This is a genomic window from Pseudopedobacter beijingensis, from assembly GCF_042678145.1.
Taxonomy (GTDB): domain Bacteria; phylum Bacteroidota; class Bacteroidia; order Sphingobacteriales; family Sphingobacteriaceae; genus Pseudopedobacter; species Pseudopedobacter beijingensis.
In genome coordinates this window covers 173,015-288,357 of sequence record NZ_JBHUDG010000003.1, presented here as the reverse complement: position 1 = coordinate 288,357, position 115,343 = coordinate 173,015, and the positions used below count along the sequence as shown (strand labels likewise).

83 protein-coding genes and 1 tRNA gene (2 of these 84 running past the window's edge) are annotated in these 115,343 nt (G+C 36.4%); 51 read left to right on the top strand and 33 right to left on the bottom strand.

Going from position 1 to position 115,343, the window contains the following annotated elements; all coding sequences use genetic code 11:
* A protein-coding gene (locus tag ACFSAH_RS03090) for a Calx-beta domain-containing protein (RefSeq protein WP_379661229.1) crosses the window boundary here: on the top strand, positions 1-1,667 show its end. It extends 16,063 nt beyond the left edge of the window; only the last 1,667 of its 17,730 coding nucleotides appear in the window; its start codon lies beyond the left edge, outside the window; the stop codon is at positions 1,665-1,667.
* A gap of 310 nt (positions 1,668-1,977) precedes the next feature.
* On the opposite strand, the gene ACFSAH_RS03085 is transcribed toward ACFSAH_RS03090, so the two are convergent.
* From ACFSAH_RS03085 to ACFSAH_RS03060, 6 genes are all read right to left on the bottom strand, one after another.
* Positions 1,978-2,787: a CPBP family intramembrane glutamic endopeptidase gene (locus ACFSAH_RS03085; RefSeq protein ID WP_379661228.1), complete on the bottom strand. Its 810-nt coding sequence runs from the start codon at positions 2,785-2,787 to the stop codon at positions 1,978-1,980.
* A gap of 396 nt (positions 2,788-3,183) precedes the next feature.
* Entirely contained in the window at positions 3,184-3,306 is a 123-nt protein-coding gene (locus ACFSAH_RS03080) for a hypothetical protein (RefSeq protein ID WP_379661227.1), read from the bottom strand.
* Positions 3,307-3,434: 128 nt separating this feature from the next.
* A complete protein-coding gene (locus ACFSAH_RS03075; protein WP_379661226.1) occupies positions 3,435-4,232 on the bottom strand; it encodes a helix-turn-helix domain-containing protein in 798 nt (265 codons plus the stop codon).
* A gap of 20 nt (positions 4,233-4,252) precedes the next feature.
* The gene (locus ACFSAH_RS03070) at positions 4,253-5,239 is read right to left on the bottom strand and encodes an aldo/keto reductase (RefSeq protein ID WP_379661225.1); all 987 of its coding nucleotides are present in this window, start codon (positions 5,237-5,239) and stop codon (positions 4,253-4,255) included.
* Positions 5,240-5,242: 3 nt separating this feature from the next.
* The gene (locus tag ACFSAH_RS03065; RefSeq protein WP_379661224.1) at positions 5,243-5,890 is read right to left on the bottom strand and encodes an NAD(P)H-dependent oxidoreductase; all 648 of its coding nucleotides are present in this window, start codon (positions 5,888-5,890) and stop codon (positions 5,243-5,245) included.
* Between the two features lie 281 nt (positions 5,891-6,171).
* Entirely contained in the window at positions 6,172-6,591 is a 420-nt protein-coding gene (locus ACFSAH_RS03060) for a winged helix-turn-helix transcriptional regulator (protein WP_379661223.1), read from the bottom strand.
* Between the two features lie 44 nt (positions 6,592-6,635).
* Here ACFSAH_RS03060 and ACFSAH_RS03055 point away from each other — a divergent pair, with 44 nt between their 5' ends.
* Positions 6,636-7,397 (top strand): SDR family NAD(P)-dependent oxidoreductase, encoded by a 762-nt coding sequence (locus ACFSAH_RS03055; RefSeq protein ID WP_379661222.1) that lies wholly within the window; start codon positions 6,636-6,638, stop codon positions 7,395-7,397.
* An 818-nt stretch (positions 7,398-8,215) separates the two neighbouring features.
* Complete coding sequence (locus tag ACFSAH_RS03050; protein WP_379661221.1) at positions 8,216-8,854, top strand: DUF6266 family protein; 639 nt, start codon at positions 8,216-8,218, stop codon at positions 8,852-8,854.
* Positions 8,855-10,133: 1,279 nt separating this feature from the next.
* Here ACFSAH_RS03050 and ACFSAH_RS03045 read toward each other — a convergent pair.
* The 3 genes from ACFSAH_RS03045 to yiaK form a co-directional block, all read right to left on the bottom strand.
* A complete protein-coding gene (locus ACFSAH_RS03045; protein ID WP_379661220.1) occupies positions 10,134-10,748 on the bottom strand; it encodes a hypothetical protein in 615 nt (204 codons plus the stop codon).
* A 225-nt stretch (positions 10,749-10,973) separates the two neighbouring features.
* Entirely contained in the window at positions 10,974-12,149 is a 1,176-nt protein-coding gene (locus ACFSAH_RS03040) for a HEPN/Toprim-associated domain-containing protein (RefSeq protein ID WP_379661219.1), read from the bottom strand.
* Between the two features lie 250 nt (positions 12,150-12,399).
* Complete coding sequence (gene yiaK / locus ACFSAH_RS03035) at positions 12,400-13,389, bottom strand: 3-dehydro-L-gulonate 2-dehydrogenase (protein ID WP_379661218.1); 990 nt, start codon at positions 13,387-13,389, stop codon at positions 12,400-12,402.
* 125 nt (positions 13,390-13,514) lie between these two features.
* On the opposite strand from yiaK, the gene ACFSAH_RS03030 reads away from it, so the two are divergent.
* The 4 genes from ACFSAH_RS03030 to ACFSAH_RS03015 all read left to right on the top strand — a co-directional run bounded on the left by ACFSAH_RS03030 (position 13,515) and on the right by ACFSAH_RS03015 (position 19,859).
* On the top strand, positions 13,515-14,792 hold the full coding sequence (locus tag ACFSAH_RS03030) for a chloride channel protein (RefSeq protein ID WP_379661217.1): 1,278 nt from the start codon (positions 13,515-13,517) through the stop codon (positions 14,790-14,792).
* A 315-nt stretch (positions 14,793-15,107) separates the two neighbouring features.
* Complete coding sequence (locus ACFSAH_RS03025; protein ID WP_379661216.1) at positions 15,108-17,906, top strand: outer membrane beta-barrel family protein; 2,799 nt, start codon at positions 15,108-15,110, stop codon at positions 17,904-17,906.
* On the top strand, positions 17,906-18,679 hold the full coding sequence (locus ACFSAH_RS03020) for a GLPGLI family protein (protein ID WP_379661215.1): 774 nt from the start codon (positions 17,906-17,908) through the stop codon (positions 18,677-18,679). Before ACFSAH_RS03025 ends, ACFSAH_RS03020 begins: the two co-directional genes overlap by 1 nt.
* Positions 18,680-18,935: 256 nt before the next feature.
* On the top strand, positions 18,936-19,859 hold the full coding sequence (locus ACFSAH_RS03015) for a PorP/SprF family type IX secretion system membrane protein (RefSeq protein WP_379661214.1): 924 nt from the start codon (positions 18,936-18,938) through the stop codon (positions 19,857-19,859).
* Between the two features lie 34 nt (positions 19,860-19,893).
* On the opposite strand, the gene ACFSAH_RS03010 is transcribed toward ACFSAH_RS03015, so the two are convergent.
* Positions 19,894-21,042 (bottom strand): hypothetical protein, encoded by a 1,149-nt coding sequence (locus ACFSAH_RS03010; protein WP_379661213.1) that lies wholly within the window; start codon positions 21,040-21,042, stop codon positions 19,894-19,896.
* 13 nt (positions 21,043-21,055) lie between these two features.
* Positions 21,056-23,503, bottom strand: coding sequence for a TonB-dependent receptor (locus ACFSAH_RS03005; RefSeq protein WP_379661212.1), 2,448 nt, complete (start codon positions 23,501-23,503; stop codon positions 21,056-21,058).
* Between the two features lie 194 nt (positions 23,504-23,697).
* Between ACFSAH_RS03005 and ACFSAH_RS03000 the strand changes: the two genes are divergently transcribed.
* Positions 23,698-24,267, top strand: a complete 570-nt coding sequence (locus ACFSAH_RS03000) for a thioredoxin family protein (RefSeq protein ID WP_379661211.1) — start codon at positions 23,698-23,700, stop codon at positions 24,265-24,267.
* Between the two features lie 241 nt (positions 24,268-24,508).
* Positions 24,509-26,149 (top strand): glucose-6-phosphate isomerase, encoded by a 1,641-nt coding sequence (gene pgi / locus ACFSAH_RS02995; RefSeq protein WP_379661210.1) that lies wholly within the window; start codon positions 24,509-24,511, stop codon positions 26,147-26,149.
* 58 nt (positions 26,150-26,207) lie between these two features.
* Here pgi and ACFSAH_RS02990 read toward each other — a convergent pair whose 3' ends face one another.
* Positions 26,208-26,786 (bottom strand): DJ-1/PfpI family protein, encoded by a 579-nt coding sequence (locus ACFSAH_RS02990; protein WP_379661209.1) that lies wholly within the window; start codon positions 26,784-26,786, stop codon positions 26,208-26,210.
* A gap of 154 nt (positions 26,787-26,940) precedes the next feature.
* On the opposite strand from ACFSAH_RS02990, the gene ACFSAH_RS02985 reads away from it, so the two are divergent.
* Both ACFSAH_RS02985 and ACFSAH_RS02980 read left to right on the top strand, forming a co-directional pair.
* Positions 26,941-27,447, top strand: a complete 507-nt coding sequence (locus tag ACFSAH_RS02985) for a DUF2911 domain-containing protein (RefSeq protein WP_379661208.1) — start codon at positions 26,941-26,943, stop codon at positions 27,445-27,447.
* Positions 27,448-27,666: 219 nt separating this feature from the next.
* Positions 27,667-30,285, top strand: coding sequence for a TonB-dependent receptor (locus tag ACFSAH_RS02980; protein ID WP_379661207.1), 2,619 nt, complete (start codon positions 27,667-27,669; stop codon positions 30,283-30,285).
* Positions 30,286-30,421: 136 nt separating this feature from the next.
* On the opposite strand, the gene ACFSAH_RS02975 is transcribed toward ACFSAH_RS02980, so the two are convergent.
* From ACFSAH_RS02975 to ACFSAH_RS02955, 5 genes are all read right to left on the bottom strand, one after another.
* The gene (locus tag ACFSAH_RS02975; protein WP_379661206.1) at positions 30,422-32,491 is read right to left on the bottom strand and encodes a M3 family metallopeptidase; all 2,070 of its coding nucleotides are present in this window, start codon (positions 32,489-32,491) and stop codon (positions 30,422-30,424) included.
* Between the two features lie 137 nt (positions 32,492-32,628).
* Positions 32,629-33,699 (bottom strand): glutaminyl-peptide cyclotransferase, encoded by a 1,071-nt coding sequence (locus ACFSAH_RS02970; RefSeq protein WP_379661205.1) that lies wholly within the window; start codon positions 33,697-33,699, stop codon positions 32,629-32,631.
* Entirely contained in the window at positions 33,680-34,048 is a 369-nt protein-coding gene (locus ACFSAH_RS02965; protein WP_379661204.1) for a YraN family protein, read from the bottom strand. Before ACFSAH_RS02965 ends, ACFSAH_RS02970 begins: the two co-directional genes overlap by 20 nt.
* Position 34,049: 1 nt before the next feature.
* Positions 34,050-36,008 (bottom strand): DNA primase, encoded by a 1,959-nt coding sequence (dnaG, locus tag ACFSAH_RS02960; protein ID WP_379661203.1) that lies wholly within the window; start codon positions 36,006-36,008, stop codon positions 34,050-34,052.
* A 57-nt stretch (positions 36,009-36,065) separates the two neighbouring features.
* Positions 36,066-36,665 (bottom strand): TetR/AcrR family transcriptional regulator, encoded by a 600-nt coding sequence (locus ACFSAH_RS02955; RefSeq protein ID WP_379661202.1) that lies wholly within the window; start codon positions 36,663-36,665, stop codon positions 36,066-36,068.
* 269 nt (positions 36,666-36,934) lie between these two features.
* Between ACFSAH_RS02955 and ACFSAH_RS02950 the strand changes: the two genes are divergently transcribed.
* The 3 genes from ACFSAH_RS02950 (at position 36,935) to ACFSAH_RS02940 (ending at position 39,834) form a co-directional block, all read left to right on the top strand.
* Positions 36,935-37,537: an outer membrane beta-barrel protein gene (locus tag ACFSAH_RS02950; RefSeq protein ID WP_379661201.1), complete on the top strand. Its 603-nt coding sequence runs from the start codon at positions 36,935-36,937 to the stop codon at positions 37,535-37,537.
* 182 nt (positions 37,538-37,719) lie between these two features.
* A complete protein-coding gene (locus ACFSAH_RS02945) occupies positions 37,720-38,394 on the top strand; it encodes an outer membrane beta-barrel protein (RefSeq protein WP_379661200.1) in 675 nt (224 codons plus the stop codon).
* A gap of 144 nt (positions 38,395-38,538) precedes the next feature.
* Positions 38,539-39,834 (top strand): mechanosensitive ion channel family protein, encoded by a 1,296-nt coding sequence (locus ACFSAH_RS02940; RefSeq protein ID WP_379661199.1) that lies wholly within the window; start codon positions 38,539-38,541, stop codon positions 39,832-39,834.
* Here ACFSAH_RS02940 and ACFSAH_RS02935 read toward each other — a convergent pair whose 3' ends face one another.
* Positions 39,835-40,554 (bottom strand): SDR family NAD(P)-dependent oxidoreductase, encoded by a 720-nt coding sequence (locus ACFSAH_RS02935; RefSeq protein ID WP_379661198.1) that lies wholly within the window; start codon positions 40,552-40,554, stop codon positions 39,835-39,837.
* 145 nt (positions 40,555-40,699) lie between these two features.
* On the opposite strand from ACFSAH_RS02935, the gene ACFSAH_RS02930 reads away from it, so the two are divergent.
* On the top strand, positions 40,700-41,584 hold the full coding sequence (locus tag ACFSAH_RS02930; RefSeq protein WP_379661197.1) for an aldo/keto reductase: 885 nt from the start codon (positions 40,700-40,702) through the stop codon (positions 41,582-41,584).
* Positions 41,585-42,039: 455 nt separating this feature from the next.
* Here ACFSAH_RS02930 and ACFSAH_RS02925 read toward each other — a convergent pair whose 3' ends face one another.
* From ACFSAH_RS02925 to secA, 4 genes are all read right to left on the bottom strand, one after another.
* The gene (locus ACFSAH_RS02925) at positions 42,040-42,984 is read right to left on the bottom strand and encodes a hypothetical protein (RefSeq protein WP_379661196.1); all 945 of its coding nucleotides are present in this window, start codon (positions 42,982-42,984) and stop codon (positions 42,040-42,042) included.
* A 473-nt stretch (positions 42,985-43,457) separates the two neighbouring features.
* Positions 43,458-44,642 carry a M20 metallopeptidase family protein gene (locus ACFSAH_RS02920; RefSeq protein WP_379661195.1) on the bottom strand — a complete coding sequence of 395 codons (1,185 nt, stop codon included), beginning with the start codon at positions 44,640-44,642 and terminating at the stop codon, positions 43,458-43,460.
* Positions 44,642-45,064 carry an SPOR domain-containing protein gene (locus ACFSAH_RS02915; protein WP_379661194.1) on the bottom strand — a complete coding sequence of 141 codons (423 nt, stop codon included), beginning with the start codon at positions 45,062-45,064 and terminating at the stop codon, positions 44,642-44,644. Before ACFSAH_RS02915 ends, ACFSAH_RS02920 begins: the two co-directional genes overlap by 1 nt.
* Entirely contained in the window at positions 45,057-48,356 is a 3,300-nt protein-coding gene (gene secA / locus ACFSAH_RS02910) for a preprotein translocase subunit SecA (protein WP_379661193.1), read from the bottom strand. Before secA ends, ACFSAH_RS02915 begins: the two co-directional genes overlap by 8 nt.
* 211 nt (positions 48,357-48,567) lie before the next feature.
* Here secA and ACFSAH_RS02905 point away from each other — a divergent pair, with 211 nt between their 5' ends.
* Genes ACFSAH_RS02905 through ACFSAH_RS02895 form a run of 3 tightly spaced genes read left to right on the top strand, consistent with a single transcriptional unit; the run spans position 48,568 to position 50,285 of the window.
* On the top strand, positions 48,568-48,786 hold the full coding sequence (locus ACFSAH_RS02905) for a hypothetical protein (RefSeq protein ID WP_379661192.1): 219 nt from the start codon (positions 48,568-48,570) through the stop codon (positions 48,784-48,786).
* Positions 48,783-49,277 carry a hypothetical protein gene (locus ACFSAH_RS02900; RefSeq protein ID WP_379661191.1) on the top strand — a complete coding sequence of 165 codons (495 nt, stop codon included), beginning with the start codon at positions 48,783-48,785 and terminating at the stop codon, positions 49,275-49,277. The genes ACFSAH_RS02905 and ACFSAH_RS02900 overlap by 4 nt, the downstream gene beginning before the upstream one ends.
* A gap of 51 nt (positions 49,278-49,328) precedes the next feature.
* Positions 49,329-50,285: an acetyl-CoA carboxylase carboxyltransferase subunit alpha gene (locus tag ACFSAH_RS02895; protein ID WP_379661190.1), complete on the top strand. Its 957-nt coding sequence runs from the start codon at positions 49,329-49,331 to the stop codon at positions 50,283-50,285.
* A gap of 1,381 nt (positions 50,286-51,666) precedes the next feature.
* Here ACFSAH_RS02895 and ACFSAH_RS02890 read toward each other — a convergent pair.
* The gene (locus ACFSAH_RS02890) at positions 51,667-54,696 is read right to left on the bottom strand and encodes a glycosyltransferase family 117 protein (protein ID WP_379661189.1); all 3,030 of its coding nucleotides are present in this window, start codon (positions 54,694-54,696) and stop codon (positions 51,667-51,669) included.
* Between the two features lie 576 nt (positions 54,697-55,272).
* Between ACFSAH_RS02890 and ACFSAH_RS02885 the strand changes: the two genes are divergently transcribed.
* Positions 55,273-55,752 carry a hypothetical protein gene (locus tag ACFSAH_RS02885; RefSeq protein WP_379661188.1) on the top strand — a complete coding sequence of 160 codons (480 nt, stop codon included), beginning with the start codon at positions 55,273-55,275 and terminating at the stop codon, positions 55,750-55,752.
* Between the two features lie 104 nt (positions 55,753-55,856).
* Entirely contained in the window at positions 55,857-55,985 is a 129-nt protein-coding gene (locus ACFSAH_RS02880) for a hypothetical protein (RefSeq protein ID WP_379661187.1), read from the top strand.
* 2,448 nt (positions 55,986-58,433) lie between these two features.
* Here ACFSAH_RS02880 and ACFSAH_RS02875 read toward each other — a convergent pair.
* The gene (locus tag ACFSAH_RS02875) at positions 58,434-59,570 is read right to left on the bottom strand and encodes an acyloxyacyl hydrolase (protein WP_379661186.1); all 1,137 of its coding nucleotides are present in this window, start codon (positions 59,568-59,570) and stop codon (positions 58,434-58,436) included.
* Positions 59,571-59,827: 257 nt separating this feature from the next.
* On the opposite strand from ACFSAH_RS02875, the gene metA reads away from it, so the two are divergent.
* On the top strand, positions 59,828-60,772 hold the full coding sequence (gene metA / locus ACFSAH_RS02870) for a homoserine O-acetyltransferase MetA (protein ID WP_379661185.1): 945 nt from the start codon (positions 59,828-59,830) through the stop codon (positions 60,770-60,772).
* 5 nt (positions 60,773-60,777) lie between these two features.
* On the opposite strand, the gene ACFSAH_RS02865 is transcribed toward metA, so the two are convergent.
* Positions 60,778-61,614: an AraC family transcriptional regulator gene (locus ACFSAH_RS02865; protein ID WP_379661184.1), complete on the bottom strand. Its 837-nt coding sequence runs from the start codon at positions 61,612-61,614 to the stop codon at positions 60,778-60,780.
* Positions 61,615-61,672: 58 nt separating this feature from the next.
* On the bottom strand, positions 61,673-62,275 hold the full coding sequence (locus tag ACFSAH_RS02860; RefSeq protein ID WP_379661183.1) for a YceI family protein: 603 nt from the start codon (positions 62,273-62,275) through the stop codon (positions 61,673-61,675).
* A 276-nt stretch (positions 62,276-62,551) separates the two neighbouring features.
* Between ACFSAH_RS02860 and ACFSAH_RS02855 the strand changes: the two genes are divergently transcribed.
* The 3 genes from ACFSAH_RS02855 to ACFSAH_RS02845 all read left to right on the top strand — a co-directional run bounded on the left by ACFSAH_RS02855 (position 62,552) and on the right by ACFSAH_RS02845 (position 64,242).
* A tRNA-Gln gene (locus tag ACFSAH_RS02855) sits at positions 62,552-62,622 on the top strand.
* A gap of 68 nt (positions 62,623-62,690) precedes the next feature.
* Positions 62,691-63,632 (top strand): ribose-phosphate pyrophosphokinase, encoded by a 942-nt coding sequence (locus ACFSAH_RS02850; RefSeq protein ID WP_379661182.1) that lies wholly within the window; start codon positions 62,691-62,693, stop codon positions 63,630-63,632.
* Between the two features lie 19 nt (positions 63,633-63,651).
* Complete coding sequence (locus ACFSAH_RS02845; RefSeq protein WP_379661181.1) at positions 63,652-64,242, top strand: 50S ribosomal protein L25/general stress protein Ctc; 591 nt, start codon at positions 63,652-63,654, stop codon at positions 64,240-64,242.
* 173 nt (positions 64,243-64,415) lie between these two features.
* Here the strand turns inward: ACFSAH_RS02845 and ACFSAH_RS02840 are convergent, their stop codons facing one another.
* Both ACFSAH_RS02840 and recF read right to left on the bottom strand, forming a co-directional pair.
* The gene (locus tag ACFSAH_RS02840; protein WP_379661180.1) at positions 64,416-64,706 is read right to left on the bottom strand and encodes a DciA family protein; all 291 of its coding nucleotides are present in this window, start codon (positions 64,704-64,706) and stop codon (positions 64,416-64,418) included.
* Complete coding sequence (recF, locus tag ACFSAH_RS02835) at positions 64,690-65,802, bottom strand: DNA replication/repair protein RecF (RefSeq protein WP_379661179.1); 1,113 nt, start codon at positions 65,800-65,802, stop codon at positions 64,690-64,692. The genes ACFSAH_RS02840 and recF overlap by 17 nt, the downstream gene beginning before the upstream one ends.
* 221 nt (positions 65,803-66,023) lie before the next feature.
* Here recF and ACFSAH_RS02830 point away from each other — a divergent pair, with 221 nt between their 5' ends.
* From ACFSAH_RS02830 to prfB, 5 genes are all read left to right on the top strand, one after another.
* Positions 66,024-66,704, top strand: coding sequence for a tetratricopeptide repeat protein (locus tag ACFSAH_RS02830; protein WP_379661178.1), 681 nt, complete (start codon positions 66,024-66,026; stop codon positions 66,702-66,704).
* A 178-nt stretch (positions 66,705-66,882) separates the two neighbouring features.
* The gene (ribH, locus tag ACFSAH_RS02825; protein WP_379661177.1) at positions 66,883-67,374 is read left to right on the top strand and encodes a 6,7-dimethyl-8-ribityllumazine synthase; all 492 of its coding nucleotides are present in this window, start codon (positions 66,883-66,885) and stop codon (positions 67,372-67,374) included.
* Positions 67,375-67,421: 47 nt separating this feature from the next.
* The gene (locus tag ACFSAH_RS02820; RefSeq protein ID WP_379661176.1) at positions 67,422-67,547 is read left to right on the top strand and encodes a hypothetical protein; all 126 of its coding nucleotides are present in this window, start codon (positions 67,422-67,424) and stop codon (positions 67,545-67,547) included.
* 151 nt (positions 67,548-67,698) lie between these two features.
* Positions 67,699-68,031, top strand: a complete 333-nt coding sequence (ytxJ, locus tag ACFSAH_RS02815; protein ID WP_379661175.1) for a bacillithiol system redox-active protein YtxJ — start codon at positions 67,699-67,701, stop codon at positions 68,029-68,031.
* A gap of 138 nt (positions 68,032-68,169) precedes the next feature.
* Positions 68,170-69,259 (top strand): peptide chain release factor 2 gene (gene prfB, locus ACFSAH_RS02810; RefSeq protein WP_379661174.1). Its coding sequence is split into 2 segments (ribosomal slippage): positions 68,170-68,229 and positions 68,231-69,259, totalling 1,089 coding nucleotides; the frame shifts between segments, so codons are not numbered across the junction.
* Between the two features lie 213 nt (positions 69,260-69,472).
* On the opposite strand, the gene ACFSAH_RS02805 is transcribed toward prfB, so the two are convergent.
* Both ACFSAH_RS02805 and ACFSAH_RS02800 read right to left on the bottom strand, forming a co-directional pair.
* Positions 69,473-72,868 carry a 3-keto-alpha-glucoside-1,2-lyase-like domain-containing protein gene (locus tag ACFSAH_RS02805; protein WP_379661173.1) on the bottom strand — a complete coding sequence of 1,132 codons (3,396 nt, stop codon included), beginning with the start codon at positions 72,866-72,868 and terminating at the stop codon, positions 69,473-69,475.
* A 10-nt stretch (positions 72,869-72,878) separates the two neighbouring features.
* Positions 72,879-74,144, bottom strand: coding sequence for a Gfo/Idh/MocA family oxidoreductase (locus ACFSAH_RS02800; protein ID WP_379661600.1), 1,266 nt, complete (start codon positions 74,142-74,144; stop codon positions 72,879-72,881).
* A gap of 324 nt (positions 74,145-74,468) precedes the next feature.
* Here ACFSAH_RS02800 and ACFSAH_RS02795 point away from each other — a divergent pair, with 324 nt between their 5' ends.
* From ACFSAH_RS02795 to ACFSAH_RS02735, 13 genes are all read left to right on the top strand, one after another.
* A complete protein-coding gene (locus ACFSAH_RS02795; protein ID WP_379661172.1) occupies positions 74,469-75,047 on the top strand; it encodes an RNA polymerase sigma-70 factor in 579 nt (192 codons plus the stop codon).
* A gap of 93 nt (positions 75,048-75,140) precedes the next feature.
* A complete protein-coding gene (locus tag ACFSAH_RS02790; RefSeq protein WP_379661171.1) occupies positions 75,141-76,298 on the top strand; it encodes a FecR family protein in 1,158 nt (385 codons plus the stop codon).
* A gap of 315 nt (positions 76,299-76,613) precedes the next feature.
* On the top strand, positions 76,614-80,078 hold the full coding sequence (locus ACFSAH_RS02785; protein WP_379661170.1) for a TonB-dependent receptor: 3,465 nt from the start codon (positions 76,614-76,616) through the stop codon (positions 80,076-80,078).
* 19 nt (positions 80,079-80,097) lie between these two features.
* The gene (locus ACFSAH_RS02780) at positions 80,098-81,693 is read left to right on the top strand and encodes a RagB/SusD family nutrient uptake outer membrane protein (protein WP_379661169.1); all 1,596 of its coding nucleotides are present in this window, start codon (positions 80,098-80,100) and stop codon (positions 81,691-81,693) included.
* Positions 81,694-81,709: 16 nt separating this feature from the next.
* Entirely contained in the window at positions 81,710-82,639 is a 930-nt protein-coding gene (locus tag ACFSAH_RS02775) for a DUF5017 domain-containing protein (protein WP_379661168.1), read from the top strand.
* A gap of 2 nt (positions 82,640-82,641) precedes the next feature.
* Positions 82,642-84,654: a DUF6259 domain-containing protein gene (locus ACFSAH_RS02770; protein WP_379661167.1), complete on the top strand. Its 2,013-nt coding sequence runs from the start codon at positions 82,642-82,644 to the stop codon at positions 84,652-84,654.
* Positions 84,655-84,919: 265 nt separating this feature from the next.
* Entirely contained in the window at positions 84,920-85,585 is a 666-nt protein-coding gene (locus ACFSAH_RS02765) for a DUF4627 domain-containing protein (RefSeq protein ID WP_379661166.1), read from the top strand.
* 113 nt (positions 85,586-85,698) lie between these two features.
* Positions 85,699-86,673, top strand: coding sequence for a hypothetical protein (locus tag ACFSAH_RS02760; protein ID WP_379661165.1), 975 nt, complete (start codon positions 85,699-85,701; stop codon positions 86,671-86,673).
* A gap of 228 nt (positions 86,674-86,901) precedes the next feature.
* On the top strand, positions 86,902-88,989 hold the full coding sequence (locus ACFSAH_RS02755; protein ID WP_379661164.1) for an SBBP repeat-containing protein: 2,088 nt from the start codon (positions 86,902-86,904) through the stop codon (positions 88,987-88,989).
* A 195-nt stretch (positions 88,990-89,184) separates the two neighbouring features.
* Positions 89,185-90,105: an alpha/beta hydrolase gene (locus ACFSAH_RS02750; RefSeq protein ID WP_379661163.1), complete on the top strand. Its 921-nt coding sequence runs from the start codon at positions 89,185-89,187 to the stop codon at positions 90,103-90,105.
* 117 nt (positions 90,106-90,222) lie between these two features.
* Positions 90,223-94,266: a hybrid sensor histidine kinase/response regulator transcription factor gene (locus ACFSAH_RS02745; protein ID WP_379661162.1), complete on the top strand. Its 4,044-nt coding sequence runs from the start codon at positions 90,223-90,225 to the stop codon at positions 94,264-94,266.
* 114 nt (positions 94,267-94,380) lie between these two features.
* Entirely contained in the window at positions 94,381-94,599 is a 219-nt protein-coding gene (locus ACFSAH_RS02740; protein ID WP_379661161.1) for a hypothetical protein, read from the top strand.
* Positions 94,599-94,871 carry a type II toxin-antitoxin system RelE/ParE family toxin gene (locus ACFSAH_RS02735; protein ID WP_379661160.1) on the top strand — a complete coding sequence of 91 codons (273 nt, stop codon included), beginning with the start codon at positions 94,599-94,601 and terminating at the stop codon, positions 94,869-94,871. Before ACFSAH_RS02740 ends, ACFSAH_RS02735 begins: the two co-directional genes overlap by 1 nt.
* A 430-nt stretch (positions 94,872-95,301) precedes the next feature.
* Here ACFSAH_RS02735 and ACFSAH_RS02730 read toward each other — a convergent pair whose 3' ends face one another.
* Genes ACFSAH_RS02730 through ACFSAH_RS02720 form a run of 3 tightly spaced genes read right to left on the bottom strand, consistent with a single transcriptional unit; the run spans position 95,302 to position 100,702 of the window.
* A complete protein-coding gene (locus ACFSAH_RS02730; protein ID WP_379661159.1) occupies positions 95,302-96,567 on the bottom strand; it encodes an alpha/beta hydrolase family protein in 1,266 nt (421 codons plus the stop codon).
* A gap of 2 nt (positions 96,568-96,569) precedes the next feature.
* Complete coding sequence (locus tag ACFSAH_RS02725) at positions 96,570-99,272, bottom strand: glycoside hydrolase family 2 TIM barrel-domain containing protein (protein ID WP_379661158.1); 2,703 nt, start codon at positions 99,270-99,272, stop codon at positions 96,570-96,572.
* A 2-nt stretch (positions 99,273-99,274) separates the two neighbouring features.
* Positions 99,275-100,702: a syntaxin family protein gene (locus ACFSAH_RS02720; protein ID WP_379661157.1), complete on the bottom strand. Its 1,428-nt coding sequence runs from the start codon at positions 100,700-100,702 to the stop codon at positions 99,275-99,277.
* A 356-nt stretch (positions 100,703-101,058) separates the two neighbouring features.
* Between ACFSAH_RS02720 and ACFSAH_RS02715 the strand changes: the two genes are divergently transcribed.
* The 9 genes from ACFSAH_RS02715 to ACFSAH_RS02675 all read left to right on the top strand — a co-directional run.
* Positions 101,059-101,862, top strand: a complete 804-nt coding sequence (locus tag ACFSAH_RS02715) for a sialate O-acetylesterase (protein WP_379661156.1) — start codon at positions 101,059-101,061, stop codon at positions 101,860-101,862.
* On the top strand, positions 101,859-103,271 hold the full coding sequence (locus tag ACFSAH_RS02710) for a sialate O-acetylesterase (RefSeq protein ID WP_379661155.1): 1,413 nt from the start codon (positions 101,859-101,861) through the stop codon (positions 103,269-103,271). Before ACFSAH_RS02715 ends, ACFSAH_RS02710 begins: the two co-directional genes overlap by 4 nt.
* A 113-nt stretch (positions 103,272-103,384) precedes the next feature.
* Entirely contained in the window at positions 103,385-104,683 is a 1,299-nt protein-coding gene (locus ACFSAH_RS02705) for a T9SS type A sorting domain-containing protein (RefSeq protein WP_379661154.1), read from the top strand.
* Positions 104,684-104,776: 93 nt separating this feature from the next.
* Entirely contained in the window at positions 104,777-106,096 is a 1,320-nt protein-coding gene (locus ACFSAH_RS02700; RefSeq protein WP_379661153.1) for an alpha/beta hydrolase, read from the top strand.
* Positions 106,097-106,152: 56 nt separating this feature from the next.
* Positions 106,153-109,008, top strand: coding sequence for an Ig-like domain-containing protein (locus ACFSAH_RS02695; RefSeq protein WP_379661152.1), 2,856 nt, complete (start codon positions 106,153-106,155; stop codon positions 109,006-109,008).
* Positions 109,008-111,104 (top strand): glycosyl hydrolase 115 family protein, encoded by a 2,097-nt coding sequence (locus tag ACFSAH_RS02690; RefSeq protein WP_379661151.1) that lies wholly within the window; start codon positions 109,008-109,010, stop codon positions 111,102-111,104. Before ACFSAH_RS02695 ends, ACFSAH_RS02690 begins: the two co-directional genes overlap by 1 nt.
* 11 nt (positions 111,105-111,115) lie before the next feature.
* Positions 111,116-111,556 carry a carbohydrate-binding protein gene (locus ACFSAH_RS02685; RefSeq protein WP_379661150.1) on the top strand — a complete coding sequence of 147 codons (441 nt, stop codon included), beginning with the start codon at positions 111,116-111,118 and terminating at the stop codon, positions 111,554-111,556.
* A 98-nt stretch (positions 111,557-111,654) separates the two neighbouring features.
* The gene (locus ACFSAH_RS02680; RefSeq protein WP_379661149.1) at positions 111,655-114,801 is read left to right on the top strand and encodes a SusC/RagA family TonB-linked outer membrane protein; all 3,147 of its coding nucleotides are present in this window, start codon (positions 111,655-111,657) and stop codon (positions 114,799-114,801) included.
* Between the two features lie 14 nt (positions 114,802-114,815).
* A protein-coding gene (locus ACFSAH_RS02675) for a RagB/SusD family nutrient uptake outer membrane protein (protein ID WP_379661148.1) crosses the window boundary here: on the top strand, positions 114,816-115,343 show its 5' end (the start). The gene runs 945 nt beyond the window's last position; only the first 528 of its 1,473 coding nucleotides appear in the window; its start codon is at positions 114,816-114,818; its stop codon lies beyond the right edge, outside the window.

Sequence of the window (115,343 nt, the reverse complement as noted above, 5' to 3'; positions counted from 1 at the left end):
ATAATCCGTATAATAACGTATCTATGGTATTGCCAATTCCGGTACTGAATATTTATGATAATGATACAGGTTATCTCACTATAACCAGTCCGGCTCCGGTGTTGGAAGGGCACAGTGGAACAAAAACCGTAACCTTTACCGTAACTCTGGACAAAACAACAGATAAACCGTTTACAGTAAATTATACAACGGTAGATGGTACAGCAACCGTAGCGGATAAAGATTATGTAAAAGCCAGTGGTTATTTAAGTTTTGCGGGTTATACCGGAGAGACAAAAAAAGTAGATGTTACCATCATCGGAGATACTAAGTACGAAGACGATGAAACCTTTGGTTTGAAGTTAATGAACTTAGCGCCAACATTTGATGGGCAGCTGACTATAGGTACAGACGGTAAAGGTGTTATTCTGAATGACGATTTCGCACCAATGGCTATGGACGATTATGTGACAACCCTGGAAGACGAGCCTGTTACTTTCTCTGTTACCGCTAACGATAAACATGATGAAGGGATAGATCCGAAAACGGTGAAAATAGTAACACCACCGAGCATAGGTAAAGTTGTTGTTCATGCAGATGGAACAGTAACCTACTCTCCAGATAAGGATGTAAATGGTTACGATACATTTACTTATACCGTAAAAGATATTTTCGGAAGGCTATCAAATGAAGCCAGGGTACAGATCACTATTATTCCGGTTAATGATGCACCGATAGCCGTAGACGATATTTACTATGTACAAAGAGACAGCAGCATCCGCGAAAACGTAGGTTTAAACGATTATGATGTAGATGGTGATGTACTAACCTTTAGAGTTCTGGAATTTCCTAAACATGGTAAAATCGAGTTCTTTGATGGTATGGACGGGGCATTTGTTTATGTTCCAAACCCTGGTTTTACGGGAATAGATACTTTTGTTTATGAAGTAAAAGATCCTGAAGGATTAAAGGATACTGCAAATGTAACCTTGTATGTACAGCCCAAAGTAAGGGTAGATCTTACGCCGGTACTTACGGTTGTTACCGAAGGCGAAGTGGTTAAAATCACCGCTAAGCTAAGCGAACCATTATTCCAGGATGTAAATGTGGTACTGGATTTTTCTGGAACTGCAGAGTTGAATAAAGACTATACTTTAGAAGGAAACTTTGATGTGATCAGGATTGCTGCGGGAGATACAGTAACCACACAATACTTTTTGGTGAAAACCTTGCGAGACTTTATTAAAGAAGAGGACGAAACCGTAGAGGCAAAAATAATAGCTGTAGATCCGTCAAACTTTGTAACTATTGGAGATTCCGCTTTGGTGGTTATTCAGGATTTCTATCCGGAAGGAAAAGAACCTGAGTTAAATGAAAACGGGGGTATACATCCAGATCCATATATGTCGCCAAATGGAGATGGATTAGGAAACGAGGTTTTTGTAATCTATAATATAGATCAATACCCGGATAATGAAGTCGTAATTTATAACCGTTGGGGTAACGAAGTATTCAGGATAAAAGGATATAACAATAAAGATATCTCTTTCTCAGGTAAAGCAAATGCAGGTATGATGACTAATAAGAACGAAGACCTGATAGATGGTGTCTATTTCTTTATTATTCATACAAAAGATACCGATGGAAAACCATTATTGAATAAAGGTTATGTGATTATCAAGAGGTAGGGGGAGCCTCACCCCGGCCCCTCTCCAAAGGAGAGGGGGTAGGTCAGTGATTTTATTCTAAAGTCTGTGTTCTATCTCTTCTGTCCGTTCATTTCTTCTCCTTCTGGGGAATTTCCGCGGATCTGGTTTGAGTGTTAGTAAAGCGATTCTCAGATTTTAAACGAGAGAGGAGGCTCTATCTGTCTGCGGAGCTAAGTGAAATGTCTCTGCGGGTTAGTCAATAAAAAAGAGTCTCTGACTCGATTTATTAATGAGTTTCAAACTCCTGTTCTTATATAAATGATAGGCAAACAGAGACTGTAAACTAATTCTAAGGATAGGCAAGTCCGTGGGCATTCTTCATAAACTCCTTTTTTAAATAATAGATACAAACTATAATAATAGTAACAAGTCCCGCCATAGTTAAAATAAGATTTGTAGTATCATTATAGATTGACTTGATACCAATGAAGTGGAAGTGTTTCATAAAAAAAACACTTAAATTATTAGTAGCATGAATTATAATGGAAAGCAATAGACTACGTGTATTGTAATAAACCCAACCAGAGAAAATTCCTAGTATACCCCCGGTTACAAATTGCCATGGATTTAAATGAGCTAATCCAAACAGCAGACTCGAAATCAAGATAGATTTAAGTGGAGAATGTTTTCTTAATAGTCCATCCAGTATAATACCTCTGAAAATAAGTTCCTCAAAAATTGGAACCACTATAACAATCAATATAAAAGAAAAAACACCTGTTTGATTTCCAAAGCTCATAAATGTTTTTTGTACAATTTCTGGCATAGGTATTAAATTCACTAATAATTTTACTATTGGAAATATTATACCCAAAAGTAGTGCAATTGTTCCTGTAATGATGAAGGAAAGAATTCGTTTATTCGCAATAATCAGGTTAAATGAATAATCTCTTGTTTTACTTTTTCTGATTGAGTAAATAACGAGTAGAGAAATTCCATATGCAAAAAGGTAACACAATAGTATGGAAACTTCTTTGCTGAGAAATTTGTTTAGGATTAAATTCACAGGATATAATAAAAGAAGTCCTAATATTAAAATACCCGTAATTCCAATACTTTGAGCTACGTTCAGATAATTTTTAATAGTAGATTCTGTCACTGGTTTTATTTGTAATTACTTTGTAAGACAACACTAAATTTAATAAAAAGTGGTGAAAGAAGAGTACTTCGTTCACGGTTTTGCAACCTATGGGTTACGAGTGGGCTTTAATCATTTATATAAATCCCTAATCTGTCCGCAGAGTTAAGTGAAACGTCTCTGCGGATTAAGAAATAAAAGAGAGTTTGAACAGTCGACCAGTTTTAGTGCTATTCTCGCTATCCTGCTAAACCAAAACTCCTTTGTTGGTCCTAATACTTCGGCATTTGTCAAGAGCGGAGTCAAAACATCAGTACAGGCTTTAGGAAGAATCTACTTATAAAAGTAAATATAGATCTAAGAAGAAAAGAAGGTAAATTGCGCTTCGCAAAACCTGCAAAGCACAAGAGTTGTTAGCTATTTTATTCCAGCAGCTGAAGCGTCTGAAGATTTTCTGATTTCATCATCATCCTTAGGATCACAAGAACTCAGAACACCTGCCATTGAAAAGGCTATCATAATTAAAAAAAACTTTTTCATATTGAATGAACTTATTGGTTAATGGAGGTAAATTTAGGGAGTGTATGGAGTCAGGGCAATACCTATTTGTTGGTATTTATAGAGCAGTATCTCATTAAGTGTGTAGGTTGAAAAGTTATTCTGAAAAATTATATTCTTTCTTTTCTATTCAGTAGAGTTGCAGGCGATATACTAAATTGTTTTTTGAAAGCTGTTGAGAAGTGTGATAATGTTTCAAATCCTAAATCCAAATAAATATCCGATGGTTTTTTGTTTTTCTTTTCGATTAAAAAATATGCCTCCTTCAATCGTTTTTTTATGAGCCATCGGTTAGGGGTTTCGTTAAATATGATTTTGAAATCTCTTTTGAAAGCGGATAAACTGCGCCCTGTAAGATAAGCAAAGCGTTCGATGTTTACGTTGAACATAAAATTCTTATTCATAAACGCTTCCAGGTTGATCTTATCGGGAATACCATAATCAAAAAACAAACCTGATAATTCCGGTTTTAATTTCAACAGTATCAACAATAATTCTTCCCGTTTCAAATCTGCAAATGTTTCATCTATCTTTCCAGCTGAATTGTAATAAGGAATTAATGAGCGAATGAAATTTGTCAATAATTCATTCTTGGGAATGTGCATAAACGTTTCGTTTGACCTAAATGCGACTATTCCGGATGCATATCTTTCTTGAAATTTTTTAAGAAACATTTCATCTAAAATGATGAATGTTGTTTTTGCCTGACTGTTCTTTTCCTTACTGTATTTTGATAAACGGTTTTTGCGGATAAGTCCAAAATCGCCTGATTTAAAGGTGTGCATTTTATTTCCGTCATAACATTTAGTAGTTCCTTCTTTTACAAAAAAGAAAGTATGCTCGTAAATAAAATGTTCTCCCGAAATTTCTGAACTTACACAATCAGATGATTTTATCGTTGCCCTCATAATAATTGCAAATTTAAAAATTATGACGCTGCCCAAGCCAAAAATGCAGGCGGATAACGGTCTCCTTTTATTGCACCTTCTTTAAATTCGTTGTTTAAGCACTCCATTTCTTCTCTCGTAAAAATTATTTCCAATGCTTTTAAGTTATCCGCTATCCTTTCAGGTTTTGTCATTCCAACAATGGGAATGATATCGTTCCCCTGATTTAATAACCAAGCCAACGCTACCTGACTGGCAATCATTCCTTTGTTTGCTGAAAATTCTTTTAGCCATTCTACTTTCCGTAGATTATGTTCCAGATTTTCTCCCTGAAATCGGGGAAACATACTTTTGTAATCGTTTGGAGCTAAAGGCAAACGCATTTTACCTGTAAGCAATCCATAATAAAAAGCGGAATACGGAATGATGGCGGTTCCCAACGTTCTTGCTATCGGCAAAATCTCTTTTTCAATAAAACGTGTTGCCAAAGAGTATTCAATTTCCAACGCAGCTACCGGATGAATTTTATTGGCACTTTGTAATTGTTCTGCATTGGCTTCTGACAAACCCAAGTATCGTACTTTCCCTTCATCAATCAAATCCTTGATAGCACCCACTGTTTCCTCAATCGGAATGTTTGGGTCAATACGGCAAGGTTGGTACAGATCAATCTCATCCACACCTAATCGCTTTAGCGAATACGCACAATAATTTTTTATAGCTTTCGGGCTACCGTCCAATCCTATAAAGTGTCCCTCAGGATTGATGACAGCACCAGTTTTAACACTTATGAACACTTCTTTTCTTCTTTGTTTAATGACTTCGCCAATCATTAATTCACTAATTCCACAGCCATAAAAATCGGCGGTATTGATGAAATTAATTCCTGCATCTATTGCTTTGTACAATGTATCAGTAAGCTGCTTTTTGGATTGATTCCATGCTGTCATATTATTAATACCCCAGCTTGTTCCGATAGATATTGCAGAAACTTCCGGACCGTTTTTCCCTAATTTTCTTGTGTTCATTCCTTACTTTATTTCCGTTATAAATTCTTCTTTTGGCGTTCTCCATTTTTTTAGTTTTACTAACCAATCATTTTCTTTATCCCGATATCCAATCGGTAATATGACTACACTTTTCAATCCTGATTGATTAAGCCCGAGAAATTCATCCATTTTGGTGTTGTCAAAACCTTCCATTGGCGTAGCATCTACTTTTTGTTCTGCCGCTGCTGCAATAGCCAAGCCATATGAAATATGTGCTTGTTTTGCAGTATGATTTTCCTGCCACTCTTTTCCTAATGATTCATATAAGTTTAAAAGTCGCTGTTTATAGTCTTCTGAGGAATCAATCGGTAAATTACGTTTAGTGGAAGTATTACGCAGTACATTACCTACTCTTTCATCTGTATATTGATCCCACGCAGCCCACACCAATAAATGAGAACAGTCCGCTATCTGATTTTGATTGAAAGGATGATTGTTGAATACAAAATCTTTTAGTTGTTCAAGTGTTTTCCCATTTTTGACGACAAAAATCTTGTATGGCTGCAATCCAGATGATGAGGGTGCGTATCTTGCAGCTTCTAAAATATAGTCTAATTTTTCCTGAGGAACAGTCTGACCGTCCATACGTTTGGTGGCGTAACGCCATTTCAAATCTTCTAATAAAGCCATTGTGAAAATTATTTTATACTGCAAAGTTCGGTACAAAAAATCCAAATAACTTTCCTGAAAAGTCCAAAGTTTGTTTTCTGAAAAGTCCAGATATTTGGGGAGAAAAGAAAACGTATTGTTTTTGGATAGCGAGGACTTCTTTATTGGCTTACGGGGTTTTATACGTGCTGCGTATTGACAATGAACGGGATTTAGCACTGAACTTTAATCGAAGAACACAAGTTGAATTTTGTACTTCCCTTGATACGAAACCGCTCCGTCCTCCTATTGCCAATATAATGTTAGTCGCTGCTCTTTTTATTTACATTCTGTTGAAATTCTGTTGCCCATTGGTTCATTTGGTCAAGCAAGGGTTTCATTGTTAAACCCTCTTTTGTCAAGCTGTATTCAACTGTTATCGGAACGGTATTGAATGTTTGGCGATTTACAATTCCTGCGGCTTCTAAGTCTTTTAATTCTTTGATGAGCATTTTGGCTGAGATTCCTTCTATTTCTCGTTCCAATTCTTTAAAACGTTTCTTGCCAAAATACAGTATTGAAAGAATATGCAATTTCCATTTTCCACCCAAAACTTGCAAGATAAATTGTAAGGATTCTACGTTATTTACACATTTTTTCATTTTTATTTTCGATTTATGTGATTGATTATCAATTATGATAACTTTTAGGTTATTAGTATACTTTATTGTAACTACTTTCAAAAGTATATTATTAGGTTTACATTTACAAATCGAAACGAAAAATTATGTTGAAAGGAAGAACAATATTAATTACAGGTGGTGGTTCTGGAATTGGTGAAGCACTAACAAACAAGTTGTCAAACGACAACAAAATAATTATTTGCGGAAGAAATGAAGATAAACTTAAAAAGGTTGTCGCTGCAAATAAGAATGTGTCCTATTATGTTGCCGATATTTCTGTTGCCAGCGAAATTGATGAACTTTTTAAAAGGATAAAATCAGACGGAATTGTCTTAGATGTTTTGTTCAATAACGCAGGTATCGTTGAGCAATGGAATATTACCAAATCTACCTTGTCTTCTACTCAAATTTTTGAAAAGATAAACACCAATTTGTCGGGCGCTATTGCGATTACGCAACAGTTTGTCAGCCAGGCAAACAAAACTATGGATAATGTAATGGTAAATATCAGCTCTACAGTTGCAATCTTTCCTTTTTCTGCTTTAGGTCTGTATTCCACGTCCAAGTCAGGTTTGAGCACATTTACAAAAATGATACGGCAACAACTGAAAGGAACAAATTTCAAAGTTGTTGAAATTCTTCCGTCCCAAGTAGAAACTGAAATGCCGAAAAAAGTAGGATTTACCTCAAAAGGTGTAAATGTTCAGGATTTTGCAAGTAAAACGATTAAGGCAATTAATAAAGGAAAAACAGAATACTCACCTGACCCGAATGTTTTCATGCTTAAATTTTTTAATAGACTGTTACCCAAAAGTAGCTTGTTGAATATGGCTGATAAAATCGGTAAACGAATATTGAAAGGATAATAGGACACTGTATCTTCTTTGTAATAGTCTTTTCCTCGTTTGAGTCTTTTAACGGGTGACTTAAGTGCCTTTATCAAGCTGAGGACTCTGTCCGGCAATAGTTCGTTGCCATATCCTCTGTACGGGTAACAATCCATTCTCTTCTTTATAAGAATCTATTACACTACTATATTTATAGTTTGCTGCTTCTCAAGCTATCCTTGAAGATAATGCCGATAACGGGTTGCCATATTTAAAGTTAATATTTTATGGCTAACAATTAGCGTTTTTACCGGACGGAGTCCTGGGTATCCATAAGGCATTTAAGTGATTTTATCAAAACACTTAAACGAGGAGGCGAGTATCCGAACTATATTGTCGATTTCTCGATAATGAAGCTCAGCGCCGGGTCTTTGGTTGTTTTACAGAATGCAGTAGCAGTGCAAACGGGTAGTTCCTTGGATATTACCTGGATGGGGTNGGATAGTATTGCAATACTATTGCTATACACCTGCTATACCTATCCTGTACTCTTTTTATACCCATTGTATAGGCATTTATCTCTGTTTTAGTAAAGAAACAGTATAGAAATAGTATAGCCATAGTATAGAAATACTTAGGCAAGCCCTTATCTCATATTATGCAGATGAGTTCCCTGTGCCAGTATTTGTATATTTCTTTTCCATTATTAACCGAAGTTAATTAGCTCTAAAGAGGTCAAAGTAGTCCAAAACAGCCTAAAAGAGGTCAAAATTTTAGTTACAGGGCAGTAGGGGCTATGTTTGGTTTAAATGGACACCACCGAAGGAGTCCGCATTGTTAAACCAAAAACAAATGTTATGGGATTTTACAAAAAAGGAGCCAATGGCAATGTGCTTGGCAAATTCGGATCGGTAATAGGAAGCCGCTGGCGTGGCAAACATTACCTTAAGGGCTTACCCGAAAGAAGTAGCAAAGGGCCTTCAGAAGATCAGATCGCACACCGGGCCAAGTTTGCTATGTGCAGCAAGTATTTGCAACCAATTAAAGAGATTTTAAATGTGGGTTATCGGGACAAGACCATGAAAAGAATGTCGGCCTATAACCTGGCGTCCAGACTGTTGCTGAATGAATGTATTACCGGCGAGTATCCGAACTATATTGTCGATTTCTCGATAATGAAGCTAAGCGCCGGGTCTTTGGTTGTTTTACAGAATGCAGTAGCAGTGCAAACGGGTAGTTCATTGGATATTACCTGGATGGGGCTGTACAACGGAATCAATTGTTTTAAGGACGATATGGTGTTTGTTGTGCTATACTCCGAAACAAAGGATTATTACCTGCCTTATCTGGATGGTATCCGGGAAGACCTGAGCTATAGTGTAGATATCTCTGGCTTTGAAGTTGGCGAGAAGTACCACGTTTGGGTTTTCTGTAGCTCACGAAACAATCTTGCGGTTTCAAATACGCAGTATCTGGGAGCTTTTGAGAAAGCTTAGCCGTGTATGTTTCAAAAAATGTTTAATTGAAAACCCCTCTGCTACATGTGTAATGGAGGGGTTTTGTTTATACTTGTCTGAACCACTGATTTAAAAGATTGAAAGATTTCACTGAACCTTTTGTTCTATAAAAATTAAAATCTGTGTGCTCTGCTAAACCTGATTTAATCCGTGATTCTGACAATAGGAAGGGATGAGGATTTTGCCTCTCCTCGTTTTAAGGCTTCTAACGGATGACTTAAATGTTTTTATAAAACTGAGGACTCCGTCCGGTAATAATTTGCTGCTTCTCAAGCTATCCTTGAAAATAATATCGATAACGGGTTGCCATTTTAAAGTTAATATTTTATGGCTGTTTTTACCGAACGGAGTCCTGGGGATCCATAAGGTATTTAAGTGATTTTATCAGGATACTTAAATGAGGAGGGGAGCAAAACAGTCAACTCACCACAAAAGTTGATGCGAGGTAGAATGTTCAATGTACCTCTTAACCCGCCATTGCACCAAACGCCTGTTATGTGGCGTTATTTCATTAATGTCTCGTCAATAAAGAACAGCATTTCTTGATTTGCTTCAATAAAGGAAGAATTTNAAACAATCTTGCGGTTTCAAATACGCAGTATCTGGGAGCTTTTGAGAAAGCTTAGCCGTGTATGTTTCAAAAAATGTTTAATTGAAAACCCCTCTGCTACATGTGTTAATGGAGGGGTTTTATGTTTTTTCTTTTTGATGCTTTATTGATTTTAGCTTGTATAAGGTTGTAAGCAAAGCCCTGGCTAAAGCAGCTTTATTATTGGCAGAAGTAGGTTTTGCTTATACTTGTCTGAACCACTGATTTAAAAGATTGAAAGATTTCACTGAACCTTTTGTTCTATAAAAACCAAAATCTGTGTGCTCTGCTAATCCTGATTTAATCCGTGATTCTGACAATAGGAGGGGATGAGGATTTTACCTTTCCTTGTTTAAGTCTTCTAACGGATGACTTAAATGTTTTTATAAAACTGAGGACTCCGTCCGGTAATAGTTTGCTGCTTCTCAAGCTATCCTTGAAAATAATATCGATAACGGGTTGCTGTATTTAAAGTTAATATTTTATGGCTAACAATTAGTGTTTTACCGGACGGAGTCCTGGGTATCCATAAGGGATTTAAGTGATCTTATCAGGATACTAAAATGAGGAGGGGAGCAAAACTGTCAACTCACCACAAAAGTTGATGCGAGGTAGAATGTTCAATGTACCTCTTAACCCGTCATTGCGCCAAACGCCTGTTATGTGGAGTTATTTCATTAATGTCTCGTCAATAAAGAACAGCATTTCTTGATTTGCTTCAATAAAGGAAGAATTCAGTATGTTCTTCGCTGTTATATAACCTCCTGTATTTGGTCGAGAAGCTGTTTTTAATATATCCTTTACTTTCTTTATCTCGTTATTATTCCTATAGTCATATATTTTCACTGCATACGCTGTAACTGCATTCCATTTTCCCTCAGGAAAAACGCCGTAAGAAAAATTTCCACCTACACTACCAATTCCAACTTTAACGTCAGCTCCAAACGCTGCGTGATATGCCGAAATTCCTATTTTGACTGTAATTCTATTATTAGCGGGGTCTTTATAGTATTGGTTTGAGTTTAAAACATTTATTGTCGTTGCTGGATAAGTTTGTCTTATAAAGTCTGTCAATTTGTTAATGGTTCCGTCTGCAGTACATTCAATTTTTGATTTTGGAGTTAGAATTCTTCCGTCAAATACCACCAAATCTATTGTGTCTTTTTCTAAAAAGTCTTGTCTTGGAGTAGCAATTTGGTCTTTGGGACACCAAACGTATAGTTTTTGAGCGAACAAATTTCCGGTCGTTAAAATCAATGTGATTAACAAAAGTCTAATTTTCATAGTGATGTTCTTTATGTCGTTTGTCTGTTTATAATGCCACATAACGGTTTGGGGCTTGGCGTCAGTGGCGGAAATTGAAGCGAGAAGTTTCAATTTAGTGACACGGTAAGCAAAAGCCAATTCATTGAATAAATTTAAGAAAAAAGTCAATATAATTGGCTTTTGCGGAATAGAAAGCCGAAACTTTCAATTATCACTTAAACCCGCCATTGCGCCAAACTCTTGTTATATGCAGTTTTTATATATTTCATCAAGTAGTTTTGTCAGTTTAGTAAAGTCATAATTGTCATTGCTGTTCTTTATGACTTTAAAGGCTCTTACATAGTCGTCCTTATTTTCAAGTGAACCTTGATAAGCGTCTAAATCTTTATTATAACTTGTCCACCTTATTATTGGGGTTGATTTTGTTAAGTCTAAAAAGCATTCAATTGCTACTGCCTTTCCATTTATGTTTTCATTCGTTTCTCCTGTTGGGCCAGCTGTTAAGAAATTATTGAATTCTTCAAGTTCTGGGAGTTTCATAATTTTCATTTGGTTTGGCAAATTAAGCTTATTTGTCTTATTGTATTTGTCTATACCTTCTACATCATTGTCAAACAGTACAAGAGTTTTATTCTGAATTCTTATGCTCGCCAAACCCTGACAGAAACGATACAAATTTCCAGTACCAGTAAATGGATAATTGTCTTCCATATCCACGAATGTAAAGAAGTCTAAAATGTCAGGTCTCAAAAGTTCCAAAGACTTTCTTATAATAAATGTATCGGAGCTGCCTTCAGTTACAATTAGAAATTTATCAGCTTCTTCAACTCCTACAAAAATCTCATTATCATTTGTCCAACCTCCGTCAATGACATCTTGGGTTCTCCACTCCAAGTTCATTTTTAAGTTGTTCGGATTTTCTATAAGTAACCGAAGTGTAAAAAGTGAGTCAAGGTTTTCAAAATATGCACCAATATCGTTGTCCTTTATATCGATATGGTTTTTTAGATCTTTGAATGTTTCATTTAGAAAAATATTCTCAATAACATATTCTCCCAAATCGTAGTCGCCATCCTCTTTTTTGTTTTTATAGTCCTTGATATTAATTCTTGAAAAGATTTCCAACATCGTTTCAAAACTTATATCGGGTTGTTCTAGGTAATCTGGATAATTGTCATTGTGTTGTTGAAAATGGTTATTTAAATTTTTAAGTGAATAACCTAACAATTCTAGTCTGCTTTTAACACGTCCTAATGATGTTGAGTAGCCGGGCTTTAAAATCACTTCATCATCAGCGTAATAATAGGGAATGTTTTTTTTGTCTGACGGTAGAAAAAGTTTTGAATAATCTCTAAAACCAAAGTTTTTACCCCAGTCAAGTTCTAATTCTCCTACCCCCAAAGATATGTATGAACCCATTGCTTTTCGTCTGTCTTAAAATTGCATATAACTTATATATGTCTCATAAACTGGTACATATTTATTAAATATATAAATTTTATAAATCATCAAAAGGACTTTTCATATTTTGCAAACCTTTCCTTGTTTAAGTCTTCCAACGGATGACTAAATGTTTTTATAAAACTGGGGACTCCGTCAGGTAATAGTTTGCTGCCACGTTCTCTGTATGGGTAACCATCCATTCTCTTCATTACAAAAAACTATCCATTTATAATGCTAACAACTTCTTCCACATGATCTCATCAACCGGTATTCCCTCTTTTTGGTTTTGCCGTCTGGTTTGCAAAGTCTTTTCGCCCGGATAGTAAATAGCTTCACCTTCGATAGGTTGTACACCTTTAGTATAATCCAGAATTTTATTGGCAATGTCCTCGTAATTGGAATTTAGATTTGGGTCGATACAGATAAATACCTGAGAAATATTGGTTTCGCTTTTACTGGATGTAATTTCTCCTGTGGTTTGCCCATCGCTCAGGATACTAACCAGCAAATCCAGCATAATAGCCAATCCCGATCCTTTCCACATTCCTACAGGTAAGGTTCTTTTTGTTATTCTGATAGCCACAGGATCTTTACTTAGATTTCCATTCTGGTCATAGCCGCCATAAAAACCAAGTTCTTGGTGTCTTAACTCGGCTTCCTGCATTTTTCCGTAAGAGTATTGGGATAGTGCCATATCCAGTACAATATGCCCTTCTTTCCGCGGAACGGCTATAATTAAAGGGTTGTTACCAACGGCAGGTGCTTTTGCTCCCCATGGAGGCATAATGGCAATGGTATTGGTAAAATTAATGCCTATACAACCTGCCTCGGCAGCTTGCCAGCCATAAGCACCGCCACGCATCCAATGGTTGGTACGCTTTAAGGCTACACAGCCCATTCCGTTCTTTTTTGCCAGTTCAATGGCCCTTTGCATACATACTTTGGCATTTAGCATACCGGGCCCTAATTGCCCGTCCCATTGCTCTATTACCCCAAAGCTTTTTATCAGTTTGGGCTCTGCATTTTTATCTACCCAGCCTTTCTTAACATAATCAACAAATACGGGAAAGCGGTTTAATCCGTGTGAATATACACCGTCTAGACTGTTGCTGGTAAATATTTCTGCTATGGATTTAGCCTTTATAGGGTCAAATGCTAAGGATAGTAAAACTCTTTCGAACTGTTTGAATAATTCGGTGTAGGGAACTTTAGTCATGGCAATTAGATTTGTTGGACTGGATGGACTAATCTAAGGAAATTTTAAATGATTTGATATAATTTTTGACAGCGGACTCAGATAGTCTTACTTTTGCCCTGTGTTTTTGATTGGTACACAGAGAAATGAGGAATAAAATATTCGCTTACCATTATATTAAATTATTGGTAACATCCCTTCTGATTGGTTTTATATGTTCTATACTAGCTGAATCCCTGAAACATTTAACGGAACATTTTGAAGAGAGTGTGTTTGAATGGATAAAGCCTAACTACCCGATATTGCTTTTTATATTGCCATCGGTAGGTATTACCATTATTTATTTTCTTAGGAAATATGCTTTTAAGAATAGGAAAAACAAGGGTATAACGGAAATTTATAAAACGCTTGATCAGCGGAAAGATCACTTGCCTTTTTTTAAGCTTCCTTCGCATTATATAAACGGTTTTTTAACGGTGATTTTTGGAGGGTCTACAGGGATAGAGGTCTCTACGGTAGTTGCTACTGCTACGGTGGGAAATGTGGCTTATAAAAAGGAAATGGGGGCTTATGCTTTTAAAAGAGAGATGATTTGTGCAGGGGTTACTGCGGGAGTTGCTGTCTTGTTTGCCAGTCCTATTGCCGGTTGGTTATTTGCTATGGAGGTTATTGCCAGAAAAATCAATAAATCTCTGATTATAAGCTGTACGGCATCGGCAATTGCGGCGGCATTGTTTATTTACTTTTTTGATGGGCATACCTTATTGCCTTTTTCTATTGAAAACTGGAAGTGGTCTGCTTTTCCTTTTTTCTTTCTTTTGAGTTTAATGGGAGGTGCCCTGGCTGTGTTTTTTACGCTGACTGTTATTAAGGTTAAGGATGGATTTGCTAAAATAAACAACAATTTTATTCGTGTAAACCTGGGAGCTATTGCGGTGGGTACGCTCATTTATTTTCTGCCATTTTTGTTTGGAGATAGCTATCACGGATTAAAGGATATACTGGCTCAATCTTTAGAAACTAAGATGAGTGATTCGTTTATGTTCACTCTGCTGCTATTGGTTTCTTTAAAACCCATCGTTTCTTCTTTAACCTTGGGTGCGGGTGGCGATGGTGGCGTTTTTGCACCCAGTATTGTGGCGGGAGCTGTGTTGGGTGTGCTGTTTGCGGGTTTGTGTAATAAGTTTTTGGGGACGCATCTGTTGGTGTTGAATTTTGCTTTGGTTGGGGCTGCGGCTACTTTATCTGCTGCTATTCATGCGCCATTAACCGCTCTGTTTTTGGTTTGTAACCTTGTCCCCAACGGATTTAATTTGTTTGTACCGCTACTTTTAGCTGCCTTTGTGGCAAAAGCTTTTGCCGCATTTTTGTTGCCGTATAATGTTTATACTTATAAACTGGTGCCAGAAAAGAAGACTGAGTAGTATTGCAATCTTTAGGGAGGATAACGGCTTCTGATAAAATGTATACCATCAAAATTTAGGGGGTATTACTGTATTTTGGTATATACAGATCTAAAATGCTGGGAGTAAACCTAAAGTAAAACCACAGTAAGCCAATAAGAGAAATGAGTGTTGTTTTCTTTTTGAGCAATAAAAAATAAATGTTTGTTAATTGTTTAAAAATATTTAACAATTTTTATCTGTTTGTTTTCTTTTAATCTTTTATTTTTGAGAGAGATAGATTGTCATATTCAGAAACCTGCTTATTTAAATTTATAAACCAAATCCCTCTTAAGTATGAAAACAACCATTTTGGTTTTTGTCTTTTCAATTTTTGCTCTTTATGCACTTGGGCAAAATCCTTATCTGGTAAAGGGATTTGTTATAGATCCTGCGGAGAACATCAGACTGGAGAATACGAGTATTTTGGTTATAAATGCTAAAGATTCTACATTGTTGAATTTTACGAGGGCAGACAATAATGGTAATTTCACGGTAGATAATTTAAAACAGGGTGATTTTATTCTTTTGCTGTCTTATCCGGGGTATGCAGATTATAGCGAACCGTTTAAACTGGATTCGATAAATAAGAGCATAGATTTTGGCAAAGTGGATATGATCTTAAAGGCTAGATTACTGGCCGAAGTGTTGGTGAAGGGAACTGCAAATGCAATTACTATAAAAGGTGATACCACCGAATTTAATGCGGCTGCTTATGCTATACAGCCCAACTCTAAAGTAGAAGATCTGATTAAACAGTTTCCGGGTATAGAGGTGGATAAAGATGGTAAAATTACCGCCCATGGCGAAACTGTAACAAAGGTACTGGTGGACGGTGAGGAGTTTTTTGGTGATGACCCTACTTTGGTTACCAAAAATTTAAGGGCGGATATGGTAGATAAAGTTCAGCTCTATGACAAAAAAAGTGATCAGGCGACTTTTACGGGAATAGATGATGGAATAAAGGACAAAACTCTAAATATTAAATTAAAAGAAGATAAGAAGAAAGGCTATTTCGGAAAATTGAGTGCCGGTGTTGCTAAAGGTTATTACGAACAACAGGCTATGGCAAATCTTTTTACTGCCCGACAGAAATTATCTGTTTACGGAACAAATAGTAATACTTCTACCACTGGCTTGAATTGGAAAGACAATCAACGTTTTGGCGAATCAAATACTTCATTTAGCGATGATGGTTATATGATTAGTTCTGGCAACAGAGACGATATATCGTATAATGGACAGGGAATTCCCGAAACACGCTCTGCAGGGGCTAATTATGAGAATAAATGGGATAATAATAAAAAGACTTTCAACCTGAATTATAAGTTGGGGGACATGGATATCAATGGCTATAGGGATAATCTTAATCAAAGAAATCTACCATCGGGTATTACGCAAAGCAACAGCCATAATGTATTTAGAAACTATTTGTCCAGACAGAGGCTCAATGCTACTTTCACAAATAAAATAGATTCTACATCGACGTTAAAGCTGGCAGTTTCGGCGGGGACAAAGAATACACAATCTAATGATGATTATGATGCTGAAACCTATAAAAATAGTGAGATATTGCAGAACAGAAATAAAAGAACGGTTGATAACAGTGGGGATCAGCAAAATATAGAGGCTAATGTTTTATGGAATAAAAAGCTTAAAAAACAACGTCGTACTGTATCTATCAACGCTTCTATTGCCTATGATAAGAATAATTCAGAAGGTTATTTAAACTCGGAAAACATATTCTATAATCCGAGCTCTACGGATGTGAATCTGGTTATAGACAGTACAGTAAATATCAATCAATTAAAACTCAATAATTCTGAGGGAACTAATTTTAATACTAACATAGCTTATACGGAACCTATAACTAAAGCTCTTTCGCTGGTGTTTAATTATCGGTTTGGGCTGAATAACAGGATATCTAATAAGCAGTCTCTCAATCAATCAGCATCGGGAAGGTACGATCAATTAGATTCTTTGTATAGTAATGATTTCGAGTTGCAGGAGTATTCTAATCAGGCAGGAGCTATATTCAATTATAAAAAAGATAAAACTACCTTGAATTTTGGGACCAAGGTAGCTCATGTGGACTTTAATCAGATCGATACCTACACAAATACCAGGTATGATAGAAACTTTATCAATCTTAATCCACAAGTCAATTATCAATATAAATTTAGTAATCAGAAAAGTTTTAGGGTTGATTATAATGGAGCGAGTAGGCAACCGGGTATTTATGATATACAACCTATTCGTAACAATACGGATCCTTTAAATATTTACATCGGAAACCCGTCATTAAAGCCTTCTTTTAATCACAGATGGAATGCTTCGTATAATACATACAAAGTTATAAACAGTAGGTATTTCTTCATCAATGGATCTTATAGCCTTACAGAAAATTCTATTGTAAATAGATCGACTACGGACTCGGTAGGGAAAACTACTTATCAGTCTATTAATCTAAATGATAAGCGACCAAGTAATTACAATATGTATTTCAATTTTTTAAAAAAAATTGGTGCTATTAATGGAGGATTTGGAGGAGGTTTAAGCGGAAATACCTATTATAACTATGTAAATGGACAGCTTAATAAAGGTGTTTCAAACAGCTACTTTGTCTCTCTGAATGCATCTGCTTACAGGGAATCTAAATATGATTTTTACGTAACGTTGGGGCCAAGATACAGAACGGGATACTCCAGCCTTCAAAAGAATGTTAATAATAATGGATGGGAATTGTTTAACCGGGCAGCTTTCAATGTTTATCTGCCTTTAAATTTCGAATTTGGGGCAGACGGGGAATACCAATATCAGCAAAAAACATCGTCATTTGACAGTTCATTTCAACGAACAATTATCAATTCGAGCATCCGTAAAAAATTCTTTAAAGAGAAAAATTTAGTAGCGTCCGTTTCTGTTAGGGATTTATTGAATCAGAATGTTGGATTCAATCGTTCGGCTTATGATAACTCTATATCTCAAAGCAGTTATAATACCATTAAAAGATATTTTATGTTTTCTTTAATATGGGATTTTAATAAAATGGGGATAGGTAGTAAAATTAAAACACCAACAAAAGAAACTGAATAATGAAAAAGCCACATATCATTTTTATCTTATTGATGTTGCTGTGTTGCAATATTTTTGCTCAGCATAGCCGATTTGCTACTCAGGGAGAAATACAGTTTGAAAAGAAAATCAATATGCATGCCATGTTTCGTATGTCGATGAATAAAAACAACGAGGTGTATTTGCAAAAGATGTTTGATGAATATAAATCTAAACATCCGCAGTTTGTTACTCTAAAAAGTACTTTGTTGTTTTCTAATCAGACTACCTTTTTTAAGCCTATTAAAGACGAAGATAACTCGCTGGCTTTTGTTAGAAACTCTCCGGGAGTAGAACAGATCAATATTATCCAAACAGATCTAAAAAATAAGACCAGCATTATCCAAAAGTCAATTTTTGAGGAAGTTTATTTGGTAAAAGACAGTTTTCGTAAGATTAACTGGAAGATTACAAGTGAAACGCGTGAAATAGCAGGTTATCCGTGTCGCAGAGCCAATGCAGTGATAATGGATTCTATTTATGTGGTTGCTTTCTATACTGATAAAATTCCTGTATCGGGAGGGCCTGAATCTTTTACAGGTTTGCCGGGGATGATTTTAGGGGTTGCTTTGCCGCATGAGCATATGACCTGGTTTGCAACGTCTGTTAAAGATATGCCTGTTGCTTCATCCTCTTTTCAAATGCCTGCAAAGGGTAAAAGCATAGATAATAAAACCTTACAGACAACTTTAGAGAATGTTTTTAAACAATGGGGAACAGTGGCTACAAGGTATTTGAGGTTCTATTTGATGTAGTTACTAGTTGTTTCTGCATAGAGAAGGTGTTCTTCCTTACAAAATTCACATTCAAAAGCTGATACTCTATGATGGTGATATACATCATGAAATAATAATTGAAAGATTTTTCTATTTCTGCTTAATGAATATGTTGTTTTGGGTAAAAGGCCTTAACATTGGCTACAATCAATATTTATAGTAACCCCCTTATTATTTGTACGTATACAAAGCAGGTTGTTAATAGATAACTTTTTATAATTCGGAGTTACTGAGCATGAGGAAGATTTTCCTGTCTATTGTATTGTTTTATTACTTGTCTTCGCTGGCTTATGCCCAGCAGAAGTCTATGTATACGCAATATATGTTCAATACGTTGGCTATTAATCCGGCATACTCCAGTATGGACGATGCACTGACTATCACAGGGCTTTCCAGGCAGCAATGGGTTGGGTTTAAAGGAGCTCCAAGAACACAAACCTTGTCTATGCATACACCTATTAACGAGTCTAATACTTCTTTTGGGGTGATGTTGAGTAACGACCAGATAGGGGAGGTTGTAAAAGAATCGGGAGGGTACCTGACTATAGCCCAGAAAGTGGAGATTATGGAAGAAACCTTTCTGGCTGTTGGATTTAATGGAGGTGTTAGTAGTTTTAGAGCAACTTATTCAGATAACTTTCCTAATAGTCCGGCCTCTCAGTACGATCCGGTTTTTCAGAACTCAAAAGAGATGCGGGCAAACTTTGGTTTTGGGGTAATGCTTTTTTCAGAAAAGTATTATGTTGGTTTTTCGTCGCCTCATTTTTATTATCGTGATTTTGCTTCATTAGGGAAAGAGGCTGCCGCTACGGCTTATAAACCACATTATATGTTGCAGGCAGGGTACCTGTTTAATTTAGGGGAAGATTTTAAGCTAAAACCTAATGTGTTGGCAAAATATGTAAGTGGTTCGCCCATTCAACTAGATTTTAATGCCAACCTTTTGATTGCCGAAACGTTTTGGATAGGTGCGTCTTACCGTACCCTGGACTCGTTTGATCTGATGGCTTCTTTTTACATTACTCCCAGTATACAGTTAGGGTATTCTTATGATTTTACCAATACGGAATTAGCTAAGATCCAAAAGGGGAGTCATGAAGTTATGCTGAAAGCAAGAATATTTGGTCGGACCAGAGACCAGACGGCTTGTTACTTTTAATACTTACATTATAAATTTAAACAAGTTTTAAAGGCTAAGCACTATAAATCTCGAACTTTTTGATATCGATGATAATCTCGGTACGGTATCCTTTCCGCTCATTTATTTTTAAAGATTTAATATTGGAAGCGTCCATCTCGTATAGTTTTTCGAATATTTTACTACCGCTAATTCTTTTGCCCTCAAGTATTAATAGGTATTCTTTATCAAATAATTGTGGTTTTGATTTTTCCAGAGTGCGTTTAGCATCTGGAAATCTTTGTTCTATTTTATTATAGAAATCTTTTAATACAAAATCTCTGGTATAGATGTTTATAACCACATCGTTAGGTCTTTTAACAAATGCGAGATCGGATTTTTTTATCTTTTCTGCTTTTTTCAGACTTATTTTTTTATCGTTCAGATAGTATAAACTTGAGGTTTCTTTGGCTTCTTCCCGTTGTTCTAAACGGTTATGTTTCCCGTAAGCAGTTTCGTATTTTAGAAGAATCCTGTCTTTGGGACTTTTGTTTAGGTATTCCCATTTCCATTGATTTTGCGTTTGCTCGTATCTTTTTGGAGAAAGGGAAAGGATAAGATCCGGGCTGATATTGCTCAGGTTTAATGATAGCGAGGTATGCTGGATAGTACCTTTCCATAAAGAAGATCCTTGAAGTTGATAGTCGAAATAACGGTAAGATGGCGTTTTACCTGCCTGTATCCTAAACCTTACTATCAGTTGAATTTCTTCGCCCTCTGCAAATAATATTCTCCAGATATGTGCGGGAAGCTGTTGTTTATAGAATCTCTGAATACTTTTTAGATCACCAGCTCCTTGTGTGGCTTTTTTAAGGACAGGGTTAAGATATATCAATCTGCGGTTTACAGTCCTGTTATTTAACAGAACATCGTAGTCTTGTGCCTGATAAAGTTTGAGATTGCGTGTAGACGGAGAAAAAAACATGATAGGTACGCCCATCTCGGCCTCGGTTTGTTTACCTGTATTGCGCAAATGATAGTAGCATTCTACATAACTGCCATCCATGCCTATATTGGCACTAATTCTCTGTTCTACAATCTGTATTTTCTCTGCACCGTTGCCAGGAACAATACTTTTTATGCTGATATTATTGTCTCTGTTTTCGGCAGCGTTAGCTACAATCGCAAATAGTATAAATAAAATAGATGTAAAATGACTTCTCATTAGTTGTTAACCTTTAAAAACCACCCATGTCTTCATCATTACCCGCAGGACGCTCGCGTTCGTCACTTTTTTTACCTTTACGGTTAGAGTTGGTCATATCTGTTTTTCCAAATCTATAGTTGATGCTGAAGTTGTACATTCTGCCCATGCGTCTGCGTTCAAAATCCTGGATAAAATTAAGATTGTTTGTGTGCATACCAAACTTTCTGCTGTCTAAAATATCCTGTACATTGAACCCTAAGCTAACTTTTTTTGCCAATAGGTCATATTTTAATCCGGCGTCCAGACTTTGCATAGATTGGGTTTTTCCCTGAGAAAGCGTTCTGGGAGCCATATAAAAAAAGTTAGCCTGTGCAGCAAGCTGTTTGGTGATGTTTAGGGTTGAGTTTACATTTCCGTTCCAGTTGAAACCATCATTGTCATTGATGCCTAAGCTTTCATCGCCTTTAAAGGCTGTCTTAAAAAAGTTAAGGTTTCCTGTAATATTCCATGTTTTGCTGATGCTTGCCCTACTGATGAGTTCTAATCCGGCAGAGCGGCTTCTGGCAATATTATAGAACTTGGATATGGTTCCGCCGTTTTCATCCGGGTTTTCTGCTCTGATAGATTGAATAACATCATTAACCTGTCTAAAATAAACAGAGGAGGTAAAGGTTACCAGTCTCCAGAATTTGGCGTAGCTAAATTCATACGAATGTATGTCTTCTGGTTTTAGATTTGGGTTTCCGATACGGATATTATATCTGTCTGCAACATTAGGAAAAGGATTAACCTGCCACCCACGAGGTCGGTTAACCCGGCGGGAATAACTAAGTTGTAACTGGTGGTCTCCTTTTAATTTCTGAGTAAGAAAAATACTGGGATAAACTCTCAGGTAGTCTAATTTTCCTTTGCTTGTTTGAAAAACCTGATTCTTGTCTAATCCGGATATGTCTGTATTCAGGTAAGCTTGTTCGGCTCTTAAACCGGCTTGTATACCGAAGCTTTCTGTAAGTTGATTTTGGTAGCTGGAGTATACCGCATGTACCATATCCTGAAGCTCAAACAGATTGCTTAAATTATAATCTCTGTCGTATAGATTGCTTCCCAACAATAAAGTATCAGAAACCTGATTTTCCTGATTATAACGTAAAATACTTCTATAGCCTGCTTCCAGTTTACTGTTTTTAGAAAGCGGGTATGTATAATCAATCTGTATGTTGTAGTTGTGGTCTTTTCGGGTAATATCATTAACTCTGTCCATCCCTGTTTTAGAGGAAGATGGTTGGTCGTTTAAATCAAAAAATTGTTGAACAATACTTTGGTATTCACCTTCTTTACGATTGCCATAAGAGAAATTGGCGCTTAACTCTTCACCTTTTTTCTTGAATTTGTGCGAGAAGTCCATGTTTAGGTCGTAACCGTTGGTGTTTTCATTTCCACCATTAAAGCCGGGACCCCGGTCTGTAAGTTCATTATTTATATCATAAAATAATTGATCGCTGTTTTCGGATTTCTTTTGATCTCTAATGTTCAGATTGGTTGACAATCCTATACTGGTGTTTGGGGTAAAGAAATAATCGGTTCCCAGTTTTAAAACATGGTTTCTGTTAAATCTCTTGGAAATTAAATTTGATGAGGTAAAGGGCGTAGTGGTAGGTTTTAAAAAAGAGGTGCTGTTATAGCCGGAACCATCTCTGTTACCTTCCTTATAATTATAATTACCGGAGAAATTCCATTTTAAGTTTCGGTAATTAAGGGCTAGGCCGGCATTGTGGTTTTCTAAACGCCCAGAAGCCAAACTGGCGTTGCCGTTAAATCCTGCATTTTTACTTCTCTTTAATACGATGTTGATAATTCCCGATTGCCCCTCTGCTTCATATTTTGAAGAAGGATTGGTAATAAGTTCTACCTTTTCGATAGCGTTGGCAGGTAATGCTTGTAGTACAGAGCTGATGTCACTGCCCGAGAAAGTGGAAGGTTTTCCATCAATCAATACTTTTACATTATTAGTCCCTCTTAAACTTACGTTTCCGTCCAGGTCTACCTGTACCGAAGGAATAGTGGCTAGTAAATCACTGGCAGAACCACCTTGTGTAGCTAAGCTTTGGTCTGCATTGAATACTTTCCTGTCAATACCTAACTGGATAACGTCTTTGGTGCCGGTAACCAGAACTTCTTTAAGTACAGAATTTGCACTTTGTTTTAGCGTAAGATTCCCTAATTGAAGATTGCCGTTTAACTGTACCACTTTTTGGAAAGGGGTGTAACCAATGAAATTAACAGTTATTTTGTATTCACCTTTTGTCAGATTCTGAAAAGAGAATTGGCCTTCTAAATCTGTTTGGGTGTTTGCCAAAGGCTTGTCATTGTTAGATTTATAAAGAGCAACCGTTGCAAAGTCTATAATTTCGTTTGTGCTGGCATCTATAACTTTACCTTTTAATGAGAAGTTTCCGCTGGAAGCTTTTCCACTTGTCACTGCTTTGTTATTTTGCGCAAATGATACCGATTGTAATAGAAATAAGAGAACAAAGATGATAAATTTGCTAGGAGTAGGATTCATGAAAATAGTAATTTTTTAATCGCCTTATATAGGTTGTAAATTTTGATACGGTTTTAAAAATAGCTATTTTTTATAAAACGAAATACGGATATAACTAAAATAGATTGAATATGAATTACGAAGCTTATAGAAGTATCATAGATAAATTACTGGCAGAAGGTAAGACAACGGGTAACGACCATTCTGAGTTTATGATTGATTATACCAAAATGAATGTTCACCGTATGAACAGATTGGATAAGACGGTATCATTAAATGAAGATCTATTGAAAGAGCTGAACAGGATAGAAAAGAAATATCGTTTTGTTGTGCTGACTGAGGCATGGTGCGGAGATGCTTCGCAAATTGTACCTGTTATTAACCAATTGGCTAATGCGTCAGGGGGTAAGATTACGCTGGATTTAATATGGCGAGATGAAAATGTGGAGATGATGGATAGGTATCAGACCAACGGAGGAAGGGCCATTCCCAAACTGGTAGTTATTGATGAGGCCAGCGGAACAGAATTGGCTCATTGGGGACCAAGACCAGCTTTAGCGCAGGAGCTAGTTACCGAACTGAAAAAAGATACATCCTTAGGTTTGGCAGAGGTTTCTGAAAAACTACATTATTGGTACGCTAAGGACAAAACTCAGGCTATTCAAAAAGAACTGACAGAACTATTGCAGCATCTAGCTTAAAGTTTTGGTTGTATAGTAACCTGTATGATTTTTTTGGACGACCCTATTGCTTATAGCCAATTAATACGGTTTTTCTTGCAAAAAAGCAGGAGTATTAAGAGAAAAAGAAAGCTTAGACAAATTATCCGAAAAATTTTAAACAAGTTCTAAAGTATTTTGGACAAAATTTCAATAAACACAGTATAACAATTCTTATATTGCGCCATTAAAACTATAACACATTTATAACTCAAAAATCACTATGTTATCTAAAGTCAATTTTACAGAAACTCCTGCTTATGAGTATCTTTCTAACCATTTGGTTGATATTGCCGATAAGCATTTGAGAGACCTGTTTAAAGAAGATCCTAAGAGGTTTGAGAAGTTTTCAATTCAATTTAACGATATATTGGTTGACTATTCTAAGAATAGAATAAATGAAACGACTCTTGCTTTATTGATTCAACTTGCCAAAGAGTGCGAATTAGACAAGGCGATAAAGTCGATGTTTAATGGCGAAAAAATCAACGAAACAGAGGACAGAGCTGTTTTGCATACCGCACTAAGAAACAGAAGCAATACGCCCGTATTGGTAGACGGAGAAGATGTAATGCCTTTGGTGAATGAGGTATTGGCTAAAATGAAAAAATTCAGCGAAGCAATTATAGGCGGTAGCTGGAAAGGTTTTACAGGAAAAAGCATTACAGATGTTGTAAATATAGGGATTGGAGGTTCTGATTTGGGGCCGGTAATGGTTACTGAATCACTTAAAGCTTACAAAAACCATTTAAATTTACATTTCGTTTCTAATGTTGATGGAACCCATATTGTAGAAACGGTTAAAAACCTGAATCCTGAAACGACATTGTTCTTAATTGCTTCTAAAACATTTACTACGCAAGAAACAATGGCCAATGCACACACTGCAAGAGAATGGTTCCTGAAATCAGGCGCAAAGGAAGCAGATGTGGCTAAGCACTTTGCTGCGCTTTCTACAAATGCAGATGGTGTGAGCAAATTTGGTATCGATACTGCAAATATGTTCGAATTTTGGGACTGGGTAGGTGGACGTTACTCTTTGTGGAGTGCCATTGGATTGCCTATTGCATTAAGTGTAGGTTTCGAAAAATTTGAAGAATTATTGCAGGGAGCACATGAAATGGATAACCATTTCAAAGCGACTCCTTTCGAAGAGAATATTCCGGTAGTATTGGCTTTGTTAGGTATTTGGTACAATAACTTCTTTGAGGCCGAAACTCAGGCAATTTTACCTTACGACCAATATATGCACCGTTTTGCGGCTTATTTCCAACAGGGAGATATGGAAAGTAACGGTAAATATGTAGACAGAGCTGGCAATGCTGTAAGTTACCAAACAGGACCTGTGATTTGGGGAGAACCTGGAACTAACGGACAACACGCTTTTTATCAATTGATCCATCAGGGAACAAAATTAATTCCTTGTGATTTTATTGCTCCGGCAAAATCTCATAATCCAATAGGAGAGCACCATACTTTATTGTTATCCAACTTTTTTGCCCAAACAGAGGCATTAATGAATGGTAAAACAGAGGCAGAGGTAAAAGCAGAATTGGTAGGGAAATCTGTCGAAGAAATTGCCAAGATTACACCATTTAAAGTTTTTGAAGGAAACAGACCTACAAACTCTATTCTGGTAAAAGAAATTACACCTAAAGTATTAGGAAGCCTGATAGCAATGTACGAACATAAGATATTCGCTCAGGGTGTTATCTGGAACATTTTCAGTTTTGACCAATGGGGTGTTGAATTAGGAAAACAATTGGCAGGGAAAATTCTTCCTGAATTGAGAAACGAAGATGAAATCACTTCGCATGACGCTTCTACCAATGGTTTGATTAACAAATTTAAAAATTGGAGATAGTTCTGTAAAGAGCATATATAAAAAAATAAGGTCACTTGCTAGCAAGTGACCTTATTTTTTAGCCATGTATAGAAATACCTAATAATTTATAGAATTCTTTTAAAATGGCGGGATGCCCTGGCCAGGCAGGAGATGTTGTTAAATTACGTTCTGTGATTGCCTGATCCACTGGTATTTCTTTATATGTGCCACCTGCAAGGGTGATTTCTGGTCCTACGGCCGGATAAGCCGTTAATGTTCTTCCTTCAACTACATTGGCTGCAGTTAATATTTGTATACCGTGGCATATAGCAGCCACAGGTTTGTTGGCGTCAAAAAAGTGTTTAGTATAATCCAAAACTTTCTGGTTTAACCTGATATATTCAGGAGCTCGACCGCCACAAACATATAAACCGCCATATTCAGAGAGATTTACATCATCAAAATTTTTGTTGATAATGAAGTTATGCCCTCTTAACTCAGCGTATGTTTGAAAGCCAATAAAATCATGAATGGCAGTAGCAATAGATTCTCCCTTCTTTTTACCGGGACAAACAACATCTACTTCTAAACCAACGGACAAGAGCGCCTGAAAAGGCACCATAATTTCGTAATCTTCTACGAAATCACCAGCTAACATTAAAATCTTTTTGCTCATAAGTGAATGAATAAAGTTATAAGTTACGAAAAATTGTATATTCAACAAAGTATAAGAAACAGAGTTGATATGAAATTTACAATTTCTAGCTATTCATTTGTTATATACATTTTTAAGATATTTATGATTCTTTAATTTTTTAACAAAATCAGGTATGAAAAGAACCTTTTTAGTTTTTGCTTTGATAACATCAGTAGTGTTATCTTATGCCCAAAACAAACCAGTTTTAAGTCCACCCGCTACTGCAAAGCAAACTTTAGCAAATGGGGTAGAAGTGACTATTAATTATGCACAACCTTCAGTAAAGGGGAGAACCATTGGTAACGATATAGCACCATACGGAAAAGTTTGGCGTACCGGAGCTAATGCTGCTACACAATTTGAAGTGAATAAAGATGTAACCGTTAATGGTCATGCGCTGAAAGCCGGAAAATATTCCTTGTTTACCATTCCCGGAGTAAAAGAATGGGTGGTTATTTTTAATAAAACATGGGATCAGTGGGGCGCTTATAAATATCAGGAAAAAGAAGATGCGCTTAGAGTAAATGTAAAGTCAGGTAAAACCAAACAGTTTACAGAGCAAATGACTTTTGAAATTGATAAAGCAGGACAAGTAGATTTGTTGTGGGGAGATGTAGCAGTAGGATTTAAAGTAAAGTAACCTAATTTCACCATAGAAATATCATAATTGACCTGAACTATTTAGGTCAATTATAATAATAATACACTAAATCAATAGATTTTATAAAAAATAATTAAACTGATATTCAATGCGTTATGATTTTTTTATAACATCTTGAATACAAGATATCTGTTTTTAAAATACATTTGTCTATAAATTCTATAGATTTTATAGTTTAAAATATTTATTCAAATGTACATGACAAAACAAATACCACAACAGCACTGGAGAGTTATATATAAAGTGCTTCTGTTTACACTGCCTTTTCTTCAGTTAGGAAATACAGTTTATGCCCAAAAAACGGCTAAAGGAATTATAAAAGATATTAATGGAGTCCCTGTTCCAGCAGTAACCATAGTAGTGAAAGGAACTACAACACATGCTATAACTGATGCAAACGGAGAGTTTAGTATTGTAACAAAAAAGGAGTTTCCGATAGTATTACGAGTTAGTCTGGTTGGTTTCAGGTCTCAGGAGAAAACGGTGAGTCAAATATTATCCAAACCCCTCGAGATTGTTTTAGAAGCAGACGATCAGTTGCTTTCCGAGGTATCGGTAACAGCCAGAAGGCGTAACGAGGCCGTTCAGGAAGTTCCTATTCCCATTACTGTAATTGGTGGACAAGTGGCTGAAAATACCGGGGCTTTTAATGTTAATCGTTTAAAAGAATTAGTTCCTTCTGTACAGTTGTATGCTTCAAATGCCAGAAATACAACTTTAAATATTCGGGGTTTGGGATCTACATTTGGTTTAACAAATGATGGGATAGACCCGGGCGTAGGTTTTTATGTTGATGGTGTTTACCACGCCAGGCCTGCGGCAACATCAACAGATTTTTTGGATATAGAACAAATAGAGGTTTTAAGAGGTCCTCAGGGAACTTTGTTTGGGAAAAATACCACAGCAGGAGCCTTTAATATCACCACACGAAAACCAAGCTTTGTACCCAGTGCTAAAGCAGAATTAAGTTACGGAAACTACAATTATATACAGGCTAAAGCAATGGTTACGGGTACGATTGCAAAAGATGTTGCTGCAAAAATTTCTCTTTCAGGAACACAACGTGATGGAACTATCTGGAATCCGTTGGAAGAGCGAAAATACAACGGTTTGAATAATGTGGGTTTAAAAGGACAGTTGTATTATGTGCCTTCAGATAAATTGGAGGTATTGTTAAGCGGTGATGTTAGTATTCAGCACCCTGCAGGTTATCCTTTGGTGGTGGCAGGAGTTACTCCGACGGAAAGAAGTGCTTATCGTCAATATGATAAAATTATTTCGGATTTGGGATATGAATCACGTCCAATAAACCCTTTTTCCAGAGAGATTTACACAAATACTCCGTGGAGACATAATCAATCAATAGGAGGGATTTCATTAAATATAGACAGAAAGATAGGAAATGGAACCCTAACATCAACAACTGCATGGAGATTTTGGAACTGGGACCCAACAAATGATAGGGACTTTACAGAAGTATCTGCACTTACAAAATCGCAAGGGAATACCCGCCACGATCAATATTCGCAAGAAATAAGATATGCCGGAAATATTGCTGAAAAGGTAAGTGGTGTAGTAGGTGTTTTTTTACTGGGTCAAAATTTAAAAGGGTTAGACCAGACAGAAGAGGTTGGTAAAGATCAATGGAGATTTGTGCAAACCAGTAATTCGGGAGATCAGGCTTTATATTCCACTCCGGGTTTGCTGGATGGTTATGGAATCAAAACAAATTCTACTATAAAATCTTTAAGTGCAGCTGCTTTTGCTCAGGCCGATTGGGAATTTATAGATCATTTACATGTTTTACCGGGTATTCGTTTTACTTACGATCAGAAAGATGTGGATTACGATAGAAAAACGTATGGTGGTTTGCAAACAACAGATCCTACTTTATTGAAATTGAAGGCTGATGTTTATAAAAATCAGGCATTTAATACAAAAACAGATAATAATAATTTATCGGGTAATATTACGCTATCGTACAGACCTACTGATAAATTAAATGTTTTTGGAACATTCTCCACGGCATATAAACCTGTTGGTGTTAACGTTGGTGGATTGCCAACTACTTCTACAGGTGAAGCGGATTTGTCTGTAGCGGTTGTTAAGCCTGAATATGTACAGCATTACGAATTGGGGGTTAAATCTAAACCTTTTAAAGGAGCTTTATTGAATATTGCTGCATTCAGATCAGATATTAAGGATTATCAAACGAATGTACAATCTCCGCAGTTAGGTGTAAATAGGGGGTATCTTGCAAATGCTGAAAAAGTTAGGGTACAGGGAATTGAGGTTGATGGTAGTTATCAGTTAGAAAAATACCTGACTTTAAATGCTGCAGTATCTTATCTGGATGGGAAGTATGTTAAGTTTACTAATGCACCGCTGCCATTAGAGGAAACCGGGTATACAGAGCTTATTAACGGAGTGTCTACTCAAGTAGCTTTTAAGGATGCATCGGGAGGTAGATTGCCAGGAATATCGAAGTGGAATGTTGCAGGAGGTTTTGAGTTAAGTACATTGGGACGTTTGATAGAGAAAGACGGAAGGTTTTTCTTTGGTGGCGATGTGAGCTACAGATCGGAATATTCTTCTAATCCAACGCCATCTAAAGTTTTGCTAATAGACGGGTACTCTCTTCTGAATTTAAGACTAGGTTTTAGATCCGAAAAATTTTCTCTGTTTGTATGGGGCAGAAACATAACGGATACCAACTATTTTGAACAATTGCAGGCTGCGGCAGGAAATGCAGGATTATATGCTGGTGTATTAGGCGATCCGAGAACTTATGGGGCTACAGTAAGATTTGCTTTTTAAAATTCAAATCACTTCATAATTATATAAAAGGGGCAGTATCAAAAATAAAAACGTTGTTATTTCGATGAGTATAGCGAAGAGAAATCTTCTTCCTAAGTGCTCTTGAGACAAAGTCCTTTTGATATAGCCCCTCTTTTTATAATGGTTTTTCTAAACCTCTGTTCTGCAATAAATATTTAATATCGGGTTCTTTACCTCTGAAGTTTTTGTAAAGAACCATAGGTTCTACTGTGCCGCCTTTCTCCAAAATATTTTTTCTGAAAGATTCAGCCGTTTTTGGATCAAAAATATTACCTGTTTCTTTAAATGCTGCAAAGGCGTCGCTATCCAGTACTTCCGACCAGATATAGCTATAATAACCTGCTGAATATCCACCAGCAAAAATATGTTGAAAATAAGTGCTTCTATATCGTGGGGCTATTTGAGAAATCAAACCTATTTTTGCCATTTCAGTTTGTTCAAACAGGTCAGGTTTAATCTGTTTGCCCGCAGGAAGAGAGTGGTAAGCCATGTCCAGTAGCGAAGCGGCCAGATATTCTACTGTAGCAAATCCCTGATTGAATTTAGAGGCGGTATTCATTTTTTCAATTAATGCCTGAGGAATAACCTCGCCTGTTTTATAATGTCTGGCATATTGGTTTAAAACTTCCTTTTCAAAAGCATAATGTTCCATAAACTGAGAAGGCAGTTCTACAAAATCTCTTGAAACAGAAGTTCCTGCCAAGGACTCAAATTTTACATTTGACAGTAAGCCATGCAATGCATGCCCAAATTCATGGAAAAATGTTTCTACTTCATCAGGGGTTAATAATGCCGGGTCGTTTCCATTTGGCGGTGTAAAATTACAGACGATAGAAACTATAGGCGATACTTTTGAACCATTTGCAGATTGTTTTCTGTAGGAAGTCATCCATGCGCCACCTCTTTTAGATTCCCGTGGAAAAAAATCCATATAAAATACACCTACGTGATTATTATTTGCTCCTTTAACTTCATAAGCAACAATATCAGGATGGTATCTTGGGATATCTTTAATTTCTGTAAAACTTAATCCGTAAAGGCGTTGGACTACATAAAAAATTCCTTGTTTAACTTGTTCTAAAGGAAAGTATGGTTTTAACTCTTCGGCATCAAAATTATATTTTCCCTGCTTTACTTTATTGGCATAATAAAACCAGTCCCACGCTTCCAGTGTTTCTCCATTTTCTTTCTTATCCATCAGTTTCTGCATTTCTGCAGCTTCTGATTTTGCAACAGGTAATGCTGCTGACCAAAGATTATTTAAAAGATTTAAAACAGCTAGTGGGGTTTTAGCCATGGTTTCACTTAACGAGAAATCGGCATAACTGCTATAGCCTAATAAGTTGGATCGTTCTGCTCTAAGCGATACCATTTGCGCAACATTTATATTGTTATCCCACTCGTTGCTATTATCTCCTTTATGGGTATAAGCTTTATATATTTGTTCCCGTAGTTTTCTGTTATCAGCATATTCAAGAAAAGGCATTACACTGGGGTTGTGTAAGGTAAACTTCCATTTTCCGTTTAGACCAGACTCTTTAGCTACTTTTGCAGCATTGTTAACCAGCCCTTCTGGAAGCCCGGACAGGTCTTCTTTTTGATCAATAACCAGTTCGTAAGCGTTAACTTCCTTCAATACATTTTGACCAAACTTAACCGTTAAAGAAGACAGCTCTTTGTTAATGTTTCTTAACCTCTCTTTAGATTTTTCATCTAAATTGGCTCCGCTTCTTATAAAAGCTTTATAGGTTTTGTCTAAAAGTCTGGCTTCTTCCGGGGTTAGTTTCTCTTTAGCAATATTTTCGTGAACTTGCTTAACTCTGCTGAATAACTCTGGATTTAACAAAATATCATCATGATGCTGAGCTAGTTTAGGGGCAATTTCACTGGATATTTTTTCTAATTGCGGATTAGTGTGCGCACTTGTTAAATTAAAAAATACGGTAACTACTTTTTTCAAGAGCAGGTCACTGCTTTCTAAAGGAATGATAGTGTTTTGAAAAGTTGGCGTTGAACGGACGGTATAAATTGCGGCAACTTTTTCTTTTTGTTGTTGCATACCTGCTTCAAAAGCAGGCATAAAATGTTCTGGTTTTATGCGCTCAAACGGAGGCACCTGAAAGGGAGTCTTATATTCCGAAAAAAACGGATTTTCCTGCGCAACGGCAGAATTATTATTTAACATTGACATACTGCAGAAAAGTAGAAGTCCTGGAACAAAATGTTTTCTAATCATGCTCAGCTTTGGTTTTAACCGCAAACATATCTATAAAAAGAAAGAGATTTAATTGCAGTTTGTAAAAATGCTGTAGCAGAGAAAGGTTAGTGCTCTTTTAAAGTAATCTCGTAAAGCCTGGGCCATTTTTTACCTGTAACAAATAGCCTTTTTCCTTTAGCATCCCAGGCAATGCCATTGAGTACATCTTGAGATTCATCTTCAACATCATCTTTCCTGAGTCCCATTAAATTAATGTAGGCTTCAACTTCTCCACTTTCGGGATTAATAATAGCAATCAGGTCAGAAGTATAAATATTGGCATATATTTTTCCGTCTATCCATTCCAGTTCATTTAATTCGTTAACCGGACCTTTATCGTCGTAAACTTCAACAAAACCTTCTGGTTGGTAGGTGTTTTTGTTTAATTTAAATAAGCGGTTAGTACCATCAGAATTGTAAATGGTTTGTTTACCATCAAAAGCTAAGCCCCAGCCTTCGTCGGCATGGTTGTAAGGATAAGTTTTTAATAGTTCCAGTGTGTTTTTGTCGTATTCGAACATCACCTTTTCACGATAGGTAAGCATAAGGATTTTGTTACCCACCACAGTCATTCCCTCTGCAAAATACTTTTTGTCAAGGTTTACCTGTTTCAATACTTTTCCATCCTGGGCAACTCTTCTGATGCTTGAACCGCCGTATTCCCCGTCACTTTCGTAAAAGATTCCATCGTGAAACTCGAGTCCCTGTGTATATGAACTTACATCATGCTGATAGGTTTTGACTATCTGATAGCCGTATTGTACCGGAATTTTTGTAGATAAAAGTAAAATGTTAGAGCTGATTTCTGTAGAAGCTCCTTTACGGAATATTTTTGCTGTTATTGTTCGGTTACCCACAGACCATTTATCAGTAGCTATAGACAGTGTGGAGGTATCTTTCTGGCTTAGCAAAAACGTATCGTCCATATAAAACTGTACAGAGTCAGGAGTTTCTTCTGTTACGAAACGCATGGGAATGTTTTCGCCCAATTTAAAAGAGCTTCCGTTTTGTGGGTATAACTCGTCGTATTGTTTGTTCTTTTTCTTGTCTTTACAAGAAACGGAGCCTATAGTAGCCAATGCAATAAGTATAATGTAATTCAATTTTTTGAATGTTTTAGTAATTCCAGAATGCATCTTCAATATGTTTTAAATTAGGGGTTGTAGCATCTTTATCCAAAATAATGGATATAATATCAAACCTGATTTCGCCTTTATGTTGTGTTTGGTAAAGGTATTCTTCTGCGGCATCTGTAAAAAGCTTTTGTTTTTTGTTGTTAACAAAATCTTCAGGATGACCAAAGAAAGTGCCCGATCTGGTTTTAACTTCTATAAATATAATAGTTTTGTTTTTATATGCTATCAGGTCAATTTCTGCTCTGCCTGTTCTCCAGTTTTCTTCAAGTATTTCGTAACCGTTCTTTTCGAGGTGATTTTTGGCTATTTGTTCGCCCGTTTTTCCGAAAAGATTGGAAGATGTTGCCATGTTATTTAGAGATTACAGTACCCAGAAAATTAGAAATGTACTTTTCGATACCTTTTAAATCAAGATATTCTTTCATTAATATCATCAGGTTGTCTTCATTTTTTTCTACCTGCATTTGACGCTGTTTATCGGCCATTAAAGCTACTACTTTCTTCTTTTTTAGGTGGAAAATAGAACTCATGACTGTTGACCGCATGTGGTCTGATTCTTCCTTAACGGTGATATTATGCATATTATACCAGTTTTCACTTAAGCTGTAAGGACTGGTTAAAAGAGATATGGCCATAGCCGAAATATCCCGGTCACTATGTTTCAGAAAATCTTTTTCTAAAGGAAGATTTCCAGATTCTACCTGAGATTTATAGTATTCAAATATCTTTTTTAGCGAAGGCTCGTTAAAGCTGACATCGCTTAGGTTTGAGACAATATAAGGGCCAATGTAGGTGTCTGTAATCTCGTCCCAGGTAACTAACAGGTGACCGTAATTTAATAAAACCCTTATTATTTCTTTCTCCTGGCTCAGATCTTCCTGTACCGGTTTGCGGTCGTCATCGAAAAGATCGGGGGGAGGGCCATCCTGATAAAAATCGGGAGGAGGGAAGTTACCGCCACCGGGTTGAAAATTATTACCGGGAGCATTGTTTTCTTTTTTGGATTTGGACAGGCGGATTTTATTCAGCTCGGCTATTAAAATCTGCTCTTCCATTTGCAGCAGTCCGCTACATTCTCTTAAATATACCGAAGCTTTTATTGCATCGGGTATTTTTGCAATACTTTCTATGATATCCCTGATTATTCCCGCTTTTTTAATAGGATCATTCCCCGCATCTTGCAGTAAAATCTCGGTTTTATAGAATATAAAGTCTTTGGTTTTTAGCTCAATGTGAGTTTTGAACTCTGAAGCACCGTGTTGCTGTATATAAGAATCTGGATCGTGACCATCGGGGAAAAGCACAACTTTTACGTTCATGCCTTCTTCCAGAATCATATCCAAACCTCTTAACGATGCTTTAATACCAGCGGCATCACCATCGTATAAAATAGTTACGTTTTTGGTAAACCGACCAATCAGTTTTATCTGTTCTGTTGTTAGCGAAGTTCCGGAAGAGGCTACAACATTCTCAACTCCAGCCTGGTGAACAGCCATTACATCGGCATATCCTTCTACCAAAAAACAATTATCGCGGTCTCTTATGGCTTTTTTTGCATGGTAAAGACCATAAAGGACTTTTGATTTATGGTATATTTCACTTTCAGGCGAGTTTACATATTTCGGTATTTTTTTATCGCTTTTTAAGGTACGTCCTCCAAAACCAATAATACGCCCTGTGAAATTGTGGATAGGGAAAATTACTCGTGTACGGAAGCGATCGTAAACACTGCCTTTATCGTTTTTGATAACCAATCCGGTTTCTTCCAAAAATTCCGGTTTATGGCCTTCGGCAATTGCGGCGTCATGTAAAGCTGTCCATTCTTCGGGCGAATAGCCTATCTCGAACTTTTTGAGTGTATCTTCTCTAAAGCCTCTTTCTTTGAAATAACTTAAACCAATGGAGCGGCCTTCGTCAGTATTCCACAAATTGTTTTCGAAAAACTTTGCGGCAAAAGTAGAAGTGATATATAAACTCTCGCGTTTATCTGCTTCTGCTTTGTACTCGTCAGAAACTTCGGTTTCTTCTACTTCAATATTATATTTCTGAGCCAGATACCGGAGTGCTTCCGGGTACGAATATTTTTCGTGGCTCATGATAAATTGAAGCGAATCGCCACCCTCACCGCAACCAAAGCACTTATAAATCCCCTTTGCAGGTGAAACGTGAAAAGAAGGTGTTTTTTCTCCGTGGAAAGGACACAAGCCTATCATACTTGTACCTCTTTTTCTAAGGTGTACAAAGTCCCCAACCACTTCCTCTATTCTGGCTGTCTCTAAAATGCGTTCAACAGATTCTTTCTTTATCATACGATAAAAGCAAAATTGCAGAAATTAAACGTTAGCAGGAAAGAAAATTTTAGACACTTATTTGTTGATGCCCGAAAGTATCACATGTGCCAATCGCTTGCATGATTCTTCAGATTCTATAAGATATAAAGAATTCTGACTGGGAGTTTCTAATCCGTTAAAAGCAGCGTTTGTCCAGTTGGCGAAAAAATCAACCTCCTCTTCTGTCATTTTCTTGAAATCACCGGCTTGCATACCACTTTTGATAATTTCTTTGATAAATTCGATATGAGTGGATTCAAACTCTTTCTTCAGTCTGAGTATTTCTCTCAGATTGTCAAAAACCTCGTCAAAAACAACACAGCTTAGGTTGTTATATCTTTCTCTTAACTTTAGTCTGGAAACCAGATAAGCCTCGAATTTTTTTTTAGCTTCTGTCTCATGATTAACAGCGAGTCTTACCTGCTTTACTGCATTTTCCATTTCTTCGCGGATAACGGCTTCAAATAGCTCTGTTTTGCCAGGATAATAATAGTATAAAGTGCTTTTTCCTTTACCTACAGCCTTGGCTACGTCGTCCATTGTGGTCTTTTTTAGACCGAATCTGGAAAATAGATTTTTAGCAGCATGAAGAATCTCGCAGTTTAAACTATCATCCTTGATGTCTAATCCTGCCATTTTACTCGACTTTTTGGTGATTTAAATCTAAATATAACGAATGTTTATTAAATAATGATGAATTTTTTTAGCCCCACAGACTCTCAGCCTGTCATTATTTCGTAAAATGAAAGTCAATCATCAGTCATATGGATTGTAGATCAGTGTGTTACAAAATCAACTCTTTTTTTGTGATTTTAAAACTTTTGCATTGTGGAATTTCTGACTATATTTGTCGAATAGTCAGAAGGTCAAATAGACCCGATTTAAAAATTAAAATATAATTAGATATGAAAAAGTTATTATTATCAATCGCAGTATTAAGTGGCTTGGCTTTTACAACTCAGGCTCAAACAGAAAAAGGAAACTTTATTTTAGGTGGTAGTGTAGGCTTTAACACCAGTAAAGTGGATGGAGCATCAAAATCAGATGTTGATTTTAACGTAGTTCCTAATATTGGTTATTTTTTAAATGATAACATCGCAATTGGTACCGGAGTTGGTTACAAATATGCTAAATCGGTAACATTGAAAGAACAAGGCGAAGCATTTGTGGTAGCACCATTTGGTCGTTATTATGTTAACCTTTCAGACCAATTTAAATTTTACGGACAATTATCAGTTCCAATGGAATTTGGTACTGCCAAATTTGTAGATGCTAATGGAGATACTGGTGCTAAACTAGGTACTGCCACTAATATAGGTGTTAATGTAGCTCCGGGTTTTGCTTTCTTTCCAACAAAAAGAATAGGAATTGAGTTTTCTGTAGCAGGATTAAGTTACGATAACAAACAGCTTAAAGACGAGGCAACAGGTGCAAAACTTAAAACTAACAGTTTTGGCTTAAATGCTGATGCTTTTGCTCCTAAATTAGGTGTACAGTTCCACTTCTAAGATTTTATTTATTTGCAATGCTTTGAGGGCCAGCAGTATAATTTACTGCTGGCTTTTTTGTTTTTACTTCTTATTTAAAATTATTCTATTTTAAGTGTAATGACATTTTTGTGACATATTTGGTCGTTTTAAAAAATACTTTTGCGCCCGAATCAATTATTATATTTTTAAAATAGAGAACTATGAAAAAAATGTTTTTAGCATTAGCACTTTGTGCTTCGATTGCAACAGTACAAGCGCAAGATTTTAAACCTAAAGCAGGTGATGTAACAACTGAGTTTGGTTTAAATGGAGGTATTAACAACACAAATTTCAATTTTAAAGACGGAGCTTTATTACGTTTTCGTTACTTCGCTAAAGAAAATTTAGCTTACAGAGTAGGTTTTGGTGCCGAAATTGACCAAGAAACTAATAATGTTTATGGACCTAACGACGAAAAAGGTACATTTAAACGTTCAAACAATTCTTTGAATATTAACTTAGGAGTTGAAAAACATTTTGCAGGAACAGAGCGTTTATCTCCATACGTAGGTGCTGATATTTTATTTGGTACAGGTAAAGAAGTAATTAAAACAAAAGATGTAACATTAGGTGGAGCTTACCAAGCTAATGAAAAATTTGAGAGAAAAGGTCCGGGTTTTATTGATCTAGGTTTACGTGGTGTTATCGGTGCAGACTATTACATAGCAAAGCGTCTTTTCTTAGGTGCTGAAGCAGGTCTTGGTTTTACTTGGACTAAAGAAGGAAAAGAAAAAGTTAATAATAATGGAGTTTCAACAGATATTAAATCTGCAGGAAGCTCATTCGAACTTAACCCTAGAGTAATTGGTGCAATTCGTATCGGTTTTGTTTTCTAAGAAATAGACATTAAAAAATAAATGAAAGAGCCTGTAGTTTAATAACTATGGGCTCTTTTATTTAAAAACCTTATCTGTTTTTAAAGTATTCTAATCCTAAATCATTAAATTACCGGCTTAACATGTCAGAAAAAGTATTTAAGGATGATAACAAGTGTAAAAGAAAAAGATTTTATCTCGACTGTTCATGAATGGTTAGAAAATATAATCGAAAAGATTGGGGTAGAAAATCAGATAATTTCTTATCTGAAATTGTTTGTGTTTTTGGTGGTATTAGTGCTCGTAGTTTGGATAACCTATCGTTTAGGCCAAAAGATACTGATCAAAGTATTTAAAAACCTGATTTCTAAAACAAGTACAAAATTTGATGATTTTTTACTTGAACATAAACTTCCCGATCAGATTGCCAGAATAATACCACTCAATATAGTGATTAGTTTGGTCCCCCTAATATTCTACGATTTTACTCAGGTTATACCTGCTGTTAATACGCTGCTGGATATTTATACCATTGTTTTGGGAATATATATATTCAGATCGGTATTGAGGTCGATAAGGGATTATCTGAAAACCAAAGACTCCTTTAAAGATAAGCCTATAGATAGCTATGTGCAGGTAATGGTTATAGTTCTGTATTTTGTAGCGGGACTATTAATTTTTACAACCCTTACAGGACGTTCCGTTCTTGCTTTTTTTACCACTTTAGGAGCTGCTTCTGCTATACTTATATTGGTTTTTAAAGATACCATATTGGGTTTTGTGGCCAGTATACAAGTAACCATTAATGATATGGTACGTATTGGTGATTGGATTACAATGGATAAATACGGAGCAGATGGCGACGTTATAGAAATTTCGCTGACTACGGTAAAAGTGCAAAACTTTGATAAGACCATTACCACTATTCCTACTTACAACCTTATATCCGACTCTTTTAAAAACTGGAGAGGGATGACGAGTGCCGGTGGAAGAAGAATAAAAAGAGCGATAAGAATAAAAATATCCACTATTAAATACCTTTCTGATGAAGATATTCATCGTTTAAAGAAGGTGTCATTAATCAGCGATTATCTGAACACTAAGAAAACGGAAATAGAACAGAATAATTCGGAGAGAAATATCGATCGGTCTGTTTTGATTAATGGGAGAAATCTGACTAATATTGGTGTGTTTAGAGTGTATATTGATGAATACCTTAAAAGCAATCCCAACCTGCATACAGGTATGACCATGATTGTACGACAACTGGAACCGCAAGACGATGGCTTGCCCTTAGAAATTTACACTTTTACCAATGATGTAAAATGGAAGAACTACGAAAACATTATGGCCGATATATTCGACCATATTTTCGCAGCTGTAAGTTATTTTGATCTGGAAGTGTTTGAATCACCTGCCTCCAGTGATTTTAGGAGTATGTTGTCTAAAATAAATGCCTGATTATTTAAATGAATAACCACCGTCTATTTGCAAAATAGAACCATTCAGGTATTCGTTTTCCAGAATATGCATGGCTAGTTTAGCAACCTCTTCAGGTTCTCCAAATCGGTTTAGGGCAATACCCGGTTTAATGGCTTCTCTAACCTCGTGTTTTTTTGCCTTTTGCCAGTCGGTATCAATATAGCCCGGGTTAATACAGTTAATTCTGATGCCCATGGGTTGGAAAACCTTTACCATATTTTTGGTAAGGGCGTTTATTCCACTTTTAGATACTCCGTAAGGAATAGATGTTGCATGTGGGTATACAGCCAACATAGAACCTATTAATATAATGTTTCCCCCTGTTTTTAATAAAGGTTTAGCCTGGTTCATAAACAGTATAGGAAACAAGAGGTTACAATTGAATACGTTAATGATGTTCTGGTCATCAGCTTCAAAAAAAGGAGATCGGTCTGTAATACCTGCATTAAATACCAGTACATCGTAAACCGGAGAGATGGATTGTAGTTTTTCTATTAACCCGTTAATATGGCTAAGGTCGCTATTGTTGTATTGTACACAATAAAAATCTTCATTTTCTTTAAAGCGTGGGTTAATCTCATTTTTAAAGTCGGTAGTATTCACATAATTAAATACTACTCTATAACCTTTTTCCAGTAAGCTGCAAGCTATGGAAAAACCTATCCCTCTTGATGACCCGGTAACAAATGCGTATTTCATGATATTCTTTTCCCAAATTTAAACAACAAAAGTGAGCATCAGGCATCTATTCCCTTTAATATTGAAATCAACAGCGTTTTATCTGGATATTAGGATTGTGTTTTTAAACCTTAATATTTATAATTGTAAGTATTAAATCATTGCAATGGAAAAAATATATTTAAGTGATGCAGGGCCAAAAGTGTCTCCAGCTATTTATGGGTTTTATAGATGGGATGATGTAAACGAATCCACTTCTTCTGAAATGGAGAAAATTGTGAACCTATGTCTGGAATTGGGAATAAATACCTTTGACCATGCAGATATTTACGGAGATTACCAGATTGAGGAGCTTTTTGGTAAACTAATCAACAATAAATCTTTTAAAAGAGAAGATATTGTATTGTTTACAAAGTGTGGTTTAAGGGTACCGGGCTCGTCACAACCCGATGTTCGTATCAGACATTTCAATACATCGGGAGAGTATATCGTTAAATCGGTAGAAAATTCATTAAAGAAGCTGAAAACAGATTATATAGATATCTTTTTGTTGAACCATTTGGATCAGATTTCCAATTTGGAAGAAACAGCAAGTGCTTTACTTAAATTGAGGATGTCTGGAAAAGTGAAAAATATTGGTATTACCAATTTTTCTGTATTTGAGCATCAGCTATTGGCATCGTACCTGAATATTCCGATTGTAACCAATCATATAGAGCTTAATTTACTGAATACATCTGCTTTGGATAGTGGTCAGATAGATTATATTAAACAACGTTACATGAGGCCTTTGGCATCTGCTCCATTGGCAGAAGGGCGTATAGCCAACGGAACTGATGAAGCCGCTGTAAAACTGAGAAATAAACTGGAGCAAATAGCTCCTAAATATAATGTAGATATTGAGTCTTTAGCGGTAGCCTGGTTGGTTAAATTAGGTGCGCTTCCTTTGATTGGAACTAAAAACGAACAAAGGATAAGAAATATTGTAAACTCATTTTCAGTGGAGCTGGATCATCAGGATTGGTACGAGCTTTACCAAACAAATGGCTAGCCAGATAGCTGCATTTTATTTCTTGTAGGGAAGTAAAATAAGGTATAGTATTTAAAGAGAGAGCTTAGTTTACAAGATCTCTCTTTAAAAAAGACTTTAAACAAAGATCTTAACTTCTGATATTTTGCTCGATTATGAGAGCTGTGCTTTTTTATAGAAACAGTTTCGTCTCTTCGCTATAATCTCTATAATTAAATAGGTCAGCGTGGTACTAAGGTGGGAGTATACTGGGAGTAAAGTGCTAGTATAGTGGGAGTATCAAGGTTGGGGGACTAGATTGAGAAAGAGTTTGGTTATAGGTAAATCTTATTGGTATCTAGATATCTATAAAGTATTATAAATAGAATCTCTTTTTAATAAAAAAGCTACTATAACTATGTTTTAGATACTGAAACGAGTTCCTAATGATCTATATAGCGATGCTATCAGTGATCAGAGCTATTTAGTGGTAGGGGTTACTTTTCTGTGTAATTTTTATGAGCGATTAAAAAACTAACCCTTTCTTCTTTTTTGAAAGGAATATCCCAATTACCCTGATAGCTGATTTTTGTAGGTAGCAGCTCATCGAAGAAATAAGACATTTCGATATTCATCTGAATATCGAAGCTAAAGGCCAGATTATCCAGTTTCATATCTATATATCTGCCTAAGATCTGAAAATTTCTTTTGTCGAAAATAGTCGTAAGCTCTTTGATCATCAGTCCGTTTTTAGTCCAGTTAGACAAATCGTCTTTTAGGGTAACTTTAAAACGATAAACGGGTATAGAATCTAAATAAGTTCCTGAATAAAACATGTAGTCGTAATATTGACGCATATTTGAAGAAAATATCTCTGTTTTTCCAGAAATAACAGGTATTCCTTTAATTGGTCTTCCCGGACTAAAAATTAATGTTTTAAGCTTGTCTTTGTAAGATTGGTTTTTATCGCTGTTTGTAGAATTACCCGAAGCTGGGGCATAGTAAGATTTATATGCATTGGTAAATATATAATCAAACATCTCTACTGTTTTTAAATTATATTTACCGTTTTTCTTGTAGAGCTTACCCGAACTCCTTTCTTCCAGATAAGTTATTTTTTGTGCTCCTTTTGCGGGGTTATGAATAAACTTCTTATAGATACTCCCTTCGATGTTATTGTTTTTTTGATAGGTATAAATGCTGTTTTCTCCTAAAAACTTATACTTTTTCATGGCTCTGAATGCATCATAGAAGCTGGTATCACTAATAATTCTCTGTATAAAGTCTTCCTGATTTAATCCCGATTTTGCTGTTTTAATTACCACAACGCTATCTATAACTACGGTAAGTAGGGTATCTGGATTAAAGCGAGGAATGGCTTGTGAAAAAGCCCTGTAATGAAAAAATATAATGAGGATAAATAGGAGGATGTTGCGTTTCATAAACCAAAAATAAGAATCTTTATTATAGAATAAATTAGAGAGGTATTGTCAGGAATAATAGGTTGTGTACAAGAGGGGATTGTGGGATGCTTTTTTAAGAAATATGGTGGAAATAAGGAGGAGAACAGATCCTGAAACAAGTTCAGGATGACTGGATAGGGGGGAGTTGCAGACTATGGTCCATCGTCCATTGACTATTGACTATTACAACAATCAATGAGTACAGTGGAGATAAATCTATTCTCTAGGTATTTCTGAAGGAGATCCCTCGATTGCGTTACCGTTGGTTTTGGTTAAGATTCTGATAATGAGATTGCTTCGTTCCTCGCAATGACGCTCTGGAGGTTACGATAATCAGATAGAGGTGTTAGCTACAGACTATGGTCCATCGTCCATGGACAATATGAACCATCAGGCTTCTGACCATCGTCTTTTGACAATCTTACAGCCTGACAGTTTTAAAATATTAAGTGTTAAAAACCCAGTTCTTTGATAGCAGAATAAGCCATTAAGCCTGTGCTTATTTTTAGGGCAGATTCATCAATATCAAAAGTAGGAGTATGTACAGAAGAAGTGATGCCTTTTTCTTTATTTCCGGTTCCTAATCTGTAAAAACAAGCATCAGAAACTTGCGAATAATAAGCGAAATCCTCGGCAGCCATCCAGATATCCAGATCTATCACATTTTCTGCACCCATATAATTTACAAGGTTCTGTTTTACAGACGCTGTTAATTTTTCTTCGTTAACCAGAAACGGATAGCCGTTTACAATGTTAAAATCACAGCTTCCACCCATTCCTTCTGCAATAGATTCGGCCATTTTCTTCATTTTTTCTTTCGCAGAATTTCTCCATGCTTCGTCAAGCGTACGGAAAGTGCCATGAACTATCACCTCGTTAGGAATAACATTAGTGGCACCATCGGCAATCACTTTTCCAAAAGAAAGTACCGTAGGAATTCGTGGGTCGGCATTTCTGCTGACAATCTGTTGTAAGGCGATAATAATATGTGCCATAATCACAACCGGATCTATGTTTTCCTGGGGCTGGGCTCCGTGTCCACCTTTTCCTTTTATAGTGATGTAGATTTCATCAGAAGAAGCCATGTATTTGCCGGCCCGTATCCCTACTTTTCCGGCCTCTATCAAAGGCATTACATGTTGACCCATTACAGCTGCTGGTTTAGGGTTTTCCAGCGCGCCATCTTTTATCATTAAGCTGGCTCCGCCAGGTAGTTTTTCTTCTGCCGGCTGAAACAACAATTTAATGGTTCCTCCAAATTCACTTTTTAATCTGGATAATATAGTTGCAGTGCCTAAAAGAGAAGATGTATGCACATCATGTCCACAGGCATGCATTACTCCCGGATTGGTAGATTTGTAAGAAACATCATTAGTCTCCAGAATAGGCAGAGCGTCCATATCTGCCCTTAAAGCAATAACCTTGTCAGATGGAAGATCTCCTTTGATAATACCCAGAACGCCCGTATTTGCAATCTCTGTATAAGGGATATTTAATGCGGTTAGTTGTTCTTTAACATATTTAGAAGTTTCAAACTCTTCAAAGGATAGTTCAGGGTTGGCGTGTAGATGTCTTCTTTTATTAACTACATCTGTATAAATTTCTTCGGCCAGTCCTTTTATTTTTTCAATAAGCATTATTGGTCAACTTTTGTAGGGTTAATTTTCTCATTAAAGATAAACAAAGTAGGAAATATGGGTTTCAGATCATTGACCAATTGCTGGGCTTCTATTCTGGTCCTGAAATCGCCTACTTTTAAACGATAATTAGGTTGGGTATATGAGATATAGGTATTGTATTCTGGATATAGCGATTTAAATTTAGCCTGTTGGTCATAAACTTCTCTTCTATCCGGGCCAAAGAATATCTGCACCCTAAACCCGTTAATAACCAAAGGCGCACCTGTATTGGATGCACCTTTAGTTAGTTCTATTCTTTTTTCAATAAGATTATCTATACGCGGGTCTTTGATTTCTTCTACCGAACCTTTTTCCTGTGCATTTGCATGAATACAAAGACCAAGAAACAGACCTACGATTGATTGTTTTATTTTAAGCATTAGCTCCGTGACAACTTTTATATTTTTTACCACTTCCACATGGACAAGGATCATTTCTGCCTATTTTCTCTTCCTGACGTACAATGGGCTGTGTTTTTTGTATTTCTCTGGTATCTTCCATTCCAGGTCCATTACTAGCACCCACTTCTGTTCTAGAGCTTTTTAGTTTACTTAAATCAGTAGCCGGTTGTGAAACTGCTTGTTGCACAGGAGCTTCCTGAACAGGAATGCCACCTTTAAACAAGAAGCTCACTACTTCTTTATTTACTGCTGCTAACATGCTCTTGAATAGGTTAAATGCCTCCATTTTATAAATAATCAGAGGATCCTTTTGTTCGTAAACAGCATTTTGAACAGATTGTTTCAAATCATCCATTTCACGCAGGTGTTCTTTCCATGTATCGTCTATTAAAGCTAATACAATGTTTTTTTCGAAAGATTTGATAACTTCTTTACCATTGGTTTCTACTGATTTGTGTAAAGGAGCAGAAACCTGTATTCCTCTCACCCCATCAGTAAACGGAATGATGATGTTTTCTATACCCGGACCTCTGTTATCCAGAATGTCTTTTAATACAGGGTAGGCCTGTTGTGCAATAGCTTCAGATTTTCTCTTATAGAACTCAGAAGTTTCTATAAACACTTTTTCAATAAGTTTATTGACGTTTGAGCTTGCAAATTCTTCGGCTGTAATAGCGGTGTCTATAGAGAATACCCTAATCAGTTCCAGCTTAAAGCCTTCGTAATTATGAGTGTCTTTGTATTCCGTAACCACATCATCGATCACATCTATAATCATGTTCTCAATATCTACATCCAGACGTTGGCCAAATAATGCGTTTTTACGTTTAGAATAGATCACGCTACGTTGCGAGTTCATCACATCGTCATACTCCAATAAACGTTTACGGATACCAAAGTTGTTTTCTTCTACTTTCTTCTGTGCTCTTTCGATAGAATTGGTAATCATCGAGTGCTGAATAACTTCGCCATCTTCGATACCCATTTTTACCATCAGATTAGAGATTCTTTCCGAACCAAATAAACGCATCAGGTTATCTTCCAGTGATACAAAGAACTGAGAAGAACCCGGGTCTCCCTGACGTCCTGAACGACCACGTAACTGTCTGTCTACACGACGAGATTCGTGACGCTCTGTACCTATAATCGCTAAACCTCCTGCTTCTTTAACACCTTCGCCTAATTTAATGTCAGTACCACGACCTGCCATATTGGTTGCAATGGTTACCGTTCCTGATTTACCTGCTTCGGCCACTACATCTGCCTCTTTCTGGTGCAACTTAGCATTTAATACCTGGTGCTTAATGCCGCGTAGCTTAAGCATACGGCTTAATAATTCGGATATTTCTACAGAGGTTGTACCTACCAGAACCGGGCGACCTGCCTGTGTTAATTCCACAATCTCATCAGCCACGGCATTATATTTCTCACGCATGGTACGGTAAACCTTATCCTGCATGTCTTTACGCGCAATAGGTCTGTGCGGAGGTATTTCTACCACGTCCAGTTTATAGATTTGCCATAACTCACCAGCTTCAGTAATAGCCGTACCGGTCATACCTGCCAGTTTATGGTACATTCTAAAGTAATTTTGCAGTGTAATAGTGGCGTAAGTCTGAGTAGCGTCCTCTATTTTTACATTTTCTTTTGCCTCTATCGCCTGGTGTAAACCGTCTGAGTAACGACGGCCATCCATAATACGACCGGTTTGTTCGTCTACAATCTTTATTTTTCCGTCGTCTATAATATACTCGGTGTCTTTTTCAAATAGCGTATAGGCTTTTAAAAGTTGGTTTACCGAGTGGATACGTTCTGCTTTTATAGAATAATCTCTAAGCAATTCGTCTTTTTTATGCGCTTTTTCTTCCGTTCCGATGTTTGCTTTTTCAATCTCAGCAATTTCGGTACCTACATCAGGAAGGATAAAGAAGTTAGGGTCTTCACCAGAAGAGGTAATTAATTCAATACCTTTTTCGGTTAGCTCCACCTGGTTCTGTTTCTCATCAATGATAAAGAATAGTTCCGCATCTACTTTATGCATTTCCTTGTTTTGGTCCTGCATATAGTAATTTTCTGTTTTTGTTAAAACCTGACGGATGCCAGATTCGCTCAAAAACTTAATTAACGCTTTGTTTTTAGGCAAACCACGGTGCGCTCTCAATAGCGCCATTCCACCCTCTTCCTGTCCGGACTTACCCTCGTTAATTTGTTTTTTGGCTTCGTTCAGTACACCGGTAATATAGTTCTTTTGTGCATTAACCAAGCGTTCTATTCTTGGTTTCAGATCATAAAACTCATGCTCATCACCACGTGGAATAGGTCCCGAAATAATCAAAGGTGTACGGGCATCGTCAATCAATACCGAGTCAACCTCATCCACAATAGCAAAGTGTAATTTGCCTTGTACCAGTTCTTCCGGAGTGCGTGTCATATTGTCACGCAGGTAGTCGAAACCAAATTCGTTATTTGTTCCGTAAACCACATCAGACTGATAGGCTTTTCTTCTTTCTACAGAGTTTGGATAATGTTTATCAATACAATCTACAGACAGGCCATGAAATTCGAAAACAGGTCCGTTCCATTCAGAGTCACGACGGGCAAGGTAATCGTTTACTGTTACCACATGAACTCCCATTCCCGCCAAAGCATTTAAGTAAATAGGTAAAGTTCCTACCAGGGTTTTACCCTCACCTGTACCCATTTCGGCAATTTTACCCTGATGTAGTACAATACCACCAATGAGCTGAACATCGTAGTGAACCATGTTCCACTTAACCTCAGTTCCGGCAGCTAACCACGAGTTATGGTGTATGGCCTTATCTCCATTGATAATTACGTTTGGTTTACGAGCCGCTAATTCTTTATCGAAATCTGTAGCGGTAACTTCTATGGCTTCGTTTTCTGTGAATCTTTTTGCTGTTTCTTTCATTACAGCAAAAGCCTCAGGAAGGATTTCAGCCAAAGTAACTTCCAGTTTTTTGTTACGCTCTTTCTCTAGTCTGTCAATTTCGTCATAGTAAGCCGTTTTTTCAGAAAGTGGCATTTCCTGATTCTGCTCAACATTATTTTTTATTTCTATGATTTTTCCGTTGATTTCAGAAAGGCTTTCTTGTATTCTATGTTTGAAGTTGAGGGTTTTTCCTCTCAGTTCGTCATTTGTAATGCCGGAGAGCTTGTTGTACTCTTCGTTTATCTTGTCTACGATAGGTCTGATAACTTTTAAATCTCTATCAGATTTACTACCGAATATCTTACTTATAAAATTTAACATCTTAGATTATTTTATGAATCTTTAAAAGTCAACAACTACGCCATGTTCCGAATATGGTCAAAATGGCATATTGTGGGCGTGTAAAATTAAGATTTTATTTAAAAGTTTATAATTTATGGCAGTCAGATATTTAAATAAAATGTAAAAAATCATATTTGTGACTACTAAATGCCAGAAATTCTATAATTTGAATGGATAAACAGACGAACTTATGAACGGTATCAATATTATTACGGACGAAAAAGGAAATACAAAAGCCCTTATGCTGGATCTGATCTATTTTAAAAGAGAGGGAATAAGTGCTGATAAGGTATTGGAATCTCTTGCCCAATTACAGCAATGGATAGACGAAACACCAGTAGCTCAAAAGAAAGATAACAGTTGGGAATCTGCCAAAGCTAAATTAGAACAACTAAAAGACCAGAAATGAAGAATGTGATTTTAGGGCTCCTGGCTATGGTCTGTAGTCAATTACTTTTTGCACAAGATAGTTTGCAGCAAGTGTCGCCTTTGAAATTTATTTCATCCCAAAACTACCAGTACTATAAAAATGGGGGGAATGCAGATTTGTATCTTATAGCAGAGGTAAATAATTATCCTTCGCCGGGGAGCGTACTCCAACTTGCTAAAGAGCTATCCTTAACCACCGACCAGAAACATCAGGTGAATATGATCCATATAGAACTGAACAGGAAGGTTAAAGAAATGGGCGGCTTTCTGATTAAGGAACAAACAAAGCTTAACCAGCTTTTTGAAACCCGTAAAATAGATGAAGGATCTTTGATTTATTATACCAATAAAATTGGAGCATTGGAAGGCGAATTACGGAATGCATACTTAAGGGCACACCTAAGAACAAGCACTTTGTTGTCTGCACAACAACTAAAAAAGTATCAGGATATAAATAATAAAGGTAAGTAATTTTAAATTTCGCCAAGTAAACGATAACTTAGCAGCCTAAAAATTTTTTATATGAATACATCTTTCGACTTTGAAAAGCCTATTGCTGATTTACAGCAACAGGTAGAAAAAGTAAAGCAGGTAGCAGAAAAGACAAAAGTAGACATGTCTGCTACTCTGAAAGAATTGGAAGAAAAAATAGAAGTAACCAAAAAGGAAATCTATAGCAACCTTACCGGATGGCAGCAGGTTCAGATTTCCAGACATCCGGAAAGACCATATACTCTGCAATATATAGAAGAAATTTGTGATGATTTTATTGAGCTGCATGGCGACAGGACTGTGAAGGATGATAAAGCTATTGTTGGTGGTTTTGGTACCATTAATGGCGAAACAGTAATGATTATTGGTCACCAGAAAGGTATAAATACCAAAATGCGCCAGTATAGAAATTTTGGTATGGCTAATCCCGAAGGTTATAGAAAAGCATTACGCTTGATGCGCCTGGCCGAAAAATTTAACAAACCTGTTTTAACACTGATAGATACGCCGGGAGCTTATCCGGGATTAGAGGCAGAAGAAAGAGGACAGGGAGAGGCTATTGCCAGAAACTTGTTAGAGATGTCGATATTGAGGGTGCCTATTATTTGTGTGGTTGTGGGCGAAGGAGCTTCAGGTGGTGCCTTAGGAATTGGTATTGGAGATAGGGTGTTGATGTTGGAAAACTCCTGGTACTCTGTGATTTCTCCGGAAAACTGTTCGGCTATTTTGTGGAGAACGTGGGATTATAAAGAGAAAGCTGCAGAAGCTTTAAAGCTGACTTCTAAAAATATGCTGGCTAACGGATTAATAGACGGTATTATTCCAGAACCTTTGGGTGGGGCGCATCAGGATCCTACCCTAATGGCCGCAACTTTAAAAGAGCGGATTATAAAAGACCTTAAAGAGCTTAAAGCAAAAAATGTAGATCAATTGATTAAAGAAAGAATTGATAAGTTTTGCGCTATGGGGGTTGTTGTAGAAGAATAAGCTTATTACTATACGATTTTGGAAAAGGAACGATTTTTAAATTGTTCCTTTTTTTGTTGGTGTAAATTAGGTTTATGCCCTTGTTATGTACATCGTTCTTTTCGAGAGACGATGTTAGAAGAGTCGCCCACAAAAACTGTAATGGATTCAGAATGATTGGGATCCTTTTAGATACTTTCAATCACCGTTTTGGATGTATTTATAGAAGGTTATGCTCCTGAAACCTTGAAGCATCTTTAAAGCATCTCTAAAGGTTCTCTTAACGAAGGATGGAGCTTCTTTAGTTTTTGCTATTGTATAAGAGAATTTAAGGTTTGTTTTTTATTAGGATAGGCGTTTTGCTTTCATGAGTGTTGGTGGTGTCTTTTTACTTTTTTTGGAAAAAGTAAAACAAAACATTTTTTTCTTTGATGGCTGAGGCTCTAGTCTAACGCTCGTGAAAAAATAGGGTCGCTGTCTTTTCTTTGATCGCAGGGTGGGGTATGAATGTTGTTTTCGAAACGGTCAAGGAAATCATTTCATTAGAGGCTCGGTTTTGCTCATTGTTATGGACTGCTAATATTTTTACAAAGGTTGTGCTGGAGGGGAGAGTTGTTTTTAAAGAAACAATAAAACTTGTTGTTTCGACTGGAATGCAATGGGGAATTGAAGATCAACGAAGTTAAATTTGTTGGGTATGAAAAGTTGATGGATAGGTTTGTTTTTTATTAACCTGAGTTTATAAAAAGGCTATGAGAGTAATGCCAAAAGAGATTGCTTCGTCGTACCTCCTCGCAATGACAAAAATAGGGGCGTCTTCCGAATTTATTTAGGAACTAAACATGAAATAATGTCCAAATCACTCAAAAACAATGAAATATTAATCGATTTCAGGTTGTTAGGATAGGCGTTCTGCTTTCATGAGTATTGGTGGTGTCTTTTTACTTTTTTTGGAATAAGTAAAGCAAAACATTTTTTTCTTTGATGGCTGAGGCTCTAGTCCAACGCTCGTGAAAAAATAGGATCGCTGTCTTTTCTTCGACCGCAGGGTGTGGTATGAATGTTCTTTTCGAAACGGTCAAAGAAATCATTTCATTAGAGGCTGGGTTTTGCTCATTGTTGTGGACTGCTGATATTTTTACAAAGGTTGTGCTGGAGGGAAGAGTTGTTTTTTAGGTGTTATGCGTATCGTCCTTTTTCTTTCTTTGACAACATCGTTTGTGAAAGGACGAGGTGTCTTAAAACTCGAAGTGATGGGGCAGTAAGAAGGGGCTGTGTCAAAAGGATTTTGTCATCCCCAGCGCAGTCGAGGGATCTCTTTCAAAATACTTAGGAAAGAGATCTCTCTTCACTGTACTCATCGAAATGACAACGTTTTTACTTTTGACACAACCCTCTTTATTTACCTTGTGAAACCGAATTTATTCTCGAAAGACTTCAATTCAGCAACAATCATTTTATTTAAAGTAGCCTGCTTGTGTTTTTCTGTCAGTTCTTCAAATTGAGAAAGAACAAATAAACCCAATTGTACATCCCTTCCGGTCAGGTCTTCTTTGGTTTTATTGATAGAGTATCTGTAGTTCAACTCACCTTTGATAAGACCAGCTGTTTGTTCCAAAATATCATTGGCTTCCTTGGTCATTCCCAGTTGGTACAGAAGGTCCACAATTTCATATTTCCCTAAAGCAAAATTAGAATCGTACACTGTTTTAATAGGTAATACCTCTAAACATTTACCCATTACTTTTTTAGCACTATCCGCTTTTCCTTCAGCAATCAGGTTTCTTGAAAGCTCTACAAATTTGTTTACAGAAAGGAATACCATTTTTGTGGATTCAGGGTCAAGGTACGCTGCATTTTTCATGTTGCCCCAAACAAATTTATCCATCATGTTAGCATACATTTCGTCAGCATTTACCTCCTCTGTTTCAGATAAAGCACTCTGGTTATCTACCTTATTCTTAGTTTTAGGTAATAAACGAAGCGCAAAACCTTCATTAAATAAGTATTTATCCAATCCCATGAAACTGCTGCTAGGTACGGTAAAGGCAAAATAAATAGGTCTTTCCCATTTGTTGTGTACCAGCATATCTAAGAAAGCAAGTTGTCCTTTTGTTAAGTAGTTTCCTGAAAGAGACCATTGCATCTCGGGTACAATTCTGTCTTTTTCATCTGCTTTCATGGTTCCGGTTTTTAATATTTCCTCCGCATTGATGTCCAGTTTCAGCTGTTTTGTAGGTAAGAAATTTTCGTATTTACCATTCTGGTACTGTACTTTTGCCTCCTGATTATCAGAAGTAACAAACTCAAATACATCTCCTACGTTTTGGAATCCCTGTAACTGAAAGTCCTGATAGAATATCACGTCCCTTACACCAGAAACATAAGCCGAAGGAGCCATGGTGATGGGCAGAGGTTTAGACTCGTTGAAAGGTCTTCTTAGCTGATTAATGTACCAATCGGTATCAAATAAGCTTAAGTTTACTATTCTGATATCCGGTCTGAAGTTCTCTACTTCCTGAACGTACCATAATGGATAAGTATCATTATCGCCATAAGTAAACAGAATAGCGTTAGGAGCACAGCTGGCCAGGTAGTTTTTAGCTAGGTCTCTTGCGGTGGTTTTATGCGAGCGGTCGTGGTCATTCCACTCTTCTTTAGCCATTAAAACCGGGGCCGCTAACAAACAAATCGTAGTAGAAAGTATACCCGCAGTTTTTGCGTTCATAAACTTGCCTATCCATTCAGAAATAGCAAATACCGCCAGTCCAATCCAGATAGCAAAGGCATAAAAAGACCCTGCATAAGCATAATCCCGTTCGCGGGGTTGGTTTGGTGTTTGGTTCAGGTAAATTACAATGGCCAGTCCCGTAAAAAAGAAGAGCAAACCTACTACTCCGGCATCTTTCTGGTTACGTTTAAAGTGCCAGAAAGCACCTATTATACCTAAAATAAGTGGTAAGAAATAAAGGCGATTATATGCGTTGTTTTCTGTAATGCTTTTAGGAAGTTCGCTCTGGTTGCCTAAACGCATGGCGTCTATCGGTTTAATACCACTTATCCAGTTTCCTTTAGTATATTCACCATAGCCCTGCTCATCGTTTTGGCGACCGGCAAAGTTCCACATGAAATACCGCATATACATAAACCCAACCTGATAAGTTCCAAAAAAGCCCATGTTTTGTGCAAAGTTCGGACTTTCTGATTCAGACATATTCATCCAGTCGCGGTACACAGCCACATGTCCCCTGTCGTCACTATACATTCTGGGTAGTAATGTATTTCTGTCGTACACGTATGAATTTCTTTTACCAGCAACTTCATATTTGCTATCGCCTCTTCTATAGATGGTGCTGGTTTCTTTGGAGTCTACAATTTTGCTGTCGAAATACTGACCATAAAATAATGGTCGGTCTCCGTATTGCTCCCTGTTAAGGTAGCTTAAAAAAGAGAATGCATCTGAAGGATGGCTGTTGTTTAATGTAGGATTAGCTTTGGCTCTGATTACAATCATAGCGAAAGAGCTGTACCCAAAAATAATAAGTATAAATGATAGGGTGGCCATGTTGAGTACCGGCTTGTTCTTTTTGATAGAGTAAATAACAAGCCATATCGAAAAGGCAACAACCAACACCGCCAGGAAAGCAACTCCACTACCAAAACCCAAGCCTAAGGTGTTTACAAAGAAAAGATCAAAGTAAGCTCCCATTTTTATCATGTACTGGATAATTCCGTACTGTATAAAGCCCAGGATGGCAATACCAACAAATAAAGCAATGATGGTGCCTTTTGTGGTTGCCTTGTCTGTTCTTCTGAAATAGTATACCAATGCAATAGCAGGTATGGCCAATAAGTTTAATAAGTGCACTCCAATAGATAAACCCATTACATAAGCTATAAACAGGATCCATTTATCGGAATTAGGTTCGTCTGCATGCGCATCCCATTTTAAGATAGCCCAAAATACAATGGCAGTCAGTAAAGAAGACATGGCATATACCTCGGCTTCTACTGCAGAGAACCAAAAAGTATCTGAAAAAGCATAAGCTAAAGCACCTACTAAACCTGCACCCATAATGGTAATGGTTTGTGCGGTATTGGGATCTTTCTGATATCCTGAAGTTACTTTTTTACCTAAAGCTGTAACCGACCAAAATAGGAACATAATGGTAGCACCACTTGACAATGCCGAGCTGATGTTTACCCAGTAAGCAATGGACATTTCATCGGCTGCAAGTAAACTGAATATTTTTCCCACCATTAAAAATAGTGGAGCTCCCGGTTGGTGTACCACCTGAAGCTTATATGCAGCAGAAATAAACTCGCCACAATCCCAATAGCTGGCAGTAGGCTCCAATGTTAAAACATAGGCAGCACTTGCTATAAGGAAAGTCAGCCAACCAAATAAATTGTTGATCTTTTTATACGTCATGTCTGTATTAGATTCTTTTAACCAGCCGAAAATAATTATTTGAAATGAATATACGGGTACTTTAACAAATTATTAACCCTTTTATTAATCTGTTTTTAATGTGAGACAGCATAAATTAGACGTTTTGCTTAGTCTTTTTAGAATAAGATAGGTTATTTATATCTCGGTTTGGCAGGTCTGCAAGTTGATATTTTCTTTGTTCAGGAAAAAGGATGTTGTCCCTGGGGATTGGTGAAGTTGGGTTTAGTGTTCATTAAATTACTCCCCGCTCCAATATATTTATCAGATAGGAGTTGCCTGATTGCTTGCTGCGGTCTGCTGCCAAAAAAGACAGGTATACTACTATTTGTTTGCCTATAAAATCATTTGGTATAATATAATATGGTTGAATTCTGTAAATTAGTTTAGGTAATGAGTTAAGATGTCCGAAAATGGGGTGAGTAGAAGGAAGATGATTTTGTGAAATTATTCAATAAAAACAGAGGGTTCTTTGGTAAGATAGGAAAAGAATTTGACGGTCATTATTATTTACGGGCACAACCTAAGTTAAGCCCACAGAAAAAAAATAAAATTGATATGAAAAAAATAATTTTATATTCGGTTCTGATCTTGTTATCCGGGTGTGGGCAAGTGGAGAACAATGGTGAAAATCAGGGAAAAGATATTGGGAATGAGACAGAGATGCATTATTCAGATATTAATATAGCCAATACAAAATGGAGGTTTATACTGCAAGAAGGCTGTGACGAGATTTATAGCTTTAATTCTGATTCCACTTATGAATATAATAGCTGTGAATGGGACAATATATTTAAGGGGAATTTCTCGGTGAAAAAAGATACGATCGTTTTGATTCAGAATGAATATAGAGATTACTATGCTAATGATGGTACTGTGACTATGCAGGAAGAAAAGGTAAGATATAAATTGCTTCTCCGAAAAAATTACTTTGTAATATTATCCCGTGAGGAGTTTGTTCAAGGTAGGTGGGATGAGGGGGGAAGTAGAGACATTATCGTAGAGAATAATAAATATTATAAGCTAAATAGATTCTAGCTGGAAAACCCCTCTGGTTTCAGAGTTCGCTGGCGGCGGTCTCTGAAATCTTTAGATTGAAAACAGGGGACTGTGTCCGGTAAGTAGCATTAGCATTGAATAAAATGAAATACAGACATTTCGGACGGAGTCTTGGTTTTTTAAAAGAGCATTTAAGTCATCCGTTGGAAGACTTAAACGAGTGGGGAAAGGAAATTAAGGTAGAGAATTTACCGGAACTTAGAGCTAGGTAGAGTTTAGTATGGCAAAGCAAAAGAGTAATAGTAAGAGGAAAGGGGAGCAAGATATTAGTCTTGTCACAAAAGTGCTTGTGATAATATTTATTCTATTCTGTCTATATATGCTGTACAGATTTGGAGGCAATGGGCAGTCCTGGTATAGAGGTCAGCCTTATAATCTAAGGTAGTTGGTCTCTTTGGGGTGTTTTTTTGATAAATTCCAGGCTTTGTTTGAAAAATTTAAATATACTTTTTGCTAGGAATGCCTCTAAGTTAGCTTGAGGGGATATGTATTGGGGCAACAAAGCCATTAAAGGCTACTACCTGTTCAGGGAGCTAGCCTTTTCTTTTGGTACTCCAGCCTTGCGAAGAGACGGTGTTCCATTGGGTAAATGAAAAAATGGAGTTGCCGATAAAAATTCCCCTTCTGGTTTCAGAGTTCGCCTGCGGCTGCCTCTGAAATCTTTAGATTGAAAACAGAGGACTGTGTCCGGTAAGGGGCATTAGCATTGAATAAAGTGAAATACAGACATTTCGGACGGAGTCCTGATTTTTTAAAAGAGCATTTAAGTCATCCGTTGGAAAACTTAAACGAGGTTGGGGGATGAATATTCAAAAATGGATGAATATATTATGAATAGAATAGAAAGTGGAGATAAAAAATGATTAAGGTATTTTATTATTATTACTTGTTTTATACGAAAATCTTACCTGATGACCAGCCTCATTTAACTGTATTATTTACTTTAAGCCTTACGGAGAGTTTTATTATAAACACATTAGCAAACTCAGCTTTTTTAATTTTGTATTGTCAAGGTATTGGTAAGTGGTTGATGATAATGGTGTTTTTTGTGATTTTCTTGCTTAATTTTTTATATTTTAATCCTGAGAGAAGAAAGAATATAGTTAGCGAGAAACCTAAAATTATAAGTAATAGTCTGTCAATTGTGATTACGTTCATCTTTTTTTTATTGTCGTTTCTACTTATGATAATTGGCCCTTTATATTTAAGGACATATTTAGAAACGAGTTGTTATTAATAATACCTATACGTCCACAGATGTTGCAGACTATAACAATGCATTACGCTCTCCCTCTGGTTTCAGAGTTCGCCTGCGGCTGTCTCTAAAATCTTTAGATTGAAAACAGAGGACTGTGTCCGGTAAGTGGCATTAGCATTGAATAAAATGAAATACAGACATGTCGGACGGAGTCCTGGTTTTTTAAAAGAACATTTAAGTCATCCGTTGGAAGACCTAAACGAGTGGGCATTTCATTAGGCGTTCTATCTCCAATTGCATAATGTATCCTTTTGTCGTGGTAAATGCATCTCAAACTTTTGAATGTTTCGGATTTTAAATCCATGCTTATATCGAGTTCGAGATATCCTGCGAAATATCTCGGAACAGCTTAGGGAAGGTGCTTTTTACACAGTATCAGCTAAATGATGTATAGGAGACAAAACCGAGACAGTTCCGACACAGACGGCACTTTCCTTCGAGTGTTCTTCGGGTCTTGTTCGGGAAATCTTCGGCAAAAAAGCCATTTTAAAAAGCATTTCCCGAAGAATTATCGAAAAAGTATAGGGCCAGGGGCGAACCAATTACGGCACAGGGTAGAGCCAAGTATAGAACATAGACGGAGTTTAGCGGACTTTGGCAGACTTTAACGGAGTTTGATGGACTTTGGAAGGTGTTTTCCAGAGAAATGATTTCCCTGTATGTATTAGAAAAAACAATTTAATCAATAGTATCTTAAAATAAAAATGAAAGATAACAAATCAAGAAACTACCGCGGTTTTTTAATAGCATTAAGGTTAAAAATGGGATTGCCCGACTGTTGGGGATATTAGTGTCTAAGGCATCCCGAACTTTTGAACGTTGCGTATTTTAAAGCCCATTTGTATTACTTGGCTCGAGATACCCTGTGGAATATCTTGAACAGCTTATTCCCATTATACGGGTTCTTAAGCCTCGTATAAGATTTCCGAGTATCGGGACAGGTTCCGAAACAAGTTCGGGGTGGACTAAATAGTTGGAGAACATGACTAATAATAGTCGGACTCAGATTGTTAGGTTTTCATAGCTGAGTTAAGTTAATAGCATTGGAAATATGTCGAATAACAAATGAGGTGTTGTACCGATTGATTTTTATTTATGAATCAACCTTCCTTTTTCATCTTGCTGATCCATAGATAAACCGAATAAATTACCGTAATAAGGAATAATCCAATAAATATGATTTTGTTTTGCCAGATGAACTTGTGGAAATAAGCACCAACAACTATGTAAGCACTGGCTATGCAGAGTTTTAAAGGAATAAATTCTGCGTTGGTCCATGTAGTTTTTAGGTTAAAAAAGCCCATAATCTTTTATTGTTTATTGTATCTATGAATATACATAAAAGACTCCATTCATTTTTTAGGCTGTAAATTTTATTTTAAAATAAAACTTCCTGAATATTTTATCTGTTAAAAGTATAACCTAAAGTCCATTCAATAAAATCTGCTTGTCCCTGATGTGCTTTGATAGACACTCCTGCATTTAGATCTTTATAGACATAGTATCTGACTCCTGCTCTTAAAAATATTCTGCTGACTTCGCCATTAAAGCGTTGATTGTGGATGTAGTATCCTATATTTCCGTTTAGTACCAGTCTGTCATTTAATACATGTACAAGATAAAATGCTGGTCCGCCAGATAATTTAGAACCTAATTTCCCCGATCTGTCTTGTGCAATTTCTTCATTATTCCCTGATTCTGAATAAAACAGGTCAGCTCCCCCGCCCATTCTCCATTTATGGCTTACAAATGTACTGGCGTAAAAACTAATGGTAGACTTAAAGAAACGCCTTTCTTGTTCCCTGGCAAGCTGTTTAAAGCCAAAACCATAATTCAGGTGATATAACCATTTTTTAGGGTAAGGTGCCACAAAAGAAGTGTCTTTTAAATATCTTTTTCCATCGGGCTGATAAGTGATAGAGGCCGTTAAAGGGATAAGGTTAATGCCTTTGTTGGGTAATTGTAAGGATCCGTTTGAAAAGTGATGAAAAGCAAGGCCAAGTCCGGCTCTTAGCTTATTGTTGATTTTATATTGGGATCTGATTCCGAAATCTATATAAACATTGTTTTTAGTTCCTATAACAATATTTAAAGGATTGTTGTCTTCATCAAAAGGTTTGAAGTTACCCGATAAGCCCAGGCCTATTCTGTAATCAAAGGCCCAGCGTTTGTTATTGATGTCTCCGAAAGGGGTTTGTACAAAACCGTATAATGCATAAGGGCTTCCAATAATGTCTTTATGGAATGTACTGGAATAATAACCTATTCCGTATATTGGGTTGTTGTATAGCTTAAAATATTCGCCTCTGGAGCTATTGATTTTCCAGCCTACTTTTACATTAACACCATTATAATAGGCATCTGCAAAAGTTGTTGTTTTAAGATCTCCAAAAGCCAATATGCCACCATTCTCTACCTCAGCTTCAATAATAAGGGAGTTTTTTTCTTTTTTAATGTCAGAAGTTTCTGACTGGCCGTAAACATTGCTTAATGCTAAGAGGCTTATTATATTGCAAATAAAAAGTATACGTTTTTGCAAGGTAACTTAAGTTTAAATAGTAGATGATATAATTTGTTGCGAATTTATTAAATAAAATGGTTTAGTTATTCTGGTTGACTAAACATTATTGAGGGAGTCTTTGTTTGTGCTGTTGTAGATTATTGTTTGTAATAGTTTATAATGAGTACTTAATAAGAAGAGGATGACCTGCTATAAACTATTTTGATTTTTATGTTCCGGTATATTCTTTTTACTTTTGTGTTTGATTAAGTAGGACAAGGGGGAATAATAAGTATATGCCAGTAAAGATACCAAATAATCTGCCAGCGATAGAGTTGTTGAAGAAAGAGAACATCTTTGTGATGAATGATTTAAGGGCTAATGCGCAGGATATTAGACCTATGCGTGTTATTATCCTTAACCTGATGCCTGTTAAAATAACTACGGAGACCGATTTTATTCGTTTATTGTCTAATAACCCCTTGCAGGTAGAGGTGGAGTTTATCCGACTCGATTCGCATCAGTCAAAAAATACTTCTGAACAACATTTGGAGATGTTTTATAAGGGCTTTGGTGAAATCAGGGATAATTATTACGATGGTATGATTATTACCGGGGCACCTGTTGAACTGTTTAAGTTTGAGGAGGTAACGTATTGGGATGAGATTACCACCATTTTTGATTGGGCCAGAACGCATGTAACTTCTACTTTGTATATATGTTGGGCCTCTCAGGCTGCACTTTACCATTTTTATGGGGTAGAAAAAGTGCCTTTAGATCAAAAAATGTTCGGTGTGTTTAAGCATACAGCATCTGAAAAAGGCCATCCGCTATTCAGAGGGTTTGATGATGAGTTTTTCATTCCACATAGCAGACATACTACGGTACTGAAAGAAGATCTGGAGAATAAGAATGAAGTGTCTATTCTTTCTGAATCTGAAGATGCGGGTGTGGCTATAGCGTCTTCGCGTGGTGGGCGCGAGCTTTATTTTACAGGGCATTCGGAGTATGCGCCTACAGCACTTCATGATGAATATGTAAGAGATGTTAGTCGTGGATTACCTATCGAAGTTCCTAAAAACTATTATACTGATGATGATCCTGAAAAAGGGCCAACAGTACGTTGGGCTAGTTATGCAAATTTGTTGTTCAACAACTGGTTAAACTATTTTGTATATCAGGAGACACCTTTTGATCTTAAAGATGTAAAAAATTTGGGAGATATAAAGGTTAATAATTAATGTAATTAACCATAGAAGCATTTTCCGTGGGTTACCACAAGTTCTTTTTCTGGTTTATTCTTTAGTTTGGAGGGAAGTAATCCTGTTAGTTGACTGAAATCTTTAGAAAAATGCGCAGGGTCGTAATAGCCTAATTCATAAGCAAGTTTACTAAGAGATGTTTCTGGTTTATTGGAAAGTAAAGTCAGGGCCGTATTCATTCTGATAGATCGGCTGATGTCTTTTGGTCTTAGTCCTACATGAGTCTTAAATATTCGTTCTAATTGTCTGCCACTAATACCCAATTTTTGTTCCAGATGTTGCAATTTGTAATTGCCATTATTATTATGCAATTGTTGTAAGGTATAGTCAATGTAAGTAGATTGGAGATTGAAGGGGGTTAATTTCTTAATGAAAAAATTATTCAATAGTTCAGCTCTTTCGTAATCAGACTTTGCATTATGTAGCTGTTCTAATAAGAAACTGGTGTGATATCCCCATAAATTTTCCAATGGAATACAAGGATTGTTTGTTAACTCAGATAGGTTGATGTGTATAAGCTGTTGAGCTCCTGCAGGTTTAAACTGTATTTTGACTAAACGTGTGTGTCCGGAGAAGCTTAACCATAATGGTTTTGTTAGTTGTCCAACAATAAAGGAACGGGGAGTGTATATTAAAGGAGAATCTCCATGGTTGCTATAACCATGAAGATCTCCGTATAAAAATAATGCTGAAATTTGACCAAAAGGAATAAGCCTCCAGATAGAGTCAATATCTTTATTGTTTGACCAGTCTATATCCACAAACATGTAATTGTCAATACAATTGTTAAGTAAAGGACATGGAGTTATCTGTTTTACCATTTTAATTGTTAATATTCAATTGGTTAGAGTGCAATATATTGAAAATATTACATTTGTTTTAATCTTTTTTTGAGCTGTGTATATCCAGGGTGATTTCTATATTTGGTAGTATATATAACTTTTCATTAGGGTTATTAAAGCTTTCCATTCCCCATTTTAAACGGTTAAAAGTAAAGGAGGCAGTGGTTTTTAAGCTGTCATCGGATAATTCGATTTTTGCAGGAAAACTTAATTCATGAGTTTGTCCTATTAAGGTGAAATCACCTGTTATATTATAATTTGAAAGATCGTCAGGTGTTAGGGGAGTTACTTTTGTGATTTTAAATTTTGCATAAGGATGTAGGGCTAAATTGAAAAAATCAGGGCCTGTGAGGTGAGATATGAGTTCCTGATTTGGACCTTCCGGTAAATCTGTATTGATAATACTGCTAATAGGAATTGTAAATTCTCCATTGGTTATCATTTCTTTTTCAGTTGAAATATCTCCTTCAATGTTAAAAGTTCCGATATGGTAATGTGTAGGAGCAGAGCCTTTCCATTGGATTGATGATTTTTCTGAATTTACAGTGTAATAGCTCGCGTGGCTTTCTTTGTTTTCTTTGCAGGCATTTAATAGCATTGTTAATACTAAGGCCATGGTGGTAATTCTAGTTGTGTACATTGTTTTTTAAATTTCGAAAGCAATATTCGGGTTTATCAGGTTAAATGATTTGTAAAAAAACGACCTCGTGGTATTTGTATTGAAGAGTAATATCCTGGTTTGTTATAGCTTTATAACTTGGTTTATCGATGAAATTGAGTAATTAGAGACGATTTTAATGATATTGTGCTTGATAATTAATCGTTTATAAAAAATATCAAAAAAACATTTGCAAGATAATCTAAATGACCCTATATTTGCGTTCCATTTAGGAAGGAAACGGTTCTAAAGAGGAACTGCCCGATAGTATAAAGGTAGTACGACAGATTTTGGTTCTGTTTGTCTAGGTTCGAATCCTGGTCGGGCAACAAAAAAGTTAAAATTCGGATTGTGAAAATCGCAATCCGATTTTTTGTTAAATATACTACGAAGGTTAATGGCTTCACAATTTAATCCGGTCAAACTTTTCGCTGGTTCAGCCACGAGAGATCTTGCAGAGAAAATCGCAGGATTTTACGGTAGCGAGTTAGGTGAAATCACATTGTCTCGTTTTTCGGATGGCGAGATTCAACCAAGTTTTAACGAATCAATCAGAGGTTGCGATGTTTATCTTATTCAGTCGACTGCACAGCCAAACGATAATATCTTTGAACTGTTGATGATGATTGATGCAGCGAAAAGGGCTTCTGCGAACACTGTGAATGTGGTTATACCTTATTTTGGTTACGCTAGACAGGATAGGAAAGACAGGCCAAGAGTAGCTATAGGCTCTAAACTGGTTGCTAATTTATTAACAGCAGCTGGAGCAAGCCGTGTGATGACTATGGATTTGCATGCTGCCCAGATTCAAGGTTTTTTTGATATTCCGGTAGACCATTTAGATGCTTCTGTAATATTTGTACCATATATCAAAAGCTTAAATCTGCAAAACCTGACTATTGCTTCGCCAGATATGGGCGGTTCTTACAGAGCAAGAACTTTTGCAAAGTTTTTTAATGCAGAGGTGGTGATTTGTGATAAAAGAAGAAAAAGAGCAAATGAGATAGAGGCAATGTCTATTATTGGTGATGTTACTGATGAGGATATTGTTTTAATTGATGATATCTGTGATACTGCCGGGACTTTGTCTAAAGCTGCGGGTTTGATTATGGAGAAAGGAGCCAGAAGTGTAAGGGCAGTTTGTACGCATGCTGTATTATCGGGTAAGGCTTATGAGACTATAGAAAACTCTGCTTTAACGGAACTTATTGTTACAGATACCATAGCCCCAAGAGTACAGAGTGACAAAATTAAAGTTTTGTCTACGGCCGAGCTTTTTGCGAAAGCCATTGCAAGTGTAAATCAGCACAGCTCCATTAGTGCGCTGTTCAAAGTTTAATATATAAATAAAAAGAAAAATGAAAACTATCGCTATTAGCGGTTCTCCAAGAGAGAACGTAGGGAAACGCGACGCAAAAGAGCTTCGTTACGAAGGAAAAGTTCCTGCAGTATTGTATGGTGGCACAGAGCAAATTCACTTTGCTGTTGATGTTCCTGCATTAAAAGGACTTGTTTATTCTTCAGATGTGCATTTTGCGGAACTAAACATTGATGGGAAAAAAGTAAATGCTATCTTAAAAGATATCCAGTTTCACCCATTGACAGAGAAAATCTTACACATAGATTTCTTGCAATTGTTTGAAGACAAAAAAATCACTATGGAAGTTCCGGTTAAATTAACAGGTACATCTCCAGGTGTGAAAGTAGGGGGTAAACTGGTTCAGAAATTACGTAAGTTAAGAGTGAATGCTTTACCTAAAGATATGCCTCAATACGTAGAAGTATCTTTAGAGCCATTAGAGGTAGGTAAATCAACTCGTGTACGTGATTTAAAACCAGAGAACTATACTATTGCAAACGTAGGTGAAGATACTATTGTTTCTGTAATTATGTCTAGAGCATTGAAACAAGCAGAACAACAAGCTGCTAAAGATGCTAAGAAAAAATAATCTCAGGATTTTTTCATGATAAAAAGGCAGGTTTTTTAAAAACCTGCCTTTTTGTTTTATATAGTTTTGTAAATTATTATGGATGTAGGTTGTGTTAAACCGTTCTGTAGAAAGTTCCTATAGTTGAAAGGGTAAAAAATAATGTGTTGCCATTAAGGCGCTGTTCAGATTTTTTATATAAACACAATTTCTTGGACAACAACAGCTCCGGCCTTTTCATTCAGACTGCCTATAATCTGGTCTCTCATAATCACCAATTGATTTTTAATAACTGATGACTCGATACGTACAAACAGTTTTTTATCTCTGATATAAATTTCCTTTGTTCTGTTTGCTACAGCTTTTCCTACGACTTCTTCCCAGGCAGACACAGCATAGGTTTCATCGTATTTGTTTTTAATTCTGTAAGCTTTAAGCATTTGTTCTAATGCTTCTTTCAGGGTTTTATCATTGGTTCTGCTCATACTTGATGGTTTGGTTTTCTATGGTGAATAGATTTAAGTCTATGTTGATGTCCCGAAATACATCTTTCAGTCTTCCTGCGTTGGTGTCTGTGATAAATATCTGCCCGAAATCTTCATCAGATACCATTTTCATTAATTTGGTGATTCTTTTATCATCCAGTTTATCGAAAATATCGTCCAGTAATAACAAAGGTTTGAATCCTTTTTTTGAGTGTAAAAAAGTGTATTTTGCTAGTTTCAAAGCAATAAGAAACGATTTCTGCTGACCTTGTGATCCAAACTTCTTTAAGGGCATTTGGTGGACGTTAAATAAAAGTTCGTCTTTATGGATTCCTACAGTTGTTCGTTGTAGTATTCTGTCTTTTTCTATAGCCTGCTTGAGTAAATCGGTGAAATCTCCCTTTTGGAGAGGCGAATCATATCTGAGTTCTACTAATTCAACATCTTCTGTTAAATAGCTGTAATGTTGCTGGAAGATAGGAAGAAACTCTTCCATGAACTTTTTACGTTTGTCAAATATGTTGTTGCCGGAAGAAACTAATTGTTCGTCCAGAATTTCCAAGAGATAGGGATCGTACTTGCCTGTTTCTGCAATCTTCTTTAACAATACATTTCTGTTGAGTAAATGCTTGTTATAAATAATCAGTTCATCGAGGTATTTGTTATCCGTTTGGGAAATAACATTATCTATGAATTTTCTTCTTTCTTCGCTTCCATCAAGAATTAAGCTGATGTCGTTGGGGGAAATCATAACCAAAGGGAAAAGACCGATATGGTCTGCCAATCTTTGGTACTCTTTTTTGTTTCTCTTGAATTGTTTTTTCTGGTTTCTTTTTACTCCACATGCAATGAGCTCATCAGTGCCGTTTTTGTCAAAAGTTCCCTGAACCATAAACAGGTCTCTTTCTTGTTTAATCTGCTGACTGTCTATAGGGTTAAAATAGCTTTTGCAAAGGGCCAGGTAGTGTACGGCATCCAATAAATTGGTTTTACCGGCACCATTATCACCTGCAAAAGCATTTACCCCCTCGGTAAAGGAAAGTTCGGCTTCATCATAGTTTTTGAAGTTGATTAAAGAAATATTTTTGAGAAACATCTTATGACAAAGGTACGAGTTTGGACGTTATAAAACCCATAGGTATGACTAAATTCACTACTAATGGTTAGGTTGTTTTAAAATGACTGTTAGTAAAAAACGTTTGAAATGCTTTGTAAGCCATCTTTTTTGCCTATATTCACTTATCATACAATATTTTAATTGCAAAAGGTTGTTGTTTTTAAGTAAAACACTATTTTTGCAATCTTTAACAAAAAGAAATGTCGAATACACAAATTGAGCAAACACAAAAAGCAGAATCGGCTACTGTGGGCCGCACAGGAAATTTTATTCAGGAGAACCGTAAGAGTTTACTGGTAATCGGTAGTACTATAGTTGGACTGATTTTGTTGTTCATTGCCTATCAAAAATTGTATCTGGCGCCTCGTGAAGTAGAAGCGGTAGATCAAATGTATAAGGCGCAACAATATTGGGAAGCAAAAGAATGGGACAAAGCTATTAAGGGCGATGGAAACTTCCCAGGTTTTGAGAAAATATTGGACGACTATGCGAATACCAAATCAGCTAATTTGGCTTACTACTACTTAGGTATAGCTTACCTGAATAAAGGAGAGTACCAAAAAGCTATAGATAATCTGATAAATTACAGTGGTTCTGATGTGGTAATTGCACCTTTAGCTTTAGGAGGTACAGGTGATGCCTATACTGAGTTGAAACAGTATGATGATGCTATCAACTATTACAAAAAAGCGGTTTCTAAAGGCGATAATGAATTTGCTGCTCCTTTATATTTGAAAAAAATGGGATTGGTTTACGAAGAGAAAAAGGATTTCAAATCAGCTGCGGAAACTTATAACAAGATAAAATCTAACTACCCTCAGAGTGCTGTTGCGCAAAATATAGATATGTATATTGCAAGGGCAGAGGGACAACAACAATAGGTAATAAATAACAACCGGAGTTTATTCCGGTTATAAATAATAAAGTGGGTGCCTAAAAAGGTTTCCGTCACGCCGAATGAAATTTAAGGGCTCTGAATAGGATGGAGTTCGATAGTTCTTCGGGTAGGTCTAACGGACAAGGACGGGTTTTTTAGTCACCCTTTTTCGTATACAAGATATGGCAAGTCATTTAAAAAACTTATCGGATTTTTCGCATACTACAGTCCCTTCGGCAGAGCCGTTTAAATTTGGTATAGTGGTAGCAGCATGGAACGCAGATGTTACAGGTAAACTTTATGAGGGGGCTTACCAGTCGTTAATAGCAAATGGCGCTAAAGAGGAAAATATTATTTCTGTTGAGGTTGCAGGTAGCTACGAGCTGATTGCTGCTGCAGATATATTATTGACCCGTAGGGATCTTGATGCAGTGATTTGTTTGGGTTGTGTTATTCAGGGCGAAACCCGTCACTTTGATTTTATTTGTGATGCGGTGGGGAACGGAATTGCTAATGTGGGGTTAAAACACACCAAACCGGTTATCTTTGGTGTATTAACTACTGATAATCTGGAGCAGGCATTGGATAGGTCAGGCGGTAAGCATGGCAACAAAGGAGATGAAGCTGCAATAACTGCTATAAAAATGGCGGATATGGCACATAATTTGAAATAATTTTATAATCTTTATATATTATATCGTTATTTTCGAAAAAAATCGGCATGAAAAAGATTATTCTCATAGCGTTAATAGCAACGGCAACTTTATCGGTTTTGCAGTCATGTTCGTCTTCAAAACTATGTCCTGCTTATAGCTCTTATCCTGAAGCAAGAGGCGGAAGGCGATAAAAAAAGCTTTTATTAAATAAAAAATATAGAAAGGGTATCCGTAACACGAGTATTACTCTATTCCTGAACAGGTTTCTTTGATGGGGAAGCGTTTTTGAATGGGTGATGTTTTATTATAGATACCCTATTTACGTACATAACTAAGTATAAAATGAACTGGATAGCGTTAGAGGACGGCTCTCAGATTGAAAAGATGATCGAAAATCCTCAAGATTCAATCATATTTAAACATAGTACCAGATGTTCTATTAGCCTGATGGCGAAGAAGAGAATAGAGATGGATTCGGATCTGATTCCGCCCGGAGTAGATTGCTATTTTTTAGATTTATTGAAATATAGAAACCTTTCTGATCTTATAGCAGAAAGATTTCATGTTCATCATGAGTCTCCTCAGCTTTTGGCTATAAAGGCAGGAGAGTGTATTCTAGATCAATCTCACGGAGATATTTCTATTGATGAGGTTGTTATTGAGCTGGAAAAATAATTATATAGGCTAAATAAGCAAAGTCTTTATAATTTACTCCAGTTAAAAGGTGGAGGCTTTAGCAGCCTGAAAGACTGGATTAAATAAGGCTGTAAGATTATTATTTTAAAACAGCGTCTAAATTTTATCTTTGCATTTATGACAAAAGAACAATTGCAAGACTTGAGAGACAGGGTGACGTCTCTGAGGAGGCATCTTTGACGTTGATGCAAAATTAATTGAACTGCACCGCGAAGAGGCCATGAGCCTTGAACCTGGCTTCTGGGATAACTCTAAAGAAGCCGAAAAAACACTTCATTCTATTAAGATCAAGAAAAGCTGGACCGAAGCTTATAACAATGCGAATAATGCGGTTGAGGATCTTGGTGTTATGTACGAGTTTTATCAGGCTGATGAAGCTTCTGAAGAAGATGTAAATGAAGCATTCGCTCATGCTAAAACTGTATTGGAGGAGCTTGAGTTTAAGAATATGCTTTCTTCTGAAGAGGATCAGCTGAATGCTGTTTTACAGATTACTGCGGGAGCGGGTGGTACAGAGAGTTGCGATTGGGCCAGTATGCTGATGCGTATGTACATTATGTGGGGTGAGAAGCATGGTTGTAGAGTTATTGAACAGGATTCTCAGGAGGGAGATGTAGCAGGCATTAAAACGGTTACTTTACAGTTTGAGGGAGAGTTTGCTTATGGTTATCTGAAAGGTGAAAATGGGGTGCACCGTTTGGTGAGAATTTCTCCTTTTGATTCTAATGCAAAAAGACATACCTCATTTGCCTCTGTATATGTATATCCATTGATAGATGATAATATTGATATCCATGTGAACCCTGCAGATATTGAATTTGAAACATTCAGATCTGGTGGAGCAGGAGGACAGAACGTAAATAAAGTAGAAACGGCGGTACGTCTTTATCACAAACCAACTGGTATTATTATTAAGAACCAGGAATCGCGGTCGCAACTCCAGAATAAAGAAAATGCCATCAGATTGTTGAAGTCTCAACTTTATGAAATTGAGATGCGGAAAAGAAGAGAGAAATCTGCGGCTATTGAGGGAGATAAAAAGAAGATTGAGTGGGGCTCCCAAATCAGGAATTATGTTTTACATCCGTATAAGCTTATCAAAGATAACCGGACAGATTATGAAACTTCAAATGTTCAGGATGTACTGGATGGTGATCTGGATGAGTTCTTAAAGGCTTATCTGATGGAGTTTGGAGGGAATAATTAAGCTGTTAACTGTAAAAAAGCCCCAAGAATCAAAAGCTAAGCTTTTGATTCTTGGGGCTTTTTTTATAATAGATAAAATAAAAGAGGTTGTCCGAAAAGTCAAAAAATGCTGTCATTTCGAACGACGAGAAACCTCTTTCAAAAATGCTTAGGAAAGAGATCCTTCGACTCTGCTCAGGATGACAGATATCTTTTCGGACAGCTACTTATTTAATTAAAGTTTTTTCACTCTTATATTTCTGAAGAAAACTTCTGTTCCGTGACCAAGGAAGGCTATATGACCGCTTGTTCTATCTAGTCCTGGGTGTGATTTTCCGTCTAAAGTTCCATTTTTACCGGCTTCTTTAATATCGGCATCTACAATTACGGTACCGTTAAGTATTACCTTAACTCTGTTTCCTTTCACTTGTATTTCCTCCTGGTTCCATTCACCCATAGGCTTTAAGTAACCTTTTTTTGCCTGAACTACTCCGTAAACAGAACCATGATATTGGTAAGGTTTAAGGTTTTTGTATATTTCAGCAGAATCATCTAAAACCTGGATTTCGGAACCTTGATAGGCTGCGTCCCCTTGTAAAGGTGCTCTAATTCCAACACCGTTATTGGCACCTGGAGTAAGCTTAAACTCAAATCTGTAAATGAAATCACTAAACTCTTCTTTTGTATAAAGATTACCCCCAAATTTAGAGCTTGGGTCTACCCAAAGATGTCCGTTTTCGTTAATGTTATATCCTCGTGAAGGAATCCACTGATCTAAATCAGAACCGTCAAAAAGTATTTTAAAGCCTTCTTTCTTTTCCTGCTCACTCAGTTGAAAAATCTCTTTTCTAGGTAACTCATTAATAAAAATATCTCTGTAATAAACTTTGGTGCCATGGGCCTGAAGCTCTATTTGTTCTTTAGGGAAAATAGGTTGTTTTCTATCCCAATAGTTTTCAAGAACTACATTATCTGTTACCAAATCACCGTTTAAATGAACCGTTACTTTATCATCAACCATTCTGATTTTAAAGGTATTCCACTCGCCTAATTTGTTGTCACTCACCTTTAAAGGTTTAGAAGGATGTGTTTTGTTGTTATATAGTCCACCAGAACCAACTTGTGCACCTACCTTTATACGGGAAGTATCCCAGATTTGCACTTGTGGCGTTCCTCTTAAATATACACCAGCATCACCTTCTTTTCCATCTCTGTCCAGTTTCCAGTCTACAAGCATTTCAATATCACCATACTCTTTAAGCGTAGCAATGTTGTCTCCTTTGCCTGTAAATACTAACGTTCCATTCTCTACAATCCATCCTTCTCTCATAATCTGATCGGCTTTAGCTTGTGCTTCAGCTAACTCTTTAGGAGTCATTTTTTGCCTTTTAAGAGGATTTGCTACCAGCCCTTTCCATCCGCTTAGATCCTGCCCATTAAAGACAGAAACATAACCTTCTACATCAGACATTTTTGCTAAATGCTTTCTGACTGCTTCTTTTAAATAGGAAGTCTCGCTACCCGACAGATTATTTAAAACATCGTTTAAGATTTCTTTTACTTTTACTCCCTGGTATTGCGAATTGTCTAAAGCAATATCCATAGCTACAGGTGTTGCCGCTTTTGTATAAACTGGATTTTTGATTAAATCGCCTACGAATACTAAAGATTGGTAGGTTGGAGCCTGTGCAAAAGATTTAATAACGGTTAAACGTTGAGCGTCTGTTTTAGCTATTTCGAAAGCATCTTTTAAGTACAATGTTTTTTGATCGGCATTTTTATCGGACAGACCTATTTGACGTATCAATCCTTTAAATATACCATCGAAATTTTTATTTTCTTTTCTAGCCAATTGAAATAACTGTTCCAAAGCTTCGCTGTCTTTCCATGTTGCCAAAGCTGTTATAGCTGCATCTTTTGTGGCTGCATTTTTGGATTGCAGGTAGGGCTGTACTGCTTTTAAACTTTCTGTGCCTCCAACTTTTGCGAAAACAGGTAGATATTTAATAGCTATAGATTCGTCTTTTGAAGCGATTTCTTTGGATAGTGTTTTTATCGCTGACTCGGGTTGAGTGCTGGTATTGATCGCTTGTATAAGGGCATCTTGCAGATATTTTATCTCTGACTTGTTAGTTGTTTTATCTAGTTTTTCGACAATTACTTTGGTATTGTCTGGTATAGCTACCGAGGCAAATGTTTTGTAGGCAGCATCTTTTACCTTTTGGTTAGAGCTGTCTAAAAGTGGTAAAACAACTGTTGCAGAAGTCCCGTTGTTTCTTTGTGCAATAACATCTAATAATTCAACTTGTATATTTTCTGTCGCCTTAGGTAATGCAGCATTAACCTCGTTGATTAGATTTGCAGATTTAGAGGTTAATAAAATTGATTTTATGGCTGTATTTGTCTCTTGGTCAGCAGATTCTAATTGTTTAATCAGGAATTTAACGGATTGATCTTTATCAAGAGTATTTAAAGTTGTTAAAGCAGTAATTTTAGATTGTCCGCTTAATTTGCTCTTCGCCAGTTTTTCTATTTTTTTATAATTTGAAGCATTCCCAGACTGAGCGATGTGGCGTAATATGTCTTCCTGAACTTCTGGTTTAGATTTAGAAATTAGACCAATTAATTTAGCATCGCCTTTGTTGCCCCAATTTTCACTGATTAAAGATAATGCGGTATTTCTGTATAAAGCGCTATTGTCTTCTTGTGCAATTTTAAATAGGATATTTTTATAGGCTTCGGGATTCTTTTTTACCAATATTTTTAATGCAGCACTTTTATAGTTAGGAGCTACATTGGGTTGATTGTAAATTGTTGTGGCTAGATTAACCGCTGTATTTTCTTGTTTATTGCTGATTAATGATTGTGCATATTTCAAGGCTAATCCCATTTCGTCAATAGAACTATAGGCATAGTTAGCGGCTTTTATTTTGCTTTCAAATGTTTGTGCCGACCCCGGTTGTCCGATTTGACTTAAAGCATTTAAGGCTGTTTTCTGGAAAGCAACTGAATTGTATTTGGATAATAATTTAATGATTTCCTGTTCGTCTGCTGAAGATTTAAAGACACCTAAAGCTGTTACTATAGCAATAGCAGATTTTTCATTGGAAGCTTTCTTTAGTGCAGCAGATAAGGCGTCTTTTGCTTTAGCGGAGCCTATACTGGTTAATGCTCTACCTGCTTTTTCTGCAAGAAACTCATCATTCAAATATTTTGAAACGGCTTCTACAGCTTCATCTTTTCCACAGTTTTGAATCAGTTGTAAAACATACCCCTGTAGGTTTTTGTCTTTTATTTTACTCAGACTTTCAATTAATCCCGATACAAAAGTTAATCGGTCTTGTTCTTGTCCATTTTTTTGAACATATAAAGAATAGCTATTGGTAAGGTATTCTATCTCAGGGTTTCTTCCACTTCCCTGAGGTCTTAATTGTGAAAGTAATGTGGCCACTTCAGATGCAGAAAAGCCTTTTAATTCTTGCATTGCATCAAGAAATTTTGCTTTTTCTGCTGCAGGTTGTAAAGCCAGTACATCAGCAATCTTTGTATCTGTAGTCCTTCCTTTCGGTAATTGACCGTACAATACCGTATGAAATAATAAAAGGACGTATAAAATATTGAGTTTTTTCATTTCTTATTGGTTATATAGACCAGGGGCCTCTCATAGGTTGCGAAATTAGTCTGTTAGCTGCTTCGTCATTCACAAATCGTTGTGTTGCAGAGTCGAAACTTAAAGACCGGTTCAATCTAAGTGCAATTGCTCCAAGATTAACCAGCGTTGCCGACCGGTGTCCGTTGATTTCGTTTAATGCGAATTTTTCTCTGGTACGTACTGATCTTAAAAAGTCTGTTACCTGCATTTCAGGGTCAGGGTATTGAGCCAGTTTTTGTTCTACATTGGGTATATCGCAAACAAAACCTTTGTAAAGTTTTCCGGTAGGGCCTTCTATAAAAGCTTTTCCCACGTCTTTGCCTTCTCCATCTAAAATGATCTGGCAACCATCTGCATAGGTATAAGTTATTCTTCTCCAGGTACCTACTGCATCGGGATGTTGCTGAGGTGCATCAACGTCAATAGAGACCGGACTTTCATTATCTTTTCCTAAAATATATTGCACAGGGTCTAAATAGTGTTGCCCCATATCTCCTAAACCGCCACCATCATAATCCCAATATCCTCTGAACGTAGTGTGCACTCTATGTTCGCTATATGGTTTGTAAGGTGCAGGACCCAACCACATATCATAATCCAGTTCTTTCGGAACTTGTTGTTTTGGAAGGCTTTCTTTTCCCACCCAGTAGAATTTCCAGTTGAATCCGGTATGTTGGCTAATGGTTACTTTTAAAGGCCATCCCATCATTCCTGTATCTACTAATTTCTTAATCTTTTTTACAGGTACATTCATACCGTAGAAATTGGCATCAAATCTAAACCAGGTATTCAGTCTGAACATGTTTCCATGCTGCTTAACTGCTTCCACTACTTTTTCTCCTTCGCCAATGGTTCTGGTCATTGGTTTCTCACACCAAATGTCTTTACCTGCTCTGGCAGCCTCTACAGCCATAATTCCATGCCAATGAGGAGGCGTAGCAATATGTACAATGTCTACTTCTGGTGATTTAACCAGATCTCTAAAATCGTGGTATTCTTTTATCCCTCCGCCTAAAGCTTTTTGGGCTATGGCAAGATGTCTGGAGTCTACATCACAAATAGCTACGGTTTTAGTACCAGCATATTTGAAATGCCCTCTTCCCATGGATCCTACACCAATAACACCTTTGGTTAGGTGATCACTAGGTGCCAGATAGCCTTTTCCTAATACGAAACGGGGAACAATGGTAAAGGAGGCAATCCCAATTGCAGATTTTTTGATAAACTCTCTTCTCGAGTTATTCTTACTTTCCATTTTTACATTTTTGTTGTTAATATTTTGAGTGGGTTTAGTCGGTTTATCTTCCATACGAACTGGCAGTTTCTGAGCAAATTAAAGTTTAAAGTGGTTATATTAATGTGAAATTAATAATTTGCTTAATAAAAACAAACAACAGTACAATTTTAAAAAGAATAAAATTACTTATTAAATTTTTTAAGATCTATTTTGTGTGTGTAAGAATTCATAAATTATATCATTTTTTACTAATAAGGTTCTTGTTATCTTGTCTTACACACATCATAAAGCAATTAATTTTTTAATTAATTTCTATATTCGCTCACAATATAACCTATTATTATGACCGATCTGGATCTTTTAGAAGCTATTTCATTGGATAATGAAGTAGCCTTTCGGACTCTTTTTGAACGTTATTCATCAAGAATTTATAGTAAAGCCTTTTCTTATATTAAAGATCAGGAGGTGTGTGAGCAAATTGTTCATGATATATTTTTGGGGTTATGGAAAAATCGAAAAACCTTGAAGATACTTGTTTTTAAAAATTACATTTCGGCGGCAACAAGGTATAGAGTGTATAAATATTTATCAATTAAGAAATCCTCAAAAACAGATTTTTTGGAAGATACTACTGCTAATAATAAGTCTGTATTGAATGCAGGTTATGAGAATTTGTCGTATAAACAATTAGAAATACAAATAGAGCAACTATTAAATGATCTACCTCCAAGATGTAAGGAAATATTTCTTTTAAGTCGTAAGGAATTTCTATCCAATGATGAAATTGCCAAAAAATTAGGGATTTCTAAAAGAACAATAGAAAATCAAATTACCAGGGCATTAAAACATCTACGGTCTTCGATGAAAGATGTTATGATTTACTTAATTATAATTGAGGGTATTAAAAAGATGAATCTCTAAGTATTAAATCTTAATTAAGATAAGGACATTTTTTTTACAAATTGTGTGTGTGCTTGTAAAAATCAGGTACTACTATATAAATGCAAACGAAGAATGTCTGAGGAAGAATACATTTTATTATACGAAAGGTTTTTGGCAGGAAAGTGCTCAGAAGATGAGCAAAGAATGCTGGAGGATGTGCAAGATGATTTCTTGTTCCATTTTTACAACCTCGATCTCACCGGGGAAGAACAAGTAACAGAACGTAATCAAAGAATATACAGCAAACTCAGAAGTAATATTGTAGCGGACAGAATAAGAACTAAAATAAGATACTATTTAGCAGCTGCATGTTTGGTAATGGGGATGTTTAGCATTTCTTATTTTTTTCTACCTAATAATTTTAATAAAAATCTTATAAAGCAGCAGACAAAACTAGCTGAGAATGGACATCTATATAATGATAGCGCGAAAACTATACTTACGCTTGCAAGCGGAGATCAGATTATTTTAGATACCATAAAAGGGGATTTTTCTCTGAATGATGTGATTTCAGGAAGTTTTAAAAAATCCGAAAGAGGTGAATTGGTTTACAATGATCATACAGGTGTCAGAAAAAACGATGGGGCATATAACTCTATTCGTACACTTAGAGGTGGAGAATACCAATTGGTGCTGCCAGATGGTACTAAAGTCTGGTTAAATTCAGAATCTTCATTGAAATTTCCGGTAGCTTTTACAGATAAAGAAAGAAGAGTAGAGCTAGTTGGCGAAGCTTATTTTGAAGTAGCAAAAAATAAGGAAGTACCCTTTAAGGTCTTTTCTAAGGGGATTGAAATTAAGGTCTTAGGAACACAATTTAATGTGAATAGCTATAAAAATGTAACAACTACATTGGCAGAGGGGGCTGTTGAATTAATAACTTCGGAAAGTAAGGTCCTTTTGGTGCCGGGTGAAAAAGGAGAGCTAAAAGAAGATGGCAGATTTAGGGTAGTAAAGGCAAATTTAGAAGCTGCTTTGGCGTGGAGAAATGGTTACTTTTTCTTTGAAGATGAAAGCATAAAAAGCATTATGGAAAGGATTGCGAGATGGTATAATATAGAGGTTCAATACAAGAATCAGGTAGAAGACGAGAGATTTTATGGGAAAGTATTACGTACCGAGAGCCTGGAAGAACTTTTGGGGAGTATTGAGTTAGCCAGTAGATTGAAATTTAAGATTATTAAATCAGAAAAAGATAACAATAAATCAATTGTAATTATAGACTTATAAAAATAAAACCTAATCAAATGAAAAGAATGAATACAGTTTATCGAGAGCTCATTAGCGACATGGTTCTTAATGGGGGAAATGTTAGAGTAAAGAATGCTTTGAAATTCCAGACAGCTTCGCTTCCATTTATCCGTAGGCTTGTTTGATTATAACCTTTAGTCGAATACAAAAACACCCGATAGGCCAGTACCGGGTGCGTTTTTTCGTCATTAAATATTTTGTTTGAACTCTTAACGACTATTCCAAATGTACAAAAAAAGTATGTTTTTGTCCAGTTGCTGGGCGAAATACGATATCAGGAAGTGCTTTTTAATTATGAAGTTAACAATTCTGCTTGCGTTAGCATTTACATTTCATGCTTTTGGTGATACTTATGCTCAAAAGTTGACATTCGAGAAAAAAAATGCTACTCTAAAAGAGATTATAGGTATTATACAAGAACAAACCGGGTATAATTTTATTATAAATTCGGATGTTTTTAGAGATGCTAAAAATATATCTGTGTCTGTTAAAAATTTGGGTGTTTCTGAAACACTGGATAAATGCCTTTTAAACCTGCCTTATAAATATGTGATCAATAATAAATCAATCATTATTAGTAGGAAAACGGATATAGGGCTATTGCGACAACAAAAAAAGATTACAGGAAATGTAGCGGATGAAAAAGGGGAGCCCATAGCAGATGTAATGGTGAGCCTTAAAAATTCATCTGTTTTTACCCGAGCGGATGGCAAGGGAAATTATTCGTTAAATGCACCTGTAGGTAATGCGGTATTGGTGTTTAGTTTTTTAGGGTATACCACTCAGGAGGTTAATGCCAGTGATAAAAGCCATATCAACGTTGTATTGAAAGCAAATGTGCAAAAGCTGAATGAAACCGTGGTAATAGGTTACGGGAGTGTAAACAAGCGCGATATAACAGGTGCCGTGTCTCAAGTTAAAATGAATGAACTTGTTAAAGCACCGGTAATGTCTTTTGATATGGCCTTGGCAGGCAGATTAGCGGGTGTGCAGGTTTCTTCGAATGATGGGCAACCAGGTTCCGAGGGGATAAATATTGTGATCAGGGGGGCTGGATCACTTACCCAAAGCACATCTCCGCTATATGTAATTGATGACTTCCCTATAGAATCTTTTGATGCTTCCAGTCTCAATATGAATGATATTGAATCTATAACTGTATTAAAGGATGCTTCTGCAACGGCTATTTATGGTGCGAGAGGTGCCAATGGTGTAGTAGTGATAGAAACTAAAAAAGGAAAAATAGGCTTACCTCAGATTCAATATAACGGTTCTTTTGGTTTGCAGAATATCACTAAACGTGTAGAAATGATGAATCCTTACGAGTTTGTAAGGTATGAACTGGAAAGAACAAATTATTCTGAAACCATCCAGAATCTTTATACACCTGCTGATTTGCCTAAGACGAGTCCGTTTTATAAAGCGAATGGACATACTTTAGATGATTATAGAAATATCCCCGGTATAAATTGGCAAGATCAGGTATTTCGTAATGGTTATACAGGTATTCACGAGATAAGTATGAGAGGGGGTAATACTAATACCAGATACTCGCTTTCAAGCTCTATATACAGTCAGCAGGGAGTGGTTATTAATAGTAATTCTAATAGGGTAACTGCTCGTTTGGCATTAGACCAAACCATCAATAAGAAACTCAAAACAGGTATTGTTACTAACTATTCAAATAACCCATCTACGGGTAAGCTCATTTCTGGTTTATCTACCCATGGCTTTGACTATTTAATGTACAGTGTTTGGGGGTATAGGCCGGTTTCGGGAAAAGAGGATATAGGTATGATTGACGATCAACTATTGGATGCAGATTTTGATAGCGAAAGTGAGCCTTCCAGCTATCTCATTAATCCGGTAGTATCTGTAAAGAATGAAGATCGGAGAAACAGAAAAATTAACTTGACAGCCAATGCGTATGTTGATTATAATATTAATCCTTATCTGACATTACGTACTACGGGTGCATTTATGGCTTACGAAGTTGAAACTTCTGGTTTTTACAACTCGCTTACCAGCAGAGGTACTCCTAGAAATCCTAACAATAGAGGAAGTCAGGGAGATATGGCTATTACTAAAATTAATATGTGGAAATCATCTACATTTTTAACCTATAAAAGAAAGTTTAATAATATGCATAACCTGAATGTTATGCTGGGTACAGACTTTTATGAAAGTGCTTCCAGGAATTATGGTTATAGTACACAGTTTGTTCCCGAAGAATCATTAGGCTTGTCTGGCATGGATGACGGATTACCATCTTCTACAAAATTGACTTTTAGCAAGAATCGCATTAACTCTTTTTTTGGTAGGGCTAATTATGATTTTAAATCCAAATATTTATTAACAGCCACATTTAGGGCAGACGGGTCTTCTAAATTTCCTGTAGATAATAGGTGGGGCTACTTCCCCTCTGGTGCCTTTGCATGGAGAATAAATAAAGAAGAATTCATGAAAAAACTGAAATTCGTTTCCGACGCCAAGTTAAGAGTGAGTTACGGATTAACAGGCAATAATCGTGTTTCTGATTTTGCCTACTTGCCAACTATTATTGCTACAAATATTGCCGAAGCTTATTCCTTTCAGAACGGCGAACCACAATATGGATATTATCCGGGTAGCCCTGGAAATGACTTGTTGAAATGGGAGACCACCAAACAGTTAGATTTTGGATTAGACTTGTCTTTGTTCAATAACAGAATAGAGTTTGTGGCAGATATTTATCGTAAAAAAACAGTAGATCTTCTTTTAAATGCAAATATGCCGTCTCATACAGGATTTAAGAAGAATTATATGAATGTTGGCGAGCTCCAAAATGACGGTTTGGAGCTTACATTAAATACACAAAATATAAAAACCAAAAAATTTAGTTGGAGTACAGGGTTTAATATTAGTTTCAATAAAAACATTATAAACTCTTTAACAAATGATGAGAGTAGTTTGTATTCTCTGGTAACCTGGGATGCTATCCATAATCAGTCGTTTCTTTATGCTGCACAGGTTGGTCAGCAGGCAGCTATGTTTTTAGGTTATATTTTTGATGGAGTGTATCAGGTAGATGATTTTACCTGGCAAAATAATAGTGACCCGACTATACCGCATAATCAAAGAGATTACAATCTGAAGAAAAATATACCTGATTACGGATCTGGTTCGCCATCTGATGTTAAACCTGGAGATATTAAGTATAAAGACATAAATAATGATGGTACAATTAACGAGTATGATGAGACTATTATAGGAAATCCAATGCCTATTCATATGGGAGGAATAACTAATACATTTACCTATAAAGGAATTGAATTAAGTACGTTTTTTCAGTGGTCTTATGGTAATGATTTATTCAATGCTAACCGGATTTATTTTGAAGGAGGGCGGCCGGTTACAGGAAGAAACCAATATGCCAGTTATGCAGATAGGTGGACACCGGAAAATCCTAGTAATACAAATTTCAGAGCAGGAGGGCAAGGTCCTTTAGGACGGTATTCCTCCAAGAATGTTGAAGATGGATCTTATTTAAGGTTAAAAACAATTTCTTTAAGTTATTCTATACCAGATAAATATCTTAAATCTATAAAAATCAAGCAATTAATTCTGAATGCAACGGCGCAAAATTTAATTACCTGGACGAATTATTCGGGAATGGATCCAGAGGTTTCTGTAAGAAACTCTGTACTTACACCAGGTTTTGATTGGTCGGCCTACCCGAGGGCAAAGACAATTGTTTTTGGTATTAAAGCAACATTATAAGGGGGTAAAAATGATAAATATGAAATATTATATAAAAGCATTCGGTTTAATATGTTTGTTAAACTCAATTGCTTCCTGCAATAAATTTATCGACACAAAGCCGGAAGATTATTTGACATCCACTAATTATTACACGACTGAAACCCAAGTGAAATATGCATTAAATGCAATATATTCTACTTTGGCACACTATACTCTCTATGGAAGGGAGATGCAACGGATGGGCTTAGATGGAGAAGATGGTTTTTATAATGTGGTAAATACGTACGATGGAGTGAAAGTATATGTTGTTCCTTCAGTAGATCCTAATGTTGCTGATTTTTGGAGTACCTGTTATACGGGGATATATCGCGCAAATCTGCTTTTGGCTAATATAGATAAACCACAGTCAATTTCTAAAGAAAGTAGAGATGCTATTAAAGGAGAAACGTTATTCCTAAGATCTTACTTCTACTTTTTACTGGTAAGCAATTTTGGAGATGTTCCTTATGTAACAGAACCTACTCAGCAGGTCAGAGTTCCGAGAACCCCCGCCAGTCAGGTGTATAAAGAAATTATTGTCGATATGGAAAAAGCTGAAGAATTGGTCTTGTCCGCATCTCAGGTCGGTTTTGGAGGTCGTATCAATAAATCGGCAGTAAGAGGAGTTTTAGCGCGAGTAAATTTATTTAGAGCGGGTTATCCTGTATATGACTCCGAGGGATATAGAGAAGCAAAGAAATGGGCAGAGAAAGTGATTAATGATCAAGAAGCAGCGCATGCTTTAAATCCTAGTTTCGAACAGGTTTTTATCAACTATTCTGCAGATCTATATGATATTAAAGAAAGTATCTGGGAAATAGAATATTGGGGAAATAATAGGGGGACTTTTAAAGAAGGCGGCCAAATAGGGGCCTATAATGGAATCAGATATACCGGAGCGGATGCTAATTATGGTTATTCATTAGGTATGGTTAATGGAACAGGTGTTTTATGGAAGAAATATGATTCTCCTGCTTCGTTAACATCAAGAGATCTGAGAAGGGATTGGACCATGGCTCCTTTTTCTGTATCTGGTAATCCTGCTGTAGAAACAAATCGAACTATCAATGAGATTTATCAAAGAAATTGTGGTAAATATCGAAGGAAGTATGAAGTGGTAACACCTAAAGATAACCAATATACACCTATCAATTTTCCGGTTTTAAGATATGCAGATGTATTGCTCATGTTGGCAGAGGCAGAAAATGAAATTAATGGCCCAACCCCCGAAGCGTACGATGCCATTAATTTAGTGAGAAGAAGAGGGTTTGGAAAGTTGTTATCAGGATCTGTCAATATAAATGAATTTGACTTGTCCGGGTTGGATCAGAAAAGTTTTAGAGAAGAGCTGCAAGATGAAAGGTCAAGGGAGCTTTCTTTTGAATGTCTGAGAAAAGGAGATTTGGTGAGATGGAATTTATTTGGTGTTAATATGGAGAAAGCGCTGAAAAATGCTCAGGACTCTGGATTGCCCAGTAGTATGGATCATGCAATCAGGTATTTTAAAAATGTATCTCCTCGGGATATTGTTTGGCCCGTTCCCGCTTATGAAATAGGTGTAAATAGAGAGTTGACTCAAAATATAGGGTGGTAGTATAAACTTGTTAAGTATGAAAATAAATATTTATGTGCTGTTAATGGGCGCTTTAAGTATAGCTGCCTGCAATAGGGATGCCGAGGTTGGTGTACCGGATTTTAATGTCAAAACCGAGTCTTTAGTCTATAAAGTCGGAGAAGAAGTGGTCTTTGATTTTACGGGGAAAGCAGACCAGATCTCTTTTTATTCTGGAGAGCCATTACATGACTATGCGTTTTTGGATGGACGGATTTCTCAGACAAGCGGAATGCCAACTTCATTTAAAACTAATGTGACTTATAATACACAACCCGATATGTTATCGGTATGGACTTCTACAGATTATAACGGTGGAGGGACTTTTGGTGATATTAAAAATGCCACCTGGACGAATGACGTAAGTGGGAAATTTAAAATTGCACCAGAAAATAATCCGTGGGGTAGTGCCAATAACTATTCTTCAGGAACTGTAGACCTAATTGAAGCTGCCGATCCTTCTAAACCTCTGTATGTTGCTTTCAAATACAAGAATGATCCTTCTAAAGGAGTTGCCAGAAACTGGTATATGTATGAATTTAAATTAAATGCTGTTACGCAATTCTCTACTATTAGTGTTATAACTGCTCCTAAGGTGTTTAATTTGGTTTACGATGATCAGTTTGTAAGTGCTGATCAAAAGACAAGTCAGGTTTATGATAACTATATTATGTTTACTACTCCAACAGTGCTTAGAAGTAAAGTTGTTGAAGTTTGGGCTATTTCTCCACCTATTTATATAGAGACAAAAGAATTGGGCCCGGACAGACCTATATCTGTAAAGGGATACAGAACCCCAATGCCCCAAAAGTATAGTTATGTTTTTAACGATTCGGGTACGTATACCTGTACGTTTGTAGCATATAATTCCAGTGTTTACGGGCAGAAGGAAATAGTTAAGCAACTCGAAATAAAAATCACAGAATAAAAATGAAAAATATATTATTATCGTTAGCCATTTGTATAATGGCTACGAATCTTTTTGCCCAGCCGAATATAAATTTTAATGGCAATATTGTGAACCTGGAGAATGGGGACCTTTATCTGAAGTTTGAGAATGATAGTAAACTCAGATTGCTTAATATTTCTCAGGCAGGAAAAACCTGGAATATTTCCAATAATGACTTGGTTTGGAAACTGAGTGTTGCCGGAAATCAGGGCCAAAAATTAACAATAACATCTCAAACTGCGACCTATAAAGGTGTACAGGAACTTTCTGGCACCGGAGAAAAATCATTGGTTTTTTTATGGGAATACCCTATAAGTGGAGGTCTTTTAGCTAATATTTATATGACAGTTTCTGTAAATAGCAGCAACAAATTATCTGAATGGAAAATTAGGGCAACTTTACCCCAACTTTGGAGTGTAGCAGAAACTACTTTTCCGATAATAACTTTACCAAAAACCAATGATTCTAAATTAATCCTGCCAAGAGGTTGGGGTGTTGAGTATGATCTGTCGACTATTGCAAACTCTACACATATAAACAATTATCCTTCAAGTAGTGGAACTGTGCAAATGGTAAGTGTTCGTGAAAATAATAATGTTTTTTATTATGCTACGCATGATCCCACTGCGTCTATTAAAGCCTTTAATTCTAAAGTAACAGCTAGTAATATAGAGGTGTCGAATCAAATTGTAAGTTCTGCAATATGGAATAATAATGGGCAATTTGAGTTGCCATGGGCTACTTCTATTGGTTTAACAGACAAGGGTTGGGAAGAAGCCGTTATCACATGGTATAGGCCGTTTAGTTTTCAAACAACATGGGGGGCAAAAAAAATGGCTGATAAAAACCTTCCCTCATGGTTAATTGATTCCGATTTATGGTTAACCGGAGGGCATACCAATGAAAAAGAACTGGCTATAACTAAAAAAGCTATAGATACTTTTGGTAAACAAACATCTTTCCATTGGTATTATTGGCATAATTACGATTTTGATACAAAATATCCCGAATATCTTCCTGCTAGAGATGGTTTCTCTGCTCTTATTGATTTGATACAAAGTGAAGAGTCTCATATTATGCCTTATATAAATGGACGTTTGTGGGATACTACGACAGTAAGTTATCAATCTCAGGGAGGCAGGTCAGCTGTAGTTCTTAACGAAAACCAAACGCCAGTTGTAGAAATTTACGCCTCAAAAGCACCAAATGCTGTTATATGTCCGTCTTCATCTGTATGGAAAAATACCCTTGTAGATTTAACAGATAAAATACAAGGTAATGTATTAGGTACCGATGCATTGTACTTTGATCAGGTGGCATCTGCCAGAGGACGGGCTTGTTTTAACGAAAATCATAATCATCCTGTTGGTGGGGGTTCTTTTTGGGTTGATAGTTATCGGGATATATTTACAGAAGTTAGGAGTAAGTTACAACCGGGTCATATTATCTCAACAGAGCAGAACGCAGAGCCTTATTTAGATATGTTCGATTTATTTCTAATGGCAAATTATCCCACAGGGACAGAATATAAACCTCTTCCTTTATTTCCATTAATATATTCCGACAGGGCTTTGTTATATGGTTTTTACATATTCAGTAAAAATGATATGAGCTATAGGGTGAAAAATGCCCTGACATTATTGTGGGGTGCCCAATTAAATGGAGGCAGAACTTCATTCGTCGTTACATGTGCTATGAAAGCCAATGCCAATTTTCTGTTGGATCTTGTCAGCTTCAGGAAACAACATCATGATATATTTGTAGGCGGTAGAATGTTAAAAGAAATAACTCCAACGGGAGATAACCCTGTTTTAAATGTCCCGAACTGGGGAGAATCTTCGGCGGCCGTAAGAGGAGCATTATGGGAAAACCAGAACGGCAGCACGTCCATATTATTGGTAAACATAGATACTGCTCAACATACAGTTGTGCTGCCAGATTCTAATCAGCAAGTGGTGATCAATGGTGGAGAATGTAAAAGGATTAATCTGTAAAGCGTGGTCTTATGAAAAAGACATCCTGACTAAATTGTATGGTTTTGATAAAAGTCATCTTCTGTGCAAATGGTGCTCGTTCGATAGCAGTCCGTTACGCTTTCGAGAATTATTCAGGAGCCAGCCTGTTCAGAATAAACGGATTGCCAATGTCGTTTTTCCGAGTCGATAATCAGGATAATATTAAATAGTGTTTTATACTTAAAACAATGAACAAGAATTTTTTAAAGGGTGTATATATTTTGATTTTTAAATTTTTAGAATTATGAAAAAAACTGTTTTGTTTCTTAGTTTACTAATGGTTGTTAAATTAGCGACAGCCCAGAATAATTTGATTAAAGACGGAAGTTTTACCAACACTGCTTTCATGGTAAATGATATTACCAAAAAACCGACAGTAAAATCGGTATGGTTTCCTTTCCTGACTTCAGATGAACAGGGAATATTATCTATAGAAGATACAGACAAAGGTAAAGCTGCATCTTTAAAAATGCAGTCTAAAGTAAGCTACGCATATTCATATATAGGTCAGAAAATAGAAGAAAGCAATGTGAAAGAAGGTATATACAGCCTTACTTTCTCTGCTAAAGCAACTACCGAATTACCTACCTATTTAGCCGTTTATTTAAGGATAAAAACTTCGCCGCAGCAATTCGTGTTCTTTCCATTAAATAACTATAATCCGCAGGAAACACCAACTTTGTCAGGTGCATTGAAACAAATCAGAATTACGGGGGAATGGAAAGAATATACTATAGATTTTGATTTGGGAAAAACAATTAATGGAGCGGCTGCACCTGCTAATGCCAGAGAGCCAATCGTATTAGAAAAATCAACAAATGAAAATAGGAAAGCTTTTGAAGTAGCATTTTCATGTTTGACAAAAAATGCTGGCTTATTGTTTACAAATGTCGCTTTAATAAAAAAATAACCTACCAATACTAAAATGCTGATAGGTAATGTTTTGTTACCTGTTAGTGTTTTTATACAGCACCATTTTAGCGAATTTTTATAGAAATGTTTTACAATAGATCTTATTTAGGTATGAAACAATATTTAGGCTTTTCTTTTATGTCTTTTGCAATTTTGTGTATGTGGTCTTTTTACGCTTGTTCGGCTGCTGTAAAATCTGATTTGGAGTTTCTTAAAAAGGATGAACCCCATCAAAAAGAGAAATTGGGGAAATTGTTGAAAACTAAAACTTCTATGAGTATATATACCGCAAATGGAATTGAATTTACTTTTAGAAATGTTAAAAAAGATTATCAGCAAGGGATAACTAGTTTTTATGATATATGGCAATTATGGGAAGCTTTTGGAAGAAATGAAAAAGGAGAAAGAGAAGCCAATATTATCCGGCCCGGAGAATGGGAAACTGCACTCAAAATCAATAATGACTTTGTAGGTGGGATTAACCATGGTTTTGAAAGAAAAACCGCTATCAGGTTTGTACTGGATGGTGAAATTGTCCCGGAAAGTGAAAGTATAACGCTCCAGTCCTTTAAAAATCTTTATGTAGAACAGGAGTCAGATTTATACGCTTTTAATAGCACTATGGATAAGATTGCAGTAATTACCAAAAAATGGGATTTCAATACAGGCGGAGAGATTAAATTTTATCAAACCATAAAATGGCTGAGCGAACAGACACTAAGCAACTCGTATTTAACTATGCTCCCTGTTGCCAGAGATGATAAAGACATGATTATAACATCAAAGGCTAAAAGAGATGACCTCCATGAGGTGTTTGATGTGTCGTACGAAGGACATAAAAACCCATTGGGGCCTGCCGGTCGAAATAAAGAGGCTTCCGTGATGATATTATGGGGAGATACCTATAGATTTACAGTCTCTGTAAAACGAAAAGAAATATTGCCAAATAGTAGTTTATGGTTGTCAAACTCTAAATTATACAACAAGATCTATTTTGATTATTCTGGCAAACATACTGTGGATAAAGGAGACGTATTTAATGTTTTAACTATTTTTAAAATAGATAGAATCACTCCTGAATCATAATTCTTGACCTGATAGATTATGAGTAAGATTTCCTATAAATAAGAATACAATAATTAAGAATCTTGAAAGAACAAGCTCCTCTTATTTATTGTCCATGATTTAAAAATCAATCCCTTTTAAAGTTGTGCTAAAAGGATACCAATAAAAAATGAGATCTGAGTGTGTGTGCGTTACCGATAAAGGTACTATGTTAATATATAAACTAATATTAATCTAAATACTTTTATTATGAAAAAATTATTACGTTTCCGCTATCCGTCATTGGTGTGCTTTTTCCTTTTTCTTTTTGCAGAAAAGCTAGTAGCTCAAGAGAAAGAAACCCAATGGGCGCAAACACTAGGTTCTCCTGCTGTTGAAATAGTAAAAGGAGTAGCTCATGATAATGATGGCAATGTGTATATTACAGGTGCTATAGAAGGCCCTATTACTGTGACATTAGCTGATAATACATCGACAACTGTAAGCTCTACGGGGCTAAAAGATATATATGTGGCAAAAATAAATTCGGAGGGAAAATATATCTGGATAAAAACTTATGGATGTGATGAGGGAAATGATATAGGAAATAAGATTAAAATAGATAGTAATGGAGATCTTATTGTTATTGGTGATTTTTTTTCAACTGTAGATTTTAATGAGAGTGACACAGAAGGAGGGGGGATAGTTGTAAGCAAAGGTGGAACGGATGCTTTTATCCTTAAGCTTGCTGCATCAGATGGAGCCTTTAAATGGGTGAAATCTGTAGGAGGAGCATCTATAGATAATGCTACAGGTTTGTCTGTGGATAGCGCTAACAATATTTTTATTGGTGGACGTTTTGGAGGTACCGTGGATTTTGATCCGGGTTTAGGTATTTTTAATTTAACATCAAAAGCAGGAGCAAACTCATGGAATTCATTTGTTTTAAAACTAGATACAGATGGTAATTTTGCATGGGCAAAACGAATAGGTGGAATAGATGCTTCTACTACATGCAATATCACTATATATGATATGTATACCGCAAATAACCGAATTTATTTAACAGGCAGATACAAATTTGGGGTTAACTTTAATCCCGACGATGCTCCTGCTCAACTAGAGAATGCTGTTAAAGAAAGTTCCTTTGTGTTAACATTAACAGATCAGGGAGTATATCAGTGGTATAGAGCAATTACAGGTCCAGGAGTTCCCAGTATCTCAGCTCAGGGTTACGGCGTTGTAGCAGATAATAGTGGTCATGTTTTTGCAGTAGGAACGTATAGGGAATTTAATATTTATCCAGCTATATCAGGAGAAAGTTCCTTAGAAGAACCTGGTACAAATGGAGATATATATATAATTAAATTTGATAATAATGGAAAAGTAACCTGGAGTAAAAGAATTGGAGCGGCATCAGAAGATGTGGCTGAAGGAGTCGCCATAGATACTAAAGGTGATATTTACGTGACTGGCAGATTTGCAGGAACCAATATAGATTTTGGTAATGGTATACTTTCTTCTGCTCCCGGACAATTTGATGCTTTTATTGTAAAAGTCAAAAATGATGGGATAACTAAATGGGTACATAGGATAGGAGGGACATCTGCGGAATTAGTTGGAGAGGACACAGCCTATATAGGTAAAATAGACAAAGGGCAGGCTATAAGTGTAGATAAAGACTACAATATATATACCGCTGGCGTATTTGCCGGAGCTGCGATTTTTGATTTACCTGTACCCGCTACCATTAAGTTTAGGACTTTAGGGGGTGATGATGTTTTTATACATAAGTTAGGACAACCAGATGTTTTACCTGTGCATTTAGTTTATTTTAACGGAAAAAAAGAATCAGGAAAGAATAGCCTGAGCTGGCAAACGTTAAATGAAAATAATAACAGTCATTTTATTTTGCAGAGAAGTACAGACGGAGTTATGTTTTCTGACGTTGTTACAATTGAAGGGCATGGTAACACTAGTTCGGTAAATAATTATTTTTATACTGATTATGTAAATCTCAATGGAGTAATATATTACAGACTAGCACAGGTGGATTTTAGTGGCCATATAACCTATTCTGATATTATACCGATTCGGAATAAATGGAATGAGTCTATAGTTTATCCAAATCCTTTTATAGAAACAGTCACCTTAAAACTGGAAGAAAATAACGGGAATACATCAGTGAGGGTGATGGACACCGCAGGAAGAAATGTTTATACCGTAAGTAAGGTTACAGGAAATGAGATTGTTTTAAATCTGAAGTCATTACCAAACGGGCTATATCTTGTTGAGTTAAAGAATGGAGAACAAATACAGCTATATAAAGTAATAAAACAGGCAAACAAAAATAATTAATAATACAAAAGGGCTGTTTCATAAATAACAAATGTCAGACTGAGCTTATCAAAATGTTCAGTCTGACAAAATACGGCTTTCAATACGATTCACCTAAATAGCCTTCTGATATACTTACATATGCCGTAAGAATCAGTAGTAAATTCAATACAAAAAGATTCAAATGATTATATTTAATCCAAAATGTATGGGTTAATGAAAAAAAATATAATAATTATTTTTGTATTTGTAATGATACAACAAATGGCTTGGGCACAAAGTCCCGAATATATTCCACTTTATAAGAACATCCCCGGACAAAAGAAATCTGATAATTATAAAGAAGAGACTATTCTAAGAAAGAATGGTACTTATTGGACCAGTAAAGTTACTGAGCCAAATTTGAGGTATTATGCCCCAAGTGGTGGTGAAAAAACAGGGGCTGCGGTGGTTATTTGTCCTGGTGGAGGTTATGGAGGACTTGCTATTAGTCATGAAGGTTACGATGTGGCAGAGAAATTTGCATCCATAGGTGTTTCTGCTTTTGTATTAAAATATCGTTTGCCGAGCGACGAAATTATGGAAGATAGAAAAATAGGACCTTTGCAAGATGCTCAGCAAGCCATAAAATATGTTAGAGAAAATGCATCAAAATATGGAGTTAATCCCGATAAAATTGGCATAATAGGTTTTTCAGCAGGTGGGCATCTGGCTTCTACTGCATCAACTCATTTTGAAAGAGTAGTTATTGAAAATAAAAAAGGAACAAGTGTTCGTCCCGATTTCTCTATTCTGATTTATCCGGTAATTACTTTTGGTGATTTTACACACAAAGGATCCAGAAAAAACCTGATAGGAGAAAATGTATCACAGGATTTGATTGATCTTTATTCGAACGAAAAACAAGTAACAGCCAAAACACCAATTACATTTATGGTTCACGCAAATGACGATAAAACGGTTCCGGTAGAAAATACTTTTAATTATATACTTGCTTTAAATAAGTCCGGCGTGAAAAACGAAGCTCATATTTATCCTTCCGGAGGACATGGTTTTGGGTTAAACAACAAAACTGTTAAAGATTATTGGTTTGACAGATTAGTTAACTGGATGGACAGTCAGGGTATTTTGAAATGATATTCACCGTTGTTATAGATTTAGAGCATTATTTTATATAAATTAGGTTCGAATCATAAGAATCTAAACAGGCCAATGTTCTACTATACACCTCTTGTTCGGTTAATTTGTCTTTTTTTGTTCGTTCTGGTATCTCTTGTTGTTCCGCAGGTATCGGTTGCTCAGCTTAAATTTAAACACCTTACGATTAATGAGGGCTTGTCTCAAAACGTAGTCCTATGTATGCTTCAGGATCGGGAAGGTTATATCTGGATGGGGACTGAGGATGGATTGAATCGTTATGATGGTTATGAATTTAAACATTATAAGCATAGTGATGATGAAAACAGTATTAGTAACAGCTTCATTAATGGTATTGTAGAAGATAAAAATGGTAATTTCTGGATAGCTACGGCTGATGGATTGAATTTATACGATAAACATACCGATAGGTTTACCCGGATAGAAACGATCTCTAAAGAATCCAGAAAATTAAATCGTGATTTTATCAATTCTATATTATTAGATGGAGAAAATCTATGGATAGGAACTATCGAAGGAGTCAAACGTTACCATATTTCTGAAAAAAAAATATTTCAGATTACTGCTAATGTAAAAAGACAGGCGATAAATCTAGATAATCGTACACAAGGTATTTTTAAAGATGGGAAAGGTACTCTGTGGGTAGGGACAACAGGTGGGTTACAGTGTTATGAGGCTATTTCTGGGAAACCCATTCATTTGCCGCAATCCTTGGCATTGTTAGAAAACTTGTATGTTAGGGTAATAAAGAAAGATTTATTCGGAAGGCTTTGGTTAGGTTCAGAGTCTAATGGTGTTTTTATTTATGATTCTAAAAAAGATGAATGTATTTCGTGTAATGCGCAAAACTCCATATTACCGGGTGTTACTATCAGAGATGTTTTTTTCAGATCTAAAGATGAAGTATGGATAGGAACTATTCAGGGGCTTAATGTCAGAACCAGCACTGCTGTTAAAAATTATGCTTATCGGCCAGAGGATGATATGGGGCTCAATCATAACTCTATACGTTGTATCTTAGGAGACAGAGCGGGGAACGTCTGGTTAGGTACCTATTCGGGAGGAGTAAATGTTTACTATAAAGATGGCCGGAAATTTCAGTTGATAACAGAACGTTCTTCTAATAGAGATGGGCTGAATCATCCGGTTGTAAGTAGTATGGTAGAAGATGATAAACATAATCTATGGATAGGAACAGAAGGTGGGGGGCTAAATTTTTACGATGCAACCAAAGGTTTTTTTCAAACCTATAAGGTCAATGAATTAAAAAGTATTCCAGACAATATTATCAAATCGGTTATCAGGGCAGATGATAAACATTTGTGGATAGGTACCTATAATGGTTTAAGACTTTTTAATGTAGTCAGCAGAACATTTACAGGCTATCCGCAGGTTAGTGATAAAGCTGTCAATGGAAGCAAACAAATATATGCACTGCTCCGTGTTGATAGTGGACTGTGGATTGGTACAAACGGAGGTGGACTGAGGTTTTTAAGTAAAGAGGGAGAATTAAAGGTCTTCTCTTACCATCCTAAAGATCCTCATAGTATTAGTTCTAATAATATTAATGCTGTTGTACCAGATAAGAAAGGGAATTTATGGGTAGCTACACAAAAAGGATTAAATTATTTTGATACCAAAACCCAAAAGAGCAAACCATTTTATCTAAATTCAAAAGATAAGAGGAGTCTGAGTAATAACCTCGTTTTTTCTGTGTTTGTAGATTCCAGAGAAAGAGTTTGGGTAGGTACAGATGGTGGTGGTCTAAATGTTTTTCAAAACAATAAATTTTACAGGATAACAGAAGAACAGGGAATAGGAAATAATGTTGTACATGCTATAAATGAAGATAATGAAGGGAATATCTGGATAAGTACTAATAAGGGACTTTCCAGGATTTTTTTAAAAACAGTACATTTCTCTTATGATAACCTTAAAATATCTAATTATAGTATAGAGGATGGTCTGCAAAGTAATCAGTTTGCTACTGGGGCAACTATCCGAACTCAGGATGGAACTTTGTATTTTGGCGGTATAAAAGGGATTACTTCTTTTTATCCATCAGAAATAAAAACCAATCTATTAAAGCCTGATATCGTATTTACAGATATACTCATCAGAGATAAAAAACTTGTTGACTCCAAAGAGGGACAGAGAGAGAAAGATGTGATTGTGCTAACTTATGATCATGGTTCCATTACCTTTAAATTTTCTGCTTTAAACTTTTTAGTTCCCCAAAAAAATAAATATGCTTATCGGTTAGAAGGTCTTTCTAATGATGAAGACTGGCACTATGTAAATGCAGATCAGCGCCTGGCTACTTATACCAATCTGGCGGCAGGAACCTATTATTTCAGATTAAAGGCTGCCAATAATGATGAGGTATGGAATAATCAAGAGAAAGTGATAAAAATCCAGGTGCTTCCGCCATTTTGGAAAACATGGTGGGCTTATCTGATTTACTTTGTTATTGTAGTGGTTATTTTATACCTGTTTTATTATTACTCTTTAAAAACGGCGAAATTAAAAAACGAACTATATTTTGAACATTTAAGTCACGTTAAAGATCAGGAACTGGCAGAACAAAAGATTAATTTCTTTACCAACATTTCCCATGAAATAAAAACGCCACTGACACTTATTTTAAGCCCATTAGATAGCATTATTAAAACAAGTAGGAGTAATAATAAAGTTAAGCCTCAGTTGTTATTGATGCAAAGGAATGGGGAAAGGTTAAACAGGTTAATTAATCAGCTTCTTGATTTTCGCAAATTTGAGTCGGGACATATGCTGGCTAAGAATACCGAAAATGATCTCGTTAAGTTTTTGGAAGAAATTTGTGTGGTTTTTGAAAGTCACGCCGCTCAACAAAATATAAAACTGGTATTTCAATCAGATTACCATCAACTTTTTTTATGGTACGATGAGGATAAACTGGAGAAGATCATGTATAATCTCTTGTCTAATGCAGTTAAATTTAGTACAGCTGGTGGCGAAATTAAAGTAAGGTTAAGAAAGAAAGAATCTGATAATAAGTTTATAGGTATTGATGTTGAAGATAATGGAATTGGAATTACCCAAAACCAGTTGGATAGTATTTTTGATCAGTTTCAATATAATGATGATAACAATAGAAATAGTACCGGTACAGGAATTGGATTAGCATTTTCTAGGGGTTTGGCCGAGCTTTTAGGAGGGACGCTTACTGTACAAAGTAAAGCTAGAACGGGTAAACGTTCTGGGTATACCTGTTTTACCATCAATTTACCCTTAATCGAAGAAGGATATGCAAACGAAATTAAAGAAAACGTTAATGTAGAAGAGGAAGAGTACGTTGAGTTAATTGATGCTCCTATGGAGGCAAAGAAAAAAGTACAGGGAAATTTAACTTTGTTAATAGTAGAAGATAATGTTGATTTACTTGGATTTATGCTCAGTTCTTTTTCGGATAGATTTATGGTACATACTGCCACAAACGGAAAAGAGGCTTTGGAAAAACTTACTGCCATTTCTCCCGATTTAATTATCAGTGATGTGATGATGCCTGAAATGAATGGTATCGAGTTTTGTAAGAGAGTAAAAGCAGATGCATTAATTTCTCATATTCCTTTAATATTGTTAACTGCAAGAACTCCTGCTATGTATAAGATAGAAGGTTTTGAGATTGGAGCAGATGATTATATTACTAAACCTTTTCATATAGACGTATTGGAGGCCAGAATAATTAATCTGATAGAGTCTCGTAAAAAGATTATTGCCAAGTATAAAACGGAGATGGCATTGCAACCGCAGAATGTGGATATTACTTCGCCGGATGAAGTGTTTTTGTCTAAAATAATGATGTTTATAGAAAATAACCTTTCTGAACCAGGCTTAAATGTTGAGGATATGGCGAAAGAAGTGGGGATGGCCAGAAGTGCTTTGTACAGGAAAATAAAAAGTATGACGGGGAAGACGGCTATTGAGTTTATCAGAAGTGTTAGAATTAAACGAGCAGGGCAAATGCTTAAACAAAAGAAATTAACCGTAAAGGAAGTGGTTTATAGCGTAGGGTTTACAGATATGGATTATTTCCGTAAATGCTTTAAAGAGGAATTTGGAATGACGCCCCGGGACTATGTAAATTCTGAAGAAGTTTAGTTTTTATAGTTGTCCGAAGTCGGGGATAGTTCATGTAGAAAAATCACTAGATATATACTTAACCTTAACCTACATTTGTTTTTTGTATCTTTGTGAGTATAAAAGGAGTATGACATGACAACGATAACTATAAATAAACGAACCAAAGCGGGGAAATTACTGTTTGAAATGGCAAAATTACTTTCTGAAAACACGAAAGATGTAATAATCACTGAAAATGAAAAACCTCGTTACAATAAGCCGACAGAAAAAGCTATCAAGGAAGCACAATTGGGTGTTGGGTTAATTCAAGCTGCAAGTGTGGACGAACTATTTGAGAAGCTCCATGATTGATGTATAAAATTGTAGCCACGAATAAGTTTAAAAGGGACTTTAAAAAGTCTATAAAACGAGGATTGAAAGAAAACTTACTGAAAGAAATTGTTTTGCTTCTTGAAAAGGAAGGGAAACTTCCCAAAAAATACAAACCACATAAGCTTTCCGGCAACTATAAAGGAAATTGGGAATGTCACATTCAACCCGATTGGTTATTGATTTGGGAACAGAGTGAAGAAATAAAACTGATTTCTCTTATCAGAACAGGGACACATGCTGATTTGTTTTAAATTCTTCTTAAAATAAACTTAATCTTTTTCTTATTCCAAACTCAGGTTAAAATAGCCTGTCCTTGGATAAGGTCGAAATCCGTATTTGGAGATAAACATCCCAAGCAGGGAAGGTTTAAACTTCCTTGTAATTTCTCTAATAATTTCCTGTAGCCTTAAAAAAATCATTATATAAAATTAACAAACTTGTATTCAATATTTCAAGTTAACCACAAGGTTCTCCCCTTCTTATAGTATTTGTTTTAAGCATATGCTGTTCCATTAAGATTCAGTCAGCAGAATCCTTGTTTACAACATCGTATTGGTAGGAATGATAGTTAAAAATAGCACAATGTTCTTACAGGGATATTGTTGGGAATAAATTTAATATTACCAGAATCTTAAAGATTAAATTTGTCTCTATGTTCTTAATGCCAGCAGTGGTTGATCTTTATTTCAGGTTACTACTCACAAAAACCATATACTGTAACCAGTCAAATAGCAAAATATTATGTTTTCCGGTTCTGATATGATAACGGATAGTTTTACCAATAGAAGTATCGGGCGGAGGCATTTCTGTATTTTCCAGTCCTTTTTTACCAAAAAGAGTATAAGCTGGTTCCGCATTCTTGGCACTCAGGAATTCACCTTTCGGGTCGGCCCATAAATCTTCTGTAGCACTGGCAACATATAGAGGTCTTGGGGCTATTAAAGCCAATAACATGTGTTGATCTACAGGAAGGTTTTGTACATTATTATTAAACGTTTTGTACTGGCCAATAAACCAGTGGGGGAAATTTGTATTAATCCGATTGGTTGTTTCTCCAAACCATCTTCTGGCCAGAGCAGCGCCGCCTTCTCCTGAGTTATTAGAAATTACAGCAGCAAATCTGGTATCATTGGCGCCAGCCCATAAAGCAGCTTTACCCAAACGGGAATGACCATGTACAATAATTTTTTTTGGGTTAACCTGTTTATCTGTTTCCAAATAATCCGTGATTCGGCTCAATCCCCACGCCCATGCTCCAATAGCACCCCATTCATCGGGCTTAATGCCCAATTCTGTTTGTAAAGAAGTTCTTATTCCAGATTGCCATCCTTCAGGATAGTCCAACTCTAAATCACCATAATATGCTGTAGCTGTAGCGAAACCATTTTCTATTAAAGTTTCCACTTCCCAGCGTTCAGACTGGTTGCCACGGATCATCGGATCGTTTTTCTTTGTGTATTTTGACAGTTCGGGCTGTTTCTCGGAAAGCAGAATGGTACTGTCCGTATTAACAGATTGGTTACCTTTGAAATTTAATCCAACAAAAACAGGAACGGGTTTTGAGGTATGGGAAGGTAAGTAAAGCAATACATCCATATATGGACCTTTGTTCCCTTTAGTAAAGAAAATTCTAACTTGTTTTGAAATTGCTTTCCCCGCTAAAGCATTTTTGTTAATCTTTTTGATCTCGAAATGAATATGCTTTGGTTTTCCGGGACATTTACCATATACATTTTCCTGGAAAAGCTGAAGAATCTCAGCCCTTCGTTGTTTCCATTCTTTTTCGTTGGTAACTATATCGCCACTATTGCTAGTCAAAAGGGAGGGGAGAGTGTATTCTCCCACTTTTCCTTCATCATAATTAAATGTTTCCTGACCAAATAAAGGCAACGATACATGCAAAATAGCGAGACAGAATAAAAAGAAATTAACTTTTTTAATCATCATTATTATCTTATTCTTCTTAACTGTATTCCGTTTAAGATAGTTTCTCCCTTTTTGGGAGTAAAATCTAAGGTAATACCATTTTTATCACTTATAGTTATCCGTGTTTTAAATTCCACAGCCTTTTCTGGCTCCAGATACTCCCTGTTACTTAAGTTTTCCAGAAATATACTTTTATTAATTTTTACATCAAAAATTCTGTCCTGAAAATCTCCCCCTGTTACGGTGCCACCATTTAAATTGTAAACTAATTCTTCTCGTTTAATATCAGATAATAACTCTGCAAAGTGCAGCGTGAGTTCATAATCTCCTTCGGGTACATCAAATTTAAACTGTTTTATTCCTACTCTTTGAGTGGCGTATATAGGGTCGGCGTTTGTACCCAAAATGTCTATATCAGAACCATAACTATGTCTGGCTTTGTTTTCCATACTGAAAATTGAACCACCTATATAGCCCCAACTACCTGGTTGATACTCTTTTTCAGGAAACCAAATCTGGTGATTTTCCATGTCGTGGAAGTACCTTTTGTCACCTAAGCTTATGTTAATTTCTTTAAAAGGTAAAGTCTGGCTTTTTAAATTGACAGGAAGCAAGTTGAATTGTATATCTGTCTGATCCAAAATCTCAGTGTTGTTTTCAGTAGAATTGGCTATGGCCTGTAGGGTGTTTTTTCCGTCAATAAAATCTACAGAAAAAGTAGCCATGCCTTGGTGGGTATCTTTAGTATCTATGACTTTTCCATTATGCTTTAGTGTTACACGAGCCTGATTACTAAATACCTGTATAATTTGTGTGTTTGTAAGATTACTCTCTGATTTTGCAATACCGGTTCTTAAATCCCACTCCTTAGAGCCTATCTGGATATAAGCTTTGGATAGTAAATTTGCCTGATAAAAACGATACCCATCTTTAACTTTTCGATCCAGTGTAAGAATTCCTTTGCTATTAATATGAGGAGTAGTTTCTGTTCTGGTTTCAGAGTTGAAGTCGGCGAGATTCCATATCATAGCTGCAGCTACAAAAGGTCTGTCCATCATGGCTTTCAGGTAGGCCTGGTGGTACATTGTAGCGTATTCTGTTGTTTTATCAAACCTAATAGGGTCGAAACTATGTAAGCGAACATCGGCATCAGCACCGTATTCGGTAACTAATAAAGGTTTGTCCGAAAGCTCTTTGCGGTGCCTGTCCAAATAGTTTGCAAAACTCGAAAAGCTATTGGAGTACCAACCTTGATACAAGTTCCATCCTACCAATTGAGGGATTTTAGTCAATTGTACTCTTTTATACAGTTCGAAGTTTCCGTGGTTAGGAATCATAGTATAACGATAAGGATCTTCTTTTCTGGTAAGCTCTTCGAGTTCTTGTGCCAGTTTCGTAATCCTGTTAAAATAGGTTTCCTGTTCGGCGGTACCTTTTTCGTATCTCGGCCTTAGTAGCACCTCGTTCATGTAGGCCCATATAATCAAACTAGGGTGGTTGAAACATTGTCGCATCATTTCCAGATGCATTTTTTTGGAATTTTCAGCGAAAGCTTCTGTTTCTGTGATTCGGTTCACAATAGGTGTTTCCACTGAGGTTAGAATTCCTAATCTGTCGCATGCCTGCAATACCGCAGGGTCCTGAGGATAATGTGCTATTCTTAGAAAATTACCTCCCATTTCCTTAATGAGTTCTACATCCCGGATATGTAAAGCATCGGTTAGTGCATTTCCGCGATCTTTATAATCCTGGTGTCTGCTTGCTCCAATTAGCTTTACGGGCTTTCCATTCAGGAAAAAACCTTTTTCTGCATCGAAATTAAACCATCTAAAACCTAAAGGGTTAGTGATTTGGTCCATTATTTCTCCTGTGTTATTATCTTTTATGGTAGATATTACACGGTACAGATATGGAGTTTCTGTTGACCATAGATTGGGCTTGTCTATATTTTTGATATCGCTAGAAAAATCTATTTTCCGTCCTTTTGCAGCTTTATATTTATGGCTTATCTCGTACTTTTTTATACCCAGGTGGTCAAGTATCTGGTGCGAAACAATCAAGCTTTTATCAGCCAAAGTATTATTGACAAAAGCTCCTTTAATGTTAACTTCAGCAGTCTGTGCAGTAACTTTTGGAGTGGTGATAAAGATTCCGCTGGAAGCATTATTGTCCATATCAAAGCGTACTTTATTAACTGCTATAAGATGTACATCGCGATATAAACCACCAAAGAATGTAAAGTCAGCAGATAGAGGAGGAATATCTTCGTTATGACTGTTATCTACTTTTATTAATATCTCGTTTTCCGAATTTTCTTTATTGTCGAATTTGAGGTATTTGCTAACAGGGAAGCTGAAAAAAGTATAGCTGCCTATATGTGATCCAAGGGGTTTTCCGTTTACAAATGCGTTGGTAACCTGTGCTGCCCCTTCAAAGAAAAGATAAACATCTTTGTGCTGCCATTCATGCGGTATGAAAACTTTTCGTTTATACCATCCCGGTCCGCGATAATAGTCTGGTTCATCATCTGTTACATCTTGACTGTTCCAGGTATGCGGTATGTTAACCGCTTCCCATTTTATTTCGGGGTTTATTGTATTAATGTCTTTGATATCTCCTTTATAAAAGCTCCAATTGCTGTTTATAGTTTGTGATATTCTCTGCGCATGAGCGGATAAGGACAGACCTATAGCTAAAAATAAGGTAAGGATACGGCTTGTATTCACGATTATTTGTTAATGTTGTCTAAATAGTTGATTAGTTGTATGTAATTTTGATTAAGCTCTCTCATTTTGTCAGCAAGGGGAATGTAAAGGTTGTAGTCATTGTCTACAATACCTTTATTGGCATCCTGGTTAGAAGCTTCGGCTTTGCTATTGGAAGGATCATTATCCTGGTATTTGAACCAATGCCAGCCAACACAGGTTTTTGATTCCAACAATGCAAGACAATAATTTTGGTAAAACTTCCCTCTGTCCTCTTGTGTTTTTACTTGCCATCCTGCACCAGAAATGTTTGGGAGGCCGGAATCCATACCTTTAGTATAGTATTCGGTAATAATGAAAGGTTTGCCAGACCATTTTTCCCAATTGGCCAGCATCTTGCTATTGGGTGTCCATACACCATAATAATTTATGGAAACAATATCTACGTATTTACCTACCGTTTTCATAAATGCAGGTACATTTTTTTCGCTACTATACAATCTGCTTCCCAGATACATGTGATTAGGATCGTATTTTTTGATGGCATTGGATACGATGGAAAAGTATTTATCGGCAGCAAAGGCTAAAAACTCTGCTCTGTCTTTGTCGGTAATCTGATCTTGTGTTATATTTCTTTCATCCAGCCATTTTTTAGCGGCTAAATAGCCATGGTCCTCTTTGTTTTTGAGGTGTAGATAACCTTCCAGATTTTTTAAACTAAAAGGCATCTCGTTGTCAGAGAAGTAACCAAAAAGATTAGGATCATCTTTATAGGTAGCTAATTGTTTTGCGTGTTCATCGCAAAACTTTTCAAACTCAGGGTCGAATACGAAAATAACATTACCAGGATACCCCGTATGCCCGGGAACACTATAGGTTCCGCCTCGTTTCTTCCCATAAGACGACATGAAATTCCAGTTAATGGTATAGGATAAGGGTTTTTTAGACTGATCATTAGCTTTTATAACAGCGCCGTGGTTAGACCAGGAACCTGTTCCATTGAATCCTAAATCATGTAACTGAGTTTTTGTCTTTTGTATCCAATCTGTGTTATTGGTGAACTTTTGAGCATAAGCCTCTTTATTTCGTTCAGAGTTTCCAGTGTTTACGCTGTTCATTGCTATATTAAGCCCTGCATAACCTTCGGGATCAATAATCCACCATCTATTATTTATTTTTTCTGCTCTGAAAAAACCGGTTTTTTTAGATTTAATACTTTTAGACGACCCATATTTATTCAATTCTACAGGTGCGGGTTTAAAGTCTCTGATGTTGGCTACCAGACGGGTTTCAAAAGGTTTCCAGTCAGAGAACACAGGACTACCCGAAGCATCACGGCTGCGGGTTTTTGCTTCTACTGTCTCTGATAGATAATTTCCACTCTGTTGCGCCCTTGCTGGAACACAGAAAAGCAAGGGTATACATATTCTCGCTATCAATAGTTTTCTCATCTTATTCGTTTATCGATTTTAGTTATTGGTTTATTAGCCTTTGCGTTCTTCTTTTTTTATTTAATCAAATCTAATAGGTATTCCTATGCTAAAATAAGGTAAGCTTATTTTTCGGACACCTGTCATATGAGATTGTTTAGCCTGTCATATGGAGCGTTGTAAATGTGGGATATTAAGCCTTTGTATGTCTTGTTAAAGATGTTTTAACAATGTTGTTGGGCTGATTTAACGGGTAAGATGAGCTGAAATGACGGGTGTTTGCCATTGCTTTGTGCATTACATTAGCATTACAATTATAATTAAACGAACGGCTGTAGCGGCCATACCTCAATTAAGTATTGTTTTATTTCTAAGTGATGAAGAAAAATATATTCCTTCTTTTAATGATTTTATTGAATTGCTCTTTTTCGTTCTCTCAAAAACCAGATCCCGATTTTCATATCTATCTGTTAATGGGGCAATCGAATATGGCTGGTCGCGGTAAAATAACAGAAGATCTGAAAAAATTGAAACATACTAATGTACTAATGCTCGACTCTAATTATCAGTGGGTAGAAGCAAAACATCCTGTACATTTTGATAAACCTAAAGTAGCAGGTGTAGGCCCGGGTCTGTCTTTTGGAATGGCAATGGCAAACGCCAATCCTTCAGCTAAAATAGGATTGGTGCCCTGTGCTGTAGGAGGGACTTCTATAGGCAAATGGACTCCAGGCGCTTATGATAAGGCAACAAATACCCACCCTTATGATGACGCAGTTAAACGTATACAGGAAGCTATGAAATATGGTGTAATAAAAGGAGTGATATGGCATCAAGGTGAAGCGAACAGTAGTGGAGAGGGATCAAAAACTTATATATCTAAATTAACGGAACTGATAGATAAAGTAAGAACATTGACGGGCAATGCGAATCTTCCTTTTGTTGCTGGTGAACTGGGTTATTTTAAACCGCACTATCAAAATATCAATACTGTATTGAAAGAACTGCCCCAAAAATCGGCTAATACTGCAGTGGCGACTTCTGAAGGATTAAAAGATAAAGGCGATGCTACTCATTTCGACGGCCCTTCTGCCGATGAACTGGGAAAACGTTTTGCCGTGAAAATGATAGAGCTGCAATCGGTACAAAAAACAGGTAATTCTAAAAAAGCTACAAAATGAAAATAAAGATATTGACTGCCGTCTTCTTTCTGTTCTTTTCTGTTGCTACAACAAAGGCTAAAGTTGTGCTTCCCGCTGTATTGAGCGATAATATGGTATTACAGCAAAATACGGAAGTAAAACTATGGGGAACGGCAGATAAAAATAAAATTGTCGAAGTAGTAGCTTCATGGAGTACGGAAAAATATTCATCAAAATCGGATGCCAGTGGAAAATGGCTGTTGAAGATAAAAACACCAGTAGCAGGTGGTCCGCATACTCTAACATTTAATGATGGCAGCGGAAACCTGGCTTTAGATAATGTGATGACAGGCGAAGTGTGGTTATGCAGCGGGCAGTCTAACATGGAAATGCCTATGAAAGGTTTTCCTTCGCAGCCCGTTCTTAATTCTAATGAGATTATAAGCAGAGCGAATAACCCAAACCTGAGATTGATGAAAGTTGGCAGAAATCCTTCTCTCGCACCTCTGGAGGATGTAAAAGGAGTATGGAAAATAAGTACTCCAGAAGCAGCCAGAGAGTTCAGCGCAATAGCCTATCAGTTTGGAGAGATGCTTCAAAAGCAATTGAAGGTGCCTGTTGGTATCATTGTTTCATCTGTTGGAGGGACTAAAATAGAATGCTGGATGAGCAAAGAGATTTTGAAGACATTTCCAGAAGTAAAAATACCTGAACGCTTGGATGCGGTTAAACAGGATTTTAAAGAACCTACCGTACTTTTCAATAGCATGATTTACCCTTTGACCAATTTTGCTATAAAAGGATGGTTGTGGTATCAGGGCGAATCTAATCGTAGCAAAGCAAATGCTTACAGTAAGCTTTTCCCTGCTATGGTAGCTGATTGGAGAAAGCGATGGGATAAGGGAGAACTGCCTTTTTATTATACCGAGTTAGCCCCACTTGAAAGTAAAAGCAGCACAGGGAATGGTGTGAAAATGCGTTATGTTCAATTGCAGGCTATGGAGGCTATTCCAAATAGTGGCATGGCTGTAATTAATGATGCAGGTATGAAAGATTATGTTCATGCTATGGATAAAACTACTGTAGCCAGAAGGTTAGGTTATTGGGCTTTGGGAAATACTTATGGGATAAAGGGAATATCCTATCGTTCACCAATTTATAAGTCGCATAAAACGGAAGGAAATAAGCTTATAGTAAGCTTTGAGCATTTTTCAAATGGTATGACCTCTTATGGAAAAGAGATTACATTATTTGAGCTTGCCGGTAACGATGGAAATTTTTATCCGGCAACGGCAACACTTACTAAATCGGGAAATATAGAAGTGCAGGCCAAAGAAGTGGAAAAGCCTGTTTCAGTTCGTTATGCATGGAAAGATTGGGTGGTAGGAGAAGTTTATAACACAGACGGCTTACCGCTGCCTTCGTTTACGACGATTAGTATAGAGTAAAGTGTAATGGAAACTTCTAATGTGAAAAGTAAAAAAAGAATAAGCAGTAGTAATGAATTTTTTCCAATTGAAAAACTAAATAAACCAAATTATAAAATTCTAAATTAAAAATTATGAAAAAAGTGTACTCAAAAAAACAATCTACAGCAATTGATAGGTTTTTACCGGAACAATTTTTTGTCGGAAAAGGGAAGGGTATCTTGTTTTTAGTATTATGGATGTTGATTTCTTCCTATAGTTTTGCGCAGGATGCTTTTACGGTAACCTGGCCGTTGACATCTGATGGATCGGCAATAAAGACAGGTTCAGGTGCCGTTGATGTTACGACAAATAATGTATATATAGGTGCAACATATTTGGAGCAAACTTATGGCGCCAATGGATTGATAATAGCGGAGGGACGTACTCCAACTGCTGTAGCAGCAGGTGCCTGGACAGGGAGAGGGGGGACGGCTAATGCAAACACTAATTTTACAGGACCTTCAGTAGTTGAAGGTTTCGAAGCGTATGAAACAACAGATATGTATGTGGAATTTTCTATTACTGCTGGTCTGGATAAAGACTTAAAGGTAAATAATATAAATATTCCACTTTCCCGGGAAGGGACAGGTCAACTAAATTACAACATCGCTTATTCTCTTGATGGATTTACTATCGTAAATTATATGCGAGGTACAAATGAAGGTCCGACATCAACAACAAACTCTATAGTTTCATTAAATTATACGAATGAGATTGTAGTGCCTAAAGGCAAAACCTTAGCGCTACGTTTTATGGTTTGGAGAAGAAACACTGCAAATGTTAGTAGTGGTCAGAAGATAATATTAGGGAAAAATGTTGTCATTAGTGGTGTTGCTTATGAAGATGCAATGCCAGTTTCTTTAACAACCTTTACCGGAAAAAAACAGAGTGATGGGATAGTCTTAAACTGGTCAACAGCATCAGAAAAAGATAACTCTCATTTTGATATTCTACGTTCTGTAGATGGTAAAACTTTCGATAAAATAGATAGAATAAAGGGTTCGGGAACATCAGAAAAAATCAATCGTTATACTTATACAGATACCCAACCATTGAAAGGAACAACTTACTATCAGTTAAGACAGGTGGATTTTAATGGTGACTCCGAATTATCAAATATTATTTCAGTTGATAATGGGTTGTTAACTAGCGATTTACAGGCTTTCGTAACTGCCGATGGACAAGTGGTAGTTATTTACCAGGCAGACCGGGTGTCTCCTGCACAACTGAGCCTGTATGATATTTCGGGTAGAAGAATAATCAACCACTTAGTACAACTTCAAAAGGGGAATAACCAGATTAGAATACCGGTAAATTTGGTGAATAGAGGGGGTTATATCATTAAAATAAAAGCAGGAGAAACGGAATTTGTTACTAAGTTTTTGAAATAACCCTAAAGCACAGAAAATCAAAATATACAACCTAAAGAGCAAATGAGACAATATTTAAATAAAACTGTATGTTTAATAAGGCTATTAGTTTTTATGCTGATTTTTAATGGCGTTGAAGCTAAAGCCCAGAGAGTTCCTCTGGATAAACAACCTGTTTTTATTCCCGAAGGATTTACTGAAACTAAAGATCTTGTTTACTTTAAGCTCGATGAGCAAGGGTCAGTAGGAACAGTCGAGAAAGTCGTTGCAGACTACAATAAATATATCGTAGGAAAAGTTGCTGGTATTACTGAGGAAGCGCAAAGTAAAAATGATTTAAAAGATAAAAAAGGAAATCCATTAGATTGGGAGTTACGGATGGATATTATTCATCCTGAAAAACCTTCTAAACCACGCCCTGTGTTTTTTATAGTTTCTACTGCACCAGCAACAAACAAGGGAAGAGACATGTCTCGCTTTACTCCATACCAGCAACTTTTTGCGAAAAGAGGTTATGTAACTGTGATTATCGATCATGCAAATAGTCCATTGACAAATCCTTTTGGTTTTAACGTGAAATATTACGACTTAGATGATGTCACAGGTGTAAAGGTATATACGGCAGCCATCAGGTATTTAAGAGCTCATGCCGCAAAATATAGTATTGATCCTAACAGTATAGGAGGTTTAGGGCATTCAAAAGGAGCTTATGCCATTACACGTTTATCGGATCCGACTATAAACTATAATTCTAAAGAACGACATGGTTTTAAAGAGTCTTATGCTCCGCAATTGAATACAGAATACCCCAGTCATATTCAGGTAGGTTACCAATCTATGGGGAACGGAACCAGAAGATCAAAAGATTATGTAACTGATAATTATGCGCCTACTATAACGGCGGTGGGATTTTACGACCAATATAAACATTGGTTAGATTGGCCCAATGTCTCAAAAGTATATTTAGAACGTGATGCCAATTGGTTAGGAATTCCGATGTTGGATAAAGGGCATGATATGGCTGCTGGTTTACAGGCAGATTTGGGTTATGTAAGGGAAGAGGCGGTAGAAAAGTTTTTTTCAAGTTATCTGGAACCTCAGCTTTCGCCGAATATACTATATATAGCACCTTATAATGAGCATAATGCAAATCCTGTAAAAAGTAACCAACCGGTTATTGTTCATTTTTCTCCACAAATGGATGTTCTCTCTGTTAAAAATGCAATTAAGATTATTGATGTAGTGACCAATAAACCGGTAACGGGAGATTGGAAAGTATCCCGTAAGAATACTTATTTTGAATTTATACCGGCTGAATCCCGAGAGTTTCAGAAAAATAAAACTTATAAGGTAATTGTAAATAAGACTGCTAAGAGTGTGCATGGAACAGCTTTAGGAAAGTCTTATGAGCATACTTTCATTGTAAAGGAATAAGAAATATAACGGAAATAAAAACCGGTATAAGATTAAACCAATTAAATATCAAACAAATGAAATCACATATAAATATAATCAGTCGGTGTAGAATAATGTTGGTAATGGCATTGGCTTTAAATATAAATATAGGAAAAGCGCAACGGGTAGTTTTAGACCCCGAACCAGTTTTTATTCCGAATGGTTTTGTGGAAACTAAAGATCTTGTATATTTCAAGCTTGATGAGCAAGGATCTGAAGGCACTGTAGAGAAAGTGATAACGGATTACAATAAATATATTGTAGGGACTGTTGCCGGTTTTACTGAGGAAGCGCAAACTAAAGACGATTTAAAGGATAAAAACGGAAGTCCGTTGGATTGGAACCTGCGAATGGATATCATCCATCCGGAAACACCATCAGTGCCACGTCCGGTATGTGTAATTATAGCAACCCAACCCATAAGAAATATACCAACTTATACTCCTTTTCAACAAATTTTTGCAAAAAGGGGATATATAACTGTTGTGATTGATCATGCGAATAGTCCTTTGGTAAAACCTTTTGGTTATCATGATAGCTATTATGATCTGGATGGTATAACGGGAGTAAAAGTATATACTGCAGCTATCAGATATTTGAGAGCAAATGCGGCAAAGTATAGTATAGACCCTGATAGAATAGGGGGGATGGGACATTCTAAAGCAGCTTATGGTATAACTCGTCTTTCGGATCCTTCTATAAATTATGATTCTAAGGAAAGAGGAGCTTTCAGAGATTCTTATAACCCTCAGTTGAATACAGAATATCCCAGTCATATTCAGGTGGGATATCAGTCTATGGGGAATGGTACAAGATGGTCTAAAGATTATGTAACAGATAACTATGCACCTACTATAACTGCTGTAGGGTATTATGATCAGTATAATCAATGGTTGGATTGGCCAAATGTAGTCAAAGCCTACTCTAAGGATCATGACGCCAGTTGGTTAGGGATTCCGATGATGGATAAAGGACATGATATGGCAGCAGGTTTTCAACCAGATCTAGGTTATGTAAGAGAAGAGGTGGTAGAAAAGTTCTTTTCAAATTATCTGGAACCCCAACTGGCACCAAATGTACTGTATGTAGCACCTTATAATGGACAAAGTAATGAGAATATAGTAGGTTACAAACAACCTGTTATAGCTCACTTTTCACCTCAAATGGATGTTTTGACGGTACAAAATGCAATGAAAGTGATAGATGTAGACACTAACACACCTATACCTGGAAATTGGAAGGCATCAAGAAAAGATACTTATTTTGAATTTGTACCGTCCTCATCAGCATTTCAAAAAGGAAAAAGTTATAAAGTTACTATCAGTACAGATGCAAAGAGTATAAACGGTATTTCTTTAAGCCAATCTTATGAGCATACCTTTACAGTAAATATCGCCAATGAAGAAGGGTATTGGAATGGTGTTGAGACAGACTGGAGTTACGGTTTCTCAGGAACACAGCAATTACCTGCAGCAGTAAACGGAGTAACTATGACAGCGAAAGAATTATATACAGCTACTACCGGTACAGCTAAACCCAGTAATGCAGCATTCTCCAGTACATCCGATGGAATAAATAATATTGGGGGATGGTTTCCTACTCCTCCTTCAGCCAAGGCTTTTGTTCGGATAGGTAGTAGTATGGCTACGAGGTATGAATTGGAGCCCATTGATGAAAATACCAATAAGTTAAAAATAAGTTTGTCCGGATATTATAGTGCAACCAATACAGGAAGTACAGGTTCTACAGCAAACAAGTTTTCTTTTTATGATATTGGAAGTGCATCACCCATTGCAAAATACGCTATGAGACTTAACTTTTCTTTGGCAGGAGACGATCCTCAGAGAGGTTATTTAAGAATGGTGTTAGGTAATAATGGTGCTGGTACAAACTTTTTTAATAATACAAGCAATACTAGTCTTACTACAGACTCTCGTTATTTTACTGCATTTAACTGGACTTACGCCCAGAATAGTGATGATCTTGCTTTTGCTTACAGGAACAAGACAAGTGCTTCAGATGCTGTTTGGACTACTATTAGTCCCAATACCTTTAAGAAAGATGGTGGAGATTATGATATAGAAATATATGCCAATAACTCTTCTTCTGAACAATATTATACAAAAGGTAATGAGCAGTTTAGAGTACCGTCCAGAGCTTTCCATATCTGGGTTGATGGATTACGTTTAGGAGAAGATTTTTATCCAAACACATCAGATACAGAAGATTTGGCTGTCAACCAACCTATTAATGCCGTTGGATTCAATCATATTTTCTTTAATAATCCTACATTAAGTGCACAGCTTACCATCAGTAATTTCAATGCCTCTTATGCACAAAGCACAACCTTACCCGTAAAACTAACTTCCTTTAACGGGAAATTACAGGGAGACCATGTAGAACTCAATTGGTTAACAGCATCGGAAAAAAACAACTCGCATTTTGATGTATTACGTTCTGCAGATGGAAAAACTTTTGATAAAATAGGATTTGTACAAGGTAAAGGAACATCAGACCTTACCAATAATTATAGTTATACCGACCTTTTTCCATACAAGGGTAATAATTATTATAAACTAAAACAGGTAGACTTTAATGGAAATGCAGAGGAATCACAAGCAATACTTGTGAAGGCATTACTGTCGGACTTACTCGAAATTAAGATTCATCAGAAAGGGGAGAAAACAATAGTAGGCGTCTATTCTGCAGTAAAAAGTATGGGGGTTTTAACAATAACAGATGTTTTAGGTAGAGTGCTCAAAAATGAAAAGATTAGCTTAATACCTGGTCATAATCAGTTTGTTCTCGATTTAGGTGCAACGTCTCAAGGTATATATATTGTTAATCTGGTTTCGGAAGAAGGAAAGCTGTCAGCTAAATTTATTAAGTAATGTTCTGTAAAAAAGACAATCAAAACTTATTCAGATTATTTATTTCTGTTTTAATAACAGGGGGAATAATTGTATCCAGCATAGCCAAAGCAGATATAGTTATCCCGTTTAAAAAGAACATCACTATTTATACCTCAACGACAGAAACAGAGCCCTTATATAAGGCTGTGCTTGCGTTGCAACGCGATATAGAAAAAGTAACCGGAAGTAAAGCCCATATCAAGGATCTTTCGGCAATAAAAGAACCAGGGATTGTAGTGCTTAATTCAGTAAAAGATAAGTTGCAACAGGCGCTTATAGGTTGGGAAGCCCATCATGTTTATACTACAAAAATAAACGATGTAGAACAGGTGATTTTGCAGGGCGCAGATTCACGAGGAACTATTTATGCCATTTATGAATTTAGCGAAAAAGTGTTGGGTGTACCACCGTTATGGTATTTTATTAATTGGAAACCATCGTCACAAAAAGCTATCACCGTTTCTTCGGCTCTGGACATAAAAGTAAACGAACCAACGGTAAAATATAGGGCATGGTTTCCTAATGACATGGATATGTTTAGCCCATGGCGCAGGTTAAATAAAGATAACAAAGAACTTTGGCTGGAAACTGCTTTGAGGCATAAAATCAATACCATCGAATATTATGAGCAAGGTACTTATAGCGATAAGACTGCTTATAAACTGAGCGATAACTTCAGATTAATAAGTTCCTACGGCTTAGTGCTTACCACGCATCATCATAGCCCACTTAATGCAACATTCAGGGCATGGGAAGATTTTTGGAAGGGCATTAAGAAAGTCGAATTAGTTCCCGAACTTTCTCTGAAAAATGAAGATAAAATAGAAGAATTCTGGCGTTATCATATAGAAACTTTACACCGGGCAAATGCGGAGATGATTTGGGTAATAGGTTTCAGGGCAGCAGGAGATCATCCTTTCTGGAAAACTTTTAAAGATGCACCCGGATCCATGAAAGAGCGTGGAGCGGTAATTTCCAGAATGATAAAAAAACAACGTGATTTGGTTCTGGAGATTACAGGCAATCCGGAAGTCCAGTTCAGGAGTATATTTTACAATGAGCTTTCTGACCTCATGGCGGAAGGTTACATAGACCTCCCTAACGATCCGAATTTGATATGGAATTACGTAGCCTCACGTCGAGATCATTTTCCTAATCTGGACGTACAGAAACTAAATACAACAGGCAACAATCTGGGCTATTATTTCAATTACCAGTTTACTTCTACAGGATCGCATTTTGCTGCAGGCGAAGGGCCATGGAAAATGGAAGATAATTATCGTTACTTGGCTCCGAAAAGTACAAAACCTATTCTTTTCTCAGTAGTAAATGCAGGTAATTTACGTGAGTTTGTGATGGAATTGGCTGCCAATGCTAAAATGATGTGGGATTTTAACGACTATCGCACAGATGCGTTTCTGACAGATTTTTGCAGACAATATTATGGAGCAGATAAAGCAGATCGCATTAGCCAATTATACCGCAGTTATTATATGGCCTACTGGCAACCACGCAAAGCAGATTTGCAAGGTATAGATCGTCAGTATATCTTTCAGGATTTACGCTATTGGCGAGCCATAGAAGGCTTAGTGAAAGTGATAAAAGAGAAGAAATATGATCTTAATCCGCTAAAAGAAATGGGTGGCGAACAGATACAAAATCGTACTTATCAGATTGTACCAGCCGATAATGGGGCCGAAAATCAGGTGGATGCTATTATCAACGGAACGGCCAAAGCAGCAGATGCCTTTAAAAAGATAATGGGGGAATGCGATGAAGTATACAATGGATTAAATGGCGCTTCCAAAGATTTTTTCGACACCAATCTAAGAGGGCCCGCCCATTTTATGTATGGTCTGAATACCTCCTTATGGAATTTAACCAAAGCCTTTAAAGAAGGAAGTACAGATAAAGGTAAACAGACAAGTCTTGTAAAACAGGCTATACATGAGTTGGAACAGGCACAAAAAGCACTGTACAGTACACAGTATCCTCCTTTTGAAAGTTGGTATAGTAACAGTACAATTTTTAATCTCAGCAAAACAATTAATTTATTAAAAACAGTAAACCAATAAAATTTAAAATTATGAAGAAGTTATTAAGCATGTTATTTACAGCGATCTTATTTACAGCAACACAAGTCTTCTCTCAGGATAATACAAAAAGAATAGAAGCAGAAAACTTTAGTGAGAAAGCAGATGAAATCACCGTAAAACCGGGTGATAAAGGTACCATTATAGGTACTTTTAGTAAGGGTGCATGGGTAAAGTTTGAGAAAGTAAACTTTGAAAAAGGTGCAGAGCAAATTAAATTCAGAGCAGCCAGCGGTTCAGATAATAAGCCCCAATTAGAAATAAGATTAGGTGATGCAAAAGGAAAATTGTTAGGAACTGCTGCTATTGAGAATGAAGGCTGGGGCAAGTTTAAAGAGTATATAGTACAAATACCTAAAACTACAGGCGAACAAACTATTACTATTATTTCTCCCAAAGGAGGGGTAATACTAAACTGGTTTGAGATTAATTAATAACCTTGGCCAGACAGGCAGTGTGCGTTATTTAAACCAGAGAAATTATGGTTAAGACCAAATAGAAATATTACAAGAAATAAAGTACTAACCCAATTATGAAATTAAGAATAGGATTACTGCATATTATCATTTTTATGATACATGCAAACATACTTCATGCAAATCCCTATTCGTATAATAATAATGCGAATAAGGATTTAAAAAAAACGGTCAATAGGCAAAAACAGACCGTTATAAGTGGAGAAATAAAAGATACCAATGGAGAACCGCTACCTGGCGTTGGTATTAATGTTAAGGGAACACAAATCAGAGTCAATTCTGATGTAAATGGTAAGTATTCCATACGTGTGGCAGGAAATGAATCTATATTGGTATTCAGTTATATAGGTTTTTCTACTATTGAGCGTAAAGTAGGTAACAATAAGATACTGAATGTAACTTTAAATGAGACAGCCAGAGATTTGGATGAGGTAGTGGTGGTAGGCTATGGCCGACAAAAACGCAGCGAATTGACTGGAGCAATATCTTCTATAAAAGCGGAGGATTTGGATGAATTTGCCGGCGGCTCATTAAACACCAGTATGCAAGGTAAAATATCCGGATTGAGTATTACAACAAACTCAGGTGAGCCGGGTGCCAATGCATCCATAACATTAAGGGGAGTTTCTTCAATTAATGGCAACAGTTCGCCTTTAGTTATCATAGACGGTATACCGGTAAATAACGATTCTTTTGATTCGTTGGAAGATGGAGCTTCGTTTAGTCCCTTAAATGATATTAATCCTGCAGATATTGAATCTATAGAGGTATTAAAAGATGCGGCAACAGCTTCTATCTATGGGTCAAGGGCAACAAACGGAGTCATTTTAATTACCACGAAATCAGGAGAAGGAAAACCGGCAGAAATAAATGCTTCTGTAAATACTTCTGTGGTTTCTTTAGGGAGAAAATTAGGCGTACTGAATGGACCTCAGTTCAGGCTGGCTTATCAGGATGCTATTTCTAATGCTTCGTCAACCGGATCTAATACCACAAAAGTTTCTGTCATTGATTCTTTGCATCCATGGTATAGGGAAACAGTAAATTGGCAGGATGTAATGTACCGTGATGCCTTGCAATACAAGGTAGATTTAAGCACAAGAGGAAGCTCAAAAGATAAAGCGATAAGTTATTCTGTAAGTGCAGGATACAAAGACTTACAGCCTATAGTTGTTCATACCAGCTATAAGCAATATACAGGCGCAGCCAAGGTAAATTACAAAATATCGCCTAAACTTTCGGGAGTAACCAATTTCAATCTGTCAAATTACACATACGAGCGTATTAATTCAGGAAACTCTGATATAAGTGTTATTCGCAGATATTTGGTTACATTACCTGTTTATAGTCCGTACGATCCTTATACAGGAGAAGTGGTGCCTTTGTTTGAAGGTTCAAAGGTAAATCCATTGGCGCAGGCAATGTATGTTCAGAACGATATAGACCGCTGGCGATTTATGGGAAAACAAGAGTTTACTTATTCGATACTGAAAGATTTGGATTTCAGAACTAATGTTGCTATGGATTATAGTGCTAATACCAGTAACTATTTTATGCCACCTATTTTAAATAGTACCGGATCTGGAAAATCTGTTTTTGCTGTGTATAGTCCGTTAACCAGGAAATCATTGATTAATGAAAATTACCTGACCTGGAATAAGAAAATCAAAAAATCGCATACGGTTAATGTATTGTTAGGACAATCTAATCAATACAATCAAAGTAGATTGTTGAATTTCAGAGGAATTAACTCTATTGATGACAATATGTCTTCTATTGGTGCTACCGGACAGATTACCAATAAATCCGATAAGCAGGAAGAGTACGTATTAAGATCTTATTTCAGTAGGGTAAATTATAATTATAAATCTAAATACTTATTCAGTGCTTTAATGAGAGCTGATGGCTCCTCTAGATTTGGATCAGAAAATAGATGGGGATACTTCCCTTCAGTTTCTGCCGGATGGGTATTTTCTCAGGAAGATTTTATTAAACAAGCTGAGATATTGTACTCAGGTAAGTTGAGGTTAAGTTATGGTGTTACAGGGAATCAGGAAATAGGAAATTACTCTACCCGGGCCTTATACAATTTTGCAAATACTACCTACGATAGTAATGTCGCTATTACTACTTTTAGTGCAGCCAATCCAAATTTGAAATGGGAAACTACCAAACAATTTAATATCGGAACAGATTTAAGTTTCTTAAAAGGAAGATTGAATATCACAGGTGATTATTATATTAAAAACTCATCGGATTTACTATTCAACGTTCAGGTGCCGTCACAGATAGGTTATAGCACAATACCTTATAATTTTGGAAGTATAAGTAATAAAGGATTTGATATGCAGGTAGAAGGTATCCTGATAAATGACAAAACATTTAAATGGACAACCAACTTTACGTTTGGGTTGAACCGCAACAAAGTAACTTCTTTGCCTGATAATGAGGACTATTTAGCGAATGCTTATTCTTTGGCCCGTGTAGGACAGCCGGTAGGTGTTTTTTACGGATATAAAGCATTGGGAGTATATGCCCGTGATGAGGATAATGTATATACAGTTGATGGTGGTGGAAATGTGATTCCTTACAAAAAAGGATCAGCTACCGGAAAAATTTATAAAGGTGGCGATGTGATTTATCAGGATTTGAATGGTGATGGAATCATTAATGATGAGGATCTGCAGATTATAGGTGATCCAACTCCTGATTTTTTTGGTGGTTGGCAAAATAAGTTCAGTTACAAACGATTGACGCTGACTGCATTTATTAACTATTCTATTGGAGGAGATATATTAAACCAATTGAAAAGAGGAATAGATGGTAATCAATTTGATGTGAATTTTACTACGGATCAGTTGCGCAGGTGGAGAAATCAGGGAGATGTAACGGATGTGCCAATACTGGTAAAAGGAGATCCTATGGAGAATTATGCGGTATCATCAAGATTTATTGAGGACGGATCATTCATTAGATTACAAAATCTAGCCCTTTCTTATCAGTTTAATGCAAAGCAATTAAAGAAAATCAACATTAAGGGATTGAATGTGGGAATAAGTGCACAAAATCTAATGACTTTTGGAAGCTATAGTGGGTATGATCCTGAAATAAGTACGGGCTCTAGTCCTTTTGGTTTTGGCGTTGATAACGGCTCCTTCCCTAAATCTAAGTTTTACAGTTTGTCGTTAAATGTTAAATTATAAAGATGGAGACAAATATGAAAAGAATATCAAAAACAATAATTGGTGCTTTCTTAATGATAGGCTTGGTGGTGTCTTCATGTAAGAAACTGGATACTTATCCTATTACTTCTTATGGTAATAATAATTTCTGGAAGCATCCCAGCCATGCCGATGGGGCACTAAACGGAGCTTACACTTTGTTACAAGGTGCGTTGAATACCGAATTTATTTATTACGGTGAAGCAAGGGCAGATTTGATATCACTTAATCTGGAAAATAATGTGCAGTCGATAAATGTAGCAAATAACAGACTGGATGTCAATATGGCGTTTGCAGATTGGGGTAACTTGTATAAGGTGGTACAACAGGTAAACCTGATCATTAAACATATGCCCGTTATGCTTAAGGATAATGTGTTTCAGGAATCTAATACAAGTAGTTACAATAATTATAAACGAATACTAGGACAAGCTTACGGATTACGGGCACTTTGTTATTTTTATATGATTAGAGTTTGGGGAGAAGTACCTTTAGTAACCGAACCGGTAGAAGTGGTAGAAAAT

Coding starts and splice junctions, on each gene's coding strand:
- ACFSAH_RS03080 (WP_379661227.1), bottom strand. CDS start 3,306: ATGAAAAAGTTTTTTTTAATTATGATAGCCTTTTCAATGGCAGGTGTT.
- ACFSAH_RS03075 (WP_379661226.1), bottom strand. CDS start 4,232: ATGAGGGCAACGATAAAATCATCTGATTGTGTAAGTTCAGAAATTTCG.
- ACFSAH_RS03070 (WP_379661225.1), bottom strand. CDS start 5,239: ATGAACACAAGAAAATTAGGGAAAAACGGTCCGGAAGTTTCTGCAATA.
- ACFSAH_RS03065 (WP_379661224.1), bottom strand. CDS start 5,890: ATGGCTTTATTAGAAGATTTGAAATGGCGTTACGCCACCAAACGTATG.
- ACFSAH_RS03055 (WP_379661222.1), top strand. CDS start 6,636: ATGTTGAAAGGAAGAACAATATTAATTACAGGTGGTGGTTCTGGAATT.
- ACFSAH_RS03050 (WP_379661221.1), top strand. CDS start 8,216: ATGGGATTTTACAAAAAAGGAGCCAATGGCAATGTGCTTGGCAAATTC.
- ACFSAH_RS03045 (WP_379661220.1), bottom strand. CDS start 10,748: ATGAAAATTAGACTTTTGTTAATCACATTGATTTTAACGACCGGAAAT.
- ACFSAH_RS03040 (WP_379661219.1), bottom strand. CDS start 12,149: ATGGGTTCATACATATCTTTGGGGGTAGGAGAATTAGAACTTGACTGG.
- yiaK (WP_379661218.1), bottom strand. CDS start 13,389: ATGACTAAAGTTCCCTACACCGAATTATTCAAACAGTTCGAAAGAGTT.
- ACFSAH_RS03030 (WP_379661217.1), top strand. CDS start 13,515: ATGAGGAATAAAATATTCGCTTACCATTATATTAAATTATTGGTAACA.
- ACFSAH_RS03025 (WP_379661216.1), top strand. CDS start 15,108: ATGAAAACAACCATTTTGGTTTTTGTCTTTTCAATTTTTGCTCTTTAT.
- ACFSAH_RS03020 (WP_379661215.1), top strand. CDS start 17,906: ATGAAAAAGCCACATATCATTTTTATCTTATTGATGTTGCTGTGTTGC.
- ACFSAH_RS03015 (WP_379661214.1), top strand. CDS start 18,936: ATGAGGAAGATTTTCCTGTCTATTGTATTGTTTTATTACTTGTCTTCG.
- ACFSAH_RS03010 (WP_379661213.1), bottom strand. CDS start 21,042: ATGAGAAGTCATTTTACATCTATTTTATTTATACTATTTGCGATTGTA.
- ACFSAH_RS03000 (WP_379661211.1), top strand. CDS start 23,698: ATGAATTACGAAGCTTATAGAAGTATCATAGATAAATTACTGGCAGAA.
- pgi (WP_379661210.1), top strand. CDS start 24,509: ATGTTATCTAAAGTCAATTTTACAGAAACTCCTGCTTATGAGTATCTT.
- ACFSAH_RS02990 (WP_379661209.1), bottom strand. CDS start 26,786: ATGAGCAAAAAGATTTTAATGTTAGCTGGTGATTTCGTAGAAGATTAC.
- ACFSAH_RS02985 (WP_379661208.1), top strand. CDS start 26,941: ATGAAAAGAACCTTTTTAGTTTTTGCTTTGATAACATCAGTAGTGTTA.
- ACFSAH_RS02980 (WP_379661207.1), top strand. CDS start 27,667: ATGACAAAACAAATACCACAACAGCACTGGAGAGTTATATATAAAGTG.
- ACFSAH_RS02975 (WP_379661206.1), bottom strand. CDS start 32,491: ATGTTAAATAATAATTCTGCCGTTGCGCAGGAAAATCCGTTTTTTTCG.
- ACFSAH_RS02970 (WP_379661205.1), bottom strand. CDS start 33,699: ATGCATTCTGGAATTACTAAAACATTCAAAAAATTGAATTACATTATA.
- ACFSAH_RS02965 (WP_379661204.1), bottom strand. CDS start 34,048: ATGGCAACATCTTCCAATCTTTTCGGAAAAACGGGCGAACAAATAGCC.
- dnaG (WP_379661203.1), bottom strand. CDS start 36,008: ATGATAAAGAAAGAATCTGTTGAACGCATTTTAGAGACAGCCAGAATA.
- ACFSAH_RS02955 (WP_379661202.1), bottom strand. CDS start 36,665: ATGGCAGGATTAGACATCAAGGATGATAGTTTAAACTGCGAGATTCTT.
- ACFSAH_RS02950 (WP_379661201.1), top strand. CDS start 36,935: ATGAAAAAGTTATTATTATCAATCGCAGTATTAAGTGGCTTGGCTTTT.
- ACFSAH_RS02945 (WP_379661200.1), top strand. CDS start 37,720: ATGAAAAAAATGTTTTTAGCATTAGCACTTTGTGCTTCGATTGCAACA.
- ACFSAH_RS02940 (WP_379661199.1), top strand. CDS start 38,539: ATGATAACAAGTGTAAAAGAAAAAGATTTTATCTCGACTGTTCATGAA.
- ACFSAH_RS02935 (WP_379661198.1), bottom strand. CDS start 40,554: ATGAAATACGCATTTGTTACCGGGTCATCAAGAGGGATAGGTTTTTCC.
- ACFSAH_RS02930 (WP_379661197.1), top strand. CDS start 40,700: ATGGAAAAAATATATTTAAGTGATGCAGGGCCAAAAGTGTCTCCAGCT.
- ACFSAH_RS02925 (WP_379661196.1), bottom strand. CDS start 42,984: ATGAAACGCAACATCCTCCTATTTATCCTCATTATATTTTTTCATTAC.
- ACFSAH_RS02920 (WP_379661195.1), bottom strand. CDS start 44,642: ATGCTTATTGAAAAAATAAAAGGACTGGCCGAAGAAATTTATACAGAT.
- ACFSAH_RS02915 (WP_379661194.1), bottom strand. CDS start 45,064: ATGCTTAAAATAAAACAATCAATCGTAGGTCTGTTTCTTGGTCTTTGT.
- secA (WP_379661193.1), bottom strand. CDS start 48,356: ATGTTAAATTTTATAAGTAAGATATTCGGTAGTAAATCTGATAGAGAT.
- ACFSAH_RS02905 (WP_379661192.1), top strand. CDS start 48,568: ATGAACGGTATCAATATTATTACGGACGAAAAAGGAAATACAAAAGCC.
- ACFSAH_RS02900 (WP_379661191.1), top strand. CDS start 48,783: ATGAAGAATGTGATTTTAGGGCTCCTGGCTATGGTCTGTAGTCAATTA.
- ACFSAH_RS02895 (WP_379661190.1), top strand. CDS start 49,329: ATGAATACATCTTTCGACTTTGAAAAGCCTATTGCTGATTTACAGCAA.
- ACFSAH_RS02890 (WP_379661189.1), bottom strand. CDS start 54,696: ATGACGTATAAAAAGATCAACAATTTATTTGGTTGGCTGACTTTCCTT.
- ACFSAH_RS02885 (WP_379661188.1), top strand. CDS start 55,273: ATGAAAAAAATAATTTTATATTCGGTTCTGATCTTGTTATCCGGGTGT.
- ACFSAH_RS02880 (WP_379661187.1), top strand. CDS start 55,857: ATGAAATACAGACATTTCGGACGGAGTCTTGGTTTTTTAAAAGAGCAT.
- metA (WP_379661185.1), top strand. CDS start 59,828: ATGCCAGTAAAGATACCAAATAATCTGCCAGCGATAGAGTTGTTGAAG.
- ACFSAH_RS02865 (WP_379661184.1), bottom strand. CDS start 61,614: ATGGTAAAACAGATAACTCCATGTCCTTTACTTAACAATTGTATTGAC.
- ACFSAH_RS02860 (WP_379661183.1), bottom strand. CDS start 62,275: ATGTACACAACTAGAATTACCACCATGGCCTTAGTATTAACAATGCTA.
- ACFSAH_RS02850 (WP_379661182.1), top strand. CDS start 62,691: ATGGCTTCACAATTTAATCCGGTCAAACTTTTCGCTGGTTCAGCCACG.
- ACFSAH_RS02845 (WP_379661181.1), top strand. CDS start 63,652: ATGAAAACTATCGCTATTAGCGGTTCTCCAAGAGAGAACGTAGGGAAA.
- ACFSAH_RS02840 (WP_379661180.1), bottom strand. CDS start 64,706: ATGAGCAGAACCAATGATAAAACCCTGAAAGAAGCATTAGAACAAATG.
- recF (WP_379661179.1), bottom strand. CDS start 65,802: ATGTTTCTCAAAAATATTTCTTTAATCAACTTCAAAAACTATGATGAA.
- ACFSAH_RS02830 (WP_379661178.1), top strand. CDS start 66,024: ATGTCGAATACACAAATTGAGCAAACACAAAAAGCAGAATCGGCTACT.
- ribH (WP_379661177.1), top strand. CDS start 66,883: ATGGCAAGTCATTTAAAAAACTTATCGGATTTTTCGCATACTACAGTC.
- ACFSAH_RS02820 (WP_379661176.1), top strand. CDS start 67,422: ATGAAAAAGATTATTCTCATAGCGTTAATAGCAACGGCAACTTTATCG.
- ytxJ (WP_379661175.1), top strand. CDS start 67,699: ATGAACTGGATAGCGTTAGAGGACGGCTCTCAGATTGAAAAGATGATC.
- ACFSAH_RS02805 (WP_379661173.1), bottom strand. CDS start 72,868: ATGAAAAAACTCAATATTTTATACGTCCTTTTATTATTTCATACGGTA.
- ACFSAH_RS02800 (WP_379661600.1), bottom strand. CDS start 74,144: ATGGAAAGTAAGAATAACTCGAGAAGAGAGTTTATCAAAAAATCTGCA.
- ACFSAH_RS02795 (WP_379661172.1), top strand. CDS start 74,469: ATGACCGATCTGGATCTTTTAGAAGCTATTTCATTGGATAATGAAGTA.
- ACFSAH_RS02790 (WP_379661171.1), top strand. CDS start 75,141: ATGTCTGAGGAAGAATACATTTTATTATACGAAAGGTTTTTGGCAGGA.
- ACFSAH_RS02785 (WP_379661170.1), top strand. CDS start 76,614: ATGAAGTTAACAATTCTGCTTGCGTTAGCATTTACATTTCATGCTTTT.
- ACFSAH_RS02780 (WP_379661169.1), top strand. CDS start 80,098: ATGAAATATTATATAAAAGCATTCGGTTTAATATGTTTGTTAAACTCA.
- ACFSAH_RS02775 (WP_379661168.1), top strand. CDS start 81,710: ATGAAAATAAATATTTATGTGCTGTTAATGGGCGCTTTAAGTATAGCT.
- ACFSAH_RS02770 (WP_379661167.1), top strand. CDS start 82,642: ATGAAAAATATATTATTATCGTTAGCCATTTGTATAATGGCTACGAAT.
- ACFSAH_RS02765 (WP_379661166.1), top strand. CDS start 84,920: ATGAAAAAAACTGTTTTGTTTCTTAGTTTACTAATGGTTGTTAAATTA.
- ACFSAH_RS02760 (WP_379661165.1), top strand. CDS start 85,699: ATGAAACAATATTTAGGCTTTTCTTTTATGTCTTTTGCAATTTTGTGT.
- ACFSAH_RS02755 (WP_379661164.1), top strand. CDS start 86,902: ATGAAAAAATTATTACGTTTCCGCTATCCGTCATTGGTGTGCTTTTTC.
- ACFSAH_RS02750 (WP_379661163.1), top strand. CDS start 89,185: ATGAAAAAAAATATAATAATTATTTTTGTATTTGTAATGATACAACAA.
- ACFSAH_RS02740 (WP_379661161.1), top strand. CDS start 94,381: ATGACAACGATAACTATAAATAAACGAACCAAAGCGGGGAAATTACTG.
- ACFSAH_RS02735 (WP_379661160.1), top strand. CDS start 94,599: ATGTATAAAATTGTAGCCACGAATAAGTTTAAAAGGGACTTTAAAAAG.
- ACFSAH_RS02730 (WP_379661159.1), bottom strand. CDS start 96,567: ATGATGATTAAAAAAGTTAATTTCTTTTTATTCTGTCTCGCTATTTTG.
- ACFSAH_RS02720 (WP_379661157.1), bottom strand. CDS start 100,702: ATGAGAAAACTATTGATAGCGAGAATATGTATACCCTTGCTTTTCTGT.
- ACFSAH_RS02715 (WP_379661156.1), top strand. CDS start 101,059: ATGAAGAAAAATATATTCCTTCTTTTAATGATTTTATTGAATTGCTCT.
- ACFSAH_RS02710 (WP_379661155.1), top strand. CDS start 101,859: ATGAAAATAAAGATATTGACTGCCGTCTTCTTTCTGTTCTTTTCTGTT.
- ACFSAH_RS02705 (WP_379661154.1), top strand. CDS start 103,385: ATGAAAAAAGTGTACTCAAAAAAACAATCTACAGCAATTGATAGGTTT.
- ACFSAH_RS02700 (WP_379661153.1), top strand. CDS start 104,777: ATGCTGATTTTTAATGGCGTTGAAGCTAAAGCCCAGAGAGTTCCTCTG.
- ACFSAH_RS02695 (WP_379661152.1), top strand. CDS start 106,153: ATGAAATCACATATAAATATAATCAGTCGGTGTAGAATAATGTTGGTA.
- ACFSAH_RS02690 (WP_379661151.1), top strand. CDS start 109,008: ATGTTCTGTAAAAAAGACAATCAAAACTTATTCAGATTATTTATTTCT.
- ACFSAH_RS02685 (WP_379661150.1), top strand. CDS start 111,116: ATGAAGAAGTTATTAAGCATGTTATTTACAGCGATCTTATTTACAGCA.
- ACFSAH_RS02680 (WP_379661149.1), top strand. CDS start 111,655: ATGAAATTAAGAATAGGATTACTGCATATTATCATTTTTATGATACAT.